The 115,343-nt window shown below is 48.9% G+C and carries 99 protein-coding genes and 9 tRNA genes (1 of these 108 running past the window's edge); 54 read left to right on the forward strand and 54 right to left on the reverse strand.

Going from position 1 to position 115,343, the window contains the following annotated elements:
• Nucleotides 1-70: 70 nt before the first annotated feature.
• From O3682_RS06415 to tgt, 4 genes are all read right to left on the reverse strand, one after another.
• A complete protein-coding gene (locus O3682_RS06415) occupies nucleotides 71-562 on the reverse strand; it encodes a disulfide bond formation protein B (protein WP_371509118.1) in 492 nt (163 codons plus the stop codon).
• A gap of 205 nt (nucleotides 563-767) precedes the next feature.
• Nucleotides 768-1,166 carry a c-type cytochrome gene (locus O3682_RS06420; RefSeq protein ID WP_371509120.1) on the reverse strand — a complete coding sequence of 133 codons (399 nt, stop codon included), beginning with the start codon at nucleotides 1,164-1,166 and terminating at the stop codon, nucleotides 768-770.
• Between the two features lie 120 nt (nucleotides 1,167-1,286).
• Complete coding sequence (hemH, locus tag O3682_RS06425) at nucleotides 1,287-2,297, reverse strand: ferrochelatase (protein ID WP_371509122.1); 1,011 nt, start codon at nucleotides 2,295-2,297, stop codon at nucleotides 1,287-1,289.
• 85 nt (nucleotides 2,298-2,382) lie between these two features.
• Complete coding sequence (gene tgt / locus O3682_RS06430; protein WP_003745960.1) at nucleotides 2,383-3,498, reverse strand: tRNA guanosine(34) transglycosylase Tgt; 1,116 nt, start codon at nucleotides 3,496-3,498, stop codon at nucleotides 2,383-2,385.
• A 238-nt stretch (nucleotides 3,499-3,736) separates the two neighbouring features.
• Between tgt and O3682_RS06435 the strand changes: the two genes are divergently transcribed.
• From O3682_RS06435 to accD, 13 genes are all read left to right on the forward strand, one after another.
• Nucleotides 3,737-3,813: transfer RNA gene (locus O3682_RS06435), tRNA-Val, on the forward strand.
• Nucleotides 3,814-3,865: 52 nt separating this feature from the next.
• Complete coding sequence (gene thrS, locus O3682_RS06440; protein WP_371509124.1) at nucleotides 3,866-5,779, forward strand: threonine--tRNA ligase; 1,914 nt, start codon at nucleotides 3,866-3,868, stop codon at nucleotides 5,777-5,779.
• A gap of 17 nt (nucleotides 5,780-5,796) precedes the next feature.
• Nucleotides 5,797-6,318, forward strand: coding sequence for a translation initiation factor IF-3 (gene infC, locus O3682_RS06445; RefSeq protein ID WP_079453677.1), 522 nt, complete (start codon nucleotides 5,797-5,799; stop codon nucleotides 6,316-6,318).
• A gap of 142 nt (nucleotides 6,319-6,460) precedes the next feature.
• The gene (gene rpmI / locus O3682_RS06450) at nucleotides 6,461-6,658 is read left to right on the forward strand and encodes a 50S ribosomal protein L35 (protein ID WP_003675505.1); all 198 of its coding nucleotides are present in this window, start codon (nucleotides 6,461-6,463) and stop codon (nucleotides 6,656-6,658) included.
• A gap of 12 nt (nucleotides 6,659-6,670) precedes the next feature.
• Nucleotides 6,671-7,030 carry a 50S ribosomal protein L20 gene (gene rplT, locus O3682_RS06455; protein WP_003675502.1) on the forward strand — a complete coding sequence of 120 codons (360 nt, stop codon included), beginning with the start codon at nucleotides 6,671-6,673 and terminating at the stop codon, nucleotides 7,028-7,030.
• Nucleotides 7,031-7,278: 248 nt separating this feature from the next.
• Nucleotides 7,279-8,268 carry a phenylalanine--tRNA ligase subunit alpha gene (pheS, locus tag O3682_RS06460; RefSeq protein WP_371509126.1) on the forward strand — a complete coding sequence of 330 codons (990 nt, stop codon included), beginning with the start codon at nucleotides 7,279-7,281 and terminating at the stop codon, nucleotides 8,266-8,268.
• A 73-nt stretch (nucleotides 8,269-8,341) separates the two neighbouring features.
• Nucleotides 8,342-9,424, forward strand: a complete 1,083-nt coding sequence (locus O3682_RS06465; protein WP_371509128.1) for an AAA family ATPase — start codon at nucleotides 8,342-8,344, stop codon at nucleotides 9,422-9,424.
• A complete protein-coding gene (locus O3682_RS06470; protein WP_371509129.1) occupies nucleotides 9,424-10,095 on the forward strand; it encodes a DUF4276 family protein in 672 nt (223 codons plus the stop codon). The genes O3682_RS06465 and O3682_RS06470 overlap by 1 nt, the downstream gene beginning before the upstream one ends.
• Nucleotides 10,096-10,214: 119 nt before the next feature.
• Nucleotides 10,215-12,578 carry a phenylalanine--tRNA ligase subunit beta gene (gene pheT, locus O3682_RS06475; RefSeq protein ID WP_371509131.1) on the forward strand — a complete coding sequence of 788 codons (2,364 nt, stop codon included), beginning with the start codon at nucleotides 10,215-10,217 and terminating at the stop codon, nucleotides 12,576-12,578.
• A gap of 114 nt (nucleotides 12,579-12,692) precedes the next feature.
• Nucleotides 12,693-12,995: an integration host factor subunit alpha gene (locus O3682_RS06480; protein ID WP_003680933.1), complete on the forward strand. Its 303-nt coding sequence runs from the start codon at nucleotides 12,693-12,695 to the stop codon at nucleotides 12,993-12,995.
• The gene (locus O3682_RS06485) at nucleotides 12,979-13,326 is read left to right on the forward strand and encodes a hypothetical protein (protein WP_004519475.1); all 348 of its coding nucleotides are present in this window, start codon (nucleotides 12,979-12,981) and stop codon (nucleotides 13,324-13,326) included. The genes O3682_RS06480 and O3682_RS06485 overlap by 17 nt, the downstream gene beginning before the upstream one ends.
• Before the next feature lie 326 nt (nucleotides 13,327-13,652).
• The gene (gene trpA / locus O3682_RS06490; RefSeq protein WP_371509133.1) at nucleotides 13,653-14,438 is read left to right on the forward strand and encodes a tryptophan synthase subunit alpha; all 786 of its coding nucleotides are present in this window, start codon (nucleotides 13,653-13,655) and stop codon (nucleotides 14,436-14,438) included.
• Between the two features lie 75 nt (nucleotides 14,439-14,513).
• Nucleotides 14,514-15,380, forward strand: coding sequence for an acetyl-CoA carboxylase, carboxyltransferase subunit beta (gene accD / locus O3682_RS06495; protein WP_371509135.1), 867 nt, complete (start codon nucleotides 14,514-14,516; stop codon nucleotides 15,378-15,380).
• A gap of 63 nt (nucleotides 15,381-15,443) precedes the next feature.
• Here the strand turns inward: accD and O3682_RS06500 are convergent, their stop codons facing one another.
• The 6 genes from O3682_RS06500 to O3682_RS06525 all read right to left on the reverse strand — a co-directional run bounded on the left by O3682_RS06500 (nucleotide 15,444) and on the right by O3682_RS06525 (nucleotide 21,852).
• Nucleotides 15,444-15,890, reverse strand: a complete 447-nt coding sequence (locus O3682_RS06500; RefSeq protein ID WP_371509137.1) for a GatB/YqeY domain-containing protein — start codon at nucleotides 15,888-15,890, stop codon at nucleotides 15,444-15,446.
• A 98-nt stretch (nucleotides 15,891-15,988) separates the two neighbouring features.
• Complete coding sequence (gene rpsU / locus O3682_RS06505; RefSeq protein ID WP_002214819.1) at nucleotides 15,989-16,201, reverse strand: 30S ribosomal protein S21; 213 nt, start codon at nucleotides 16,199-16,201, stop codon at nucleotides 15,989-15,991.
• A gap of 277 nt (nucleotides 16,202-16,478) precedes the next feature.
• Nucleotides 16,479-18,326, reverse strand: a complete 1,848-nt coding sequence (locus O3682_RS06510; protein ID WP_371509138.1) for a lytic transglycosylase domain-containing protein — start codon at nucleotides 18,324-18,326, stop codon at nucleotides 16,479-16,481.
• A gap of 178 nt (nucleotides 18,327-18,504) precedes the next feature.
• Nucleotides 18,505-18,972 (reverse strand): FxsA family protein, encoded by a 468-nt coding sequence (locus tag O3682_RS06515; RefSeq protein WP_371509140.1) that lies wholly within the window; start codon nucleotides 18,970-18,972, stop codon nucleotides 18,505-18,507.
• 167 nt (nucleotides 18,973-19,139) lie between these two features.
• Nucleotides 19,140-20,657 carry a polyamine aminopropyltransferase gene (locus O3682_RS06520; RefSeq protein ID WP_371509249.1) on the reverse strand — a complete coding sequence of 506 codons (1,518 nt, stop codon included), beginning with the start codon at nucleotides 20,655-20,657 and terminating at the stop codon, nucleotides 19,140-19,142.
• 124 nt (nucleotides 20,658-20,781) lie between these two features.
• Nucleotides 20,782-21,852 (reverse strand): porin, encoded by a 1,071-nt coding sequence (locus O3682_RS06525; protein WP_371509141.1) that lies wholly within the window; start codon nucleotides 21,850-21,852, stop codon nucleotides 20,782-20,784.
• Between the two features lie 329 nt (nucleotides 21,853-22,181).
• On the opposite strand from O3682_RS06525, the gene O3682_RS06530 reads away from it, so the two are divergent.
• The 5 genes from O3682_RS06530 to O3682_RS06550 all read left to right on the forward strand — a co-directional run bounded on the left by O3682_RS06530 (nucleotide 22,182) and on the right by O3682_RS06550 (nucleotide 29,436).
• The gene (locus tag O3682_RS06530) at nucleotides 22,182-23,801 is read left to right on the forward strand and encodes an ABC transporter substrate-binding protein (protein WP_371509142.1); all 1,620 of its coding nucleotides are present in this window, start codon (nucleotides 22,182-22,184) and stop codon (nucleotides 23,799-23,801) included.
• Nucleotides 23,802-23,876: 75 nt separating this feature from the next.
• Nucleotides 23,877-25,673, forward strand: coding sequence for an aminopeptidase P family protein (locus tag O3682_RS06535; RefSeq protein WP_371509144.1), 1,797 nt, complete (start codon nucleotides 23,877-23,879; stop codon nucleotides 25,671-25,673).
• A 232-nt stretch (nucleotides 25,674-25,905) separates the two neighbouring features.
• Nucleotides 25,906-26,826, forward strand: a complete 921-nt coding sequence (oppB, locus tag O3682_RS06540) for an oligopeptide ABC transporter permease OppB (protein ID WP_036490316.1) — start codon at nucleotides 25,906-25,908, stop codon at nucleotides 26,824-26,826.
• Between the two features lie 72 nt (nucleotides 26,827-26,898).
• Nucleotides 26,899-27,807 (forward strand): oligopeptide ABC transporter permease OppC, encoded by a 909-nt coding sequence (gene oppC / locus O3682_RS06545; protein ID WP_003683112.1) that lies wholly within the window; start codon nucleotides 26,899-26,901, stop codon nucleotides 27,805-27,807.
• A gap of 24 nt (nucleotides 27,808-27,831) precedes the next feature.
• Nucleotides 27,832-29,436 carry an ABC transporter ATP-binding protein gene (locus tag O3682_RS06550; protein WP_371509146.1) on the forward strand — a complete coding sequence of 535 codons (1,605 nt, stop codon included), beginning with the start codon at nucleotides 27,832-27,834 and terminating at the stop codon, nucleotides 29,434-29,436.
• Nucleotides 29,437-29,671: 235 nt separating this feature from the next.
• On the opposite strand, the gene O3682_RS06555 is transcribed toward O3682_RS06550, so the two are convergent.
• Both O3682_RS06555 and yaaA read right to left on the reverse strand, forming a co-directional pair.
• Nucleotides 29,672-29,762: transfer RNA gene (locus O3682_RS06555), tRNA-Ser, on the reverse strand.
• A 79-nt stretch (nucleotides 29,763-29,841) separates the two neighbouring features.
• A complete protein-coding gene (gene yaaA, locus O3682_RS06560) occupies nucleotides 29,842-30,621 on the reverse strand; it encodes a peroxide stress protein YaaA (protein WP_371509148.1) in 780 nt (259 codons plus the stop codon).
• A 170-nt stretch (nucleotides 30,622-30,791) separates the two neighbouring features.
• Here yaaA and O3682_RS06565 point away from each other — a divergent pair, with 170 nt between their 5' ends.
• Nucleotides 30,792-31,181: a RidA family protein gene (locus O3682_RS06565; protein ID WP_371509150.1), complete on the forward strand. Its 390-nt coding sequence runs from the start codon at nucleotides 30,792-30,794 to the stop codon at nucleotides 31,179-31,181.
• Nucleotides 31,182-31,250: 69 nt separating this feature from the next.
• Nucleotides 31,251-32,081: a symmetrical bis(5'-nucleosyl)-tetraphosphatase gene (locus tag O3682_RS06570; protein ID WP_063068237.1), complete on the forward strand. Its 831-nt coding sequence runs from the start codon at nucleotides 31,251-31,253 to the stop codon at nucleotides 32,079-32,081.
• A gap of 55 nt (nucleotides 32,082-32,136) precedes the next feature.
• On the opposite strand, the gene O3682_RS06575 is transcribed toward O3682_RS06570, so the two are convergent.
• Both O3682_RS06575 and O3682_RS06580 read right to left on the reverse strand, forming a co-directional pair.
• Nucleotides 32,137-33,510, reverse strand: coding sequence for an FAD-binding oxidoreductase (locus tag O3682_RS06575; RefSeq protein WP_371509251.1), 1,374 nt, complete (start codon nucleotides 33,508-33,510; stop codon nucleotides 32,137-32,139).
• Between the two features lie 95 nt (nucleotides 33,511-33,605).
• The gene (locus tag O3682_RS06580) at nucleotides 33,606-33,872 is read right to left on the reverse strand and encodes a hypothetical protein (protein WP_003683138.1); all 267 of its coding nucleotides are present in this window, start codon (nucleotides 33,870-33,872) and stop codon (nucleotides 33,606-33,608) included.
• Nucleotides 33,873-34,385: 513 nt separating this feature from the next.
• Between O3682_RS06580 and O3682_RS06585 the strand changes: the two genes are divergently transcribed.
• The 4 genes from O3682_RS06585 to O3682_RS06600 all read left to right on the forward strand — a co-directional run bounded on the left by O3682_RS06585 (nucleotide 34,386) and on the right by O3682_RS06600 (nucleotide 44,298).
• A complete protein-coding gene (locus tag O3682_RS06585; protein WP_003683125.1) occupies nucleotides 34,386-34,868 on the forward strand; it encodes an FKBP-type peptidyl-prolyl cis-trans isomerase in 483 nt (160 codons plus the stop codon).
• Nucleotides 34,869-35,085: 217 nt separating this feature from the next.
• Nucleotides 35,086-39,372, forward strand: coding sequence for a 1,4-alpha-glucan branching protein GlgB (gene glgB, locus O3682_RS06590; RefSeq protein ID WP_371509152.1), 4,287 nt, complete (start codon nucleotides 35,086-35,088; stop codon nucleotides 39,370-39,372).
• Between the two features lie 145 nt (nucleotides 39,373-39,517).
• Nucleotides 39,518-41,503, forward strand: a complete 1,986-nt coding sequence (gene glgX / locus O3682_RS06595; protein WP_371509154.1) for a glycogen debranching protein GlgX — start codon at nucleotides 39,518-39,520, stop codon at nucleotides 41,501-41,503.
• A gap of 314 nt (nucleotides 41,504-41,817) precedes the next feature.
• A complete protein-coding gene (locus O3682_RS06600; protein ID WP_371509156.1) occupies nucleotides 41,818-44,298 on the forward strand; it encodes a glycogen/starch/alpha-glucan phosphorylase in 2,481 nt (826 codons plus the stop codon).
• Nucleotides 44,299-44,427: 129 nt separating this feature from the next.
• Here the strand turns inward: O3682_RS06600 and O3682_RS06605 are convergent, their stop codons facing one another.
• The 4 genes from O3682_RS06605 to ribBA all read right to left on the reverse strand — a co-directional run bounded on the left by O3682_RS06605 (nucleotide 44,428) and on the right by ribBA (nucleotide 52,200).
• Nucleotides 44,428-45,921: a surface lipoprotein assembly modifier gene (locus tag O3682_RS06605; protein WP_371509157.1), complete on the reverse strand. Its 1,494-nt coding sequence runs from the start codon at nucleotides 45,919-45,921 to the stop codon at nucleotides 44,428-44,430.
• 118 nt (nucleotides 45,922-46,039) lie between these two features.
• Entirely contained in the window at nucleotides 46,040-47,002 is a 963-nt protein-coding gene (locus O3682_RS06610) for a Slam-dependent surface lipoprotein (RefSeq protein WP_371509159.1), read from the reverse strand.
• A 159-nt stretch (nucleotides 47,003-47,161) separates the two neighbouring features.
• Nucleotides 47,162-50,605: a TonB-dependent receptor domain-containing protein gene (locus O3682_RS06615; protein ID WP_371509160.1), complete on the reverse strand. Its 3,444-nt coding sequence runs from the start codon at nucleotides 50,603-50,605 to the stop codon at nucleotides 47,162-47,164.
• 254 nt (nucleotides 50,606-50,859) lie between these two features.
• Complete coding sequence (ribBA, locus tag O3682_RS06620) at nucleotides 50,860-52,200, reverse strand: bifunctional 3,4-dihydroxy-2-butanone-4-phosphate synthase/GTP cyclohydrolase II (protein ID WP_371509162.1); 1,341 nt, start codon at nucleotides 52,198-52,200, stop codon at nucleotides 50,860-50,862.
• A gap of 189 nt (nucleotides 52,201-52,389) precedes the next feature.
• Here ribBA and O3682_RS06625 point away from each other — a divergent pair, with 189 nt between their 5' ends.
• Nucleotides 52,390-53,001 carry a DUF4230 domain-containing protein gene (locus O3682_RS06625; RefSeq protein ID WP_371509163.1) on the forward strand — a complete coding sequence of 204 codons (612 nt, stop codon included), beginning with the start codon at nucleotides 52,390-52,392 and terminating at the stop codon, nucleotides 52,999-53,001.
• 65 nt (nucleotides 53,002-53,066) lie between these two features.
• Here O3682_RS06625 and O3682_RS06630 read toward each other — a convergent pair whose 3' ends face one another.
• Nucleotides 53,067-54,314, reverse strand: a complete 1,248-nt coding sequence (locus O3682_RS06630; protein WP_371509165.1) for an N-acetylmuramoyl-L-alanine amidase — start codon at nucleotides 54,312-54,314, stop codon at nucleotides 53,067-53,069.
• Nucleotides 54,302-54,772 carry a tRNA (adenosine(37)-N6)-threonylcarbamoyltransferase complex ATPase subunit type 1 TsaE gene (gene tsaE / locus O3682_RS06635; protein WP_371509167.1) on the reverse strand — a complete coding sequence of 157 codons (471 nt, stop codon included), beginning with the start codon at nucleotides 54,770-54,772 and terminating at the stop codon, nucleotides 54,302-54,304. Before tsaE ends, O3682_RS06630 begins: the two co-directional genes overlap by 13 nt.
• A gap of 171 nt (nucleotides 54,773-54,943) precedes the next feature.
• Here tsaE and pheA point away from each other — a divergent pair, with 171 nt between their 5' ends.
• The 3 genes from pheA to prfH all read left to right on the forward strand — a co-directional run bounded on the left by pheA (nucleotide 54,944) and on the right by prfH (nucleotide 58,204).
• A complete protein-coding gene (gene pheA, locus O3682_RS06640; RefSeq protein ID WP_049323519.1) occupies nucleotides 54,944-56,032 on the forward strand; it encodes a prephenate dehydratase in 1,089 nt (362 codons plus the stop codon).
• 397 nt (nucleotides 56,033-56,429) lie between these two features.
• Nucleotides 56,430-57,563, forward strand: coding sequence for an RNA ligase RtcB family protein (locus tag O3682_RS06645; RefSeq protein WP_371509169.1), 1,134 nt, complete (start codon nucleotides 56,430-56,432; stop codon nucleotides 57,561-57,563).
• 20 nt (nucleotides 57,564-57,583) lie between these two features.
• Nucleotides 57,584-58,204 carry a peptide chain release factor H gene (gene prfH / locus O3682_RS06650; RefSeq protein WP_371509253.1) on the forward strand — a complete coding sequence of 207 codons (621 nt, stop codon included), beginning with the start codon at nucleotides 57,584-57,586 and terminating at the stop codon, nucleotides 58,202-58,204.
• An 86-nt stretch (nucleotides 58,205-58,290) separates the two neighbouring features.
• Here the strand turns inward: prfH and O3682_RS06655 are convergent, their stop codons facing one another.
• The 6 genes from O3682_RS06655 to O3682_RS06680 all read right to left on the reverse strand — a co-directional run bounded on the left by O3682_RS06655 (nucleotide 58,291) and on the right by O3682_RS06680 (nucleotide 66,394).
• Nucleotides 58,291-59,520, reverse strand: coding sequence for an HlyD family type I secretion periplasmic adaptor subunit (locus O3682_RS06655; protein ID WP_371509171.1), 1,230 nt, complete (start codon nucleotides 59,518-59,520; stop codon nucleotides 58,291-58,293).
• 88 nt (nucleotides 59,521-59,608) lie between these two features.
• Nucleotides 59,609-61,798, reverse strand: coding sequence for a type I secretion system permease/ATPase (locus tag O3682_RS06660; protein WP_371509173.1), 2,190 nt, complete (start codon nucleotides 61,796-61,798; stop codon nucleotides 59,609-59,611).
• Nucleotides 61,799-61,841: 43 nt separating this feature from the next.
• Nucleotides 61,842-63,110, reverse strand: coding sequence for a TolC family protein (locus O3682_RS06665; protein WP_371509175.1), 1,269 nt, complete (start codon nucleotides 63,108-63,110; stop codon nucleotides 61,842-61,844).
• A 264-nt stretch (nucleotides 63,111-63,374) separates the two neighbouring features.
• The gene (locus tag O3682_RS06670; protein WP_371509255.1) at nucleotides 63,375-64,634 is read right to left on the reverse strand and encodes an RsmB/NOP family class I SAM-dependent RNA methyltransferase; all 1,260 of its coding nucleotides are present in this window, start codon (nucleotides 64,632-64,634) and stop codon (nucleotides 63,375-63,377) included.
• 35 nt (nucleotides 64,635-64,669) lie between these two features.
• A complete protein-coding gene (locus O3682_RS06675; protein ID WP_371509176.1) occupies nucleotides 64,670-65,539 on the reverse strand; it encodes a DUF1853 family protein in 870 nt (289 codons plus the stop codon).
• 39 nt (nucleotides 65,540-65,578) lie between these two features.
• Nucleotides 65,579-66,394, reverse strand: a complete 816-nt coding sequence (locus tag O3682_RS06680; protein ID WP_371509178.1) for an RNA methyltransferase — start codon at nucleotides 66,392-66,394, stop codon at nucleotides 65,579-65,581.
• Nucleotides 66,395-66,569: 175 nt separating this feature from the next.
• Between O3682_RS06680 and O3682_RS06685 the strand changes: the two genes are divergently transcribed.
• The 6 genes from O3682_RS06685 to O3682_RS06710 all read left to right on the forward strand — a co-directional run bounded on the left by O3682_RS06685 (nucleotide 66,570) and on the right by O3682_RS06710 (nucleotide 71,271).
• On the forward strand, nucleotides 66,570-67,355 hold the full coding sequence (locus O3682_RS06685) for an inositol monophosphatase family protein (protein ID WP_070461469.1): 786 nt from the start codon (nucleotides 66,570-66,572) through the stop codon (nucleotides 67,353-67,355).
• A 264-nt stretch (nucleotides 67,356-67,619) separates the two neighbouring features.
• Nucleotides 67,620-68,423, forward strand: coding sequence for a glutamate 5-kinase (gene proB / locus O3682_RS06690; protein ID WP_371509179.1), 804 nt, complete (start codon nucleotides 67,620-67,622; stop codon nucleotides 68,421-68,423).
• 9 nt (nucleotides 68,424-68,432) lie between these two features.
• Nucleotides 68,433-69,683 carry a glutamate-5-semialdehyde dehydrogenase gene (locus O3682_RS06695; protein WP_371509181.1) on the forward strand — a complete coding sequence of 417 codons (1,251 nt, stop codon included), beginning with the start codon at nucleotides 68,433-68,435 and terminating at the stop codon, nucleotides 69,681-69,683.
• 88 nt (nucleotides 69,684-69,771) lie between these two features.
• The gene (grxD, locus tag O3682_RS06700; RefSeq protein WP_003681608.1) at nucleotides 69,772-70,083 is read left to right on the forward strand and encodes a Grx4 family monothiol glutaredoxin; all 312 of its coding nucleotides are present in this window, start codon (nucleotides 69,772-69,774) and stop codon (nucleotides 70,081-70,083) included.
• A gap of 146 nt (nucleotides 70,084-70,229) precedes the next feature.
• Entirely contained in the window at nucleotides 70,230-70,856 is a 627-nt protein-coding gene (gene upp, locus O3682_RS06705; protein ID WP_371509183.1) for a uracil phosphoribosyltransferase, read from the forward strand.
• A gap of 97 nt (nucleotides 70,857-70,953) precedes the next feature.
• Complete coding sequence (locus tag O3682_RS06710) at nucleotides 70,954-71,271, forward strand: DUF2322 family protein (protein WP_371509185.1); 318 nt, start codon at nucleotides 70,954-70,956, stop codon at nucleotides 71,269-71,271.
• 61 nt (nucleotides 71,272-71,332) lie between these two features.
• Here O3682_RS06710 and trxA read toward each other — a convergent pair whose 3' ends face one another.
• The 9 genes from trxA to O3682_RS06755 form a co-directional block, all read right to left on the reverse strand.
• Nucleotides 71,333-71,665, reverse strand: coding sequence for a thioredoxin TrxA (gene trxA, locus O3682_RS06715; RefSeq protein ID WP_371509187.1), 333 nt, complete (start codon nucleotides 71,663-71,665; stop codon nucleotides 71,333-71,335).
• 126 nt (nucleotides 71,666-71,791) lie between these two features.
• Nucleotides 71,792-73,357, reverse strand: a complete 1,566-nt coding sequence (locus tag O3682_RS06720) for an ABC transporter ATP-binding protein (RefSeq protein WP_371509189.1) — start codon at nucleotides 73,355-73,357, stop codon at nucleotides 71,792-71,794.
• A gap of 81 nt (nucleotides 73,358-73,438) precedes the next feature.
• Entirely contained in the window at nucleotides 73,439-74,992 is a 1,554-nt protein-coding gene (locus O3682_RS06725) for a fatty acid--CoA ligase (RefSeq protein ID WP_371509190.1), read from the reverse strand.
• A gap of 321 nt (nucleotides 74,993-75,313) precedes the next feature.
• Nucleotides 75,314-76,099 carry a TatD family hydrolase gene (locus O3682_RS06730; RefSeq protein ID WP_371509192.1) on the reverse strand — a complete coding sequence of 262 codons (786 nt, stop codon included), beginning with the start codon at nucleotides 76,097-76,099 and terminating at the stop codon, nucleotides 75,314-75,316.
• A gap of 4 nt (nucleotides 76,100-76,103) precedes the next feature.
• Nucleotides 76,104-76,457 carry a PilZ domain-containing protein gene (locus O3682_RS06735; RefSeq protein WP_250600103.1) on the reverse strand — a complete coding sequence of 118 codons (354 nt, stop codon included), beginning with the start codon at nucleotides 76,455-76,457 and terminating at the stop codon, nucleotides 76,104-76,106.
• A 10-nt stretch (nucleotides 76,458-76,467) separates the two neighbouring features.
• The gene (locus tag O3682_RS06740) at nucleotides 76,468-77,448 is read right to left on the reverse strand and encodes a DNA polymerase III subunit delta' (RefSeq protein ID WP_371509193.1); all 981 of its coding nucleotides are present in this window, start codon (nucleotides 77,446-77,448) and stop codon (nucleotides 76,468-76,470) included.
• Nucleotides 77,449-77,770: 322 nt separating this feature from the next.
• Nucleotides 77,771-79,087, reverse strand: coding sequence for an MFS transporter (locus tag O3682_RS06745; RefSeq protein ID WP_371509195.1), 1,317 nt, complete (start codon nucleotides 79,085-79,087; stop codon nucleotides 77,771-77,773).
• Complete coding sequence (ccoS, locus tag O3682_RS06750) at nucleotides 79,084-79,272, reverse strand: cbb3-type cytochrome oxidase assembly protein CcoS (RefSeq protein WP_003681462.1); 189 nt, start codon at nucleotides 79,270-79,272, stop codon at nucleotides 79,084-79,086. The genes O3682_RS06745 and ccoS overlap by 4 nt, the downstream gene beginning before the upstream one ends.
• Entirely contained in the window at nucleotides 79,272-79,577 is a 306-nt protein-coding gene (locus O3682_RS06755; protein WP_296184763.1) for an HLGFF motif protein, read from the reverse strand. Before O3682_RS06755 ends, ccoS begins: the two co-directional genes overlap by 1 nt.
• A gap of 235 nt (nucleotides 79,578-79,812) precedes the next feature.
• On the opposite strand from O3682_RS06755, the gene O3682_RS06760 reads away from it, so the two are divergent.
• Nucleotides 79,813-81,009 (forward strand): acetate kinase, encoded by a 1,197-nt coding sequence (locus O3682_RS06760; RefSeq protein WP_371509197.1) that lies wholly within the window; start codon nucleotides 79,813-79,815, stop codon nucleotides 81,007-81,009.
• A gap of 149 nt (nucleotides 81,010-81,158) precedes the next feature.
• On the opposite strand, the gene O3682_RS06765 is transcribed toward O3682_RS06760, so the two are convergent.
• On the reverse strand, nucleotides 81,159-83,921 hold the full coding sequence (locus O3682_RS06765; RefSeq protein ID WP_371509199.1) for a TonB-dependent receptor domain-containing protein: 2,763 nt from the start codon (nucleotides 83,919-83,921) through the stop codon (nucleotides 81,159-81,161).
• Between the two features lie 385 nt (nucleotides 83,922-84,306).
• Nucleotides 84,307-84,768, reverse strand: a complete 462-nt coding sequence (locus O3682_RS06770) for a c-type cytochrome (RefSeq protein WP_150537544.1) — start codon at nucleotides 84,766-84,768, stop codon at nucleotides 84,307-84,309.
• Between the two features lie 132 nt (nucleotides 84,769-84,900).
• On the opposite strand from O3682_RS06770, the gene O3682_RS06775 reads away from it, so the two are divergent.
• The 6 genes from O3682_RS06775 (at nucleotide 84,901) to O3682_RS06800 (ending at nucleotide 90,252) form a co-directional block, all read left to right on the forward strand.
• Nucleotides 84,901-85,725, forward strand: a complete 825-nt coding sequence (locus O3682_RS06775; RefSeq protein WP_371509202.1) for an SDR family oxidoreductase — start codon at nucleotides 84,901-84,903, stop codon at nucleotides 85,723-85,725.
• A gap of 113 nt (nucleotides 85,726-85,838) precedes the next feature.
• Complete coding sequence (locus O3682_RS06780) at nucleotides 85,839-86,312, forward strand: transcriptional repressor (protein WP_371509204.1); 474 nt, start codon at nucleotides 85,839-85,841, stop codon at nucleotides 86,310-86,312.
• Entirely contained in the window at nucleotides 86,300-87,229 is a 930-nt protein-coding gene (locus O3682_RS06785; RefSeq protein ID WP_371509206.1) for a CobW family GTP-binding protein, read from the forward strand. The genes O3682_RS06780 and O3682_RS06785 overlap by 13 nt, the downstream gene beginning before the upstream one ends.
• 99 nt (nucleotides 87,230-87,328) lie before the next feature.
• Nucleotides 87,329-88,384 carry an ABC transporter permease subunit gene (locus tag O3682_RS06790; RefSeq protein WP_371509209.1) on the forward strand — a complete coding sequence of 352 codons (1,056 nt, stop codon included), beginning with the start codon at nucleotides 87,329-87,331 and terminating at the stop codon, nucleotides 88,382-88,384.
• Nucleotides 88,385-88,420: 36 nt separating this feature from the next.
• A complete protein-coding gene (locus O3682_RS06795) occupies nucleotides 88,421-89,461 on the forward strand; it encodes an ABC transporter permease (RefSeq protein WP_371509211.1) in 1,041 nt (346 codons plus the stop codon).
• A gap of 110 nt (nucleotides 89,462-89,571) precedes the next feature.
• Nucleotides 89,572-90,252 carry a sulfite exporter TauE/SafE family protein gene (locus O3682_RS06800; RefSeq protein WP_371509213.1) on the forward strand — a complete coding sequence of 227 codons (681 nt, stop codon included), beginning with the start codon at nucleotides 89,572-89,574 and terminating at the stop codon, nucleotides 90,250-90,252.
• Between the two features lie 85 nt (nucleotides 90,253-90,337).
• Here O3682_RS06800 and O3682_RS06805 read toward each other — a convergent pair whose 3' ends face one another.
• From O3682_RS06805 to xseA, 3 genes are all read right to left on the reverse strand, one after another.
• Entirely contained in the window at nucleotides 90,338-91,147 is an 810-nt protein-coding gene (locus O3682_RS06805) for a sulfite exporter TauE/SafE family protein (protein ID WP_371509215.1), read from the reverse strand.
• Nucleotide 91,148: 1 nt separating this feature from the next.
• Nucleotides 91,149-91,928 carry a CDP-diacylglycerol--serine O-phosphatidyltransferase gene (gene pssA / locus O3682_RS06810; protein ID WP_371509217.1) on the reverse strand — a complete coding sequence of 260 codons (780 nt, stop codon included), beginning with the start codon at nucleotides 91,926-91,928 and terminating at the stop codon, nucleotides 91,149-91,151.
• Nucleotides 91,929-92,052: 124 nt separating this feature from the next.
• The gene (gene xseA, locus O3682_RS06815) at nucleotides 92,053-93,402 is read right to left on the reverse strand and encodes an exodeoxyribonuclease VII large subunit (RefSeq protein ID WP_371509219.1); all 1,350 of its coding nucleotides are present in this window, start codon (nucleotides 93,400-93,402) and stop codon (nucleotides 92,053-92,055) included.
• 181 nt (nucleotides 93,403-93,583) lie between these two features.
• On the opposite strand from xseA, the gene lpxK reads away from it, so the two are divergent.
• From lpxK to rfaD, 12 genes are all read left to right on the forward strand, one after another.
• A complete protein-coding gene (gene lpxK / locus O3682_RS06820; RefSeq protein ID WP_371509221.1) occupies nucleotides 93,584-94,594 on the forward strand; it encodes a tetraacyldisaccharide 4'-kinase in 1,011 nt (336 codons plus the stop codon).
• 64 nt (nucleotides 94,595-94,658) lie between these two features.
• Nucleotides 94,659-95,324 carry a DUF2059 domain-containing protein gene (locus O3682_RS06825; RefSeq protein ID WP_371509223.1) on the forward strand — a complete coding sequence of 222 codons (666 nt, stop codon included), beginning with the start codon at nucleotides 94,659-94,661 and terminating at the stop codon, nucleotides 95,322-95,324.
• A 48-nt stretch (nucleotides 95,325-95,372) separates the two neighbouring features.
• A complete protein-coding gene (locus O3682_RS06830; protein ID WP_371509225.1) occupies nucleotides 95,373-95,948 on the forward strand; it encodes a DUF2059 domain-containing protein in 576 nt (191 codons plus the stop codon).
• 70 nt (nucleotides 95,949-96,018) lie between these two features.
• The gene (locus O3682_RS06835; RefSeq protein WP_128582969.1) at nucleotides 96,019-96,201 is read left to right on the forward strand and encodes a Trm112 family protein; all 183 of its coding nucleotides are present in this window, start codon (nucleotides 96,019-96,021) and stop codon (nucleotides 96,199-96,201) included.
• Nucleotides 96,198-96,959 carry a 3-deoxy-manno-octulosonate cytidylyltransferase gene (gene kdsB / locus O3682_RS06840; protein WP_049333277.1) on the forward strand — a complete coding sequence of 254 codons (762 nt, stop codon included), beginning with the start codon at nucleotides 96,198-96,200 and terminating at the stop codon, nucleotides 96,957-96,959. Before O3682_RS06835 ends, kdsB begins: the two co-directional genes overlap by 4 nt.
• Before the next feature lie 12 nt (nucleotides 96,960-96,971).
• Nucleotides 96,972-97,490 (forward strand): 3-deoxy-manno-octulosonate cytidylyltransferase, encoded by a 519-nt coding sequence (locus tag O3682_RS06845; RefSeq protein ID WP_371509228.1) that lies wholly within the window; start codon nucleotides 96,972-96,974, stop codon nucleotides 97,488-97,490.
• A 71-nt stretch (nucleotides 97,491-97,561) separates the two neighbouring features.
• Entirely contained in the window at nucleotides 97,562-98,209 is a 648-nt protein-coding gene (adk, locus tag O3682_RS06850) for an adenylate kinase (protein WP_003746105.1), read from the forward strand.
• A gap of 302 nt (nucleotides 98,210-98,511) precedes the next feature.
• The gene (locus O3682_RS06855) at nucleotides 98,512-98,772 is read left to right on the forward strand and encodes a helix-turn-helix domain-containing protein (RefSeq protein ID WP_101755413.1); all 261 of its coding nucleotides are present in this window, start codon (nucleotides 98,512-98,514) and stop codon (nucleotides 98,770-98,772) included.
• A gap of 102 nt (nucleotides 98,773-98,874) precedes the next feature.
• A complete protein-coding gene (gene pyrF, locus O3682_RS06860) occupies nucleotides 98,875-99,606 on the forward strand; it encodes an orotidine-5'-phosphate decarboxylase (protein ID WP_371509230.1) in 732 nt (243 codons plus the stop codon).
• Between the two features lie 13 nt (nucleotides 99,607-99,619).
• Nucleotides 99,620-100,291 carry an NAD(P)H-binding protein gene (locus O3682_RS06865; protein WP_371509232.1) on the forward strand — a complete coding sequence of 224 codons (672 nt, stop codon included), beginning with the start codon at nucleotides 99,620-99,622 and terminating at the stop codon, nucleotides 100,289-100,291.
• Nucleotides 100,292-100,333: 42 nt separating this feature from the next.
• Entirely contained in the window at nucleotides 100,334-101,296 is a 963-nt protein-coding gene (rfaE1, locus tag O3682_RS06870) for a D-glycero-beta-D-manno-heptose-7-phosphate kinase (RefSeq protein WP_371509234.1), read from the forward strand.
• 139 nt (nucleotides 101,297-101,435) lie between these two features.
• Entirely contained in the window at nucleotides 101,436-102,440 is a 1,005-nt protein-coding gene (gene rfaD, locus O3682_RS06875; protein ID WP_371509236.1) for an ADP-glyceromanno-heptose 6-epimerase, read from the forward strand.
• 87 nt (nucleotides 102,441-102,527) lie between these two features.
• Here the strand turns inward: rfaD and O3682_RS06880 are convergent, their stop codons facing one another.
• From O3682_RS06880 to ccoG, 11 genes are all read right to left on the reverse strand, one after another.
• The gene (locus tag O3682_RS06880; RefSeq protein ID WP_371509238.1) at nucleotides 102,528-104,537 is read right to left on the reverse strand and encodes an LTA synthase family protein; all 2,010 of its coding nucleotides are present in this window, start codon (nucleotides 104,535-104,537) and stop codon (nucleotides 102,528-102,530) included.
• Between the two features lie 401 nt (nucleotides 104,538-104,938).
• Nucleotides 104,939-105,028: transfer RNA gene (locus O3682_RS06885), tRNA-Leu, on the reverse strand.
• 21 nt (nucleotides 105,029-105,049) lie between these two features.
• Nucleotides 105,050-105,127, reverse strand: a tRNA-Cys gene (locus tag O3682_RS06890).
• Nucleotides 105,128-105,137: 10 nt separating this feature from the next.
• A tRNA-Cys gene (locus tag O3682_RS06895) sits at nucleotides 105,138-105,211 on the reverse strand.
• Nucleotides 105,212-105,242: 31 nt separating this feature from the next.
• Nucleotides 105,243-105,318: transfer RNA gene (locus O3682_RS06900), tRNA-Gly, on the reverse strand.
• 21 nt (nucleotides 105,319-105,339) lie between these two features.
• A tRNA-Gly gene (locus O3682_RS06905) sits at nucleotides 105,340-105,415 on the reverse strand.
• Between the two features lie 24 nt (nucleotides 105,416-105,439).
• Nucleotides 105,440-105,515 (reverse strand) — tRNA-Gly (locus tag O3682_RS06910).
• A gap of 34 nt (nucleotides 105,516-105,549) precedes the next feature.
• A tRNA-Gly gene (locus tag O3682_RS06915) sits at nucleotides 105,550-105,625 on the reverse strand.
• Nucleotides 105,626-105,720: 95 nt separating this feature from the next.
• Nucleotides 105,721-106,281 carry a CDP-diacylglycerol--glycerol-3-phosphate 3-phosphatidyltransferase gene (pgsA, locus tag O3682_RS06920; protein WP_036472256.1) on the reverse strand — a complete coding sequence of 187 codons (561 nt, stop codon included), beginning with the start codon at nucleotides 106,279-106,281 and terminating at the stop codon, nucleotides 105,721-105,723.
• A gap of 675 nt (nucleotides 106,282-106,956) precedes the next feature.
• Entirely contained in the window at nucleotides 106,957-107,523 is a 567-nt protein-coding gene (locus O3682_RS06925; RefSeq protein WP_371509239.1) for a FixH family protein, read from the reverse strand.
• Nucleotides 107,524-107,528: 5 nt separating this feature from the next.
• Nucleotides 107,529-109,013, reverse strand: coding sequence for a cytochrome c oxidase accessory protein CcoG (gene ccoG / locus O3682_RS06930; protein WP_371509240.1), 1,485 nt, complete (start codon nucleotides 109,011-109,013; stop codon nucleotides 107,529-107,531).
• A 448-nt stretch (nucleotides 109,014-109,461) separates the two neighbouring features.
• Here ccoG and tkt point away from each other — a divergent pair, with 448 nt between their 5' ends.
• Complete coding sequence (tkt, locus tag O3682_RS06935) at nucleotides 109,462-111,441, forward strand: transketolase (protein WP_371509242.1); 1,980 nt, start codon at nucleotides 109,462-109,464, stop codon at nucleotides 111,439-111,441.
• A 263-nt stretch (nucleotides 111,442-111,704) separates the two neighbouring features.
• On the opposite strand, the gene O3682_RS06940 is transcribed toward tkt, so the two are convergent.
• From O3682_RS06940 to clpA, 3 genes are all read right to left on the reverse strand, one after another.
• The gene (locus O3682_RS06940; RefSeq protein WP_371509244.1) at nucleotides 111,705-113,126 is read right to left on the reverse strand and encodes a surface lipoprotein assembly modifier; all 1,422 of its coding nucleotides are present in this window, start codon (nucleotides 113,124-113,126) and stop codon (nucleotides 111,705-111,707) included.
• A 121-nt stretch (nucleotides 113,127-113,247) separates the two neighbouring features.
• Nucleotides 113,248-114,396: a factor H binding protein domain-containing protein gene (locus O3682_RS11740; protein WP_526023251.1), complete on the reverse strand. Its 1,149-nt coding sequence runs from the start codon at nucleotides 114,394-114,396 to the stop codon at nucleotides 113,248-113,250.
• A 226-nt stretch (nucleotides 114,397-114,622) separates the two neighbouring features.
• Nucleotides 114,623-115,343, reverse strand: the 3' end of a protein-coding gene (clpA, locus tag O3682_RS06955) for an ATP-dependent Clp protease ATP-binding subunit ClpA (RefSeq protein ID WP_371509246.1). Its footprint extends 1,559 nt past the window's final position; 721 of the gene's 2,280 nt are visible here — the last part of the coding sequence; its start codon lies beyond the right edge, outside the window; its stop codon occupies nucleotides 114,623-114,625.

Consider the following 115,343-nt stretch of genomic DNA (forward strand, 5'->3'; position numbering starts at 1 on the left):
GGGGGAGGACTTTTTTGCAAAGGTCTCAGGCCGTCTGAAATTTCAGACGGCCTTTTTATATCGAAACCAATCAGATTTTTCTGGTTTTCAACCAAGCACAAAGCAGCAGCAATACCACGAAGCTGAAATACAAAATACTCCACACCGGCAGGGTGACGCCGAATAGATAGTCCGGCTCGGCGCAGTTGCCGAAGCCGCGGACGATGGGTTCAAACCAATCGAACAAAGGCCAGTCGCGCAGGCGGAAGGTCCAAGGTGCGCCGCAAGAAGGGGCGGTGCCGGGCGGCAGGCTTTGCAGCCAAATTTGATAGGCGGCGACACCTGCGCCGTAAACGGCTGGAGCGGCAATCAACAATGCCGAGAGCGAGCGGGCAAATTTGGAAGATTGAGAACTGAATGCTGTAACAATGGCCAACAGCCCGACAGCCAATACACACAAGCGTTGCAGGATGCACAATACGCACGGGTTCATGCCCAAAACGTATTGGGAAATAAAGGAGCCGCAGGCGGCAAATATGGAGAGGACGACTAAAAATAAAACAGTCTTGCGGAAAAAGTTCATGACATAAAACCTTTCAGACGGCCTGGACGCAAAACAGCCGCTAAATAATGTTTACTTTAACATAAAACGCATATGCTTTTTTTGGTTTGACGGTTTTTTGCGTATGTTTGTTGATGTTGCGTAACCATAAATATAGAAACAAAAATGTGTTCCATATCGAAAAGGCCGTCTGAAATATTCAGACGGCCTTTATGGGCGAGACGTTTTATTTTTTCCCGTGAGATTTTTTGACATCTGCTTCAGTAATCGTACCACCGCCATTATTGAAGGCGTTCATGATGTAAGTGGCAACGGCGGCAACATCGGCATCGTTGATGGCGGTAGAAGGCATGAAGCCGTTGTAGGGTTTGCCGTTTACTTTAATCGGGCCGTTGATGCCTTTGGTCATGCTTTGCAACAGGACTTGCGGTTTTTTGTTGATATAGTCGGACTGGAATAAAGGCGGGAACATGGCACCCCGGCCTTCGCCTTTTTTGCCGTGGCAGGCGGCGCAGTTGGTTTCGTAAATCTTTTGTCCTTTGCTCATCAACGCGACATCGGCGGCAAAAGCGGTTGGGATGCTGAGTGAGGTCAGAAGGAGCAGGATAGGGCGGAGTGCAGTCATGATGTGTTCCTTTTAGAGTAGTGTTTTTGATGGCCACACGCTTGGTTTGCGTTTTAATAGCTTGATGATAACGCTAAAGGCCGTCTGAAAGTGAATTTTTCAGACGGCCTTTGGTTTAGGTCAAATCCAGCCTTGCAGATTAGCCCGACTTAATTGTGCAAGTGCGGCAATCCAGTCGGCGGAATCGTTGAGGCAGGGGATGTAACGGTATTCTTTGCCGCCTGCGGCGTGGAATTGTTCGCGTCCCATAATGGCGATTTCTTCCATGGTTTCGAGGCAGTCGGCCAGGAAGCCGGGGCAGAATACGTCGAGTTTGGTCGTGCCTTGTTTCGGTAGCTGATCAAACAGGGCTTGCGTACTGGGCTTGACCCATTGGGATTTGCCAAACTGGCTTTGGAAAGAAACGATGTATTCTTGTTCGGACAAGCCCAATGCCTGCGCCAACAGCTTGGCGGTATGGTGGCACTCGTCAGGATAAGGGTCGCCGTCGTCATGATGCTTTTGCGGAATGCCGTGGAAACTCAACATCAGTTTTTCGCCGCGTCCGTTTTGGGCCCAATAGGCTTCAATATGCTGCTTCATGGCTTGAATATAGGCGGTATCGTCGTAATAACGGGAGACGGTGCGGACGCTCATTTGGTTGCGTTGCAGCAATAACTCTTGAAACACTTTGTCCAAAGCCGCGCCAGTAGAAGAGCCGGCATATTGCGGATAGAGCGGGATGACCAGCAATTTGCCCACGCCTTGGGCTTTGAGTTCCGCCAAAACGTCGGCAACGCTTGGATTGCCGTAAGTCATTGCATGACGGACGATGACATCAGGCAAATGTTTGGCCAGGGCTTCTGCTTGGCGGCGTGTGTAAACCTCAAGCGGAGAACCTTCTTTAAACCAAACTTTTTCATAGGCATGCGCGCTTTTTTTCGGGCGAAAAGTCAATACCAAGCCGCGTAATATCGGTTGCCATAAGAGCTTGGGCAGTTCGACAACACGTTGATCAGACAGGAATTCTTTCAAGTAAGGCTTGACTGCGGCAGCAGTGGGTGCGTCAGGTGTGCCGAGGTTGAGCAGCAGGACGGCGGTACGGTTTTGTGCGGTGTAGGCTAAGGGCGGTTCGGTATGGAAACGGGACATGATTGTGCTTTATTAATTAAGAAAATTGAGGCCGTCTGAAAAGCAGTTTGAATTAAAACCTGATTTCAGACGGCCTTTAAAAGGATTAATCCACACCACGGGCGCGGTTTTCATGGAATTGCGCCTGCCAATCGGCAAATTTGCCTTGTTCGATGGCTTCGCGCATTTCGGCCATGATGACTTGGTAGAAGTGCAGATTGTGGATGGTGTTGAGCTGTGCACCCAAGATTTCGCCGACTCGGTGCAGATGATGCAGGTAGGAGCGGCTGAAATTCTGACAGGCGTAGCAGGTGCAGCTTTCATCAATCGGACGCTTGTCGAGTTTGTGTTTGGCATTTTTGATCTTCAAATCGCCAAAACGGGTAAACAGCCAGCCGTTACGCGCATTGCGGGTAGGCATGACGCAGTCGAACATATCCACGCCGTGTGCCACGCCGTACACCAAGTCTTCAGGGGTGCCGACGCCCATCAAATAATGAGGCTTGTGTTCCGGCAGGATAGGACCGACGGCGCGCAACATACGGTACATTTCGGGCTTGGGTTCGCCAACAGATAAGCCGCCGATGGCCAAGCCGGGAAAGTCGAGTTCTTCCAAACCTTTCAGCGATTCTTCGCGCAAATCTTCATACATCGCGCCTTGGACAATACCAAACAGCGCATTTGGGTTTTTCAGGTCTTCAAAAGCCTTTTTGCTGCGTTCCGCCCAGCGCAGGCTCATTTGCAGCGATTTTTGCGCTTGGCTGTGCGTTGCTTCGCCAGGGGTGCATTCGTCTAACTGCATCACAATGTCGGAATTCAACACAGTTTGGATTTTCATCGACACTTCGGGCGAGAGGAACAGTTTGTCGCCGTTGATCGGGCTTTGGAATGTACAGCCTTCTTCGGTCAGCTTGCGCATGTCGGACAACGAAAATACTTGAAAACCGCCCGAGTCGGTCAAAATCGGCTTATCCCAACCTATAAATTCGTGCAGGCCGCCGAATTGTTCAATGACTTCCAAACCGGGGCGCAGCCACAGATGGTAAGTGTTGCCTAAGATGATTTGCGCTTTGATGTCATGCAGGTTTTGCGGATTCATCGCTTTGACCGAACCATAAGTGCCGACCGGCATAAATACCGGCGTTTCGATTTTGCCGTGGTTCAGTTCCAAAGTGCCGCGTCGGGCATGACCGTCTTTTTTGTGTAAGGTAAATTTGAGCATAGTAATAATAGATTGGACGTTCGCGTGTGTGCGAATTGAAAGGGCAGATTATAAAGGATTTTTCGTTGGTTGACGGCTGGATTTTATCTTTGTCAAAACAATGCTTCAGACGGCCTGAATGACGGAGGAGATAGAATAATGAGGTATAAATCAAACAAAAATATTCAGGCCGTCTGAAAAGTATTTACAGATGCTTGCAAAAGGGAACACGCTTCGTTACAATAAGCGACTTAGATGAAGGCACATAGCTCAGTTGGTTAGAGCACCACCTTGACATGGTGGGGGTCGTTGGTTCGAGTCCAATTGTGCCTACCAAATTTCCATAACGGCTTTATGCCGTTATTTTTTAATGTTTTGGAGCTTTCTGATGTTGAACATTACCTTGCCGGACGGTTCGGTCCGCCAATATGAATCACCCGTTACCGTGGCGCAAATTGCAGCGTCTATCGGTGCAGGTCTGGCAAAGGCAACGGTAGCGGGCAAGGTTAACGGTAAATTGGTGGATGCTTGCGATCCGATTACTGAAGATGCCCATGTTCAAATCATTACGCCAAAAGACAAAGAAGGCGTGGAAATTATCCGCCACTCCTGCGCGCACTTGGTCGGTCATGCGGTCAAGCAGCTCTACCCAGATGCAAAAATGGTTATCGGCCCGGTGATTGAAGACGGGTTCTATTACGATATTGCGACTGAAAAACCATTTACGCCTGATGATGTGGCCGCTATCGAAGCGCGCATGAAAGAGTTGATTGCACAAGACTATGACGTTATTAAAGTGATGACGCCTCGTGCAGAAACCATCAAAATTTTCCAAGATCGCGGCGAAGAGTACAAATTGCGTCTGATTGAAGATATGCCTGAAGTGGAAGCAATGGGTATGTATCATCATCAAGAATACGTCGATATGTGCCGCGGTCCTCACGTTCCCAATACCCGTTTCTTGAAAAACTTTAAGCTGACCAAGCTGGCAGGCGCATACTGGCGCGGCGACAGCAATAATGAAATGTTGCAACGCATTTACGGTACGGCTTGGGCAAGTAAAGATGAATTGAAAGCCTATATCCAACGCATCGAGGAAGCGGAAAAACGCGACCACCGTAAGCTGGGTAAACAATTGGATTTGTTCCACCTGCAAGATGAAGCACCGGGCATGGTGTTCTGGCATCCTAAAGGCTGGGCTTTGTGGCAAGTGATTGAGCAGCATATGCGCAAAGAGCTGAATGCTGCTGGTTATAAAGAGGTGAAAACGCCTCAGATTATGGATAAAACCTTCTGGGAAAAATCCGGCCACTGGGAAAACTATAAAGACAATATGTTCGTGACCAGTTCCGAAAAACGTGAATACGCGGTTAAACCGATGAACTGTCCGGGTCATGTGCAAATTTTCAATAACGGCTTGCGCTCATATCGCGATTTGCCGATGCGTTTGGCTGAGTTCGGTTCCTGCCACCGTAATGAACCAAGCGGCGCATTGCATGGTCTGATGCGTGTTCGCGGTTTTGTGCAGGATGATGCGCACATCTTCTGTACCGAAGATCAAATCGTTGATGAAGCACGTGCATTCAATGAATTGCTTGTTCGCATTTACAGACAATTCGGCTTCCATGATGTTGCTGTGAAGTTGTCCCTCCGCCCTGAACAACGTGCAGGTTCTGACGAAGTCTGGGATAAGGCCGAACAAGGTTTGCGTGATGCATTGACCGCTTGCGGTGTAGAGTGGGAAGAATTGCCTGGCGAAGGCGCATTCTATGGTCCTAAGATTGAATATCATGTCAAAGATGCCTTGGGTCGCTCTTGGCAGTGCGGTACCCTGCAGTTGGACTTCGTATTGCCGGAGCGTTTGAATGCCGAATATGTAACTGAAAACAACGACCGTGCGCGTCCTGTAATGTTGCACCGTGCTATTTTGGGTTCGTTGGAGCGCTTCATCGGTATTCTGATTGAAAACCATGCAGGCTCATTCCCATTGTGGCTTGCTCCGGTTCAAATGGTGATTATGAATATCACCGAGAACCAAGCAGATTATTGTCGCGAAGTGGCTGCCAAATTGCAGGCGGCAGGCTTCCGTGTCGAATTGGATTTGCGTAACGAAAAAATCGGTTACAAAATCCGCGACAATAGCCAATACCGTTTCCCTTATCAAATCGTTGTCGGCGATAAAGAGAAACAAGAAAACAAAGTTGCGGTACGCCGCAAAGCAGAAGACTTGGGTTCTTTGAATGTAGATGATTTTATTGCGCAATTGCAGCAAGAAATCACTGATGCCCTCGTCAATCATTAATTTTTATAGGAGTATTCATCATCGCTCAAGAACGCGAAGCACGAATCAATGGTGAAATTACCGCCAAAGAAGTGCGATTAATCAGTGAGTCAGGCGATCAGCTTGGTGTCGTTTCAGTTCGTGAAGCTCTGGCTATGGCCGAAGAGCAAGATGTCGATTTGGTAGAAATTTCCCCGACTGCCAAACCGCCCGTATGCAAACTGATGGATTACGGTAAATACAAATACCAACAAGCCAAGAAGCGCGACGAAGCCAAGAAAAACCAAAAGCAGGTACAAATTAAGGAAATTAAATTCCGTCCGGGTACTGATGAAGGCGACTATCAAATCAAGATGCGCAACATCAACCGTTTCCTCGCCGATGGTGACAAAGTCAAAGTGACATTGCGTTTCCGCGGTCGTGAGATGGCCCACCAACAATTGGGCGCCCAACTGCTTGAACGCGTAAAAGAAGAGTTGGCTGAAGTGGCACAAATCGAGTCCTTCCCTAAAATGGAAGGCCGCCAAATGGTGATGATGATTGCGCCTAAGAAAAAATAAAGCTATAATGCAAGGCTTATTTCGATTGCCGCTCGGAGTAAGGTTTAATTAGCGGCAAAAACCGTGGTATTTTGGGTTCCAAGTGTTTGAAATTTATTTCAAAACCCCTTATACCTTATCTAATAACGAATGGAGTTTTCCAATGCCTAAAATGAAAACCAAGTCTAGCGCGAAAAAACGCTTTAAAGTACTGGGTAACGGTGGTGTAAAACGCGGTCATGCGTTCAAAAGTCACATCCTGACCAAAAAAACCACTAAAACTAAACGTCAATTGCGCGGCACCGCTATGGTGGATTCACGCGATTTGGCTTCTGTTGCTAAAATGTTGCCCTACGCTTAAGGAGTTTAGAATATGCCACGCGTAAAACGCGGTGTTACCGCTCGTGCCCGTCACCAAAAAGTCTTCGCGTTAGCCAAAGGCTACCGCGGTCGTCGTAAAAACGTTTACCGTGTTGCCAAACAAGCGGTAATGAAAGCCGGTCAATACGCATACCGTGACCGTCGCCAACGCAAACGTCAATTCCGTCAACTGTGGATCGTTCGTATCAACGCAGGTGCTCGTGAAAATGGTCTGTCTTACAGCAAATTCATGAACGGCCTGAAACGCGCTGCTATCGAAATCGACCGCAAAGTATTGGCTGATTTGGCTGTATTCGACAAAGCTGCATTTGCACAATTGGTTGAAAAAGCTAAAGCTGCTTTGGCTGCTTAATTCGATAAGATTATTTAAAAAGGAAGCTTATGCTTCCTTTTTTCTTTGCTTAAAGAAACCCTATGTAGTTGATTTTCTTTCTTTAAACTCTATTTTTTTATACTAATTTGCGATAAAATAGGCCTCTCTTATCAAACGGATTGGCCACAGTAAGACAAAAGGCCGTCTGAACGGGTTTGCAATCAAATCCAACAGACGGCTTTGTTGTTTCAGACGGCCTGCCATCAACAAACAGACGATAAACCACTATGGAAAATGTAAACCGTATCGTTGCAGAAGGTATTGCCGCTATTGAAGCCGCGCAAGACTTCAATGCCTTAGAACAAATTAAAGCACGCTATCTTGGTAAAACCGGCGAATTGACCGGGCTTTTAAAAACTTTGGGTCAAATGTCTCCTGAGGAGCGTAAAACCATAGGTGCGCATATCAACGAATGTAAAAATCAGTTTCAGACGGCCTTTAATGCCAAACGCGATGCCCTGAATGAAGCCAAGCTGCAAGCCCAATTGGCTGCAGAAGCCTTGGATATTACTTTGCCGGGCCGTGCGCAAGAACATGGCGGTTTGCATCCAGTTACTTTGACTTTGCAACGTGTGGTCGAGCTGTTTCACGGTATGGGTTTTGAAGTAGCGGACGGCCCTGAAATCGAAGATGATTTCCACAATTTCCAAGCATTGAATATTCCTGCAAATCATCCAGCGCGCGCGATGCAAGATACCTTCTACGTTGAAAACGGCGACGTTTTGCGCACACACACTTCACCTATTCAAATCCGCTATATGCTCGACAAAAAAGAGCCACCTATCCGCATTATTGCTCCCGGCCGCGTTTACCGCGTGGACAGTGATGCCACTCACTCGCCTATGTTCCATCAGGCCGAAGGTTTGTGGGTTGAAGAGGGTGTGACTTTTGCTGACTTGAAAGCAGTGTTCACTGACTTTATCCGTCGCTTCTTTGAACGCGATGACCTGCAAGTACGCTTCCGTCCGTCTTTCTTCCCGTTTACCGAGCCTTCTGCCGAAATCGATATCATGGGTGAAAACGGTAAATGGTTGGAAGTAGGTGGTTGCGGTATGGTACATCCTAACGTGTTGAAAAACGTCAATATCGACCCTGAAAAATATACCGGTTTCGCTTTCGGTATCGGTCTCGACCGCTTTGCCATGTTGCGTTACAACGTGAATGATTTGCGACTGTTTTTTGATAACGATTTGGGGTTTTTAAAACAGTTCGATTAATTTGAATTTTGATTTTTTTCTGTTGTCTTGGTTGTAATTATGTACTAAGGCAAAATGTTTTGGGCAGGCTGTTATGGCAAAAATTTCATCACTTACTGTTAGTGGTTATAAATCCATCCGTGAATTGAAAGATTTTCAATTTAAGAATTTAAATATTCTGATTGGAGCAAATGGTGCAGGTAAGAGTAATTTTATTAGCCTGTTTCGTATGCTGAATGCGATTTATGAGCAACACTTGCAGCTTTATGTGCAGAAACAGGGAGGACCTGACGCTTTATTACATTTTGGCCGGAAAGAAACAGAAAAAATTCATGCCGAATTTTATTTTGATTTAAATGGGTACAAAATTAATTTAATTCCTACTAATGATAATAGATTAATTTTTGAATCTGAGATAAGTTGGTTTAAGGGAGTTTATTATCCTAATAGCCCAAGTGCTTTATTGGGATTGGGACATGACGAATCGAAATTAAAAGAAGCCAAAGATGGATACTCTCTATATGTTCGCCCAGCTATTGAAGGTTGGCGTGTCTATCATTTTCACGATACTAGCGAAACAGCTAAGGTCAAACAAAAACATGCTGTTAACGATAACCTAAAGCTTAAAACGGATGCTGCTAATTTAGCAGCATATCTACGCATGTTGTATAACAAGCACCCTAAAGAATACAGAAGGATAGTGGAAAATATCCGTTTGGTTCTGCCGTTTTTCTCCGATTTTGTCCATCGAGAAGGTGAACCGGAATATATAGAATTAGAATGGACGCAGATTGGTAAAACAGATACGCCTTTGAAAGCACATGTACTTTCAGATGGCAGCTTACGCTTTATCTGTTTGGCAACACTTTTATTACAGCCTAGTCAATTGTTGCCAGATACCGTATTGATTGATGAGCCTGAATTGGGTTTGCATCCTTATGCTATTACTGTGTTGGCTGACATTTTTAAGCAGGTGGCTGAGTCCAAGCAGTTAATTGTATCTACACAATCTGTTGAATTGGTTAATGAATTTAGTCCTGAAGATGTGGTGGTTGCAAATCAGAAAGAAGGAGCTTCTGAATTTGAGCGATTATCACAGGAGAATTTGGCGGATTGGTTAGAGGACTATGCTTTGGGAGAACTCTGGAAGCAAAATGTTTTCGGAGGCCGGCCTTGATGAAAACTATTGTTATATTGACTGAAGGACAATGTGAAGAAACTTTTATTCGCGATGTGGTTGCTCCTGTATTTAGTCATTCAGAAATTTTTCTTGAGGCGCGTTGTATTCCTACTTCCAAATCTGGTAGAGGTGGTGCAGTAACAATTGATCGCTTTATGTGTCATGTTCGCAATACCTTACGACAACGCCAAGATACCTATGTTTCGACTATGCTTGATTTATATGCATTAGATACGGACTTTCCCAATTATAAAACCGCCTTATCTTCTTCTGATGTCTATCAGAAAGTAGATATGTTGGAACAGGGGTTAATGGAGAAAGTGGTTGGTGAAATTGGCTGTCGTCCGGAACGTTTTATTCCCTATATTCAACCCTATGAATTTGAAGGCCTACTTTTTTCAGATGTAGAGGTTTTGAGCCAGCAAGAACCGGGATGGGAATCATATTTAGATTGTTTAAAGGCGATTCGGTCACAATTTGATACGCCTGAGCATATCAATAATAGTTATGAAACAAAACCTTCTAAACGGTTAGAAGGATGTTTAAGAAATCCTTCTTATAGAAAAACAAGGCATGGACCATTAGCAGCTAAAAACATTACTCTCTCAGTAATTGAACGTGAATGCCAACATTTCCACACTTGGATGGAAAAATTAAGAAGTTTATAACTTATGCTAAAACCCGATAAAAGGCTGCCGCCTTGGAAAGCCTCCTGCGTCCCCAAACAAACAGGTCGTCTGAAAACAAAATCTGATAAAAAAGTTAATTAGTTGATTGAGAACATAACATGCAATTCTCCTACTCATGGCTGAGAACCCAAGCCAATCCTGATCTTTCTGCCGATAAACTGGAACATCTTTTGACCATGGCCGGTTTGGAAGTGGAAGAAATCGATACTGCCGCCCCTGCTTTCAGTGGCGTGGTTGTTGCCGAAGTGAAATCCGTTGAGAAACACCCTGATGCAGACCGTTTGAACGTTACCCAAGTTGATGCCGGTACGGGTGAGTTGGTTCAGATTGTTTGTGGTGCGCCGAATGTCAAGCCGGGCATTAAAGTGCCGTGTTCGTTGCCGGGTGCCGTTTTGCCGGGTAATTTCAAAATTAAGCCGACTAAAATGCGCGGCGTACCATCAAACGGTATGCTGTGTTCGACCAATGAACTGGGTTTGCCTGATGATGGTGTAGACGGCCTGCACATTCTGCCTGAAGATGCGCCTGTCGGTACTAACATCCGCGAATACTTGGATTTGGATGATACGCTGTTTACGTTGAAAATTACGCCTAACCGTGCTGATTGCTTGAGTGTTAAGGGTATTGCGCGTGAGGTTTCTGCATTGACTCAATGTGCGTTTACGCCTGTTGAAATTCAGACGGCCTCTATTGGCAGCGAGAAAAAACAGGCTGTCCGTATTGATGCACCGGCCGACTGTGGCCGTTTTATCAGCCGCGTTATTGAAAATGTCAATGCGAAAGCGGCTACTCCCGATTGGATGAAACAACGTTTAGAACGCAGCGGTATCCGCAGCATTTCCGCATTGGTGGACATTGGTAACTATGTGATGCTGGAAATCGGTCAGCCTATGCATGTTTTCGATGCTGACAAGCTGTCAGGCAGTCTGATTGTCCGCCGTGCTCAAAATGGCGAGACTTTGGCGTGTCTTAATGAGAAGACGGTTACTTTGGCTGACAATACACTGGTGGTTGCTGATGAAAAAGGTGCGTTGAGCTTGGCCGGCTTGATGGGCGGCGAGGCAAGCGCGGTTTCTGATGAGACACAAAATATTGTGTTGGAAGCTGCTTGGTTTGCACCGGAGATTATTGCCGGTAAATCCCGTCAATACGGTTTTGGTTCGGATTCTTCTTTCCGTTTTGAACGCGGTGTGGACTACTGCTTGCAAGCTGATGCCATTGAGCGTGCTACCGAATTGGTGGTACAGATTTGCGGTGGTGCAGCTGGTGAAATGGTTGAGGCACAAGGCAAATTGCCTGAGGCAAAACAGGTCGAATTGCGTTTAGGCCGTCTGAAAACGGTATTGGGCGTTGAAATCCCTGCTGAGCAAGTCGAAATTATCTTGCAACACTTGGGTTTGCAGCCTGAGAAAACCGAAGAAGGCTTCCGTGTTACCGCGCCGAGTTTCCGTTTCGACATCGAAATCGAAGCAGATTTGATTGAAGAAATCGGCCGCGTTTACGGTTATGAAAATATTCCTGACGACTATACTTCAGGCCGTCTGAAAATGTTGGCTTTGCCTGAAACCAAACGCCCGCGTTTTGCGGTTTATAACGAAATGGCGGCTCGCGGTTACCGCGAAGTGGTCAGCTATGCGTTTGTGGATGAGCAATGGGAGCAAGACTTTGCTGCCAATACCCATCCTATCCGCCTGCAAAATCCGTTGGCAGCGCAGTATGCCGTCATGCGTTCTACGCTTATCGGCGGTTTGGTGGAAGTTTTGCAAAACAATTTGAACCGTAAGCAAAACCGTGTACGCGTATTTGAAATTGCCCGTGTGTTCAGCAAAGATTCGGCTGATCAATTTGTTCAAAACGAACGTATCGGCGGTTTGTGGTATGGCTCCGTGCTGCCTGAGCAATGGGGCGAGAAAACACGCAACGTAGATTTCTACGATATGAAAGCCGATGTTGAGAGCCTCTTGAAAAACAAGGAAGTATCCTTTGTTAAGACCGAACATCCGGCATTGCATCCGGGGCGTGCCGCCAATATCGTTTCAGACGGCCGAGTAGTTGGTTTTGTTGGCGAGTTGCATCCGAAATGGCTGCAAAAATATGATTTGCCACAAGCGCCGCTGGTATTTGAAATCGATATGGATGCGGTATTGGGTCGTGAGAAAACCCGTTATCAGTCTGTATCCAAATTCCAACCTGCACGCCGAGATTTGGCATTTGTAATGCCTGAAGCTGTGACGCATGATGATTTGTTAAATGCCCTGAAAGCGGCGGCGAACAAGCTGGTTCAAGAAATCAGCGTGTTTGACGTTTATCGCGGTACGGGCGTGCCTGAAGGCATGAAGAGTGTTGCCGTCAAAATCATTTTGCAGGATATGGAAAACACGCTGACAGATGAAGTCATCGAGCCTTTGGTTGCGAAAATGATTAAAGCGGCAGCCGAAAAAGACGCACAGCTTCGCGCTTAAAATAAGATAAAAGTTGTCGCCAAAAATCACCAATAATATTTGATTTTTTGGTGAGGACTTGATTTTTAAAAGAATTTTGGTAATAATTGCACCAGTTTGAATGAAGGTAAACACATGACACTAACTAAAGCAGAATTGGCTGATATTTTGGTCGACAAAGTCAGCAACGTCACCAAGAATGATGCCAAAGAAATCGTCGAGCTCTTTTTTGAAGAAATCCGCAGCACTTTGGCGCGTGGTGAAGAAATTAAAATCTCCGGTTTCGGCAATTTCCAATTGCGCGACAAACCTCAACGCCCTGGCCGTAACCCTAAAACAGGCGAAGAAGTGCCGATTACCGCACGCCGTGTGGTAACTTTCCATGCCAGCCAAAAACTCAAAGGCATGGTGGAGCATTACTATGACAAACAACAATAATCCGGTTATTCCTGCCAAGCGTTATTTTACGTTGGATGAGATGTGCCAATTGGTGCAAATCAGTCCGGCTCAGTTTGCCCAATGGCAACATGAAAATAATGTTGTGATTGGATACGGTGGCGATAGATATACACGCTCAGATGTAGTTAAGTTGTTGAAACTAAAAGATACGTTTGAACCGTATATCGATACGTTTAGCCGTGGTGCTTTGGATGCAAACGGCAATCCTGCCGCCAATGCAGAAGAAGTCCGTCATGGTCTGACGCAGATTTTGTCTGATTTGGAGCGTCATCTTGGTTCTGAACAACAAAACCACCATGTCGAGCTGTAATCGATAGGGAAATTTTGATCAAAAGTGCGAAGGCATATAAAGATTTGCATAATTGATTCTAATAAAGGCTGTTTGAATGATTTTCAGACGGCCTTTATTGTTTTATATTGCTTTCAAAATATCAGAATCTTGATTGCAAATGATTCTATGAAATAGCCGTAAATGTTATACTTAGCCTCTTGTTTGCCGATTGGGAAGAAACAGTCATTAGATAATGCGGATAAATGCCGCCTTTTCATGGCAGACTGAGGTTTTTAAAATAAATGTAACGGCAGAATAAACAGGCTGCCGGACAACATTCAAATCGATGAAATGGATAGCAGGAAATGAGCAGAATCCAACAAACTTTCTCAGCGCTCAATGGCGCAAAAGCACTGATTCCTTATATTACGGTGGGTGATCCCAGTCTTGAGACAACCTTGGCATTGATGCATAGCCTGGTGGTTAATGGTGCTGATATTTTGGAACTGGGTGTGCCGTTTTCTGACCCGATGGCGGATGGTCCGACCATTCAGCGTGCGGCCGAAAGGGCGTTGGCAAATCATGTTTCTTTGCACGACGTATTGGAAACAGTACGTTTGTTCCGCCAAACCAATGATAAAACGCCGATTGTGTTAATGGGCTATTTGAACCCAGTACATAAAATGGGTTATCAAGCGTTTGCACAAGCGGCTGCCGACGCGGGCGTAGATGGCGTGTTGACTGTGGATTCTCCGGTAGAAACCATTACCCCACTGCATGACTCGTTGAAAGCGCAAGGTATTGATTGTATTTTCCTTATTGCGCCGACAACAACTGAAGAGCGTATTCAAACGATTGCCAAAGTAGCCGGTGGCTTTGTGTATTATGTATCGCTCAAAGGTGTAACCGGTGCGGCAAATTTGGATACTGAAGAAGTTTCGCGTAAAATAGAACTTTTGCGCAAATATATTGATATTCCGATCGGTGTCGGCTTCGGCATTAATAATGCGGAGAGTGCGCGTAAGATTGGCGCGGTGTCGGATGCTGTTATTGTCGGCAGCCGTATCGTCAAAGAGATTGAAAGCCACGCAGGTAGCGAGGCCGAAGCGGTAGGCGTGTTGGTTAAAGAGTTGAAAGACGCGATTCGCTAATATTTTTTATTCCATTATTTCAGACGGCCTTACATTCAACAGGCCGTCTGAATTCTGAATACCAAGGAGTCATTCATGAGCTGGCTAGATAAAATTCTTCCTCCGAAAATTAAAAACCGAAGCAGTTCGTCCAGCGTCCCTGAAGGCCTGTGGCACAAATGTCCGTCTTGTTCGGCAACGGTTTATTCAACCGAGTTGAAGCAAAACAGCGAAGTCTGCCCGAAATGTAATCACCACAATCCGCTTTCTGCGCGCGAACGTTTGAATCTACTTTTGGATGAAGAAGGCCGTGAAGAGATTGCAGCCAATATTAAACCGACCGACCCGCTGAAATTCAAAGACAGCAAAAAATATCCCGACCGCCTCGCGGCTGCGCGTAAAGCAACTGGCGAAGACGATGCATTGGTTGTTATGAAAGGCACCATGAACGGCCTGCCTGTCGTTGTGGCTGCGTTTGAATTCCGTTTTATCGGCGGCTCTATGGGTTCGGTCGTGGGTGAGCGTTTTGTTCAGGGTGTACGTCGTGCTGTTACAGATAATTGTTCGTTTATTTGTGTGGCGGCTTCCGGTGGTGCGCGTATGCAGGAAGGGATTAACTCTTTGATGCAGATGACGAAGACCAGCGCGGCTTTGCATTTGCTGACTGAAAAACGTCTACCGTTTATTTCCGTATTGACCGATCCGACCATGGGCGGCGTGTCTGCCAGCTTTGCTTTCTTGGGCGATGTGGTTTTGGCAGAACCGAATGCGCTGATTGGTTTTGCCGGTCCGCGCGTTATCGAGCAGACTGTACGTGAAACCTTGCCGGAAGGTTTCCAACGTGCAGAATTCTTGTTGGAGAAGGGGGCAATCGACCAAATCGTCGATCGCCGTTCCATGAAAAAACGTATCAGCGATTTGATTACTTTGTTGCGTCATGAAGGTAAAGTAACTGCTGCTTGATTGGCACAATAAGAAAGGCCGTCTGAAAATAATATTTCAGACGGCCTTTTTGATTATTGGGGATTAAGCAGTCAATGCGGTTTTCAAAACCTTATTGACTTCGCCCATGTCGGCTTTGCCGGCCAGGCGGGTTTTCAGTACGCCCATGACTTTACCCATATCGGCCATGCCTGATGCACTGGTTTCTGCAATGGCTGCTTCAACGACAGTCTTGATTTCTTCTGCGGACATCATTTGCGGCAGGTAGCAGTTGAGGATTTCGATTTCCGCGTTTTCTTTGTCAGCCAAATCTTGACGGCCGGCTTCGGTATAGATTTTGGCGCTGTCTTTGCGCTGTTTCACCATTTTGGTCAGGATAGAGATAACTTTTGCGTCATCGGCTTCAGTGCGCTCATCTACTTCAAACTGTTTGATGGCGGCATTAATCAGGCGGATGGTGCTTAAAGACAATTGGTCTTTGGCACGCATGGCGGTTTTCATGTCTTCGGTTAATTGTGTTTTTAGGCTCATAATGTTCTCACTTTATATAAAAAGATGCCGTCTGAAAAACAAAACACACCGCAAAGCTGCCCTTGCGGTGTGTCGTTTATCACAGGGCAGGCCTGTAATTAGTACATTTTAGGAGGCAGTTGTTGGCTGCGCAGACGTTTTTGCAGACGTTTGACTGCAGCAGCTTTTTTGCGTTTGCGTTCGGTAGTTGGTTTTTCATACGCTTCACGGGCGCGCAGTTCGGTCAACAGACCGGTTTTTTCTACGGCACGTTTGAAACGACGCATGGCAACTTCAAATGGTTCATTCTCTTTAACACGAATAGCAGGCATTTTATTTCCTTTAAATTTTGTTCAATCAAACCGTTTTAAGAAATAGAGGACGGTTTGTCATAATGGAGTAGTTGTTGTATCACTGGTTTGCCTAGGGCAGGGCGGGATACGCGCCGTGATGTAAACATCACCTCCTAACAAGTCGGCTTTTGCCGTGCAAGTGACCTTTTCGGTCGGAAACAATCGGGCGATTATCTTATAAACCCGATAGTCTGTCAAGGTTGTAGGCCGTCTGAACGTTTGATTCTGTCTCACTTTTCAGACGGCCTATCGGGTATTAATAACGGCCGGGAACCGTACCCATACGTTGTTTCAACGAAGTTTGCGGCTCATTGAACAATGACGCGTAATAAGTCGCGTTGGTCATGACTTTTTTCACGTAGTCGCGGGTTTCGGTGAATGGAATGGTCTCGGCGTAGATGGCGCCTTCCAAAGGCGAAGAAGCCTGCCAGTTGCGGGCGCGGCCGGGGCCGGCATTGTAGCCTGCGGTGGCCATCACTTCGTTATTTTGCAGGCGGCGTTTGGCATCTGCCATGTACCAAGTACCCATGCGGATGTTGCCGTCCATGATGTAGAGTTCGCTGCTGCTCATGCCGATTTTGCCGGCGATTTCGCGGGCGGTCGCAGGCATGACCTGCATCAGGCCTTGTGCGCCGACGCTGGATTGTGCGCCCATGACAAAGCGGCTTTCTTGGCGAATCAAACCGTAAACCCATGCCGGGTCAATACCAGCCTGTGCGGCATAGCGGACGGTTAGGTCTTTAAATGGAGAGAGGTAGCGCAGTTTGTAGTTGAGTTTGTGGTCGGTACGGTCTGCGCTGTTGATTGCCATGTCGTAGAACTGGTTGTCAAAAGCAACTTGTGCGGCAGTCAGCAGGTTATCTTCGTTGAAGTCGCGGGTGGCAAAACGCCATTCCGCCTGTGCCTGACGGCGCATTTTGGAATCGCCGTTGCTTTGGCTGTTTTTAAACAGAACCAATGCGCGTTTGATGGCACCGTCTTCGCTCATGCGGCGGACGTCTCTGGCATCGGCATCGGAAACGTTGTTGCGCGTATTGATGCGGCGGCCCAGTTCTTCACCTGCCATTACGGCGTAGAAATTGCGGCCGGAAGCGGCGGCTTTTTCGTACATTTCTTTGGCTTGGCCGCTTTTGCCTTGTGCGGAAAAGCTGCGGCCCAGCCAATATTGCCATGTCGGGTCTTTTTGCAGTTTTTCAGGCATATGCTGAATTACGCTTGCCAATTCGTCCCAACGTTGCAGGCGCAAAGCGGCGCGTGCGTACCATTCCAATTGTTCGTCGGTCAGTTGCTTGCGGTCGGAAACGCGGCCGTAGTAGCTCAAAGCAGTCGGCATGTTTTGGCTTTGTGCATGGTAGTGGCCCAATACGCCCCATGCGAAGCTGCGTTGTTCGCGGCTGAGGCCGGATTCCATGCCGGACAGGGTAGCGGCGGCAGAAGCGGATTTGCGTGCATCTTTGCCGATCACGCTCAACAGGCTGTATTCGGTCGCACCTTGCGCGCCACCTTCAAACGGGCTGCCCAATGCGGCGGCGAGGTTGCGTGCATCCGTGGTTTGGCTGTTGCTCAACAAGCCGCGCACGCGACGCCATGCGTCGTTGGTGTTCAGACGGCCTGAAGCTGCCGTGCTTTCAACCAAGCGAGTACACCCGGCAGGCAGTTTGCCGGTAACGCGAACCAGCTCGGCGGCTTTGCTGTAATTGCTGCTGCTCAAATCAGCATAACATTGCACTTCTTGTGCGACGCCGGCGGCGTTCAATTTGCTGAATTCTTGACGGAACAAATCCCATTGGCCGCGTGCACCCAAGGTTTTCAGCCATTCGTTGCGGACGTTTTCAGCCATTGCACTGTCGCTGGCTTGGTATAAAAATTGTTGTACCCAAGCATCGTCGCCGCGTTTGGCGGCATTGATGGCGCTTTGGTATTGGCTGTAATCGGACAGGACTTTGGACTCGCTGTCGGTGCGGCGTGAAGGAATAGAAGTAGATTTAGGCTGAACGACGGTTTCGGTTTTCGAAGCAGTCGGTGTGTTTTGGGTGGCGCACGCCGATAAAACAGCGGCGGTAATCAAGCTGAGGGAGAGAGGGAAAAGACGTTGAACGTTCATTGGGTACCGTGTCGTTTTTAGAATCAAAATAACTGCTTATTTTAAATGATTTATGCGGAATAACCGAATTACAAACCGATATTTACATTTTCAAAGCCTGGAGATGACGAAGGCCGTCTGAAATAGGAAACACTTTTGAGGTATTCCTAATTCAGACGGCCTGTTATGAAGGCAGTCGTCAATCGGGTTTGTGTTCGATATAGTCTTGCGGTTTGTCGGCTTTGCTGGTGCGCGTAAGCGTGTATTCGCCTTCGATAATGTCTTCATCATCTTTGGCGGAGCTGTAAGTCTGGCGGCTTTGGAAAGACTGCGTAGAGGAAACGGCCGCATTGCCTTTAAACGGAATCAGCAAGAGCAGGGCAACGGCGGTTGAAATAAAACCGGGGCTGAGCAGGAAAACCGCGGCGGTGGTATAGCGAATCGGCCACAGCATTTGATAGAGGGAAATGTTTTGGCCACTGCGGACGGCTGCGCCTGCGAGCAAAAGGCCGGAAATGCCGGTATGGCGCAGCATAAAGATACCGCTGATAAAGCTGAGAGCCATCACAAACAGCGTCCAGCCGCCACCTATCCAGTCGGCAACCCAGACGATGGACATGATTTCCAAAAAGATTAAAACCAAAAAACCGATTCCAAAATACTGCATAAGAGTTTGTTCCTTCATTCAACGGATAGTGTCGATTGTGTTCTATCTAGATAAAGATAAACCTTATTTTTTCAAGCAAATGCTGTGTGAAAAAGCGTAAACGGGCGATGAGGCCGTCTGAACGGAGATAAAAAGAAGGCAGATGTTTCAGACGGCCTTTAGATATTCTATCGCATCACATTGTTCCAATCGCTTTCAAAATAACTGACGAGAATTTGGTTGTTCAAATAATTTGCTTCCACTTTGCGCCTTGCCATATCGGGCGGAAAACGGAACATTTCAGCAACGGTCTGAGCATTGAGATAGCGGGTGGGTACGTCGAATTTTTGCGGAATGGGGAAGTTTTGGTCAAACCCTGCCAATACAAATCCCCATTCGCCAAAGGAAGGGACGTAAACATGATAGGGCGCGGTATTCAACTTGGCCGCTTCTAGGGTGGCGACGACCGACCAGTAGGCGTTAGGGGCGAAATAAGGCGAAGTCGATTGCACAACAATCTTGCCCTGCGGCTCAAGATGGCGGGCAACGAGGCGGTAAATGGGGACGGAGTAAAGTTTGCCCAGTGAGAAATTGGACGGGTCGGGCAGGTCAATGATGATAACGTTGAATTTTTCAGACGACCCTTCCAGCCATTTGGCGGCATCGTCGTTGACGACGTGCATTTTGGGATGGGACAGCGAGCCTTGATTGAGTGCGCTTAAGGTGGCGGAGGTTCTAAAAGTAGCAGTAATATCGGGGTCGAGATCGACTAAAGTAACATTTTTGACTTGCGGATATTTCAAGACTTCGCGTGCCGCCAATCCGTCGCCGCCGCCGAGAATCAGGACGTGTTCGGCGTTCGGCACCATCTGCATGGCAGGCAGAACGAGTGCTTCGTGGTAACGGGCTTCGTCGCGTGAGGAGAATTGCAGGTTGCCGTTGATATAGAGGCGGGTGTCGTCTTTCCAGCGTGTCACGACCAGCCGTTGGTAGGGTGAATGGCTTTGATAGACGACGGGATCGCCGAAATAGCTTTGTTCGGCTTTAAAGGAAATACGGTCGGCGTAGACGAAGAGCGTAATGAGCGCGGTCAATACGATAAACGCACGCGTACGGATGGCGTGATAGCGGGGTAATTCCGCTTTAAACACGCGCGCGGTCAGATAGGCGACGGCGGCGTTGAAGATGCCAAACAATAAGGCTGAACGCGCCATGCCGAGTTTGGGGGCGAGCAGAAGTGGAAATAATAACGAGACGGCAAGTGCGCCCAAGTAGTCGAAGGTCAATACTTTGGAAACGAGTTCTTTAAATTCCGCACCTTTTTGGTTTAACACGCGCATGACCAAAGGAATTTCCATGCCGACAACCATGCCGACAATCAGTACAAAAGTGTAGAGCAGGGTGCGGAACGGGGCGGCGGATAAACCGAAGGCCACAAATAATGCCAGTGCGGAAATGCCGCCGATGATGCCGACTAGAAGCTCGATTTCGATAAAGCGGTGCAACACGTCTTTATCTTTGATGTATTGGGTCAGGTGGGCACCGATACCCATTGAAAACAGATAAAGCCCGATGACGGAGGAAAACTGCAAAATACTGTCGCCCAAAAGATAGCTTGCGAGCGCGGCGATGATGAGCTCGTAAGCGAGGCCGCAGCTGGCGACGATAAAAACGGAGATGATGAGGGTGCGGTGGGCGTTCATGATGACGTTTTTGTTGCTTGAGTGTGGGCAATGTAATGATTTTTAAGGTGGGCTGCAAGTTTAATTATAGGATGTAGAAAAGGCCGTCTGAACAAATTGTTTCAGACGGCCTTTAATCTGTCAGGCATTAATAGCGGTGTTTGAATACCATGCCCACTGCGTAAGAAGATTTTTTCGGCAAATCTTCGTCGTATTTCGGATTGACATTTTCTTTCAACCAGCCGGCACCGAGTGTGGCGGTCGTCCGTTTGGAGAAGCTGTAATCGGTGCTGACGGCGACGTGTTTGTAGTCTTCGCCGACAGAGCTTTTACCGTAGGCAAAGCCGATTTGAGGTTTGAAATTGCCCACTTTGTATGAGCCGGACACCATAAATTCTTTGGTGTTGTTGATTTCTTTGTCGTAAGAACCGGCTACGTTGCCTGCCGCATCTTTCCATACGCCCCAGCAGCTGAAGCCGTCGCAAGTGTTTTTGGCGTATTGGAACGCGGCATCGACGGAGATTTTGTCTTTGCTGTATCCGGCCATGAATGCATGGGCTTGGAAGTCTTTGGTTTCGGTTGGAGAGTCGTTAGGTGCGTATTCGGCAGCGTAGTGGGCTTTAAAGCCGTTGCTTGGGTGGTAGTAGTCTACACCCCAGCCGAAGACCCAGTCACCGTCACGTTTTTTATCCGGACTCCAGTCGTTGTTGTTGCGCGCGGCATTGGAACCGGGGGAAACGTTGAATTTGAATTGGAAACCGTTTTTCCAAGGAGACTCATAAGCCATGGAAACGCGGCGTTGGCCGAAGCGGGAAATTTTGCCGAATTCCAAAATCGAGCTGTTGGTGTCGAATGGGTTCAGATAAATGCTGTTCATGGGCGTACTGATGTAACCCATTTTGACGGTGCCAAGGTTTTTGTAGCTGTTGAGCGCGACGTATGAGTCGGCAGTACCCCAGCCGCCCCAGCGGTCGGAATCGAAGTAAATAAAGGAGCCAAGTTGCCATTTCAGCCATAAGTCGTTGTTGAGTCGTACTTCATCGGAGAGATAAAGACTGGAACTTTTATCGGAAATGGTTGTATTGGTGACGCCGGTTTTATTGTTGTGTTCAACCTCGGTCATGAGGTAGATGGTACCGCTCATTTTAGGTTCGGCGTGGGCGGCGCTTATGGAAGAGCCGATGAGTGCAGTGGCAATAAGGTAGGGTAACTTCTTCATTTAATTCTCCTTTTTGTGTCTTTTTCTTGCTTGCGGCGAAAGAATTCGGATAATCTTATTTGACAAATTATAAAAAATCAATACATTTGTAACTTATCGTAGGATAAATTGAAAAATAGTTTTCAGTTACGTATTTTTGTGTTAATTTGCCAACAATCTTGGATGGCTCACTATTATTCTGATGGAATATGTAGTTTAAAACACTATTTTCATGACTTGAAATAGACGATTTAACTGCATTGGAAAAATTCTAACTAAATGTAGTCGAGTGTAGTTTGAATCATCAGGCCGTCTGAAAAAGAAGAATACCCAAAAAGAAGGAATGAAATATGGCCGGAAAAACCTATCCGCTGTTGGCTGCATCATTGGCTGCCGTATTCGCGTTGTCGGCGTGCAGCCGTGATGTTAAGCCTGCTCCTGAGTTTAAACGTACCGATTATGAGCGCGTGGTGGTCAGCAACGGCGTCGAGCCGGGTACGCTGGATCCTCAAATGAGCGGCGATATGGCGGCCGGTGCGATTATCCGTCAGTTGATGGATGGTTTGGTCGGTACGGATGCCGAAGGCAAAACCATTCCTGCTTTGGCGGAAAAATGGGAGAGCGAGGGCGAGCGTATTTGGACCTTCCATCTGCGTGATGCCAAATGGAGCAATGGCGATCCGATTACTGCCGAAGATTTTGTATACAGCTTCCGCCGTCTTGCCGATCCGGCAACCGGCGCACCTTTCGGCAGCTATTTGGTCGATGCCCAAGTGGAAAATGCGGAAGATATATTAAATGGCAAAGCCAAGCCTGAGACATTGGGTGTCAAGGCGTTGGACGCAAAGACCCTGCAATTTACGCTGATTGCGCCCGTGCCTTATTTCCCCGATATGCTGATTCAGCAATTCACATTTCCGGTTCACCGCGCCACTGTTGAAAAATACGGCAATAAGTGGACGCAGCCCGATCATTACGTTTCCAGTGGCGCTTATCTGTTAACGGATTGGAAAGTCAACAGCCACATTAATATGGAACGCAATCCCAATTATTACGATAAAGACAAAGTAGCCATTCCGAAGGCGGTGTTCTTGTCAGGCAGTGGCGAATACAACCGCTATCGCGCCAATGAAATTGATGTGACTTACGGCATTCCCAGTGATCAGGTCAAAGTGGCGGATATTGAGTTTCCGGGACAAGTGAAACGTACAACTTCTTTATGTAGCTGGTATTTGGAGCCGAACCACGAAGCAGCGCCGTTTAACGATCCGCGCGTCCGCAAGGCGCTCAATATGCTGACGCGCCGCGACATCGTCGTCAAAGTGGGCGGTCGTGGCGATACGCCTGCGTTCCAGTTGACGCCGCCGCAAATGCAGGGCGTGATTCCTGTTTATCCGGAGTGGAAAGAGTGGACGCCTGAAAAACGCATCGAAACTGCGCGCAAACTGTTGAACGAAGCAGGCTACAACGATGACCATCCGCTTGAGTTCGATATTTTGTACAGCACCAGCGAAGCGTCTAAAAAACAAATTACTGCCGTGCAGTCGGTGTGGAAAGCCGCCATTCCGTTTATCCGTCCGACTTTGTCCAACGAGGAATGGAAAACTTATTTGGATACGCGCGCGCAAGGTAATTTCAAGGTTTCGTTCAGCGGCTGGTGTTCCGATTTCAACGATCCGGCTGGTATGCTCAATATCTTGAAATCCAACAACTCAAACAATGCATTCCGCTACAAAAGTGCGGCGTTTGATACATTTATGAACAATACGCTGAAAGATGGTGTCAGCAAGGAAGCACGCAGCCAGCTCTATGCCGATGCGGAGAAGCAGCTTCAAGAAGACGCTGCACTGATTCCACTGTATCATCAGGTTGAAGTGCGTATGGTCAAACCTGATATTATCGGCTATTCCGACAAAGACCCTTTGCGGAACTACACGGTCAAGAGCTGGTCGTTCGCACCGAAAAAATAGATTGATTATAGACAGCACAAGTTTTCAGACGGCTTTGATGACAGAGGCCGTCTGAAACAATAGGAGACATAACACATGAAATCTGTACAACAACGTTTGTCCGCTTTACGCGAAGCCATGAAAAAACATGGCGTAGACGCGTTTGTCATTCCTTCTGCCGATCCGCACCTTTCCGAATACCTGCCTGAACATTGGCAGGCACGTCGCGATTTTTCCGGCTTTACCGGTTCGGCCGGTACTTTGGTGGTGACCGCCGATAAAGCAGGCGTGTGGACGGACAGCCGCTATTGGGAACAGGCAGGTCAACAGCTTGCGCCAAACGGCATCGAGCTGCAAAAAATGGGTGTTGATGCGCCTTATACCGAGTGGTTGGCACAAAATCTGCCCGAGGGTGCAGTGGTCGGCGCGCCTGCCGATATGTTCGCACTCAGCGGCGAGCGCGGTTTGAAACAGGCACTTGCCGCCAAAAACATCCGCCTCGAATATCCTGAAACCTTGTTGGACGAAGTATGGGACGACCGTCCTGCATTGCCGACTCCGGAAATCTACGTTCACCATCCCGACTATGTTTCCGAAACTGCAGCCGAAAAACTGGCCCGTATCCGTGCGGCCATGAAAGAGCAGGGCGCAGATGCACATTTGGTTTCTTCTTTGGACGACATCGCTTGGATTACCAATCTGCGCGGCGATGATGTGCCGTTCAACCCCGTGTTCTTGTCCCATTTGTTTATCAGCCAAGACAAAGCCGTATTGTTTACCGATGCAGGCCGTCTGAAAGCCGAATCTGCCGAAGCTTTGAAAGCGGCAGATTTTGAAGTATTGCCTTATGCGCAAGCGGCGGACTACTTGGCAGGTGTTAAGGGCGCATTGCTGATTGATCCGAACAAAACCGCTGTCGGCACTTTGCGCCGCCTGCCTGAAGACGTTCGTTTGGTTGAAGCCATCCACCCAAGCACATTCTTCAAATCAGTCAAATCCGATGCCGACATCGCCCATATCCGCAATACCATGGCGGAAGACGGCGCGGCATTGTGCGGCTTCTTTGCCGAGTTTGAACAAATCTTGGCAGAAGGCGGCGAATTGAGCGAACTGGACATCGACGGCATGCTCTACAAACACCGCAGCCAACGTCCCGGCTTTATTTCGCCAAGTTTCGACACCATCGCCGGCTACAATGCCAATGCCGCCTTGCCTCATTACAGCGCGACACCGGAAAACAACAGCAAAATCAAAGGCGACGGTATGTTGCTGATTGACTCCGGCGGTCAATACTGGGGCGGTACGACCGACATCACGCGCGTGGTGCCTGTCGGCAATCCGAGTGCGGCCATGAAGCGCGATTACACTTTGGTGTTGAAAGCGCATATTTCTCTGGCGGAAACCATTTTCCCTGAAAACATCAAAGGCCCGATGATTGATGCCATCTGTCGTAAATCACTCTGGCAGGCACAATGCGATTACGGTCACGGTACAGGTCATGGCGTGGGCTATTTCCTCAATGTGCATGAAGGTCCGCAAAGCATTGCCGTTGCCGCCGTGCCGCAACCGCATCACGCGATGAAGTCAGGCATGCTGACTTCCAACGAGCCGGGTCTTTACCGTCCGGGCAAATGGGGTATCCGTATCGAAAGCCTGGTAATCAACCGTCCGGTTGAAAACCCAGAGGAAACCGAGTTCGGCAAATTCCTGTATTTTGAGACCGTTACCCTCTGTCCAATCGATACGCGTCTGATCGATACCAAACTGATGACCGGCAGCGAAATCGAATGGCTGAACCAATATCACGCCGAAGTGCGCCGCCGTCTCGAGCCTTTGACAGAAGGCGCGGCCAAAGCATGGCTGATTGAACGCACCGAACCTTTGGCGCGTTAACGTGAAAGGCCGTCTGAAACGGCGGATACAAAGTTTCAGACGGCCTTATAACAACAATTATCTAAAAACTAAAAAACCTTACCCGACTCCGAATAAAAACAATAACCCGGTCGGAATAGAGAGAGAAACCGGCGCGGCGACGTTACAGATGCCTGCTGCCATTCATCCGATTTCCGCTTCAGGTCAGCTTTGTTTTCACGAGTCCGGTATGTTCAGACAGGACAGCCTGATTATGTTGAAATTCATCATCAAACGGATATGTGCTTCCATCCCGACCATGCTGGTGTTGATTACCGTATCGTTTTTTCTGATGCGGCTTGCACCGGGCAGCCCGTTCACAGGTGAACGAAACCTGCCGCCTGCGGTCATGGCCAACATCGAAGCCAAATACCACCTCAATGATCCGATGTACCTCCAATATTTCCACTATCTCAAGCAGTTGGCGCAGGGGGATTTGGGGCCGTCGTTCAAATATAAAGATTTCAGCGTTAATGAGTTGCTTGCCCAATCCCTGCCGGTATCGGCGGAACTTGGCTTCTACGCCTTTTTGATTGCCGCTATCTTCGGCATGTTTATCGGCATTATCGCCGCCTTAAAACAAAACAGCTGGCTGGATTATGCGCTGATGAGCGGCGCGATGACCGGTATCGTCGTTCCCAGCTTTGTGATGGCACCGGTATTGGTGCTGGTGTTTGCCGTCAGACTGCAATGGCTGCCTGCGGGCGGTTGGAACGATGGCGCACTGATGAACTTGATTCTGCCTGTCGTTACTTTGTCCATTGGTTATGTGTCCAGTATCGCGCGGATTACGCGCGGCGCGATGATTGAAGTATTGAACAGCCCTTTTATTCGCACGGCACGCGCCAAAGGCCTGCCCATGAGCCGCATCATCCTGCGCCATGCGCTGCGTCCCGCCATGCTGCCGATTGTTTCTTTCTTAGGCCCGGCATTCGTCGGCATCATCACCGGCTCCATTGTGATTGAAAACGTGTTCGGTATTCCCGGCGTCGGACAATTATTTGTCAACGGCGCGCTCAACCGTGACTACGGCATGATTTTGGGTTTGACGATTTTGGTCGGCATCATGACCATTTTGTTCAATGCCATCCTCGATATTCTGTATGCCATTATTGACCCGAAAATCCGTTATTAATCCCATTTGCGCAAAGGCCGTCTGAAAAGTTTAGACGGCCTGAAGAAAGAATAAAAAGCGAGAGAGAACATTATGTTATTTAAAAAGAAGCAGACTCAGGCCCTCGCAGAGGCAGCAGAATACGCCCAAGTACACGGTAAAAGCCTGTGGAGCGACGCATGGCGGCGTTTTAAACAGAACAAAGCGGCGGTGTACAGCATTATCATCCTGTTGCTGATCAGCATTTTTGTGATTGTGGCACCATGGATTGTCCGCTACACCTACGACTTCACCGACTGGGACAATATGCAGATTCCACCGTCCTTTTCTACCCATCACTATCTGGGTACGGACTTGCTCGGCCGCGATTTGCTGTCGCGTGCGGCAACCGGCGGACGTATTTCCTTGCTGGTCGGTGTGGCCGGCGCATTGGTGGCTGTTGTCATCGGTACGCTTTATGGCGCGATTGCCGGCTTTATCGGCGGTAAGCTCGATTCGCTGATGATGCGCTTTTTGGAAATTTTGAACGCGTTTCCGTTTATGTTTTTCGTGATTCTGCTGACCACGTTCTTCGGCCGCAACCTGCTTTTGATTTTTGCCGCTGTGGGTTTGGTGTCTTGGCTAGACGTGGCGCGTATCGTGCGCGGTCAAACCTTGAGCTTGAAGCATAAAGAGTTTGTCGAAGCGGCGCGTGTGAGCGGCGTGGCAAAACGTAAAATCGTGACGCGCCACATTATTCCGAATGTTTTGGGTGTGGTGATGGTGTATGCCTCTTTGTTGGTGCCGGGCATGATTATGTTTGAATCCTTCTTGAGCTTCTTGGGTTTGGGTGTACAAGAGCCGATGACCAGTTGGGGTTCGATGTTGCAAGAAGGCGCGATTTCGATGGAAGCCGCACCTTGGCAGCTGCTCGTGCCGAGTTTCTTCTTGGTAACCACTTTGTTCTGTTTCAACTTTATCGGTGACGGCCTGCGCGATGCGCTCGACCCGAAAGACCGCTAAACCGCAACCAAAAGGATAATCAAAATGACAAAACAGTTACTGGTTGTAGAAAATCTGGACATCGATTTTGAGCTGCATGAGAAAACCGTTCATGCCGTGCGTAATGTCAGCTTTAAAGTGGCAGAGGGCGAAACATTGGCTTTGGTCGGCGAGTCCGGATCGGGCAAATCTGTAACCTCCATGTCCGTTATGCGCCTGTTGCCTGAGAAATTTGCCCGTTATGGCAAAGATTCGCGCATTACTTTTGACGGTATTTCCATTTTGGATGCCGATGAGAAAACCCTGCGTGATTTGCGCGGCAACCGCATCAGCGTGATTTTCCAAGAGCCGATGACCTCGCTCAATCCGTTTATGCGTATCGGTGCGCAACTGATTGAAGCGGCGTGTGTGCACAATAAAAAGCTTGGCAAAAAAGAAGCAGGGCAGAAAGCATTGGAATTGCTGGAACGTGTCGGCATCAAAGAAGCCGAGCGCCGCATGAAGCAATATCCGCACGAGTTTTCCGGCGGTCAGCTGCAACGCATCATGATTGCCATGGCTCTCATTAATGAACCTGACTTGCTGATTGCCGATGAGCCGACCACGGCTTTGGATGTGACTATTCAAGCCGAGATTCTCGATTTGCTCCATGATTTGCAACAGCAAATGGGCATGGCGATTATCTTCATTACCCACGATTTGGGTTTGGCGGAACACTATTCCAAAACCGTCTGCGTCATGCGTAACGGCGAAATTGTTGAGCGCGGCAAAATCAAAGAAGTATTTGCCCATCCGAAACACGAATATACTGCCGAACTCATCAATGCCATTCCCAAAGGCATGAAAGAGCCGGAAGAAAACAACGCCGGTGTGTTAATCGATGCCGATAATGTCAATGTTTCTTTCGTATTGAAGCAAAACTTTTTCGGCAAGCCGCTCAAAACTTTTGACGCCGTCAAAGGCATCAGCCTCAAAATTAAAGAAGGCGAAACGTTGGGCGTCGTCGGCGAGTCCGGTTCCGGCAAATCCACGTTGGGCAAAGCCGTCATGCAGATGCTGCCTTATACTGGCCATATCTCCTTTGAAGGCAAAGACCTGAAAAACTATACCGCTGAAGAAGCACGCCGTCTGAAATCGCAACGGCAAATTGTGTTCCAAGACCCGTTCGGTTCGCTTTCCCCTCGCCTGACCGTTGGCGAAATTATTGGCGAAGGTTTGACGGTTCATCATCCTGAAATGACCAAAAAAGAACGTATCCAGCGCGTTTTGGAAGTCATGAAGGAAGTGTCCCTGCCGCTTGATGCGCTCAACCGCTATCCGCATGAATTCTCCGGTGGCCAGCGTCAGCGTATCGCTATTGCACGCGCCGTTATCCTGCGTCCGAAATTCATCCTTTTGGACGAGCCGACCTCTGCACTTGACCGCTCCGTACAATCCAAAGTGGTCGAACTTTTGCGCGATTTGCAGAAGAAATACGGCCTGACTTATATGTTCATCAGTCATGATTTGTCTGTCGTACGCGCTGTCAGCGATAATGTGATTGTGATGAAGCAGGGCGAAATGGTTGAGTACGGCAGCGCGGATCAAATTTTCCACCATCCGCAAAACGACTACACCAAACGTTTGATTAACGCCGCGTTTGATTTGTAGAAAAGGCCGTCTGAAGTAGTTTTCAGACAGCCTCTAGTTTTGTATTCGGTTATAAACAGGGAAGGGGTACTTGGATAGGTATAAAGTTTAAAAGGCCGTCTGAAACCGGATAGGGAAGTTTCAGACGGCCTTTTGTTTATCGATAATGTTGACCCGTCAACATAAACTTAAATTTCAAAAGGACAAAAATAAAAAAAGACTTGAATCAATCAAGTCTTTATATCCTTATCAAGAATGGCGGAAGCGGTGAGATTCGAACTCACGGAGGGCTATCAACCCTCGACGGTTTTCAAGACCGTTGCATTAAACCGCTCTGCCACGCTTCCGTTCTTGAAGCCGTAATACTAATGGAACTTACGGCCTTTGCCAAGAGGTATTTTAGGGAAAATATCTAGTATTTTGTTTTTATTTGGATTGTTCTTCACGCATGAATACCCATTCGGCTTCGTTTGAAGCTGCTTCATTGAATGAATAGCCTTCGTAGTCGAAATTTTTGAGCATTTCAGGCTCGGTAATGCCGTGCTCTGCCGCGTAGCGCACCATCAAACCGCGCGCACGTTTGGCGTAGAAGCTGATGATTTTGTATTTGCCGTTTTTCTCGTCTTTAAAAATCGGCGTAATCAGGCGTGCGTTGAGTTTTTTGGTGTTGACGGATTTGAAATATTCTTGTGAGGAGAGGTTGATTAAAACGTCGCTGCCTGCCTGCTTCAGCGTTTGGTTGAGCAGGTCGGTGATTTTATCACCCCAAAATTCGTAGAGGTTTTTACCGCGCGTGTTGGCAAAGGCCGTGCCCATTTCCAAGCGGTAGGGCTGCATCAAGTCGAGCGGGCGCAGTACGCCGTATAAACCGGAAAGTAGGCGGACGTGTTGTTGCAGGTAGTCGATTTGTTCAGGTTTGAGCGTATCGGCGGCGATGCCTTCATAGACGTCGCCGTTGAACATAAATACGGCCTGCTTGGCGTTTTCAGGCGTAAACGGCGTGTGCCATACGGCATTGCGTTCGGCATTGAGCAGGGCGATTTTGTCGGAAACATGCATCAGCTCGGCGATTTGTTGGGGGGCAAGCTGGCGCAACTCCTGCATCAGGATTTCTGCTTCGGGCAGAAGGTCGGGCAGGGTAAAGCTGCTGACGGGGGAGGGGTTTTTTTCGTTGAGGTTTTTGGCTGGGGATAAGACAAAAAACATAATAATTTCGGCTTTGAAATGAATAATGTGTGGGATTGTAGGTTTAAAATCGAGGAAGAACAAGATGGGCTAAATGCATTAATTGAATGCTTTTATTGAAACGTATTTCTGTTGAAAGTAAAATTCGAAGCTTCCCCCTGATTCTGACATTTCTATTTGAGGAGAATATCATGTCTAAAACCATTATCCATACTGACAAAGCCCCTGCCGCGATTGGCGCATACAGCCAAGCACTCCGCGCAGGCGATACGGTTTATATGAGCGGTCAGATTCCTTTGGATCCAGCTACGATGACTGTGGTCGGCAATGGCGACTTCCGCGCCGAAGCAGTGCAAGTATTTAAAAATCTGCAAGCCGTAGCCGAAGCGGCCGGCGGTTCTTTGAACGATATCGTCAAACTCAATGCTTATTTGACTGATTTGGCCAACTTTTCCGTATTCAATGAAGTGATGGCTGAATTTATCGAACAACCTTTCCCTGCGCGTGCGGCGGTTGGCGTGGCCAGCCTGCCTAAAGGCGTTCAGGTTGAAGCGGAAGCAGTATTGGTTTTAAATGCATAATTGATTTTTCAGACGACCTTGGCTGGGCTTGAGGCCGTCTGAAAATAATAACAACGGAAAACAATAATAATGGCACATTACGCAATCGGAGACATTCAAGGCTGTTTTGACGAGCTGACTTTGTTGCTTGCCAAAATCGGCTTTAATCATGGTACGGACACCCTTTGGCTGGTCGGCGATATTGTCAATCGCGGCCCAAAGTCATTGGAAACCCTGAAATTTGCCAAAGAGCATGACAGCAGCGTGCAAATGGTTTTGGGCAATCATGATTTACATCTTTTGGCAGTCGGTTGCGGTGAAGGAACGCTCAAGCGCAGCGATACGGTTGAGCCGATTTTGACCCATCCCGATAGTCATGCCATGCTTGACTGGCTGCGTCATCAGCCGCTGTTGGTGCGCGGCGACAGGCATGTGATGGTGCATGCCGGTATTTTGCCGCAATGGTCGGTTGATAAGGCTGAAAGCCTTGCCCGTGAAGCTGAGGATGAATTGCAAGGTAAAAAATACAGGAAATTTTTTGGCAAAATGTACGGCAACAAGCCGACCGAGTGGACGGACGATTTGACAGGCTATGAGCGCCTACGCATGATTATCAACGTCTTTACCCGTATGCGGGCGCTGACGTACAAAGGCGAATTGGATTACGAATATAAATCCACTTTGAAAAAAATGCCGCTTTACCTGCGCCCTTGGTTTAAAGCGCCCGATAGACAAAATTTGGATTATATTACCGTGTTTGGGCATTGGTCGTCATTGGGCTACGTTAATACCGATCAGGTCATCGCTTTGGACACCGGTGCGTTGTGGGGCGGAGAGCTGACAGCGGTCAATTTGGATACCAACGAAGTGATACAGGTACCGTCGTTGGGCGGATTGGATTGGAAAACGGCATTGAAATAGTTTGGATAAAATAAAAAGGCCGTCTGAAATGTTTCAGACGGCCTTTTTGTATTGGTTAATCCAAAGAAGGCAGGAGTTTGTCCGGATTCATGATGCCATAAGGGTCAAGTTGATTTTTGATAGCATGCATCAGAGCAAGTTCGGCCTGTGTACGTACTCGGGGCAGCCAATGTTTTTTAATGATGCCTACGCCGTGTTCGGCGGCAATCGTACCGTGGCAGGCAAGGATGTTTTCATAAACAATGGTATTGACGGCGTCTTCGTATTGGTAGGCTTCGTTGCTCAATACGTTGGGCAGGAATGTATTGTAATGCAGGCTGCCGTCGCCTAAATGTCCGAAGCAGACAATTTGTATGCCGGGAAAGCGGGTTTCCAAGGCAGGGGCGCATTGGCGGACAAAGGCGTCCACTTGGGCGATAGGGACGGCGATGTCGTGTTTGATGCTGGTGCCGAGTTTGCGTTGGGAAGCGGAAATATTTTCACGCAAGGTCCATAAGTCGGAGCGCTCTTGCTCGGATTGCGCCAAGATACTGTTTTCCCATCCGTTTTGATAGAGAAATTCGGCAAGTTTTTCATCTAGTCCGGCATCGGGAACGGAATCTGCAAGTTCTATCAAAATATGCCATTCCGCATCAGCAGGCTTTTTGAGTTGGCTGAATTCCGAAGATAAATCGAGGGCAAAGCGGCTGATCAGCTCGAAGCTGGTCAAGCGCTCGGCAAAATGGCCTTGCACCGCAGTTAAAAGCGAAACGGCGGATTCAATATCGTCTAAACCTACCCATGCGGTCGCTTTGGTTTTGGGCTGGGCAAAGAGTTTGAGTGTGGCGGCGGTAATGATGCCCAATGTTCCTTCGCTGCCGATAAAAAGATGGCGTAAGTCGTAGCCGGTTGTGTTTTTGTGCAGGGGCTGAAGGTGGGAAACCAGTTCGCCGTTTGGTAAAACGACTTCCAAACCCAATACCAAATCGCGCATGCTGCCATAACGCAAGACATTCAAACCGCCGGCATTACAGGCGATATTGCCGCCGATTTGGCAAGAGCCTTCGCTGGCAAGGCTGAGCGGAAACAGTCGCCCGGCTTCGGCTGCTGCCTTTTGAGCATTTTGCAAAATCATGCCTGCTTCAACCGTCATGCTGTTGTCGGCAAGGTTGATATCGCGGATGCGATTAAGCTTGGAGAGATTGAGCAGTACGCCTTCGCTGGTTACCGTTGCGCCGCATAATCCGGTATTGCCGCCTTGCGGGGTTACGTGTATGCGATTTTCAAAACAGAAACGCATGATTTTCTGCACGCTCTCGACGGAGTTCGGCTGTAAGACAATATCCGGCGAAGAAACAAAACGGCGGCGTTGGTCGTTTAACAAGGCCGGAGTGGCTTCGATGATTTCAGAGGCGGAAAGAAACTCAGCAAAACGGTCGTGAAAGTGCATGGCAGTCAGGCGGAAAAGTCGGGAAGGGGAGTGTGAGAAATGTAAAAAAGCAGGATACACAATGGTATCCTGCTTTTCTTATATTCAAAAGAATATTATTTAGCAGCTTCAGAAGCAGCAGCTTCAGTAGCAGATGCAGCGGCTTCAGTAGCAGATGCAGCAGCTTCAGTAGCAGAAGCAGCGGCTTCAGTAGCTTCGGTAGCAGCAGAAGCAGCGGCTTCAGTAGCAGATGCAGCAGCTTCAGTAGCAGAAGCAGCGGCTTCAGAAGCAGCAGAAGCGGCAGTTTCAGCAGCTTTATCAGCACCGCCACAAGCGGCCAAAGCTAAAGACAACAAAGCAGCAGCGAACAGAGATTTTTTCATTTTTGAGGACCTTTTTAAATCGATTTAAACATTTAAACTAAAAATAGCCGTCAAACGGCCTGTACAGTAGAAATTCATTGCTGAATTTTCGTTATTATGCCCCACGGGGTGGGCCAATGCAACGTTGCTTAACCGTTTGCGGATTAAAATCAATACAAAATTAGCGAAAATAATGTAAATCAGGGAGGCAGATAAAAAATCATCTAAAAATATTCATAATTAATGAACTTTTAAAAAGTTGTTTATATTCAATAATTTGATTATTTTTAACTGTTGTTGGTTTTAAGGATTTAGAATGTTTTTGCGTTTAGGGAAATTTTTGTAATTTAGCAACTTTGTGTTGTGAAAAAGCAACTTTTATGGATTGGAATCATTCAATTTGGTTTTTTATATGGGCTTTTTGGTTTTGTTGTGTTTGCCAAAAGTATTTGTTTAAGGTAAACCGATTGTTTAGTTACAGCTGTGATAGAATAGCCTGAACTTGACTTTTAAATATTGATTAAGGACGACATGATGTCTATTGTTAAAAATTCCGTAGTTTCGCTGCATTATGAAATGTACGATGCAAACAACCAGTTGTTGGATAAAACCGAAGAGCCGATTGCTTACCTGCATGGCGGTTATGACGGTATTTTCCCTTTGGTGGAAGAAGCGTTGCACGGCAAAAATGTAGGTGATACCGTTGAAGTGGCTTTGTCACCTGATGATGCTTTCGGCGAGCAAGATCCTGAGCTGGTGCGTATTGAAGATGTAAGCGTATTTCCTGTCGAAGTTGAAGTCGGCATGATGTTTGAAGCCGATGATCCGGAAACAGGCGATGTGTTGATTTATCGTGTAACCGATGTTGCCGACGGTAAAGCCGTAGTAGACGGCAACCATCCTTTGGCCGGTATGAAAGTATTGTTCAAAGCGACCGTTGAAGGTGTGCGTGATGCGACTGAGGAAGAAATTGCCCACGGTCACGTACATGGCCCGCACGGTCATCACCACCACTAATCAGGCTTGAAGCATGATAAAGGCCGTCTGAAAAGGAATGAAACCTTCCTTTTCAGACGGCCTTTAAGTTTTTACAAGACAGATAAATAGGAAATTTTGGCGCAGGTCAAATCAAACAGGGAAATATGGATTTTGTTAGAGACTACAATAAACTACATGTAACGGTGCGACAAAATCTGTATTAAGATTCAGATATTGGTAAAACAGGCAGAATGCAATGAGTGAAACATTGGAGCAGCAGGCTGTAAAGGCCGGTATTGATTTGGGCTACCACGACATCAACGGTATATATCATGCGACCAAACCTGAAGTTTTGGAATCGATCGTTGCTGTTTTGGATAAAAGCAAACCGGATTCAGACGGCCTTTATCTGAATACGATGGTCGCGCATGAAAACGGCGAAGAATCTTTACAGATGCCGTCTGAATTTCATGGTGCGGAAGCGGTCGTATTGATTGATGAGTCGGATGAGTGCCAGACCTTGACTTTATATCCGGGCGACAACGATACGCTTTGGATTAAGCTGCCCCAACTGGCTTGTGGTTATTACACTTTGTCGGCTGAGACCGGCGGCAAATGTCGCCTTGTACGCCTGATTGTTGCTCCTGAATCGGTTTACCAACCCAAACTGCTTGCCAATGGCGGTCGGATGAATGGTTTGACCATGCATTTGTACAGCCTGCGTTCCGAGCGCAACTGGGGCATAGGCGACTTTACCGATTTGCTGAACCTGATGAAATATGCGGCGGAGAAAAAGCTGGATTTTGTCGGTATCAACCCTTTGCACGCTTTGTTTACCAGTAAGCCCGCCTTTGCCAGCCCGTATAGCCCTTCTTCGCGCGAATGGCTCAATCCAATTTATTTGGATATTGAGAAAGTGGGCGCGTTTACTTATAACGAGCAACTGAAAAACTGGCTGGCACAACCGAAAATCCGTCAGCGCATCGCCGCTTTGCGTGTTACGGAAACAGTGACTTATACAGCGGTTTGGGCATGTAAGCGTGATGCGCTGCAGATGGCGTTTAACGCGTTTGAACAAGATACTTGCGAAGCTGCGGCAAATGAACGCGTTGCATTTGAAGCATTTGTATTAGAAAAAGGCAAAGCTTTGCAAGGCTTCGGTTTGTTTGAGGCTTTGGACCAGTATTACAGCCGTCCCGGACAAGTGGGCTGGCAGTCGTGGCCGTCTGAATTTCATCAGCCTGATGGCGAAGCAGTAGAAAAATTCGCGTGCAGTCATGAGCGGGAAATCCGTTTTTATATGTGGCTGCAATGGCTTTGCGCGGAGCAGTTGCAAGAAGTCAACCAAGCCGCTGCCAAATACGGTGTCAAACTTGGTATTTACGGCGATTTGGCGGTCGGCGTAGCGCGCGGCAGCGCGGATACTTGGTTAAACCGTCAAGATTATTGTATGGACGTATCGGTTGGTGCGCCGCCCGATCCTTTGGGGCCGACAGGGCAGAATTGGAATTTGCCGCCGCTTAATCCGTCGATGTTGAAACATACGGGCTATGAAAAGTTTGCCCATCTGTTGCGCGAAAACATGCGCCTGTATGGCGTGTTGCGGATTGATCATGTGATGGCATTGTGTCGTTTGTGGTGGGTTTTAAACGATAAAACAGCAGATTTCGGCGCATATGTGCATTACGATGCTGAAGTGACTTTTGCTATTTTGGCTTTGGAAAGCCAGCGCAACCGTTGCGTCATCATCGGCGAGGACTTGGGGACGGTACCCGATCAAGCGCGTTATCTGCTCAACCGCTATCAAGTGTTTTCCTACAAAGTGATGTATTTCAGCAAGGGCTGGAACGGTTTCCAACTGCCTGAAGAATACCCAGAGCAGGCGATTACGGTCATCAGTACCCACGATGTCGCGCCCTTGGCAGGTTATTGGATAGGCCAAGATTTAGATACGATGTTCAAACTCGGTACTTTGCCTGATGCAGCCGCTTTTCAGACGGCCTTGGACGAGCGCGAACACGATAAAGCCGATTTGCTGGATAAATTGAAATATACCGGCTGTCTGGGTGCGGACGTACAAATGCCGGCAAAAGCCGATGAAACCTTGCTTGCGGCTTTGCACAAATACGGCGCATTGAGCCGCAGCAAGCTTTACGCCGTACAACTGGAAAACCTGCTGGGCGTCATTGACAATCTGAATGTCCCGGGTGTAACCGAAGGCTATCCGAACTGGGCGCAAAAAATGCCGGTTTCTTTGGAAGATTTCCTACAACACCGCCTCATGGGCGGCCAACTTGCCATTATTGACGAGGTACGCATGAAAACAAACAGCCAAATCAAGACTTATCATGAACTTGACCAAATCGAGCGCGATACGGTCGAAAGCCTGTTTCTTGCCACCCATAGCGATGTGTTCGCTTATCTGGGACGACACCGCCTTGCAGAGGGTGATGAAGTTGTACGCGTTTTGATTCCCGGAGTAGTAAGCGTGGATATTGTGAACCGCCGCAGCGGCGAACTCATCGTGCCGTCTGAAAAAATTGATGAACGCGGTTTCTTTGTGGCTGTTTTGCCCGATGATGCGCCCGATTACGCTTTGAGTATCCGTTACACCGAAGACACCGAGCCAGTGATTGAAGAAGACCCTTATCATTTCAGCTCTGCGTTGCAAGACATGGATTCCTGGCTGTTGGCAGAAGGTAAGCACCTGCGTCCTTATGAGACTTTAGGCGCGCATTTTGCCGAGTTGGACGGCGTGAAGGGCGTACGCTTTGCTGTCTGGGCGCCAAATGCGCAACGCGTTTCCGTCATCGGCGAATTTAATAACTGGGATGGCCGCCGCCATGTGATGCGTTTCCATCGCGACAACGGCATTTGGGACATCTTTATTCCTGCGGTCAAACTCAATGCCCTCTACAAATTTGAAATCCGCGATGCCAACGGTAATGTACGTGAAAAAGCCGACCCGTATGCTTTCGGTGCGGAACTGCGTCCGACCACGGCATCTATCGTGCGCGGTTTGCCTGACGAAGTGGAAGAACCGGCCTTCCGCGCCCGTGCCAACGCCATTGATGCGCCGATCAGCATTTATGAAGTGCATTTGGGTTCGTGGAAACGCAATCCGGAAAACAACTTTTGGCTGACTTACGAAGAGCTTGCCAAAGAATTGGTCGCATATGTCAAAGACATGGGCTTTACCCATATTGAATTTCTGCCTGTTTCCGAATATCCGTTTGACGGCTCATGGGGCTATCAGGCAACCGGTTTGTATGCACCGACCAGCCGTTTCGGTTCGCCGGAAGAATTACGCGCATTGATTAAAGCTGCGCACGACGAGGGTATCAGCGTTATCCTCGACTGGGTGGTCGGCCATTTCCCAACCGATGATCACGGTCTGGCCAAATTCGACGGAACCGCGCTGTATGAACACGCCGATCCGCGCGAAGGATACCACCAAGACTGGAACACCCTGATTTACAACTTCGGCAGAAACGAAGTGAAAAACTTCCTGCAAGGCAACGCCCTGTATTGGATAGAACGTTTCGGCTTTGACGGTATCCGCGTTGACGCGGTGGCTTCGATGATTTACCGCAACTATTCGCGCAAAGACGGCGAGTGGATTCCGAACCAATACGGCGGCCATGAAAACCTCGAAGCCATCGCTTTCCTACGTGATACCAACACCATGTTGAAAGAGGAAGTTCCAGCTGCAACTGAAATTGCCGAAGAATCTACTTCGTTCGCCAATGTGACTCGCCAAGAAGGTTTGAACTTCAGCTTCAAATGGAATATGGGCTGGATGAACGATACTTTGCGTTACATGATGGAAGACCCCATCAACCGTAAATATCACCACAACAAAATGACTTTCGGCATGATGTACCAGTACAGCGAGAACTTCGTCCTGCCGCTTTCACACGATGAAGTCGTGCATGGCAAACGCTCGCTGCTCGGACGTATGCCCGGCGACTGCTGGCAACAATTTGCCAACCTGCGCGCCTACTACGGCTTTATGTACGGCTTCCCCGGTAAGAAACTGTTGTTTATGGGCAGCGAGTTTGCACAAGGCCGAGAGTGGAACTACAACGAAGGACTGGATTGGTTCCTGCTGGAGCAAGAGGGTGGCTGGCACAAAGGCGTACAAGACTTTGTGCGCGAATTGAACCATATCTATAAAGACACCGCGCCGCTTTACCAATTGGACCAATGGCCTGAAGGTTTTGAGTGGTTGGTTGCCGATGACGGCGACAATTCCGTATTCGTCTTCGAGCGACGCGACCGCGAAGGCAACCGCGTTATCGTGATCAGCAACTTCACGCCAGTAGTACGCGAAGGCTATCGCTTCGGCGTAAATTCTGCCGGCGAATACCGCGAAATTCTCAATTCAGACGACCTACATTACAAAGGCAGCGGCGTTTCTGCCGGCGCAACGGTGGAAACAGAAGAAGTTTGGTCGCATGGCAAACCAAATTCCCTGTCTGTTACCGTACCGCCGTTGGCAACCGTTTACCTGTATCAGGCGGCAGTCAAAGAAGAAGCGTAAATCAACTTTGAGGGTGGGCATCATGCCTGCCCAATCAGCTGAAAATTAAAAGATAGTGATATCAATATGATTCAAGGCCGTCTGAAAGATTTTCAGACGGCCTTATATTGGACACGAAACCAAATACATACCAAGGAATCATTCTATGACTGCCAAATCATGGCATATCGAGGAAGGCAAGCCTTATCCCATGGGTGCGACCCTGACAAGCAAGGGCGCGAATTTCACCTTGTTTTCCATCAATGCCGAAAAGGTCGAATTGTGTCTGTTTGATAAGGATAAAGAAACCCGTTTGGAGATGCCTTCGCGGCGCGGTTCGGTATTTTACGGATTTGTGCCGGACGTTAAGGCAGGGCAGCGATACGGTTTTCGCGTGTATGGACGTGAAAACGCAGAATACGGCTCATGTTTTAATCCCAACAAATTGCTGATTGACCCGTATTCCAAAAAAATTGACGGCAAACCAAGCTACCGTACCGCCGAAGAAATGGCATGGTTCAGGCCGGAAGATGAACGCGACAATGCCGCCGTTGCGCCGAAAAGCGTCGTGATCGGACGCAGCCGATTTAATTGGGCCAAAGATTGCCGTCCGGAAATACCGTGGGGCAAAACCGTTATTTATGAAGCCCATGTCAAAGGGTTTACCAAGCAATTCCCCGATTTGAAATATGCAGGCACTTATAAGGCCTTGTGCGATAAACGGGTTTTGGCCTATCTACAAGAGTTGGGGGTGACAACGGTCGAGCTGCTGCCGATTCATTATCATCTGGACGAATACCATCTTCAGCAGATGGGCTTGAGCAATTATTGGGGTTACAACACTTACTCCCATTTTGCCGTCGAGCCGTCTTATGCCGACAATCCCGAGCGTGCGGTGGCGGAGTTTAAACAAGCGGTCAAAGCCTTGCATCAGGCTGGTTTGGAAGTGATTTTGGATGTCGTGTACAACCACACGGCAGAGCAGGACGACAAAGGACCGATGCTGTGTCAGCGCGGTATCGACAACACCTTATGGTATTGGCACACCCCTTACGGCAATTATGAAAACTGGTCGGGTTGCGGCAATACGCTCAATATTGTCCGTCGCGACGTTACCCGTTGGGCGGCAGACAGCCTGCGCTATTGGGCTGAAGAGTTTCATATTGACGGCTTCCGTTTCGATTTGGGAACCGTATTGGGACGCGAGCCCGATTTCCAATCGTATGGCCGTTTTTTCCAAGTCCTGTATCAAGACCCGGTTTTGGCTGGTTTGAAGCTGATTGTCGAAGCATGGGACATCGGCGAGGGTGGTTATCACTTGGGCAATTTCCCGCAACCTTTTGCTGAATGGAATGGCCGTTTCCGCGATGATATGCGCGCATTTTGGTCATGGGAAAGCGGCAATTTGGGCGCATTTGCCGAACGCTTGGCCGGGTCGTCCGATATTTTCAACCACAGCGGCCGCCACCCGTCTGCCAGCATCAACTTCATCACTGCACACGACGGCTTCACTCTGCGCGATTTGGTCAGCTACAACGAAAAACACAACGAAGCCAACGGCGAAAACAACCGCGACGGGCATAATGAAAACATCAGCTACAACCACGGCGTAGAAGGCGAAACCAATGATGAAGAAATTTTGCTCAACCGCGAATACACTTCCAAAGCGCTGCTTGCCTCCTTATTTTTATCCAACGGTACGCCCATGCTTTTGGCGGGCGATGAGTTTGGCAACAGTCAGCAAGGCAACAACAACAGCTATTGCCAAGATAATCCGATTACATGGTTGGATTGGCAAAATGAGTCCCATGTGTTGCAAGATTACACTCAAGAGCTGATACGCGTCCGCAGCCGAATCAAGCTGCTGACAGATGATTACTGGTGGGAAAAAGAGCGTGTGCAATGGCTCAATGCGGATAGCAGCCCGATGACCGAATATTGTTGGCACAACAGGGGCAGTAAAGCGATTCAGGTTGTTTTGGACGATGAGTGGCTGCTGTTGGTCAATGCCAAACGTAGTCGTCAGTTATTTAACCTGCCTCAAGGTAATTGGGAAATTTCTTGCGTACCATCTGAGAAATTTAATTACGAAGAATCAGGAAAATGTGTTGTTGAGCATATGGGGATTTGGATTTTACATAAAACAAATTAAATGAGAATTAAACTATTTGTTGATTAACTCTTTGATATTTTGTCAGTATTTTCTGATTTGCAGCTTAGTAGTATAAATTGAAAATGCCAATAAGATGATGAATGGTTTAACTGTTAATTGAATGTTTTATAAAGAAAAATATATCCTTTTTTTGAATCTTTCCGCTATAATCTCCTTGGTTTGTAACAAATCTACGCACCATTCCTTTTAGACGGCCTGTTGCCGTTGTCAGGCCGTCTGAAAACCGAGTTTCGTTGTTTTTAATAAAACCATCAGGCGCGTTGTCCAGTGCCTCACGCTAGAGAAAGGCTTCCATGGCTAAGCAAAAACTCCCCATCTCCGGCTACGATTACGTTATGCCCAAACCGGATGCAGAAACCATCCGCAAGTCCATTGTTTACAAGTTGATTTTCATCTTGGGCGTCGATCCTAAAGAAGCAACTTCACACCAATGGCTCAACGCCGCCATGTTGGCCGCACGCGACCTGATTGCCGAGGATTTCCTCAAAACACGCCGCGCCCACATCGACAACAGCAAACGCATGGTTTATTACCTGTCTATGGAATTCCTGCTCGGCCGTGCGTTTGTCAATGCGCTGATTAACGAAGGCGTTTATGCTGAGTTTGAAGAAGCCTTCAAGCAACTGGGCAAAGAATTTGCCGATGTCTGCGAACAAGAAGAAGATCCGGGTTTGGGTAACGGCGGTTTGGGCCGTCTGGCCGCCTGCTTCCTCGACTCTTTGGCAACCCTGCGCATTCCTGCCATGGGCTACGGCATCCGTTACCAATACGGTATGTTCAAACAAGAAATCGTGGACGGCCAACAAGTTGAAAAACCCGATTTGTGGCTCGACCAAGATTTGGCATGGCAGTTTGCCCGTCCGAACAAACAATATTCCGTCCGTTTCGGCGGCCAAGTATTGAACTTGGGTAACAAAAAAGAATGGCAGCCGAGCGAAGAAATCTCCGCTTGGGCATACGATGAAATCATTCCGGGCTATGGCGGCGAATGTGCCAACCCATTGCGCTTGTGGACTGCGCACGCAGGCAACCTGTTCGACCTTGCCGATTTCAACCGAGGCGACTATGCCTCTGCCGTTCGCGCACAAAACAGCGACGAAAACATCTCGCGCGTCCTCTATCCGAACGACTCTACCGATTCCGGCCGCGAATTGCGCCTGAAGCAAGAATACTTCTTGGTTTCCGCTTCCGTTCAAGATATTGTTGCCCGCCACAAATGCCGTTTCCCAAGCATCCGCACTTTGGCGGACGAAGTCGCCATCCACTTGAACGACACCCATCCGGTGCTCGCTATTCCAGAATTGATGCGCATCCTGATTGACGAAGAGGGCATCGAATGGACTGAAGCATGGAATATGTGCTGTAAGATTTTCTCTTACACCAACCACACATTGATGAGCGAAGCCTTGGAAACCTGGCAGGTTGACCTGATGGGTCGTCTGCTGCCGCGCCATTTGGACATCATCTTTGAAATCAACGCTTACTTCCTCAATGCCTTACGCGCCATCGGCAACTTCGACGACGACTTTGTCCGCCGCGTATCCATCATTGACGAAACCCACGGCCGTCGTGTCCGCATGGCATGGCTTGCCGTGATCGGTTCACACAAAGTCAACGGCGTGGCTAAAATCCACTCCGATTTGATGACCACATCCATCTTCGCCGACTTCGCCAAAGTATTCCCGGAACGCTTTACCAACGTAACCAACGGCGTCACTCCGCGCCGCTGGATCAACATCGCCAACCCGGGCCTGACCAAATTCTTGGACAAACATCTGGGCAACGAAGACTGGCGCCTGCATTTGGACAACCTGACCAAGCTCAACGACAAAGTGGACGATGCCTCCGTACAGGCAGAATTCGGCGCAGTGAAAAAAGCCGCCAAAGAGCGCCTTGCCAAATACATCGAAACCGAGCTGGGCATCAAGGTTAATACCGATGCACTTTTCGACATCCAAATCAAACGTATCCACGAGTACAAACGTCAAGCGTTGAACGTGATGCACATCGTCGACCGTTACAACAAAATCCTGGAAAACCCGGATTTCGATTGGCAGCCGCGTGTGTTCATCTTTGCCGGTAAAGCCGCTTCCGCCTATTACATGGCGAAGAAAATCATCCGACTGATTAACGACGTTGCCAAAGTCATCAACAACGACACTCGTATCCGTGACCTGATTAAAGTCGTTTACATTCCAAACTACAGCGTCAGCCTTGCCCAAATCATCATCCCGGCCGCCGATTTGCACGAACAAATCTCACTGGCGGGTACAGAAGCATCCGGCACCAGCAACATGAAATTTGCCCTCAACGGCGCAATCTGTATGGGCACACTGGACGGCGCGAACGTTGAGATTTTGGAAAAAGTCGGCGCGGACAACTGCTATATCTTCGGTAACACCGTAGAACAAGTCGAAGAAATCCGCCGCAACGGTTACGACCCGTTGAGCTATATCGAGCGAGACAGCGACCTGCGCCGCGTCGTCAACCAAATCAGCCAAGGCACTTTCTCTCCGGAAGAGCCAAACCGCTACAACGACGTGTTGCAACCATACGGCGACTTCTATCAACTGATGGCCGATTTCCGCAGCTACATCGACACGCAATACAAAGCGGACGAGCACTACCGCAACGTATCCGCATGGCGCAAATCAGCCTTGATCAACATCGCCAACATGGGCTTCTTCTCATCCGACCGCTCCATCGCCGACTACTGCCGCGATATTTGGTACATCAAACCATTGAGCGAAAAAGAATTGCCCGGCAGAAATTAAGCGTTGAGCAGATAGCGAAAGCCGATACATCGGAAAGGTGTATCGGCTTTTTTCAGACGGCATGAAATAGAAACGAGTAAAACAGTATGGTTGTATCGCTGTTTTAGCGTATTTCGAAATGACTCAATTTTAAAATCGATATTTAAAATTTAGTAACCATTCATTCTGACGGTAGCGGTAATGTGCTGTATTGCTATGGGAGATTGAGCGTCTGAAACGAAATTCAGGATACACGCCTTTAAGGTTCCACTGCGGAAAGCCCACAGCGGCTATCATTATGTATTGATTGTCGCGCCGCCGTTTGTTGTCGCTGACAAAACTTGCCGCATCATAAAGACTGCGGCGGTGAAGCAGGATGGCGTTGAGGTAAGTACCGCTTGAAAAAAAACTATACGCTCCCAGCCGTGTTGTATATTCCTTGCTGGAAGAAGATTTTTCGGGATAGGCTTTGCGTGTTGCATCAAAGTTGGCGAACAGGCCGCTTTTCGATGTGAGAGAAAATTCTGTCCCCGCGCCCAGTTCGTATTGTTTGTAGTCGGCAAAATAATCTTTGCTTTGTCCGCTGTATCCGGTCTTTTTCGCTCCGGCACGGGCATTGACACGCCAGCGCGGGGAGAGTGTGCGCGACCAGTCGGCATCCACACCCCATGCGCGGTAGTGGGTGTGGCGGTTGCGGAAGTCGTATTCGAAATAGGGCAGCAGGGAAAAGGAGGAGCGTGTGTCGGCATAGGCATATCCCGCGTACAGCGAACTGTTGTGATAGCTGTAATCCGGCATGGCTGTCGAATCTTTGTCTTTTTCCGTGTAGCGGTTGCCGTACAGTACACCGCGCACCAGTACGCCGTGATGTCCTTTGAGCGGGACGGTTTTTTCGGCAGTCGCGCTATAGGATGAGAAGGTCGAATCCGTTGGTGCGGGCAGGGTACGCTCCATCAAGCACATGCCTGAGATTTCCCACACGCATTGGTTGATGCCGTTGCCTTGGTTTACATTGCTATTGTAGCCGTAGCCGAGGCTGATTTGGCCGTGCCAGTGGCGGCGTTTGCCCAGTTCGGATAGGTAGTTTTCCACGATGGGGCGGGTTTCAGCAGGAATATCTGTTTTCAGAACTTTTTCAAATGCGGCAGCGGACTCTTTGTTTTGGTTGTCTTCGGCATAAAACCGCCCCGCTTCGAGCAGCAGGCGTAGGTTGTCGGGTTCGGCTTCCAAGGCCGTCTGAAAACTGTTCCCTGCCGCGCGGAAATTCCCTTCGTCCCGTTTTTGCAGCGCATCGGCCAAATGAATCAGCGCGGGTTTATGCTGGGGCAGTTTGGCGTAGCGGGCAGCGAACTGGCGCACCTTGTGCCACTGCCGCGCGTTGAGGGCGTGGTAAATCGCGCTTTCCAGCTCTTCCGCCGTATCGCCGACTTGATAGACTGTACCGTCTATCATGATGTAGCCGTCGTTTTCCCCCACTTCACCGCGTGCCTGTTCCGTGTCCAGCCAGCCGCTTTCGCGGTATTGCTGCGTTTGGCGGCTGCTTTCGTCCAGCAGGCGGCGGCGTTCGTCCGCGGCATCGTCGGACGGAGCGGCAAGGCATACCGTACAGAGCGGTAGAAAAAGCAGGCAGAAGTGGTGTTTCATGGGATGGGGTCCTTTGGGCGGAGAGGCCGTCTGAAAGAAGTCGGATTTGATAAAACCAAAGCGGGATGCAGACTATGGTCAAGCTGCATCCCGTTGTATTCTTGACAATTTGGGCTTATTATTTGCGGCCGCCGAAGGCTACATCTTTATCTGCCCCCGCGCGATCCACGATACCGGCCAAGGCTTCCGCACCGTTGCCGTAGAAACGGCCGGTAATATGTTCGTTTGCCTTGCCGTTGTCAAATGTGCCGTTGCTCCGAATATTGGTACCGGCGAAGTTTACACTGTCGCCTGGACGGGAGATACTACCTGTCAGTGAACCTGACCCTGTTCCGTAGTTGGCGGTAAGTGTACCGGTATAGAAATCGTTGCGGCCGGGAGTGTGTTTGTTCACGCCCAATACATTGTATTTAGCATTAACGAGTTTCGGCATATTTCGGGTCGGATTGTCGCCCACATACCAAACGGTGCGTTTGCCATCCGCCATATTCAAATCGGTGCTGTTGTCAGACGGGTTGCCCTTGCGTGGTGCCCATTCGCCGAAGAACACGTTGCCGTCGCTGCCGTTCATACCCGGCACCTTGGCGATGACCAGGCCGCCGAATTTGGGTGCGGCGGGAATGGCCGGGTTGGCCATCTGGCGCACGCTGTACACTTCGGTGTTGTGGGCGCGGTTTTCATACCACACCTGTCCCAACGGCGGATTATAGAACCAGCCGATTACCGGTTTCACATCCTTTAAGGTCAGATAATGCGGATTGCGCGTGCCGTCCACATTAGCATAGGGGTTATTGCCGTTAATCGGAACTTTCTGTGTGCCCTGTTTATATTTGATACCGATATGTTTAACCGGGCCGTTTTCCAGATTGATGGAGTTTGACCAACTATGGCCGTTGTCGGTACTGAATGCCAAGCCTGCCTTGCCTTTACCAAAAGGCTGACTATCGGATTCACCGGGTTTGACTGTTGTTGGCTTCTTGTCTATGTTCGTTTGACTTGAACCACCTTCTGGAGCGGCGACGGCTACGCCAAAAACGCCGCACAGCGTCGCGGCCAACAGGGTTTGTTTGAAGATAGACATAATAAGTCTCCTTTTTAACATTAAGTGAATAACAACAAACATCCGCTTTATTGCCGCCGGCTGGCGGAAAAAACGGCAAAAAGCCTTCCCCTGCGGGGCGGTTTGGTTTGTGTATCCCTATGTCCGGCGCGTTTGCCGCGCCTGTCGTTATCCGTCCGGCTAAAATTTCGCCGTCAGCCCGAAGGTAACCGTCCTGCCCGGCCCGGGGGCGGGCACGTTACTCATCGGGTCGAGGTAGTAGCGGTTGGTCAGGTTGGTGATGCCGAGATTGACGTTGAGATTTTTGTGTACCTGATAGCGGCCGTACACGTCCCATGTCAGCGAGGGGTTCCAATGGTAGGGCTTGCCGGTGCTGTTGAAGATATGCCCCAAACCCCGCTTCAGCAGTTGGTCGTATTGCTTGGTGTTGACGCGGCTGTGGTAGATGCCGCGCAGGCCGAATTCGAGTTTCTCGCCCAAGGCGCGCATGCCCGCATCAAGGTTGACCGAATACTTCGGCTGAAGTGCCTGGTAGCCGCGTGTGCTGCCGTAGCCTCCTTCAATGCAGACCGGTATGCCTGTGTAGCCGTAGGGGTCGAAATCGAAGGCCGTGTCGCGGTCGCACATCTGCTGTTTCAGGCGGTAGGTCGCGCCCAGCGCAGCGAAGAAGCGGCCGCTGTCGATGCGGCCCTGCCATTCCAGTCCGGCGGTATCCTTGCTGTCGTATTGCACGGTGCGAAAATGGTCGGTGGTCTCGATCACGTTCCGGATGCGGTTGCGGTAGTAGGTCAGGCGCATATCGCCTTGGCGCAGCCGGGCAAAGTGCGGTGCGAAGTTAAAGTTGTAGCCGATTTCCAGGCTGCGGCTGCGTTCCGGCTTAAAGCGGAAATTCGGTGCTTTGGGCGATCCGACATAGGCCAGGTCGTTGTAAAAGCTGCCGACTTCGTACACGCTGGGGAAGCGGGTCATCTGCGCGTAGCGTACGAACAGGCGGTTGTTGTCGGTCAGGTCGTAGCTGACGGCGACGGTCGGTGCCCAAGCATGGGCGCGTATCGGTTTGGGCTGCGCCCAGTATTGCTCTTCAGTGTAGTGTTTATTGATAATCTTATGTCCTGATCCGGTATCACCGCCGGTTTCCGGATAACCGACACCCATATTGGATAGTTTTCCTGCTTTGTAATGATCAAGACAGGTTGTTACGCTATTTCTTATACAGTTCTCAGAATTCCCCAACCCTGCCCAATATCGGTAATGTGACTGATTCAATCCCTGTGGATTGGCAACCTTTTCCTGATAATTTTTCACAAAATCATGGAAATGTTCGGGCAGCGAACCGCTGTCCAGCTTGCCGTTCACAAACGGCACATATACGGGGCGCACCCGGTACAACGGATGATTTTGAGAATTATTACCATAATAACCTGTACCGTCACCATAAGCAAGCCCGTCACTGCCGATATATTGATACTGGTCGTATACCTTATATTCCGAACTATTATACTCTTTCGGCAGTTTATAGCGTGCGCCGTGCGCCTGCATAGCCCGGTCGGCAGCGGCGATGGCGGCATCATCGCCTGACTGGTGGGCACGTCGGCTCTGTTCGGATACCGCGTCCCAATCGCGCCGCTCCCGATCGCCAACCAGCTCGAAATATGGGATGTACACACCGTCCGAATAAGTGCCGCTGTCGCCACCTCCGGCCTGATAGCGTGGGTCGCGGCGGGCGCGGCCTTCGGCCAGGGCGGTATCGAAGCCCCTGAAGTTGTGGTAGCGGATGCCGGCGGAGATTTTCAAACGGTCGGTGGCCTGCCAGTCGAATACCAAGTTTGTTCCCCATTCGCGCCGTTTGCCACCGCGTGGGCCGGCGATTTTCGTCATGCCGGTGGCCATGCCGGCAAGATTGAACAAATCCTGAGAGTTAACCACATCCACTTCTTCCTCAAGCTTCTCGTTCTGATAGTCGGCGGACAGGGTCATGTTCAGGCGCGGGTGTAGGCGGAAGCGGTTGTTGAGGTCGAAGCCCGTACGGCTGACGCGGGTTTTCTGTTCTGCTCCGGAAAGCACACGGTATTGTCCGTTTTCGTTGGGCAGGATTTTCATCACTTCTTCTTTGCTCAAACCGTTGATGCCGTAATCGTTCAGCAGGCTGCCGCAGCTGCTGTAGTTGTCAGCATAATCTGGCGGAAGTTGTCCGCGTTTGGTACACCAGTACCAGGCATCGTAATAGGGGTCGGGGCGGGCGGCAGACAAATCCATGCCGCCGCTTTGGTGGCGGGTGGTATTGGTTTTGATGCGCCACAAGTTGGCCTGCAGGTCTATCCAGCGGCTGTTTTCGGGCTTCCAGTCCCAGCCGAGTTTGTAGGTGTCGGTGCGGATATTGGAATCGATACTTTGCATCTGCGGCGACAATGATCTGGGGCGGCTGCTGGGGTTGTGCTCTTCCATATTCATCACATAGGTGGCGTGGAAGGGGTTGATTTCACCGAAGCGCACATCGGTGCGCATATACTGCCAGCCGAGTTTATGGTTGCCAGGCAGATGCCAGTTGTTTTTCAGCAGCAGGGTTTTGGTTCTGATGTTGCTGTTGAACACTTCCACGCCGGGATGGTAGACCTTGGCCATATTGGGTACGAAGGTGGCGGAGTTTTTGCAGTCAAATTCGCTGCCGCCTTCATCGCCGCATTTTTGCAGGTCGTATACCGGATTGTGCAGGTAGCCTTCCGCACCCTTGCGTCCGGCAAAGTAGTTGCCCTTGTCGCGGTAGCTGTAGGCGGCCAGGCCGTCTGAAAGTTCGGTTTTGAAGGCGGCGGCGGCCATATAGCTGCGGTCATTGCCGAAACGCCAATTGTCGCGGCCGCTTTTATGTTTGGGCGGGGTCAGGCCGTCGGCCACCAAGGCCTGCGGGCTTTGTTTGCCGGTATGCGGGTCGACGCCGCCGCCCGCGCCGTCGGCCGTCGCGCCGAAGGGCAGGGTTCGGTAGTCTTCCCAGCCCAGCCATTGGTTGAGGTTGTTGGCCTGTTTGTTGCTGTTGTTGGAGAACTCCGTTTTCAGTTGGAAGCCGAATTTTTTTCCTTCGGGGATGATGTCGGCGGGTTCTATGGTGCGGATGGTTACCGCGCCGCCCACGCCCGATTTCACGCCGCGCGTGAGGGCGGGACTTTTTTCCACCGCGATGCTGCGGAACAGGGCGGGATCAAGATAGTTGCGGTCGCCCACGCCGTAGTTGTTCATCCATACGTCGATGGTTTGTTCGGTGCCGTCTATGGTAACCGGGATACGGCCTTTGCCGGTGATGCCGCGTATATTGGGCGTAATCGCGCCGCCGGCGGTGCGGGTATTCATGTTGTATACGCCGTTTAGGCCTTTGAGTACGTCGCCGGCGGATTGGACGCGGTAGCGTTCGAGGTATTCTTTGCCAACATAGGCGTTGGAGACGTTTTTGTAATACACATCGTCCGCGCCTTTTTGGTCGTTGGTACGTTTGCCACTGACAACAACGGTATCCAATTCTTGGTATTGTTCGGGTTGAGCTGAGGTTTCGATGACATTAGCAACGGTTAATGTGCTGAATGCGCTGGCAAGGCTGAGAATGATTATTTTGGGTTTGGGAGTAAAAGCAGACATAGTTTCTCTTTGTTAAGAATTTAATATAAGAGGTTAAAATACTCTTTTATATAAAAAATATAAAATTTTTAAATATTATTAATATTTATCTAATAATTGATTATGCTTATCATTATTGAAATAATCTAATAAATAGTCTTTTCTATTGTGATTTTATTTGGATCATATTCAGATAAATAGAGATATGAAAAAGCCGTCTGAAAACTTTCAGACGGCCTTTTGTTTCATTTGCTTTGAGAGTTAATCAAGCAAGATTATTTTTCAGCTTCTTCAAAGCCAACGACTTCGAGGCCGAAGCCGGTGAGGCCGGTGAAGGATGACGGTTGACCGAGGACGCGCAGTTTTTTGACGTTGAGGCCGGCGAGGATTTGTGCGCCTATGCCGTAGCTTTTGCTGTCCCATTTGTAGGCTTGGTTTGCACCTTTGGGCAGGGTGCGGTCGAGCAGGGTGGCGCCGTCTTCGGTGCGGTGCAGGAGGATGACTACGCCGCTTTCGGCTTGTTGAATGCGCTCAAGAGCTTTGGGCAGCGACCATGAGTGGCGCGGGTTGGTTTGGATGAAGTCCATGACGCTAAAGGGTTCGTGGACGCGGACGAGGGTTTCTTCGTCGGAGGTTGGTGTGCCTTTGACGAGGGCAAGGTGGGTTTCGCCGGAGAGTTTGTCGACGTAAACGTGTTGTTGGAACTCGCCCCACGGGGTTTGTACGGGTGCGTTGCCCATGTCTTCGAGCAGGCTTTCGGTACGGCTGCGGTATTCGATGAGGTCGGTAATGGTGCCGATTTTGAGATTGTGTTCTTCGGCGAATTTCATCAGTTCGGGCATACGTGCCATGGTGCCGTCGTCGTTGATGATTTCGCAGATGACGGCGGCGGGAATCAGGCCGTTCATTTGTGCCAGATCGACACCGGCTTCGGTATGTCCGGCGCGGACAAGTACGCCGCCTTTTTGGGCACGCAGTGGGAAGATGTGGCCGGGTTGGACGATGTCTTCGGGTTTGGCGGATGGGGAAACGGCGGTTTGAATGGTCAGGGCGCGGTCGGCGGCGGAAATGCCGGTGGTAATGCCGTGGGCGGCTTCGATGGAGACGGTAAAGTTGGTGCCGTATTGTGCGCCATTTTTTTGGGTCATCATGGGCAGGCCGAGTTTTTCGACCATTTCGCCGTCCATCGGCAGGCAGACCAGGCCGCGTGCGTTTTTGATCATAAAGTTGATGGCTTCGGGGGTAACGAATTGGGCGGCCATCAGCAAGTCGCCTTCGTTTTCGCGGTCTTCGGCATCGGTGATGATGACCATTTTGCCGGCTTTGATGTCTGCTAGGATTTCGGGGATGGTGGAGATGTGGGACATGGTATTTCTTTCTTGGCTGATGGTGGGGGCGTGGCGGTCTTGGTGGTCTTGATCCAGCCACATGTCAGGCATATTGGCTGCCTGCTCGATTTTTCGGGCTTTTTTCTCGCCGAAAGATTTGTTTTTCAGCAGGGCGGACAGCTCGCCTTGGTTGATGGAGATGGCTTGGGCAAACTTGGTCTGCTGGCCATTGTGGTGTTGTGTTATCCATTGCCGTAGGTTGTGGCGGCGCAGGTCGGTGGTATTCATGATGAGATGAAATTGAATTGTGTGTAATGGATTGTAGTCTTGTCTTTACTAAAAGGCAAACTTTGTTTGTTGGGATTTTTTATTACTTTTTGGTAATATTTTTTAATGTTTCAGACGGCCTGAGTATGGCTTGAAATTGACGGTTTTGGGAGAATATGAGGAATGTTTTGATGATTATTTTAACGGGGGATGTTTGAAATGAAAATGCTTGGGCGCGGATTGGTCGTGCTGGTGTTGTGTGCGCTGACGGCTGCGGGCAGCTGGTTTTATGCCCTTCATGGTCAGAACGAAGAACATCAGATTTTATCTCGCGAAGGGGTTTTGATGCAGATTAAGCAGATGAACCGCTTGGAAAGTACGGCATTTTATATCGATACGATTATCCGTACGGAGAAAAAAGGGGATTGGCGCAGGCTGTGGCAGGATTCGCAAAGCGGTATTTTTATTGTGCGCGGCAAGGTGTTGGCCGGTTTGGATTTGGACAAGTTGAACTCGGACAATGTCAATATTGTGGACGACAAGGTATTGATCAGTCTGCCGGCGGTGGAAATCTTGAGCGTGGATTTGGAAAATATCGAAGTGTACGATATTCAGACCGGCTCGTTTAATTTGCTGCCTATGGATAAGTCGGTATTCAAGACGGTGCAGGAAGAAGCGAAACGGCAGGTATTGCAAAGCGCGTGTAAGGCTGAGATTTTGGAACATGCCAACCGTCAGGCGCAAATGCAGTTGGAAAACCTGTTTGCATTGACGCAGACGAAGGTGTCCGTTTATCCGGCTGCGGTAGGGAAATGCGGTTAAATGGATTGCTTGAAAAGATAAGGCCGTCTGAAAAATTTTCAGACGGCCTTTGTTTCATTAAGCCATTATCCGCGTCGTAAAACGGCGGTATTGATGTATTTTTGAATACCGGTGGCAATGGCTTGGGCGCATTGTTGGCGGAATGATTCGCTGCCGAGCAGCCGCTCTTCGGTAGGGTTGGAGAGGAAGGCAGTTTCCACCAAAATGGACGGAACATCCGGCGCGCGGAGGACAGCGAAGTTGGCTTCGTCAACGCGGCCTTTGTGCAGTTGGTTGAGTTTGCCCAATTCGGTCAGGACGGAATGGCCGAGCTTGCGGCTGTCGCGCAGGGTCGCGGTTTGGGTCATGTCCAAAATGGCGTTGTCGACATTGGGGTTGCCACTGGTTTGTACACCGCCGATGGCATCGGCGTTGTTTTGGGTTTGGGCAAGGAATTTTGCCGCCGAGCTGGTCGCGCCTTTGGTATTGAGCATATATACGCCGGTACCGCGAGCGGACGGGCTGGTAAAGGCATCGGCGTGGATGGATACGAATACGTCGGCATTGCGCGCACGGCCTTTGGCAACGCGTACGCCCAATGGGATAAAAATGTCTTCGTTGCGCGTCATGAATACGTTGTAACCCAAGGCTTCGAGGCGTTTTTTGGTTTCGCGTGCGATGGAGAGTACAACGTTTTTCTCTTTGAGGCCGCTCGGGCCGATTGCGCCGGGGTCTTCGCCGCCGTGACCGGGATCGATCATAATCACGGGACGGCGGTTGCCGCCGCTGCCGCGGTTGCTTTTAGGGGCAGGGGTGTCGTATGCGATATTGGTATTTTGACGTTGTTTTGGGATATTGCCGTTGAGCAAGGCCATCATCGGGTCGTTGGCATCTGCGCCGTGCGGATAGAGGTCGATAACCAAGCGGTTTCTGAAGTTGCCGACGGGGGCGAGCGCAAAGACTTGCGGATGGGTGCTTTGTTTGAGGTCGATGACGATACGCACGGTATTGGGCGTATTTTGACCGGCACGAATGCTGCGGATAAAAGGGTCGTTAGACAGCACTTTGCTGGAAATGCCTTGCAGGACGCTGTTGATTTCCGCGCCTTGAATATCCACGACCAACCGGCTGGGGTTGTCCAACATAAAATGTTGGTATTTCATTGAGTGGTTGCTCTCAAGGGTAACGCGTGTGTAGGCGTTCGCCGGCCAAATGCGGACGGCAAGGAATTGCGCAGGAGAGGCCGGTTTGGCCAATGCAGCACCAACGGGTGTGAGGGTGAGAAATAGTCCTGTGCCTTGACGGAGAATGTGTCTTCTAGTTAATTTGACCATGATTCTAAACTTTTTCGGCCTTGGTTTGTGTGGGCGGAAAAGGTGCAGGTTCTGCCCTTATCGGTGTACGTCAATGTAATGGTAATGTCTGCCGGAGGCGTGAATTCCCCACCTTGCTGCGGCCATTCGATGAGGCAGACGCTGTCGGGCGCAAACAATTCGTCCAAACCGGCATCTTCCCATTCCTCGGGCATGGTAAAGCGGTAGAGGTCGAAATGGTGGAGGGTGAATGTATCCAGCGGATAAGATTCGACAATGGTGTAAGTCGGGCTTTTGACTGCGCCCGTATGTCCCAGTCCGCGCAAAATCCCGCGTGTCAGCGTGGTTTTGCCTGCACCCAGCCCGCCTTCAAGATAGATGGTCAGCGGAGCGGAAAGCTGTTTGCTCCATTTTTCACCCAGTTTCAGGGTTGCTTCTTCATCGGGCAGAAAACGGGTGTACAGTCCGTTTGAGTGCATGGAATAGGCCTTGTCGTTCAAAAGGCTTAATTATGATGGAATTGGCGGCGTTTGCAAACCTGATAGACGATAAAGTTAGATAAAGATAGTGTTGAGGCCGTCTGAAAACGGAATTCAGACGGCCTTTAATGTTAAAATGAAAACATCCCTCACAAAATTGCGAGACAGCTTATGCCTTTATCCATAGACGAACAATTATTGCCGCACCGCAATGCCATCGACAGCATTGATGCGGAAATCCTCCGTTTGCTCAACGAGCGCGCCGGTCATGCGCATGCTATCGGCGAATTGAAAGGGACAGGCGCGGTGTACCGTCCTGAACGGGAAGTGGCCGTTTTACGCCGGATTCAGGATTTGAACCGCGGCCCTTTACCTGATGAATCAGTTACTCGGCTGTTTCGCGAGATTATGAGCGAATGTTTGGCGGTGGAGCGTCCGCTGACGATTGCTTATTTGGGTCCGAAGGGGACATTTACCCAGCAAGCTGCCATCAAACATTTCGGCCACGCCGCACACACCATGGCGTGTACCACCATCGACAACTGCTTCAAACAAGTCGAAACGCGTCAAGCCGATTATTTGGTGGCGCCGGTAGAAAATTCGACCGAAGGCTCGGTGGGCCGTACTTTAGACTTGTTGGCAGTAACTGCGTTGAAAGCCTGCGGCGAAGTGGTTGTCCGCATCCATCACAACTTGTTGCGTAAAGACAGCCATGAAATCGGCGGCATTACCAAAGTTTTCGCTCATGCCCAAGCCTTGGCGCAATGCAACGACTGGCTCGGCCGCAACCTGCCTAATGCCGAGCGTATCGCCGTAGCCAGCAATGCAGAAGCAGCGCGTCTGGTTGCCGAATCTGACAGTCCGAATGTAGCCGCTATTGCCGGACGTATCGCCGCGGAAATTTATCAGTTGAGCTTTGCCGCCGAGTGTATCGAAGACGAACCGAACAACACCACGCGCTTCTTGGTGATGGGTCATCAAGAAACCGGCCGCAGCGGCAACGACAAAACCTCTTTGGTCGTCTCCGCGCCCAACCGTGCCGGTGCTGTTACTTCTTTGTTGCAACCTTTTACTGAATTAGGCATTTCCATGACCAAATTTGAAAGCCGCCCAAGCAAATCGGTTTTGTGGGAATACCTGTTCTTCATCGATATCGAAGGCCACCAAAGCGATGAAAATGTCCAAAAAGCCTTGCAGCTTTTGGGCGAACGCGCTTCCTTCGTGAAAGTTGTCGGCTCTTATCCGACCGTTGTTTTGTAAGGATTATTGGGCATTAAAGGCCGTCTGAAAAGTTTTCAGACGGCCTAAATCATGTTCTCAATAGTTGCCATTTATACAACATTATTGGCAGATTGATGTCAGTAAGTTTGCATGATTGGAAATGAACACTCTATAATCCGAACGTTTTTAATATTTTTATGCAAAGAAAGGAGCAAGCCATGACACGCAATACTTCAATCCGCTCAATCACATTCTTTGCAGCCCAAGCGTCGGTCTGATTTTCGGATAACGCTTTTCGCATTCCATGTCGCCCGCTTTGGGCTGCTTTCCCTACGATTATCGGCTAGAAACCAGGCCGTCTGAACATTTCGCAGACGGTGGATATTTATTGTCATCTGTTGTCGGTTTCTATCCGTTTTAAAGAAAGCATAAACACATGGGCAATTATCCCCATCATATTCAAATTATTGCCGATTCAAATACATGGATTGAAGGCAACGCTGTTGCACAGCTCGAAACCACCGCCCGATTACCGCATATGTTACGCGTTGCCGGAATGCCGGATTTACACGCAGGGCGCGGTTATCCGGTTGGTGCGGCATTTTTCAGCGACCGTCATTTTTATCCTGCTCTGATTGGGAACGACATCGGTTGCGGCATGGCGTTTTGGCAGACCGATTTACGCGCAGCCAAACTTAAACCGGCCAAACTCGCCAAACAGCTGGGCAATGTCGATACGCCGCTAGACAAAGACGAACAGGTCGATTTATTAGGCGACGCTGTCGATATGCGCCAATTTTCAGACGGCCTTGCCGTAGGTACGATTGGCGGCGGCAACCATTTTGCTGAGTTGCAAACTGTTGATACTGTTTATCGCGCCGATCTACTTCCGCCCGATTTTGATGAAAATCATCTGCAACTGTTGGTGCATAGCGGTTCGCGCGGATTGGGCCAGCAGATTTTGCAACGCCATATTGCCGCCTTCGGGCATCAAGGTTTGGCGGAAGAGGGCGAAGCGGCGGCAGCCTACCTTGCCGAACACCAAGCAGCCCTGGAATTTGCCAGACTTAACCGCCGTTTGATTGCGGCCAGAATGCTCGACCGTTGGCGCGCAGAAGGAACATGTCTGCTCGATGTCCATCATAATTTTTTGGAACAAGCCGAGATTGATGGCACGACCGGTTGGCTGCACCGAAAAGGCGCAATGCCCACCGATAAAGGCTTGGTCATGATACCCGGCTCGCGCGGCGATTACAGCTATCTGGTCCGACCTGCCGAAGATTGCCAAATTTCGTTGAACACCTTGGCTCACGGCGCAGGTCGGAAGTGGCAGCGCGGCGAATGCAAAGGCAGGCTGTCGCACAAATATACTGCCGACAGCCTGCGCCAGACCGAATTTGGCAGCGTAGTCGTTTGTCAGGATAAAGCTTTGATTTTTGAAGAAGCGCCGCAGGCTTATAAAAGCATCGACAGCGTTATTGCCGCGATGAAAAACGCAGGTTTGATTGAATTGGTCGCGCGGTTCAAGCCTGTTTTGACTTATAAAACCGGCGGCGAGTGTGGAGCGTAAAGATGGAACAGAATACACCATTGATTTATCTGCAAATTTCCACTGCGAAAGGGCCGGCAGAGTGCCGTATATTTGCCCGTTTCGTCTTGGGCAAGCTGCTTGCCGAAGCCCAAGCAAATGGCATTGATGCCGAACTTGTTACTGAAACATCCGATAAGCACGGCATTTTGTCGGCAACGCTCAAATTGGAAGGGCAGAAAGCCGAAAGCTTGGCGCAAACTTGGCAGGGGACGCTCCAATGGATTTGCCCCAGCCCTGTCCATCCGAAACATCCGCGCAAAAATTGGTATATAGGTGTTTTCCGCTTGCCCGATATGCCTCAGATGTATGAAATGCCGTCTGAAAACGGAATCGAGTTTCAAACCTGTCGTTCGGGCGGCAAGGGTGGGCAACATGTCAATAAAACCGAAAGTGCCGTCCGCGCCACCCATAAAGAAAGCGGCATTTCCGTGCGGGTCGAGAGCGAACGCAGCCAGCATGCCAATAAGAAATTGGCGGTCATGTTATTGGCGCAAAAGTTGGCGGAGCATCATGCAGGACAAGCTGGAAATTTTGCGCAGGAGCAGCACGCGCAACTCTATCAAGTTGAGCGAGGCAATCCGAAAAGAACGTTTGTCGGTACTGCTTTTAAGGAGAAGTAATTTGCCTGCCGGATAAACGGGCATAGTGAAAACATAAATCAAAGGCCGTCTGAAAACGTTCAGACGGCCTTTTATCGTTTTATCGATTAGCGTTCGCTTAACGCTTGTTTCATACGCGTGATCGGTTTGATCAGGTATTGGAAGATGGTTTTTTCACCGGTTTTGATGTCTACCGTTGCGACCATGCCTGGAATAATCGGCATAGGTTTGCCGTTTTTGTCTTTCAGGGAGTTGTTTTCGGTTTGGACGAGAACACGGTAATAGACTTGGTTCGGATCAAGTTTCAGGTCGTTGGCACGGTTTTGCATGGAATTGCTGACGGTATCGGCGCCAACGAGGGTAACTTTGCCTTCCAAACCGCCGTAGATGGAGTAGTCGTAGGCACTGACTTTAACCAATGCAGGTTGGCCTGCGCGGATAAAGGCGATGTCTTGCGGACGGATATAGGCTTCGACCAGCAGTTTGTCGTCAACTGGGACGATTTGCATGATGTCTTCGCCTGCGTTTACAACGCCGCCGATGGTGGTGACTTTTATGCCTTTGACGATGCCGCGCATAGGCGCGCGGATTTGCGAGCGTTCAACCGGGTCGGCACGCATGGCAACGTTTTCTTTGGATTGCGCCAGCTCGGATTCGGCTTGCAAAAGTTCGTTGTTGGCATCGGCTTTGTAGCGGTTGCGGCGTTCGGAAATTTGGGTGGCCAAGTCGGCAGACTCACGGCGCATTCTTAAAAGTTCGACTTCGGAAACATAACCTTCGGAAACAAGAGGAGCAGTAATGGCAATCTCTCGATCAAGTGCAGCTTTACTTTGGGATAGGCCGTTGATGGCATCCACCATGACTTGGCGGCGTGCTTTGTAGGCGGCAATTTCGCGACGGCGAAGCTCAGGGCCCACGCTTTCTGGGAAGGAGAGCTTGGTACCGTAGGCTTCAGCTTTAAGGCGGGCAATAGTGGCTTCGAGGTTTGCGACTTTGGCTTCGCTTTCGCGCAAAACGGCGGAGCTGCGCGTGTCATCGAGCTTCATCAGAACCTGATCTTTCTCGACCATGTCGCCTTCTTTAACCATGATTTCGGTTACGATGCCGGGATCCAGGCTTTGGATTACTTGCTCACGGCTGCTGGGAATGATATTGCCGTTGCCACGGGTCACTTCTTCGACAGGGCTGTTGTAAGCCCAAATAACGAAGACAATCATCAGAATAAAAAACAGGATGATGACAATAAACTGGCCACTGTGTTTTTCTTTTTGAAGGGCGGCGTTGAGGTCGTTGATAAGGTCGAGATCTTTGGATTTGACGTTGTTTTCGCGGCTCATAATCGTGTGTCTTTATTGTGTTTGGTGGATTTTAACCATTAGGGCAGGCTGTCTGAAAGGGCAAGTAGGTTTCAGACGGCCTTTTGCTTTATTGTGCTGCCGATTGAGGGGCTGTGGCAGCTTGTTGTTGCTGTTGTTGTTTGACGTTGGCTGCTTTGGCCTGTTCGTTTTGCATGAGTTTTTGCAATACCAGGTCACGCGGGCCGTCCATCACGACTTTGCCATTGTCCATCACAATGATGCGGTTGACGATTTGCAGCACTTGCGGACGGTGGGTTACCAAAAGCATAGTGCGGTTGCGGCCCCATTGGGCAATGGCATTGAGCGCCATTCGTTCGGTAGCCTGGTCCAGGCTGGTGGTCGGCTCGTCCAGCAAGACGACTTTCGGGTTTCGCAAGGTCATACGCGCCAGGGCAATGATTTGTTTTTGACCGCCGGACAAGCCCAAGCCGTCTTCACCCAGAGGCATATCCAAACCACGCGGATGGTTGCGGATGATTTTGTCGAGGCCGAAGCGGTTGAGCGCATTCAGCAGGTCTTGGTCGGTAGAGTAGCTGCCGGTACGTGCCAAGTCCATGTTTTCACGCAATGTGCCGAGAAACAGGCGTGGCGATTGGCTCAACAGCAGGACTTGATCGCGCAGGAAGTTGGGGTCAAGTTGGCGCATATCGACGCCGTCAAGGGTAACGTTGCCTTTTTCAGTGTCGTACAGACCGCTGGCCAGTTTGAGCATGGTGCTTTTACCGCTGCCGATACGGCCCAAAATACCGACTTTTTCGCCCGGCTTGATGGTCAGGCGCAAATCTTCGACGGCGCTGTTGTTGTCGGCTTGATATTTGAACGATACGTTTTCAAAGGTAATATTGCCTTGAACGTTGTCCAAAGTAATATATTTGCGTTCCGGGTTGCGCTCGATAGGGCGGGTAACGATGTCGTTTACTCCTTTGAGGGCAAGTTTGGCCTGTTGGAAGCGGGTGGCCAAACCAGCGATTTGTGCCAATGGCGCCAAAGCACGGCCGGATAGAATCACGGAGGCAATCAATGCACCCATGGTGATGCGTTCCGCATGGTTGTCGGCATGAATCAGATAGGTACCGACGACGACCAAGAAGACGGTATTGAGCTGCTGCATGGCAACGGCGAAGTTGACCATGAAGTTGCTGGTGTCCTTGACTTTGATGGAAGAAGCAGAAGTTTTGGCGGTGTATTCATCCCAACGTTGTTGCGCCCAAGATGTGGCGTTGTTGGTTTTCAGGGTTTCGATACCTTCGATGGCTTCAACGGCAAGGCCGGAGCGTTGCGAACCTTCTTTCATTGATTCGTTGATGTGGCGGGAGAGCGGGCGTTGTACGACAAAACCGACAATCACGACAATCGGAATGATGGTCAGGGGAACGAGTGCCAGTTTGCCGCCAACCATGGAAATCACGAAGATAAACAGCAACAGGAAAGGCAAGTCGACAATAGTCAACAAGCTGGCACTGGTCATGAACTCGCGCACGGCTTCAAATTCGCGCAAATTACTGGCGTATGAACCGGAAGAAGCAGGACGGTCTGCTAGACGCAATGCCATCACGCGGCGGAACAGGGCCGAGCTGATGATCAGGTCGGCTTTTTTACCGGCAATATCGGTCAAATGACCGCGAATCATCTTGGCGACAAATTCAAACAAAATCGCCAAGACCACGCCGATGCTCAATACCCACAAGGTTTCATAGGCTTGGTTGGGAATCACGCGGTCGTACACGTTCATCACATACAGGGAGCTGACGAGCGCAAGGAAGTTAATGATGATAGTGGCCAAGATGACTTGGTAGTAGTAGCTGCGGAAACGCCAAATGACTTTCCAAAACCATGCTTTGGGCAAATGGTATTCAGGCAGTTCCGAGCGCATATCGGTAGCCATTTTGGGTTTGATAAACCAGCAGTAGCCCAAATACAGGCCGGAGAGCTGCTCATGGCTGAGTTCTTGTTCCAAACCGTCAACCTGGCGGATATGGTATTTGCGCTCTTGGCCGGAGCCTTCGATTTGGGTGATAACCGCTGCTTCTTCGTTGTGCAGGATAATCATGACCGGCACGGCGAGCGAGGGGATGTCTTCTAGATTGCGTTTGGATAAGGTGTTTTCAAAGCCGTGGCTGCGCAGGACTTCGACCAGTGAGTGATAGTTGACCTTGAGCTTTTTGTCACGCACGACTTCGGCGGACAAAGCGGCTTCGGATACGGGCGCACCCAAAAGGCGGGTCACTAAAACGATATGTTCAATGATGGCTTTCATATTTTTTCGCGTAATGTTTTTGGTTTAACCGGCGGATATGGCTTTATTTTTGTGCCAAACCGACCCAAGCGGAGATTTTGGCTTGGGTATTTAAATAGTCGAGCGCCGCATCGCGGAAATCGTTGCGGGCGGCAACATAATCCTGCTCGATGGAGGATAACTCACTGTATGCGCTCAAAACGTCGGTCAGCGTACGTCTTGCAACTCTAAATTGCATTTCATAGGCTTTGATAACATCTTTTTGAGCAAGAATATGTTGAGCTGTTAATGCGGTGCGCTGTTCACTTTCCTGCATATCGATGGCCGACGTTTGAACGCGTTCGTTCATATCGCGCAGGATTTGTTCGGACTTGGCCTCTGCGGCAATCAATGATTTGGCATTGCGCTCTACATTGTGTCGTGCGGCAATATCCAGCACATTCCATGCAACGTTTAAATAAAGCTGTCTGGTGTTGCGCGTTGCACTGCCTTCCAAATTGAGGGCAGGCAGGCGTTCGGCTTTGGACGCATCCAAATCTGCACGGACGCTGTCGCGCTCGGCCAATTGCGCCTGATAGGACGGATTATTGTTGCGGTTGGGGTTGTTGAAGCGTTCGCTGATGGATTTTGCCGTGTCGTTTTTAAACGGATCTTCCAAATCGTTGGCAGTCAGCTGGCGCGAGGTATAGCGGGACAGGCGGCTCAGCGCCAAATCCATGGTGCGGCGTTGTTGGGCGATAATGTTGGCTACTTGCAGCTGGCGTGCGCGCGCTTCAATCAGTTCAAAGTGGCGGCCGGCATCCTGTTTGACGATTGTGGTCAGGGTTTCTATGAGGGCGTTATGACGCGCCAAAGTCTGTTCGTTGAGGATCAGGGTTTCTTTTGCACGCAATGCGCTCAGATAAAGGCGGCCGATATCGCTGCCCAGCTGCTCTTGGCTTTCGGTGTATTTGTGTTGATAGTATTCTTCGCGGCTGCGGTCGCGGCGGACGGCGGCTTCAATCGCACCCCATGAGTAAATGTTCACGCTGCCGCGCACGCCGATACCGTCATCCATATCGTTGCTGTTGTATTTATTGTGTTGCGCCAGCACTTTCGTGCCGGTCAGGGTAACGACAGGATAATGGCGCGCGCGCGTGGCTTTGGTCGTGCTTTGTGCAGCTTCTTGAGTGGCTTTGGCTTCACGCACAATCGGGTCGCTGATTAAAGCGTCCCTGAGGATGTCTTGCAGGCTGTATGCAGAGGCCGTCTGAAACGGCAACAGACAGCAGGCGACGGCAACGGCCGATGACAATAAACGGGGCTTTGTGGGGGAAGAATAAATATGCGACATGATTTTTAACCAAATAATTTATATCTTATCGTTGTCTGTATCGGGTATCGCCTGAGGCATGACTGGGCGAATTTTGAACGAGAACACATACATTTACAAAGCATAGAGTATTTTTTCCAGCTTTTCACAATATTCTGATGAAAGGTCGAGATACATGCCTTAAAGTATATTATTGCAGAGCGCGACTATCGTTTCTAATGATTTTAATGTAAAAAATCTATCAAAAAGGCCGTCTGAAAGGATTTCAGACGGCCTTTTTCAACCTTAATCCTTACGTTGCAATACAGCGGCAAAGAAGCCGTCGGTTTGGTGTTCTCCGGAGTTGAGGCGCAGGTATTTTCCGGTATCCAAATCGACCTTCAGGCTTTGCAGAAGTTCGGTGCAGTTGACGAGTTCAAACTCGGGATGTTCGGACAGGAAACGTTCGACTTGCAGCTCGTTTTCTTCCGGCAACACGCTGCAGGTGGCGTACACCAAGCGGCCTTGCGGTTTCACCAGTTTGGAGGCGGCATCGAGGATGCTGTGTTGCTGTTCCAAAAGGTTGGCCACGGTCTCGGCGGATTGGCGGTATTTGAGGTCGGGATTGCGGCGTAAAGTACCCAAACCGGAGCAGGGCGCGTCCACCAATACACGGTCGGCTTTGCCTGCCAGTCGGGCGATACGGGTATCGTGTTCGCTGCTGATGCGTTCGGGGTGGATGTTGGTCAGTCCGGCGCGGGTCATGCGCGGTTTGAGGTTGGCAAGGCGTTTTTCGGCGATGTCGAAGGCGTAGATTCTGCCTTTGTTGGCCATTTGTGCGCCGATAGCCAAGGTTTTACCGCCGGCTCCGGCACAGAAATCGACAATGATTTCGCCGCGTTTTGCGCCCACCAATAAGGCAAGCAGCTGGCTGCCTTCGTCTTGGACTTCCAGCGTACCGTCCAAAAACAGCTCGTGTTTGTTAAGCGCGATTTTGTTTTTCAGGCGGATACCCCAAGGCGAATAAGGCGTGGCCTCTGCATCGGCACTTTCGGCTTGCAACAATGGCAGCATTTTATCGCGTTTACCTTTCAAGGTATTGACGCGTATATCGAGCGGGGCAGGTTGGTTAATGCTGCGGCCGAAAGCGAGGATTTCTTCTTCGCTCCAATGCTGTTGCAGTTGTTCCACCAGCCATTGCGGCAATTCTGCGGCGGTATTCAGACCGTCTGAAAACTCGGTTTTGCGGGCTTTCAAATTGCCGAGGAACTTTGTTTCTTCTTCATCAAGCAGGTCTTTGATTTGGCTGATGTTGGTGCTTCTGCCGAGAACCAGTGCAGCCAGTGCGGCTTTGCGCGGCTGCGCGTGCGGACGGCGCAGGGCGGTACTGATTTTTTGATAGTGTCGCAGCGCGGCAAAGGCGGTTTCGGCGATTTCGTGGCGGTCTTGGCGGCCGAGCTTTTTGTGTTCGCGGAAATAGGCGGAGAGGACGGCATCGGAAGGCTGTTTGAAAGTCAGCATTTCAGCCAAAACTTTGGCGGTATGGTCGAGTTGTGCGGCGTTCATAATGTAATGGGTTCTCTTAAAGTTGGTAAATGGTTTCAGACGGCCTTCATGATGCGTTCGATTTCGTGCCAAAAGCCGTCCGGCCGTAATTCCAAAACGGCAATTAAGCCTTGGTCGATACGGCGGATTTCGGTTTCGTTCAATGTTTCGGTTTTGGCAACACGCGCAGGTGCAAGATAGGCCATGCGGTCGAGTAGATGGTAGCGGGCTTCTTGGCGTTCAAACCCGTATTCCGCCCAATCTTGAATATAGATGCCGCGCCAACCGTATGGATTAAGCGGCGGCTCAAAAGCATGGAAACCTTGTGGAAAAAATCCGATGCCGCGCACGATGGAAGCAGGGAGCGGATTTTCCGACAGACCTTGTGCGGTTAAGGTTGTTTTGCCTTGCAGCGTATGCAGTAGCTGGGATTGCTGCACCAATTTGGCGGTCTTGTCCGTCAGCGTGTCTTTAGGATTGAGGCCGCGCAGGTTTTGCACTTGGTCTCCGCCGTAGTATTTACACGCCAGCTCGATATGGTAGGGCTGTTGGTTGAGGGAAACGACAAAATCAGCGGCGCCTAAAGTTTGGCCGTCTGAAAAAACGGGCAGATTGTATGCGTGCAGCTTGGCGTGCGGCGCGTTGGCAAACCAGAAAGCCAGCAGCTCTTCGGCATAAATGCCGAGACGGTGGCCGAATGGGGCGCGTTGGGCGAGGTAATCCTTCAGCGGAGCGGGAGTGGCGTCCAATGCCAAAAGGTAACGGAAACCGTGTTCCCCCAATAGTTCGCGCACGCTCAATTCGCAACCGCTTTGCCACAAAGGCGGCGCAGACAGCAGCGAGGCGAGGTCACGGACGGGTTGGCTGGTGAGTTTCCACCATAATGCATCTAGGGCGTAATTCATGCTTATCCGAATATCAGTCATGCCGTCTGAAAAGCTGGAAATGTTTTCAGACGGCCTTAATCAGTCTTTTTTATGGATGCGGTGGCTGACGGTATTGAAAAAACCGCGCAGGATATCGATGTCTTCGGTTTGCGTATTGGCGCGGCCGAACAGGCTCTGCATACGGCGTATCAGGCGCTCGCCGTTACGGCGGTTGAAAAAGCCGATGTCGTGCATCACGCTTTCCATGTGAGCGACCATGCCTTTGATTTGCTCGTGGGTCGCGGCGTGGTCTTCTTGTTGAAGATGGGTCATGGGCGAATCGGTTTGGCTGAAGATTTCGTAGCACACGACCTGCACGGCTTGGGCAAGGTTGAGCGAGAAATAGTCGGGATTGCCGTTGATGGTCATCAGTCGGTTGCAGGCTTGGACTTCTTCGATGCTCAAGCCGAAAGTCTCGTTGCCGAAGACCAGCGCCACTTTCTCGCCGCGGTTGGCGGCCTGCAGTAATTCGGGTACCAAGTCGCGCGGGGTTTGCAGTGGGGCGGTGATTTCGCGACGGCGGCTGGTCAGGGCGCAGGCGATGGTGGTGTCGGCAAGGGCTTCGTCCAAAGAGGCGGCAATGGTGGCATTTTCCAAAACGTCTGCCGCGCCGGAAGCGAGGATGAAGCTTTCTTCCGGTAATTTAAACGATTGAGGATGCTCCGGGTCAAACACGGGCGGATTTTCCGTCATCGGCGTTGCCATCAGATTGGGAGCGACGATGGTCAGTTTGTGCAGACCCATTGTTTTCATGGCGCGCGCGGCGGAGCCGATATTGGCGGGATGGCTGGTGCGCGTGAGGATGATGCGGATGTTGTCCAGATAAGCGGGCAGGGCAGGTTTTTCGGAAGTCATGTTTTGTTTTCTGTTTGTACGGGAATCAGGTATAATGCGCCATCTTTTTGTTTTCAGACGGCCTTTTTCCATGCCGTCTGAAATGTTCTTTAACAGCATCGGAAACGATTAACAGCCTCTTATGTGCCTTGTTCGGCACATTAGGGCGTATTTTACCTGAATTAGGAAGAAAACCATGAATCCGTTTTTAAATACCGCTTTCAAAGCCGCCCGTAAAGCAGGGCAAATGATGATTCGCGCCGCCGGCAATCTGGATGCCGTCAAAGTAGACAGCAAAGCATTCAACGACTTCGTTTCCGATGTTGACCGCAGCTCCGAGATGATTTTGGTGGAAGCGCTCAAAGAAGCCTATCCGCATCACAAAATCACTTGCGAAGAAGGCGGCTCCCACGGTAAAGCCACCGCCGAGTACGAATGGATTATCGACCCGCTCGACGGCACAACCAACTTCCTCCACGGCCATCCTCAATACGCCATCTCTATGGCACTCCTGCATAAAGGCGTGTTGCAAGAAGCTTTGGTGTACGCACCTGAGCGCAACGATGTATACATGGCCTCCCGCGGCAAAGGCGCGTTGCTCAACGACCGCCGCATCCGTGTCTCCAACCGCATCGAATTGAACCGCTGCCTGATCGGTACCGGCTTCCCTGTTGTCGATCAAAGCATGATGGACAAGTATCTGGCGATTTTGAAAGACTTCTTGGCAAAAACCGCCGGCGGCCGTCGTGAAGGCGCGGCTTCTTTGGATTTGTGTGCCGTTGCGGCAGGCCGTTTGGACGGTTTCTTCGAGTTTAACCTTAAACCTTGGGATATTGCCGCCGGTGCATTGATTGTCCAAGAAGCAGGCGGCATCGTTACCGATATGTCCGGTAATGAAGGCTGGTTGGAAAGCGGCGACATCGTTGCGGCCAATCCTAAAGTATTGGCGCAAATGCTGAAAATTATTTCTGAACACCAATAAGCGTTTGTAGGGAACGGTCTGTATTTATCGTGGCAGGTCGGATTCTCAACAATCGGTAAAAGGCCGTCTGAAACCTGAAATAGGGTTTCAGACGGCCTTTTGTTTTGTTGTTAACGGATTCGGATAAAGGCTGAAAATATGGCTTTTAGAGGAGGCGTTTTTTAATTTTGTCTGTATTTTCTATTGCTTCGCAGTTATGATGTGAATACGTTTGGCTGAAATAATGCCGCATGCAATCATAAAAATAGAAAGCAGAGGAGAATAATGAAACGAGATTTTGAAGCAGTAAAACGTATTGTCATTAAGATTGGAACCAGCTCTTTGGTATTGCCAAACGGTAAAATCAATTTGGCAAAAATCGACCAACTGGCCTTTGTCATTTCCAGCTTGGTCAGTAAGGACAAAGAAATTGTGCTGGTGTCTTCCGGCGCGATGGGCTTTGGGCTGAATGTCCTCAATATGGAGAAACGTCCGGCGGAAATGGCGCAGCAGCAGGCTGTTTCCAGCGTCGGCCAAGTGGCCATGATGAGCCTTTACTCGCAGATTTTTTCCCATTATCGGATGACAGTATCGCAAATCCTGCTGACGCGTGATGTGGTCGAATATCCGGAAAGTTTGGCAAACGTTACCAATGCTTTTGAATCCCTGCTTTCCATCGGCGTCATCCCTATTGTCAATGAGAACGACGCGGTCAGCGTGGACGAGATGGACCATGCGACCAAGTTCGGCGATAACGACCGTTTGTCGGCAGTTGTAGCGAAAATCGTTAAAGCCGATTTGCTGATTATGTTGTCCGATATCGACGGTTTGTTTGATAAAAATCCGGCCGTTCACGCCGATGCCAAGCTGCGCAGCCATGTGGCCGATATTACCGAAGAAATTATTGCTTCTGCCGGCGGCTCGGGCAGTAAGTTTGGTACGGGCGGCATGCTCAGTAAGATTAAGAGCGCGCAGATGATGTTTGAACATTACGGCCAGATGGTATTGATGAACAGCGCCAATCCGCGCGATATCCTTCAGGTTTTAGATGGCGCGCCTATCGGAACGTGGTTTGCACAAGAGAAATAGGGAGGTTTTATGAGCTATATCGAACAGTTGGGCAAGAATGCTCAAAAAGCCAGCAAAACGTTAATCAGCTTGGGAAGCGTGGAAAAAAACAATCTGCTGCATCAGGTTGCGGCGGCGTTGGTTGAACAGGCTGAGATGATTTTGGCGGAAAATGCCCGCGATTTGGCCGCTGCAAAAGAAAACGGCATTTCGGACATTATGCTCGACAGGCTGCGCTTGAATCACGAACGCATCAAAGGCATTGCGGAAGGCGTTGGGCAGGTTGCCGATTTACAGGACCCGATTGGGCAAGTTGTCCGCGGCTATACCAATCTGGACGGTTTGAAGATTGTTCAGAAACGCGTGCCTTTAGGCGTGGTTGCCATGATTTTTGAAAGCCGCCCGAATGTTTCGGTCGATGCGTTTTCTCTGGCCTTTAAAACCGGCAATGCCATTATTTTGCGCGGCGGTCGCGATGCCATCCATTCCAACACCGCATTGATTGCCGTCATCAGGCAGACTTTGGTAAAAGCGGGAATGGATGCCGATGTGGTGCAGCTGGTCGAAGATACCAGTCATGCCGCTGCCGAGGAATTGATGCAGGCAGTCGATTATATTGATGTACTGATTCCGCGCGGCGGCGCGCGCTTGATTCAGACGGTGAAAGAGAAATCGAAAGTTCCCGTCATTGAAACCGGGGTCGGTAATTGCCATATTTATGTAGACGACAGTGCCGATTTAGAGATGGCGGTCGATATCGTCGTGAACGCCAAAACGCAGCGTCCGAGCGTGTGTAATGCCGCGGAGTCTTTGGTTGTTCATGAAAAGATAGCGGAAGTGTTTTTGCCCAAACTGGAAGAAGCCGTTGCCAAAGTACATCCGGTCGAATTTAGAGCTGATCAGGAAGCATTGCGTATGTTTAAAAATACTGTTTTGGCAACCGAGGAAGATTACAGTACCGAGTTTCTTGACTATATTATGTCGGTCAAAATAGTGAAAACAGTGGAAGAAGCCGTCGATTGGATTAACGGCCATACGACGCATCACTCGGAAGCGATTGTGACCCAAAGCATTGCCCATGCCGAGTTTTTCCAAGAAAGCATTGATGCGGCGGCGGTTTATGTCAATGCGTCCACTCGGTTTACCGACGGCTTTGTTTTCGGATTGGGCGCGGAAATCGGGATTTCCACCCAAAAAATGCACGCTCGCGGCCCGATGGGTTTGGAAGCGCTGACTTCGACCAAATTCTACATCAACGGCAACGGTCAGATCCGACGTTGATAAACGCCCCTCAACTTCATCAATTTGCGTATAATGGCGGGAAATTTGATTTTCCCCGAACAACCGATTTAGTAAAAAGGAACACACCATGTCCTCTATCCACGATCAAATCAAAGAAGTCGTTACCACACACCGCGTCGTATTGTTCATGAAAGGCACGAAGCAATTCCCGCAATGCGGCTTCTCTTCCCGTGCCGTACAAATCCTGAATGCGGCAGGTTGCACCGACTATGTAACCGTCAACGTATTGGAAAACGATGCCGTACGCCAAGGCATTAAAGAATACAGCGACTGGCCGACCATCCCTCAACTGTACGTTAACGGCGAATTTGTCGGCGGTTCTGACATTTTGATGGAAATGTACGAAGCCGGTGAACTGCAAGAATTGCTGAAAGCTTAATCATCTGCAATATTCCGTAATGTAAAATTGTTGACAAAGGCCGTCTGAAACCCTGATTCAGACGGCCTTTCGCATGAATACGCACTTTGCGCGCCATGCGAAAAAAAGTATAATCCCCCTCCATTAACGCAATTCGGAAAATCAACATGAACGTTACCGTTATCAACCACCCTTTAGTCCGCCACAAACTCACGCTGATGCGTGAAGCGGATTGCAGCACTTACAAATTCCGCACGCTTACCACCGAGTTGGCACGTCTGATGGCATATGAGGCCAGCCGTGATTTTGAAATTGAAAAATACATTATTGACGGCTGGTGCGGCTCTATTGAAGGCGACCGCATCAAAGGCAAAACACTGACCGTCGTCCCGATTTTGCGTGCCGGTTTGGGTATGCTTGACGGCGTACTCGACCTGATTCCGACTGCCAAAATCAGCGTTGTCGGCTTGCAGCGCGATGAAGAAACTTTGAAACCGGTTTCTTATTTTGAAAAATTTGTCGACAGCATGGACGAACGTCCCGCGCTGATTATCGACCCGATGTTGGCGACCGGCGGCTCTATGGTTGCCACCATTGACCTTTTGAAAGCCAAAGGTTGCCATAACATCAAAGCATTGGTATTGGTTGCCGCGCCGGAAGGCGTGAAAGCCGTCAACGAGGCGCATCCTGATGTAACCATCTACACTGCCGCGCTCGACAGCCACTTGAACGAACACGGCTACATCATTCCCGGTTTGGGCGATGCCGGCGATAAGATTTTCGGTACACGTTAATTGAAATGTTTAAGGCCGTCTGAAAAGTGTCAAACCTAAACTTTCAGACGGCCTTGTTATATGGTTTGCTTTAAAACCCACATCAGAAAGGACAATCATGAGCTTCCAAGACAATCTGGCCGCCATGCCTGCCATCGATCATTTAAGCGGCTTGGATATTCTCGACAAAGAGGGCAATGTGGTTCATCACATTCCCAATGCACCCGGCAAACAAGGCTCGCTCAAGCTTTACCATGCTTTGGCACAAGAGTTTGGCGGTAAACTTGACGCAGCGGCGGCAGAACGCGGCCTGGCATGGTTTGCCGAACATGTTGCCGATGCCGAAGCCAATCCGGGCAAACATCCGAATATTGATTTGCTGTTTAAAGTAAAAGCTGAAAATATCAGCCTGACTTTGAAACCATTGGCTGCTTAACCGATACAAAAAAGGCCGTCTGAAAACAATTTTCAGACGGCCTTTTTATATGCTTAAAGTCTTAAGCGATAGAGGCTTCAACGAATGCAGTCAGTTGGCCTTTAGCCAATGCGCCGACTTTGGTTGCAACGTTTTTGCCGTTTTTGAACACCATCAGGGTAGGGATGCCGCGAACGCCGAATTTGGCAGGAGTGGCTTCATTTTCGTCGATGTTGATTTTAACGACTTTCAGACGACCTTGGAATTCGGAGGCAATGTCGTCCAAGATTGGGGCGATCATTCTGCAAGGGCCGCACCATGGTGCCCAGAAGTCCAGCAATACAGGTACGTCGGATTTCAAAACGTCTTGTTCGAAGCTGGCATCGCTGGCGTGGATAATCAATTCGCTGCTCATGTTTGTTTCCTTTTAAATCGGGATTAATGAATACGTTGTTCAGAATAGTGGCAGACAGGGAAAATTTCAAGTGCCGCCGCCCGGTAATAGTTTTTTTGAAATGCGTCTATCGTAATCCTTAAAGATTCAGACGGCCTCTTGAACCATGTGGCCGGAGTGGGCAATCAAATGGCGCATGTAGTCGCTGCTTGGATTGGCAAACACATTTTCGCATTCGCCTTCTTCAACGATTTTGCCGTCTTTCAACACCATCACGCGGTGGGAAATGGCGCGGATGACGGCGAGGTCGTGGCTGATGATGATGAAGGCGAGGCCGTATTCTTTTTGCAGGCCGCTGAGCAATTCAAGGATTTGTTGTTGCCATTGGACATCAAGCGCGCTGGTCGGTTCGTCCAAAACGAGGATTTTCGGGCGGACAATGATGGCGCGGGCGATGGCGAGGCGTTGGCGCTGGCCGCCGGAGAATGCGTGCGGATAGCGTTCGAGTGCGTCTTCGGGCAGGCCGACTTGTTTGAGGACTTCTTGAACGCGGCGGCGCATTTCTTCGCGCGGCATTTCAGGTTCGTGTACGCGTAAGGCTTCGGAAACGGTATCGAAGACGTTCATACGCGGATTGAATGCGCCGAACGGGTCTTGGAACACCATTTGGATTTCGCGGCGCAATTCATGTCGCCATGGCTCGCCGTTGATGTTCAGGCTGCCTTCGGAATCGATAAGGTGCATAACGGCTTTGGCCAGCGTGGTTTTGCCGCAGCCACTTTCGCCGATGATGCCCAATGTTTCCCCCGATTTGAGATCGAAAGAAACGGGGTTGAGAATGGTTTTGTCGCGTTTTTTAAACCAGCCGTCTGATTCTTTGACGGAAAAGGCGATTTGTTCGGCCTTAAGGACGGTGGCAGGATTTTCAGGCAATGGAGCCACTCGGCGCGTTGTGCCGGCGTTGAGCAGCATTCTGGTGTATTCGTGCTGCGGATTGGCGAAGACTTCGGCTGCTTTGCCGGTTTCGAGAATACGGCCGTCACGCATAACGGCGACATCGTCGGCAAAACGGCGCACAAGGTTTAAGTCGTGCGTAATGTAGAGCATGGTCATGCCGTGTTCTTCCTGCAGGCGTGAGAGCAGGTCGAGAATTTGGGCTTGAACGGCAACGTCTAAAGCAGTGGTCGGTTCGTCGGCAATCAGAAGCTTGGGCTGGGCTGATACGGCCATGGCAATCATGGCGCGTTGGCGTTGGCCGCCGGAAAGTTGGAAAGGGTATGCCTGGGCTTTTTGCTCGGGCTGGTGGATACCGGTTTCGTCTAGGAGTTCGATAGCGCGCGCCCATGCCTGTTTTTTATCCAAACCCAAATGCAGGGACAGGACTTCGGCGATTTGTTCGCCGACGCGCATGACGGGGTTGAGGGCGGTCATGGGTTCTTGAAACACCATGCCGATTTCGCGGCCGCGCAGTTTTTGCAGGGCACGTTCGGGCTGGGTCAGCAGGTCGGTTCCGCAATATTTCAGACGGCCTTCAAAGGTAACCATCGGATTCAGGCGCATAATGCCTTGCGACAATACGGTTTTGCCGCTGCCACTCTCGCCGACCAATGCTAGTTTGCGGCCGGGTTGCAAGGTCAGGTTGATATCGTGCAGGACTTGCTTGCTCGGAAAGGAGCCGTTTAGGTTTTCGATTTCGAGTATCGGTGTCGTCATGGTCGTGGCCGTCTGAAAATTTTGTTGATGACAGGTTTTCAGACGGCCTGCATGAATCAAGGGGCCGTCTGAAACAGCGGTTTAGTCTTGAAACTGTTCTTTGAGTTTGCGTTTTAACACTTTGCCGGTGGCATTGCGCGGCAGCTCGTCTTGGAAGATGACTTGTTTGGGGATTTTAAAGTTTGCCAACAGGCCGCGCAGGTGGCTGCGGACTTCGGCTTCTTCCAGTTTCATGCCTTCTTTGAGTTGGATAAAGGCAATGATTTCTTCATCGGCGTATTGGTCTTTCACGCCGATTACGGCAGCGGCCTCCACGGCTTCGAGCTTGTAGATGGCTTCTTCGATTTCGCGCGGATAGACATTTTGGCCTTTGGAGATAATCAGGTCTTTTTTGCGGTCGACGATGAAGATAAAGCCGTCTTCGTCTATGGTGACGAAGTCGCCGGTTTTCAGCCAACCATTGACAATGGTTTCATCAGTGGCGTCAGGCATATTGAGGTAGCCTTGCATAACCGAGCCGCCTTTGATGATGAGTTCGCCTACTTCACCGCGCGGCACTTCGATCAATTCGTCATCGACGGCTTTCACGGTCAAACCGGGCAGGGCGACGCCGACGCTGGCGGTTTTTTGGCGCTCAGGCGTATTGACGGCAACTACGGGCGAGCATTCGCTCAAACCGTAGCCTTCCAGCAATTTGGCACGCGGGAATTTGGCTTTGAAGTCGTCAATGGTTTGTCCAGCCAGAGGCGCGCCGCCGCTGATAAACAGGCGGACGCGGTTTAACCATCTGAAATACCAAGGAATTTTGGCTTTGCTCATGGCTGTGTAAATAGCCGGTACGCCGAGGAAAATGGTAGCGCGTTTGAGCAAAACCTGTTTCAACACGTTGGAGAACGGGAAGACGGATTTGACCAAAATAATCGAGCAGGCTTTGTATATCGGCAGCAAAACCATGGCAGTCAGCGTAAAGCTGTGGAACATGGGCAAGAAGACGACGAAGCGGTCTTTTTGAGAAATTTGGAAAATTTGTTCGACGCCCGAAAGGTTGGAAAACAGGTTGCTGTAACTGATTAATGCGCCTTTTGGGTGGCCGGTTGTACCGGAGGTATAGATAATGTGCGCCAAATCGTTGACGGACGGCTGACGGCTCAGATTCGGCTTGCCGGGGAATGTACGCGCGGCATCGAAATAGCTGTCATCGTCACTGGCGGCGTTGGTTTCGCCAATCCAGATGATTTTATTGACTTTGGTTTTGGCTTTGATGTTTTTGAGTTCTTTGGCCAACGGCGCGGATGCGAACATGAAGCGTGCGCCGCAGTCATTGAGGATGTAGGAAAATTCTTCGCTTTTCAAAAAGACGTTGAGTGGGACGGCTACCGCGCCGATGGAAGTAATGGCGAAATAGGCGGCAATAAATTCGGGAGAGTTGGAAACGACAAGGGCGACTCTGTCGCCATATTGTACGCCTTGGTGTTGCAGATAGGCGGCGACGGTTTCTACTTCGCGTTTGAGGGAGGAATAGCTGATTTTTTCTTTATCGTTGAAAATGACCGTGCCTTTACCGTTTTTTTGGCAGGCTGCAGTCAGCATAGCGTAAAAATTAGGGTGGGTGTGCATTTCGGAGTTTGTGTCCATATTGTGTCGATTGATGTACGGTTTTGATGAACCGTTTATTTCGAAGGATAGGTTTTACATCCTATCGGTAAAATAAGCAAGAGGCCGTCTGAAAATACTTTCAGACGGCCTTGAGCTTTGCTGGGCTTAGGAAAGCAATATTTTGAATTTAAACTTATTTATTGTGTTGATGGGAAAATTCCCATTCTTCAAAAGTCTGCCGTTCGGAAGATAGTGCAAGCCGATTGCGTTTCTGTCTCAAGCCATTTCGAGTTTACCGCTGTGTTTGAGGCAGAATCCTGATGACGGATTGGCAGAGCCAATGTTTAGAGACTTTGAGACCTAGCCGTTGTTCAGACGGCTGTCGGGTACTTTCTTAAACAGGCGATAGAAATTATCGCTGGTGTTTTGTGCCAATGTTTCCAAGCTCTCGCCGCGTAGATTGGCTAAGAACTCAGCTGTATAGCGGACGTAGGAAGGCTCGTTTTGTTTGCCGCGTTTGGGAACCGGCGCGAGGAAAGGCGCATCGGTTTCTACCAAGATTCTATCGGCAGGGACGTATTTGGCGGCTTCTTGTATCAGCGGCGCGTTTTTAAACGTCACAATGCCGGAGAAGGAGATATACATGCCTAAATCCAAAGCGGCTTTAGCAAAGGCGACGTCTTCAGAGAAGCAGTGAATCACGCCGGAGTGGGTGTGGCATTCTTTCAAAATCCGCAACGTGTCTTCGGCTGCATCGCGCGTGTGGACGATAACGGGCAGGCCGCTTTCGTTGGAGGCTTGGATATGGTCGGCAAAGCGTTGATGTTGCCATGACAAATCGCCTTTGCACCAGTAATAGTCCAAACCTGTTTCGCCGATACCGACGATTTTCGGATGCTTGGCCGCTTCTACCATTTCGGCAATGGTAAATTCTTCCGCTTCTTGGCTGTCGGGATGTATGCCGATGGTGCAGTAGATGTGGTCGTTTGCCTGGGCGATGTCGAAGACTTCGGCAAAACTTTGTTTGCTGACGCTGATGGCAAGCGCCTGCTTGACGCTTTGCGCTTCCATATTGGCAAAGACTTCGGGCAGGCGGTCTTTTAAGCCGTCAAAGTTGAGATGGCAATGTGAATCGATTAAATACATGGTATTACAGGGTAAAAGTAGTGCGGTCGCTGCGCAGGCGCGGGCCAAGTTCGGCTTCGATCAGGTTTTTTGCCTGCAGGCAACTTTCGTGTTCGGAGAATGCAAGGCCTACGCCTTTAGGGCGGTGAGCCGAAGTGCGCGCCGGATTGATCCAAACGACTTTGGTGGGCAGGAAGCGTTTGGGGTAGTCGGCGATTTCTACGGCCAAGAGGATGTCTTCGCCTAGGGAGAGTACGTCATCGGTCGGTACGAACAGACCGCCGTGTTCTAAAAACGGCATATAGCAGTTGTACAGCAGATTGGGGTCTTTGAGTTGCAAGGCCAACATCTTCGCCGGAATGTCTTTTTTATTCATCATTTATTACCTGTTAGGGTTTGTTTTGCCAAAAATCTAAATATTCGATAAGCAGATACTCAAGCTGCATTTTAACACTCAAGGTATGGTATCCGTAAGGGTTGAGCGCGTTCAGACGGCTCAATAGGGCAAACAGCTTGCGTGAATCAGTTTTAGAGGCCGTCTGAAGCAGGGCTTGGGCATGGTGCGGATAATAAAGCGGCGCCATGTTTTGTTGTGCCAAGCCGACATCCATCAGCCACTTTTGCAGCCAGTCGATGAAAACGGCCAGCGGTTGCTTTTGTTTGTCGAACGCGGCGGCGTAGTCGAGTATGGCCAACAGGCGCGGGGCAGTCAGCAGTGTCAGCAACTCTTCGCGTAATGCGTCCAATTCGGGAGTCGGCGTGAATAAAGGCGCGCCGCTGTGAAATGCCAACAAGGCTTCTGCATTTTCCACGCCCTGTTGGCGCAGATATGTCGCAGCCTGCTCATGGGTAGGCGAGGGCAGCACCATCTGGCGGCAACGGCTTTTGATGGTGGGCAGGAGTTTGTCGCGCGCATGGGTAACGAGCAGGAAAACGACGTGTTGCGGCGGCTCTTCCAGAGCTTTCAACAAACCGTTTGCCGCCTGTGTATTCATGCTTTCAGCCGGATGCACCAATACTACGCGCAGGCCGCCGCGGACAGCGGTCAGGTAAATGTTTTCCACAATATCGCGCACGGCATCAATTTTGATTTGTAGGAGTTTGCGTCCCGTTGCCTCACCTTCGGGAATTTCCGGCGTGAGTTCGTAAAAGTCGGGATGGGTGTTTTGGCTGAACAAATGGCACGAAGCGCACTCGCCGCAGGGTTCATAGCTGGATTTGGGCGATTCGCATAGCAATGCTTGCGCGACAAAGCGGGCAAACTCGGTTTTGCCGGTATTTTCTTTGCCGGTAAATAGCCAGGCGTTAGGTCGGTTTTGCCAATGGGCGGCGAGCTGTTGCCATTGGGTTTCATGCCATGGATAAATCATATCGTTTGGGAACTATTAGGTAGGTAGTTATTATACTCTCAGGCCGTCTGAAAAAGGTTTCAGACGGCCTTTAATAAACTGCCTAAAAATTGATCAAATATATTTTTTCTTTTAAATATCAATGATTAAGCTGATTTATTCACAGCCTTTGCACACGCTTGTTTGGGGAAAATGTGCATTTTGTTTGGCGGTAAAGTTGTGCTTAAAATTTAGGCAGATGTGTTTTTTAATTTTAAATCATACAGTAATCTGATTTATGCACAAGCTGTCCACGCGATTGAACAGTGAAAATGTGCATGGTGGGGATATATTTCAGACGGCCTTATTTGCTGCTTTTCAACAAAGCGGTCAAATCCCCGATAAATTTCGGTTCCCGTTTGATGAGGTAAACAATCAACGGAAGATTACCCACGGCAACAATCAAATACAGCAGCGTGATGCTGTCAAACAACATCAGCAAAACCGCGCTCAAAATGGCGGCTGACACCATAAATACGCCGTTGATGATGTTGTTGGCAGCAACAGCGTGGGCGCGGAATGTTTCGCTGCTGGCGGTTTGCAGCCAAGTGTAGAGCGGTACGGAGAAGAAGCCGCCGAAAAAGCCGATGGCCGACATCACCAGCATAATCGGATACGCTTGGGCTTGCGATAAAAACCAGATAATGCTGTTTAATTCGGTAAAGCGTTGGCCGTGGGTCAGCCACACCAGCAATAATCCACAGACCGTCAGCCCCAGAGTGCCGATGGTAACCAAGCCCAAAATCAGGCGTTCATGGCTAAGTTTGGCGCATAACACCGAGCCGATGGCGATACCGATGGAGAACAGTGCCAACATCAGGTTGAACACATTATCGTTGCCGCCCAAATGGATTTGCGTGAACGTCGGCAGTTGGGTGGTATAAACCGAGCCGATAAACCAAAACCATGAAATACCGATGATGGACGTGAATACGGGACGATTGGCTGCCGCTTCACGAATCAGTGAATTCGTGCCTTTGATGATGTTCCATTCGATTTTTGTGTCCGACATTTTAGCGGGTACAGACGGCATAAACAGGCTGGTCATCGAGCCGCCGATAGCGACCAATAACACCAAACCGCCAACAATATACGGCGGAACGCCTGCGACTGCGGTGCCCAAAATCTGGCCGAGCAAAATGGCGATAAACGTACCCGATTCAATCAGGCTGTTGCCCATAATCAGCTCTTTGTCGTTGAGGTAATCGGGCAAAATTGCGTATTTCAGCGGGCCGAACAAAGTCGATTGCGTACCCATGCAAAACAGGCAGATTAAAAGCAAAGACGCGGATTGAATATAGAAGCCATATGCCGCCACTGCCATGATCATGATTTCCAACAGCTTGATCCAACGCGCCAAAACTGCTTTATCGAATTTGTTGCTCAGCTGTCCTGACAGCGCGGAAAACAGGAAGTAGGGCAGGATAAACAGCATCGCACCCAAGTTCAGCATTTGGCTGGGTGGCAGAAAGTCGTTTTTACCCAAACCGTAAAAACTGATCATCACGAATAATGTGGTTTTGAACATATTATCGTTCAACGCGCCCAAAAACTGCGTCCCAAAGAGCGGCGCAAAACGGCGGGTCGTGTGGAAATTCAGATTGTCTTTTTTAAGGCTCATTGTTTGGATTCTTTGTCTTCGTCTTTTTCGATCAGTTTTTCAGTGGAGTCGTCATCCATCAAAATGCGGTGCGCAGGTCCTTCAAGGTCGTCAAACTGTCCGTTTTTACCCGACCACCAGAAAAACCAGCCGATGATGAAGGCCAAAATAATGCTGATGGGGACAAGGATAAACATACTTTCCATTACATCGCTCCGGTCAAATCGGTCAGGATAAAGGTTTTGCCGCTGATGGTCAGGTATTCGTTGCGCAACGCACCGATATTTTTATCGTCAAAAAACAATTCGATACGGTCTTTAACCACGCGCCAGTATTGCGGGATGTCGGTTTGCTCGAAAGGCGACAATACCACCGCTTCGGCTGTGTCTTCGCTTTGTAGCTTGATTGCGAAGCGTCCGCTTTGCGGCGGATTTTGTGATTCATCGTCTGCCAACATAATAAAAAATCCGGCGTGTTCGCCGTCTTGAGTGTGGATACTGAAATAATGCATATCGGGAAATCTTCAAAACCGCCGTCATTTTTTCAGACGGCCTTAAAATAAAATTCCGTCCATTTTACATCAAATATTAAGTCAAGCAGCCGATTACATTTTTTGTTAGAATACGGCGTTTACTTTGTTAATCTGTTCAGACCGCTACCCACTACGTCCCACAAGGGGTGCAACATAGTCGGAGCCGCAGTCAGGTCCCGACAAAAATGCCGTCTGAAACCTCAAGGAGCATAAAATGACACAAAAATTAATCTTGGTTTTGAACTGCGGCAGCTCTTCCCTCAAAGGTGCCGTATTGGATAACGACAGCGGCGAAGTATTGTTGAGCTGCTTGGCAGAAAAACTCAATCTGCCTGATGCCTATATCACCTTTAAATTCAACGGTGAAAAACGCAAAGTCGATCTTTCTGCCAAACCTGACCATACCGGTGCCGTTGAAGCCCTGATGGAAGAACTGAAAGCGCATGATCTCGACAGCCGTATCGGCGCCATCGGCCACCGTGTCGTCAGCGGCGGCGAGTTGTACAGCGAATCCATCCTCGTTGATGACGAAGTTATCGCCGGCATCGAAAAATGTATTCCGCTCGCTCCGCTGCACAACCCTGCGCACCTCTTGGGTCTGCACGCTGCACAAACCATTTTCAAAGGCCTGCCGAACGTTGTCGTATTCGACACCGCTTTCCACCAAACCATGCCGGAACATGCCTACACCTACGCTGTTCCACATGAATTGTATGAAAAATACGGCTTGCGTCGCTACGGCGCGCACGGTACCAGCTACCGCTACGTTTCTGATGAAACCGCCCGTTTCCTCGGTAAAGACAAAAAAGACCTGCGCATGGTGATTGCCCACTTGGGTAACGGCGCATCTATTACCGCCGTCGCCAACGGCGAATCACGCGATACCAGCATGGGTCTGACTCCGCTGGAAGGTTTGGTCATGGGTACCCGCAGCGGCGATATCGACCCTTCAGTTTTCAGCTTCTTGGCTGAAAATGCCAACATGACCATCGCCCAAATCACCGAAATGCTGAACAAGAAATCAGGTCTGCTCGGTATTTCAGGTTTGTCTAACGACTGCCGCACCATCGAAGAAGAAGCTGCCAAAGGTCATCCAGGCGCCAAACTGGCTTTGGAAATGTTCATCTACCGCTTAGCTAAATACATTGGCAGCATGACAGTAGCGGCAGGCGGTTTGGACGCATTGGTCTTCACCGGCGGTATCGGTGAAAACTCCGACATCATCCGCGAACGTGTATTGGGCTACTTGGGCTTCCTCGGTCTGTACATCGACCAAGAAGCCAACCTGAAAGCCCGCTTCGGCAATGCTGGTGTGATTACCACTGCCGACAGCAAAGCTGTTGCCGTTGTGATTCCTACCAACGAAGAATTGATGATTGCACACGATACTGCCCGTCTGAGCGGCCTGTAATCCGTCATTATTGAAGACCTGCCCGCAAGGGCAGGTTTTTTGTTGTGTATAGATGAAGAAAATTTTGAGAATATATTGAAAAAAGCCGGCAAACATTGCGTTTGCCGGCTTTTTAATCAGTGCAATATTAAGAATACTGATAGATAGGTTTAGAACTTATAACTGATGGTAAACAGCAAAGTCCTGCCTCGTGCGTAGTTGTTCAAGACGGAGCGTGTCGTGCCGCCATATTTGCCATTGCATAAACCGTTGGCATCGCATTCGACTTCCTCATCATCTAAACCGCCTTTTCTTTCAAATACGCTGAAATAGCGCTGGGTTGCGGCATCGTTTGCGGCATCCAGAGGATCGATATAGCGTTTATTGAACGCATTTTGAATGTCGAAACGAAGGATAAGGTTTTTCTTCGGTTCATAATTGGCATAGAAATCAAAAATCAGCGGCTGTCTGTTGATGCTTTCTGTTTTTTTGATCACCCTTCTGCCCATTTGGTGTGAAGAGTAGGTGTTGGCGCCGGTTGTACCGTCAACAAATTCCTCCTCAGTTGTCGCACGTGTACTTTTGCCGTAATAGCGCATAATGCTGCCGATGGTCAATTTGTTGCCCAACCATCGGGACCCTAATTCAAACCGACCGTAATCTCGGGGCAAGCGGGAAATTTTGCTTAAGCCGTAGCCTTGTTTGATTTGGTCTTCTTTAGAAGAGTTGCGGGGCGATTCGCTGGCATCGCTATAATTGGTCGGCTGGTTGGTTTTTTGATAGGCGTAAGACAGGGTTGTAAAAAAGCGGCCGAAATCATAGTTCATTTCCACTTCCAAACCATTTTTATGGACAGGTTTGGCATAGTTTCGATGCTGGATGGAGTATTGCAGGCCGGTACTGGTTACCCAGCTGGGTGCTTTATCCAAATCCCACCATTTGCCATAAACATTGTGGATATAGTTGTTTATTCTGCTGCGGTAGGCGACCAGTTTGAAACCCAATACATCGTCCGGCTTGAAAATCCCTTTTTTGAAGGTATTGAAGCCTATTTGGTAAGTGTTGGCCTGTTCCGGCTTGAGGGCGGTATTGACGCCTGAGTCGCCGATTTGTGAAAAATACATTTCTTGAATATTTGGCATTCTATGCGTACGCGAATAGCTGATAAACGGCATAAAGTAGTCGTTGACATTGATGTTTAATGCCACCGAATGGTTTACCGCATGCTTTTTACCGGATTTGGTATAAACCGGTTCGTAAAGGTCGCAGCTTGGCGTGCAATGCTGTTTATAAATTTCAGAATCTTCTCCAAATGCTTTTTTAAAGTCTTCTTGGGTATTGAAGTAGTCGGTATATTCGCCCTTGTAGCGGTAGTTGACCATATTGGCGCTGTAATTCAATTGATAAATGCCTTTTTTCAAGGAAGTATCAAAATAGAACGTATTGAATTTTTGCTGGCCTGAAGGTTGCAATATGGTTGATTTCTGAGGAAATATTCCTTTGTCGCCTTTGAAGCGGCCTAAAAAGCTGTACAGGCCGGCATCTTGATCTGGGCCGTCGTAAAACAGGCTCAGCTCTTCCGGAAAGCGGTTTTTACTGTATTGGTTTTTAAAGAAATTGAAACCGACGGTGGCTTTTAAATCTGTTTTTTGGGGAAGTTTGAAAGAAAAGCTGTTGTTGATATCCAAAAGATTGGCTGTGTTTTTGGTTTCTAAATAATCAAGCAGCCCCCATCCTGAAAAACGTGAGTTTTTCGGATATTTTTGTTTTCCCAAATTATGGGCGGCCAATACGTTTAAATCGACATAATCGCCAATGTTTAAGTTGTAATTGGCTTGGTAGTTGCGGTTTTCTACTTTGCGGCTGCCGATACGGTTATTCATGGTACGAAGCTGAAGGTCCAGCTTGTTGTTGTCGTTTTCGTATTCCACTTTGACCAAATGGCTGTTTGAGCGTTGTTGCAGGCTGGTCGGGTCGATTGGGGTCAGATCCCATTGCGGTGCCAAATTCTCTTTCCAGCTTCTTTCCAAGTCATCGACATAATCTCTTTGTAAAACTTCAGGATCGTTATATTTTTTGGAGAAAGGGTAGTCCCAATAGCTTTTACCGACCGCATTGCGTTTGGAAAAGTCACGAACCCAGAGATTTTGTTCGTGGTCGAATTTCAATAAGTTGCTCTCAAAATATTCTTGTTTTTTACGGTCCAAATATTCCTCGCCAAAATTGCCGATACGTTGACCGCCGCCACCTACTTTATAGTTTTGCTCGACATTACGGTGGCTGTAACCATATAACGCGCCAAGGCGTGCACCGCTGTCAAACCATTTTTGTACCGCTCCGGTTGCCATAAAGTTGCTTTTGGTGCTGTTTGTGCCGGTTAATCCTTTGGTTAAGAGGCCGAAGGTATTGTTTCCGTGTACCACATCGTCTACCCGTAAAGTACGGAAATTGGCTGTACCGGATAAGGTATTGATGCCGTTGGCACCTGTGAAACTGCCTTTGGTTACATCGACGCCGGCAATAAAATTGGGATCCAGTGCCGTACCGAATTGCGAGGAGCTGCCGCTGCGTCCGGCATCGGCGGAAGTGGAATAGAAGGTTTGGGTTACGCCGTCAACCATCGTATTGACGCGTCCCAAACCGCTATCGCCACGAATATTGACCGCCAATACCCCCGATCCCTTGTCTTGTTGGGTAAAAACGCCGGGCATACTCCGAACGATGGTATCGATGTTTTCGCTGGATTGATAAACGCGTTCACGCGAACTTTTGGCTTGACCTTCGGTAAAAACTTTTTTCTCTTTGGCAATGTGTTTGCCTTTGACTTGAATTTCATCAAGCTCTTGAGTGGAAACCTCTTCTTCTGCGTGTGCGATACTTGTTATAGCCAGTAAAGATAATGTTAGTAGATTTAATTTGAAATTCGGATTCATGATAGTTACCTCAGAAACGAAGTCGCTACTTTATAACATATTATTAAACTTTACAAATATTTTGATAATGGTTTTTATTTTTTAAAAAATAAAGTAGATTCTTGTTTCAGGAGATAATCCAACCGCATATGATTAATCTGGCTGAAAAGATAAAGCAGGTCTGAATTTGAATTGGGTTGGTCGAGAAAAGGGGAGATTTAATTGAATTTAAACAGCCGGAAGAAGAAAATTTGATTGCGCTATGTGAATTGAGCCGTCGGTTTCAAATGAAACCGGTAAAAAACATGAAATGCAAAATATAAAGTCGATATAGAAAGGTTTGAAGGCAGTTGAAGAAAAGGCCGTCTGAAAATGATATTTCAGACGGCCTTTATTGCTTTAAGCCTTATTCCGGACCGCGGAATGTATCGTGGCAAGATTTGCAGCTTGCACCGGTTTCGCCGTAAGCGGCTTTGATTTCTTCCAATTTGCCAGTTTGGGCGGCGGCGTTGAGTTTCTCAACTGCTGCGACGAATTTTTCTTCTTCGGCTTTGAATGTGGCTGTGTCTGTCCAAATGGCAGGCAGGGCGCGGCCGTTGCCTTGAGGGTCGGATTCAAACAGGGTGAACGGTTTTTTGCTGTTTTCAGCAAAAGTGGCTGCAGCTTGTTTGAATTTCTCAACGTCGTAAGGCTCTTCGTCTTTGACCATTTTGCCCATGCGGGTAAACTCAGGCATCATGGTTTTGAATGCGGCAGTGCGGTCTTCGGAAATAGGGCCTTTAGGCTGGGAAGGTGCGCCGCTGCCGCCGCAGGCGGAAAGGGTAAGCGCCACTATTGCCAAAGCAACAGGGAGAAAACGGGTTTTCATATGGAGTGTGTCCTATTGTAATGATATGATTATCGTTAAATTTAAAATCAGCTGGCCAAACTCTCAGGCCGTCTGATAAGGCGTTATCATACCTTAAACCCAAATCTGAAACGAGTACAGAAAGGAAACGATATGGCAATTTTGATTACCGGGGCATCGGCAGGATTCGGCGCGGCAATGTGCCGTACTTTTGTTGCGGCAGGCTATCATGTCATTGGCGCGGCACGGCGCGAAGACAAATTGCAGCAGTTGGCAGAGGAATTGGGCGAGCAGTTTTACCCTTTGGAAATGGATGTTTCGCGCACGGAGTCGATTCAAAACGCTTTGAACAGCCTGCCCGAGCATTTAGCTGAAATCGATTGCCTGATAAACAACGCCGGTTTGGCTCTAGGTTTGGATTCTGCCGATAAAGCCGATTTTGGCGATTGGGAAACCATGATTCAAACCAATATCATCGGCCTGACTTTTCTGACCCGCCAGATTTTGCCGCAAATGGTAGCGCGCAAACAGGGCTATATCATCAATTTGGGTTCGATTGCCGGCAGTTATGCTTATTCCGGCAGTAATGTCTATGGTGCAACTAAGGCTTTTGTGCGCCAATTCAGTATGAACCTGCGAGCCGAATTGGCGGATAAAAACATCCGCATTACCAATATCGAACCGGGCTTGTGCGGCGATACCGAGTTTTCCAACGTCCGTTTCAAAGGCGACGACCAGCGTGCGGCCGAGGTTTATGAGAGTGTCGAGTTTATCCAGTCGCAAGATATTGCCGATACCGCTTTATGGCTCTATCAACGTCCTGCGCGGATGAACGTCAATTCCATCGAAATCATGCCGGTTGCCCAGACCTTTGCAGGCATGAAAGTTTACCGTGACGCGCCTGCTCCGGTGAAGAAAGAAACGTTCGAAAAACAAAGTATGTCTTTGTTTGGAAAAATTAAATCTTGGTTTAAGTAATCGGCATCAGGCCGTCTGAAGGTTTCAGACGGCCTCTTTGTTATCTGAAATTGAACAAACACGTTATAATGTAATTTTTTATTAACAAGGCCGTCTGAAAGGCTGTTTCAGTTATGAACGCAATCAAACAAAAAATCTTAGAACAAGCGCAGCGAGATGGCGTGCAGGTAACCGCATTGCGCGAGCAAGTGCTTGATATTGTTTTGAAACAAAGCGGCGTGATTAAAGCCTACAACGTTCTGTCGCAGATGCAGCAGCAAAGCGAGGGCATGGTTGCGCCGCCGACGGCCTACCGCGCCCTTGATTTTTGGGCAGAACAGGGCGTTTTGCACAAAGTGGCGGCGGTCAACGGCTATATTCTGTGCAGCCACGCGCAGCACGAGTGCGACGACCATTGCCACGACCACGAAGAAGCCGAAGCGCACCACAGCGCGTTTATTTTGGTTTGTACCGAATGCGGTACGGCAGATGAGCAGACCTTGAGCCAAGAGTGGACGGCATTGCGTGCAGGCGTGGCTGAAATCGGTTTCTCATTAAAAGAAGAACATGTTGTTTTAACAGGAATTTGTAAAAAATGTCAGAAGTAAAAAAGACCAAAGTCCACCTGATTTCAGGCTTCCTCGGAACAGGCAAAACCACCGCACTCAAAAGCCTGATGGCGCAAAAAGACCCGAATGAAAAATGGGTCATCATCGTCAACGAATTTGGCGAAATCGGCATTGACGGCGCCGTCTTGAGCGATAACGGCATTCCCGTGGCAGAAATTGCCGGCGGCTGTTTGTGCTGTACTGCCGGCGCGCAAATGGGTACGACTGTACAAAAAATGCTGCGCGACGCCCAACCCGACCGCTTGATGATTGAAGCCAGCGGCCTGGCGCACGCCGCCAGCGTTATCGACGAATTGAAAGCCAAACCGCTCGACAGTATGCTGGAAATCGGTGCCGTCTTTACCGTTGTCGATCCGCGCCAATTCATTAATCCCGATTACGCGCAACAAGCCTTGTATAAAGACCAAATCGGCATTTGCGACATATTGGTTGCCAGCAAAACCGACTTGTGTACACCCGAGCAGCTGGCCGAGTTTCATGATAAAGCGGCCAAGCTGTTCCCGCCCAAAGCCAAAGTGGTTGAAGTACAAAATGCGCAACTCGACATCCAATGGCTTGATATTCCCGTTGTCGAAAAATCGCGCTACCGCCTCAAAGCCCTGCCTGACAACACCATGGGCTTCCAGTCTCAAGGCTTCACATTCCCTGCCGGACGTGATTTCGACGGCGAAAAGCTGACCGATTTCTTCAACGACCTGCCTAAATTTACAGACGGCCTCGTCCGCGCCAAAGGCGTGTTCCAAGTGCTCGGTACATGGGTATGGCTGAACTGGGTGGACGGTCAATGGGGCGCAAACCAAGTTTCATGGCGCCGTGATTCCCGCTTTGAATTGATTGCCAAATCGTTTGACGCGGATTTGATTGAGAAGAAATTACAGGAGGCGTTGGAGAAGTAAATCATCGGCCAAACGCTTATTAATCCGTTACCATATGCCGTCTGAAGTCAGCGGTTTCAGACGGCCTTTAAATCAAAAAAAATAGAGGAACACTTAACCATGTGGCGTTATATCTTTCATCGTATGCTCCTTTTGATTCCCACGTTGTTGGGGATTTTGGCGATTACTTTTGCCGTGATTCAGTTTGTTCCCGGCGGTCCGGTGGAGCAGATGGTTCAGCAGCTGACGCAGGGCGCGGTTGGCGGCGAAACGGCGGGACACAGTATGCCCGGAACTTTGGCCAAAAACGGCAACCGTATCAGTGCGGAGGATTTGGCCGCGCTGAATGCTTTATACGGTTTCGACAAGCCGCCTTTGACGCGTTTTGCCGATATGGTATGGAAATTTGCCCGTTTCGATTTGGGCGAGAGCTTTTTCCACCACCAAACCGTATTTGAGTTGGTGAAAGAGAAAATGCCGGTATCGATGAGTTTGGGTTTGTGGACATTCTTCCTAACTTATTTGATATGTATTCCGTTGGGTATTGCTAAGGCGGTCAGGGATGGCAGCCGGTTTGATACGGTTACGGGTATGATCATTTTGGTCGGTTATACCGTACCGCCGTTTGTATTGGGTTTGGTGTTGCTGGTGTTGTTTGGCGGCGGTAGCTTTTTTGCCTGGTTCCCGCAGGGTGGCTTGGTTGGCGATGATTTTGATACGCTCTCTTGGGCAGGTAAAGTCAAAGATTATTTGTGGCATATGGCCTTGCCGATTACCGCTTCGGTGGCAGGCAATTTGGCGGTAATGACCGTATTGACAAAAAATGTGTTCCTTGAAGAAATCCGCCGTCAATATGTTTATACCGCGCGAGCCAAGGGCTTGCCTGAGAAGCAGATTTTGTGGAAACATATTTTCCGCAACGCCATGATTCCTTTGATTACCGGTTTCCCGGCCGCATTTATCGGCGCATTCTTTACCGGCAGCCTGTTGATTGAAACACTGTTCTCGCTGGATGGTTTGGGTTTGTTGTCTTACGAGGCCGTGATGAAACGCGATTATCCTGTCGTAATGGGTACGCTGTATGTGTTCACGCTGATGGGGTTGTTGGCTAAATTAGTGTCGGATATTTCTTATTCATGGGTCGATCCGCGTATTCACTTTGGCGGACAGAAATAAGGCCGTCTGAAAATATCTTCAACCCATTATTAAAGAATGTTTCGAACCATGAAAAAGAAAAAATCTATTTCAAACCCTACTTGGCAAGCCTTTAAGCAGCATAAGCGCGGTTGGTTGGCTTTGCGGATTTTGGCCGTTTTGTTTGTCGTCACTTTGCTTGCGCCTTTGTGGAGCAACGACAAACCTTTGTGGATACGCTATCAGGGCGAGTATTTCTTCCCCTTGGTAAACGAATACAACGAAACCGCATTTGGCGGCGATTTCGATACGCCTGCGGATTATTTGGATCCGCTTATCCGCCATAACATCACTTCAGACGGCAATTTTGCCCTTTACCTGCCCAATCCTTACGATGCCGATACCTTAAACGATTTTGATACGGCACCCGATCCGGCCAAACCGTCCGAACGGCATATCTTGGGAACGGACGACCGCGGCCGCGACCTGTTGGCACGCTTGGTTTACGGTTTCCGCGATTCACTGCTGTTTGCCTTGGTGTTGACTGTGGTGACTACCGTAATCGGCGTGGTTGCAGGCGCGGTGCAGGGTTATTTCGGCGGCAAAACTGACCTTCTGATGCAGCGTTTTATCGAGGTTTGGGGCGGTATGCCGGAGCTGTACCTCTTGATTATCCTGTCTTCGTTCTTTAATCCGGGACTGCTGATTTTGCTGGTGTTGCTGTCGCTTTTCGGCTGGATGGGCTTGTCCGACTATGTTCGCGCCGAGTTTTTGAAAAACCGTCAGACCGATTACGTTTTGGCGGCGCGCGCGATGGGCGTGAGCAACCGTGAAATCATGTGGCGCCATATCCTGCCCAACAGCTTGACGCCGGTATTGGCTTTCCTGCCTTTCCGTATTTCCGGTGCGGTACTCGCCCTGACCAGTTTGGACTTCTTGGGCTTGGGCGTACCTGCCTCACAGGCGAGCTTGGGCGAGTTGCTGGCACAAGGCAAGGACAACTTGGACGCATGGTGGATCGGTCTGTCTGCCGTTGCTACGCTGACGGTAATGCTGCTTTTGCTGGTCATGATCGGCGAAGGTTTACGTCAGGCATTTGACGTACGCGCACGCAGTTAATTGCTTTTCTAAAGCGTGAAGAGGGTGGGCGGAAAAGCTTATCCTGCATTCTCAGGGCCGTCTGAAAAGTTTCAGACGGCCTCATCCATTCGTTTGAATCATTAAAAACCATGAATCAAGAAATCACATTTCTTACTCTTTTTCTGCTCGGCTTTTTTGGCGGAACGCATTGCGTCGGTATGTGCGGCGGATTGAGCAGCGCATTTGCTTTGCAGCTGCCGCCACATTTAAACCGAATTGGGCTGATTGTATTGTTGAACTTGGGGCGCATCAGCAGCTATGTCGTCATCGGTCTGTTGGTCGGTTTGGTCGGGCAGGTCGGCATTTCCTTGGACGATACGCGCGCGGTTCAAAACGGTTTGTATATTGCCGCCAATGTTTTGCTGCTTTTGCTCGGTCTGTATCTTGCCGGTATTTCGACTGCCGCAACCAAAATCGAAGGCATCGGCAAACCGATATGGAAACGCCTGAATCCTTTGTTAAACAAATTGCTGCCGATTAAATCAGTGCCTGCCTGTTTCGGCGTGGGCGTGCTTTGGGGCTGGCTGCCTTGCGGTTTGGTGTACAGCGCGTCTTTGTATGCTTTGGGCAGCGGCAATGCCTTGCACGGCGGGCTGTATATGCTGGCGTTTGCATTGGGTACGTTGCCGAACCTGCTCGCGATGGGTATATTTGCAGCGCAGTTGAAAACCTTTCTGCAAAAACGCATGGTTCGTTTGTTTGCCGGACTGTTGGTGGCAGGATGGGCGATATGGCGCTTGGCTGTATTTGCAATGGGGCAAATCGGGTAAGGTAAAAAGGTTTTATCTAGTTTGTTGTTTTGCAATCAAAAAGGCCGTCTGAAAGATTTTCAGACGGCCTTTTCATAAGAAAGATTTAATGTATCAAATTCCAAGCCATCTTGGCGGCAATCATCAGCAACATGATGCCGAAGGCGATTTTGAGTTTTCGGGCGGGCAGCTTGTGCGCCGTTTTTACGCCGAGCGGAGCAAAGAGGATGGTGGCAACGCTCAATATGAACACGGCCGGAAGATAGATAAAGCCTGCCGCGCCTTCAGGCAGGTTGGCAATATGCAAACCGTTGGCAAAATAGCCGATGGTGCCGGCAATCGCAATCGGCCATGCCAGACCTGAAGATGTGCCGATGGCGCGGTGCGCCGGAAAGTTGCAATACAGTAGGAATGGAACGGATAAAGAACCACCGCCGATACCGACCCAGCTTGAAGCCGCACCAAAAAGCGTGCCCATGGCTGTCAGGCCGGGGAGGGCAGGCAGGGTGCGTGAAGGTTTGGGTTTGGAATCGCGTAGGGTTTTGAGTGCGATAAAGGCAAGAAATGCAATAAAGAAAACCTGCAAAGCCAGCGTCGGCATATATTTTGCCGTTACCGCGCCGAGGAGTACGCCGAGTATCATGCCCGGCGTCATTCGGCGGACGGTCGCCCAATCGATGGCGTGCTTTTTATGTTGGGCGTACATACTGGAGAAGGTGGTAAATACCATGACGGCAAAGGAAGTGCCGATGGCAAGATGCTGGGCATAGGGGTGGCTGCCTATGCCTTGCAGTTGCAATGCCCATAAGACAACGGGAACAATCAACGTACCGCCGCCTACGCCGAATAGTCCGGCAATAAAGCCCGCCGCGCTGCCGACGGCGAACAGGGCAAGGATGATGTCCCAAGACCACATTTCAGACGGCCTTATCGTGTTTGTGAGTTTTGTGGCGTTTTTTAAACCAACGGATGACTGCCATCACATAACCGGACAGGCTGTAACCGAAGAAAAACAAGAAGAGGACGAGCGAAGGTTCCCAATTAATCAAAAGCAAAATCAATACGGCCAATACCATGCCCATAAACGGCACTTGGCGGCGGATATTGATTTCTTTGAAGCTCCAAAACGGAATCTGCACAATCATGGAAATGCCGGCAAACAGGGTGATACCCAATGCCCACCAATGCACGTTGGGGAAGCGTTCAACGCTGTGGTTGACCCAAATCAGGCCGACAATCAACGCAGCGGCGGTCGGGCTTGGAACGCCGATAAACCAACGTTTATCGACTTTGCCGATAAGTGTGTTGAACAGTGCCAAACGCAGGGCGGCGCAGGCGCAGTAGATAAAGGCGACGGAATAACCGATTTTGCCAAACTGCCAAAGTTGCCATTTGTAGGCAATCAGGGCAGGCGCTACGCCGAAGCTGACCATATCGGCAAGGCTGTCGAGCTGTTCGCCGAACGCGCTCTGGCTGTTGGTCAGCCGCGCTACGCGTCCGTCCATGCCGTCGAGCAGCATGGAAAGGAAGACTGCAATCGCCGCTGTTTCATAACGTCCGTGCATGGACTGGGTAATGGCGAAGAACGCGCAAAACAGCGCGGCGATGGTAAAGGAATTAGGCAGCAGGTAAATGCTGTTTTTGCGGATGGAGTTGCGTGGAGGAATTGGATTTTCTGTATTTTGTGAGTTGTCCATAATGTTTCCGTAGTATGCTGCGTGTGCAGATGAGGCATTATACCGCATTGGCAGGTTAAGGATTTTTAAAAGGCAGACATAGTTTCACTTCAATCGCATAAAGTTTCAGACTGCCTTTATTCCATCAGTCAAACAACTCGCCCTGCGCCTGCTCTTTGGTCACGCGTACGTCGGTTTCGCCGTCGGCAAAAGTGATGTGCAGTTTTTGCCCTTGTTTCAACGTATCGGCATTGCGGATGACTTGTCCGCGGGTGTTTTTGACGACGGAGAAACCACGCTCCAGAATATGCTGCGGCGATACGGCCTCGAGCAATGCGGCTTGGGCGGTCAGGCTTTGACGGCGGTGGGTAAGCAGCAGGCGGAAGGAATGCGACAGGGCCGTCTGAAAACGGTCGATATTGTGTTTGTAAACGGAAACATCAGGACGGCAATGTTTCAGGGCTTGGGTTTGGCGTTCGAAACGGGCGGTGTGGGCGCGGACGTTTTGCGTCATTAAGTAGGACAGGGTTTGCGCCAGTTTGTGGATGTAGGTGTGCTGTTCGCCGAGTTTTTGGCGCGGGTGGCGGATTTGCCGCGCGAGCCAGTCGAGCTTTTGGCTGGCATCGAAATAGCGTTGTTCCAAAACGGTTTTCAGACGACCTTTGGTTTGGGCGAGGCGGTGTAACGATTCTTGGCGGTTGGGACTGACCAGTTCCGCCGCGCCGGTCGGCGTGGGCGCACGCACGTCGGCGACGAAATCGGCGAGCGTGAAATCGGTTTCGTGTCCCACGCCGCTGACGACCGGAATTGGGCAGACTTCGATGGCGCGCACGACCGGTTCTTCGTTAAACGCCCACAAGTCTTCAATGCTGCCGCCGCCACGACAGACAATCAACACATCGCATTCGGCGCGTTGCGATGCGGTTTTAATCGCTTGGGCAATCTGAAATTCGCTGCCCGCGCCCTGAACGGCGGTCGGATAGACGATAACGGGAATTTCTGGCGCGCGGCGTTTCAAGGTGGTAACGACATCGCGCAAAGCCGCCGCCGCCAGACTGGTGACGATGCCGATACATTGCGGTCGGGCAGGCAAAGGTTTCTTGCGCTCCGCCGCAAATGCGCCTTCCGCCTGCAACTGCGCCTTCAGCCGCTCGTAGGCTTCATAAAGCTGCCCCAAGCCTTTGAGCCGCACCTCGTTCACGGTAATCTGAAATTCACCCCGCGCCTCGTAAATACTGATTTTGCCCGCCACTTCGATATGGTCGCCTTCTTTCAAAGGTTTCGCCAAACGCGCCGCCGCACCCTTGAACATCGCGCAACGCACCTGCGCGCGGCTGTCTTTGAGCGAGAAATAATAATGCCCGCTGGCGGCACGGGTCAGATTGGATACTTCGCCCGCAATCCACAAGCCGGCAAGATGGTCTTCCAGCAAGGCTTTGGCGAGGGCATTGAGTTCGGATACGGAAATGGAGGAGGGCGCGAAGAGTTCGGACATTGCGAAACAGAAAAAATTTGGGAAAGCTGAATTATAAGGGTTTTAGAGCGATTCGTTGTATTCGTTTTTATGAAACTTGTGCCCTTTGTTTTAATATTATCAAAGCCGCATGTTTAGACGGCCTTGTCTAGGCAGGCTTGTGTTATATTATCGTTTGATTTTTGCTTCAAAAGCCGTGCGTATGCCCAAACTCCACCAGATTATCGAACGCCATTGGCAATCTCCCAATCCGTTTTTGTCTTTCCTGCTCAAACCATTATCCAAGCTGTTTGCCAAAATTGCGGCGAAACGGCGCGATGATTTTGTTTCAGGCCGTCTGAAAAGCGAAAAATTGCCTGTGCCTGTGGTGGTGGTCGGCAATATCCATGCAGGCGGAACAGGGAAAACGCCGATTGTTGCCGCGCTGGTGTCGGGTTTGCAGGAAAAGGGCGTTAAGGTCGGCATCATCAGCCGAGGTTACGGGCGCAAGAGTAAGGCGGTTCATGTATTGAATGCCGCGAGCCGTGCGGAAGATGCAGGCGACGAGCCTTTATTGCTGTTTCGCCAAACCGGTGCGCCGACAGCGGTAGGCAGCAGCCGTGCAGAAGCAGGCAGGGCATTGCTTGCGGCGCATCCGGAGCTTGAATTGATTGTGGCCGACGACGGCTTGCAACATTATGCCTTGCAGCGCGATATGGAAATTGCCGTATTCCCGGCGGCGGATACGGGGCGGACGGATTTGGATTTACTACCCAACGGCAGCTTGCGCGAACCTTTGCCTCGGTTGACTTCCGTTGATGCGGTCGTCGTCAGCGGCGGAAAAGCAGATGCGGCGTTTAGGCCGTCTGAAAATATGTTTGCCAGCCATATTGAAACAGGTCGGATTTACCGTTTGAACAGGCCATCTGAAAAATTGGATTTGGCGGGTTTGGGAAATCAAACCGTCGCCGCCGTTGCCGGTATTGCCAAGCCGGATCGTTTTTTCAATACGTTGCAAAGCATGAATATTGCTTTAAAACAAACCGTTGCCTTGCCTGATCATGCAGATATTACGGCGGCGGATTTGCCGGACGCAGATGTGGTGATTATCACGGAAAAGGATGCGGTCAAATTTTCAGACGGCCACGGCCTGAATCATGTGTGGGTCTTGCCTGTTTATGCGATAATTGAGCCGGACTTGGCGGCGTTTGTATCCGCGAATGTTTCAATCTAAATGCTTATAGATGTTTCACAGATGTTTTAAAGATGATCTTCAAACTACGCGATAGGAGTAAATCATGAAGTTAAAATATTTGTTGGTCGCTTGTGCAGCTTTATTTGTATCTACTCAAAGCTTAGCTGCTAAACCAAGTGATGAATCTGCAATGAAATGGTTGGAGATTCAAGGGATAAGCAGTAATTATAGTGAGAAAGTGCAACGTTCTTTGGAGATGGTGAATAAAGAGGACAATGAGCGCTTGTTAACGATGACGCCCAAAGCTCAAAAAGCGCAGATGAAGGCGATCATCAGCCGTTATATGAAAAACATGCAAGACGATTTGAGCCGCCCTGAGTTGAAAAAACAATGGTTGGATGAAGAAAAGCGTGCTGTACAGAAAGTATTTACACAAGAAGAAGTCAATGTAACCAACCGTTTTTTCTCTTCAGCTCAGGGAAAAAATATTTTGAAAAAGATAAGAAGTTTACAACAGCATGGTGGAAATCTTGAGGATATGTTGAGCCAATCGGATATAGAAAAGATGGCTGAAGCATTTGGGCATGGTGCCGGTAAGTCTGCGCTCGAGAAAATTAAGCATTTCGATAAGCTGAGTGATGAGATTATCCACAAAACCATGAGTCAAAACTACCTCAATGCAAGCAATAAATATACGCCTGCTTTTGAGGAGCAAACACATGGTATTTTATGCAAAGGCAACCAACATTTGCCGAAGTGTGCCAAATAATTTTCCGACCATCTGAAAATATTTATTTTTGTTGAAAGGTAGAAAAAGATGAAGCTGAAAACCTTATTATTACCCTTCGCCGCGCTGGCATTGTGTGCCAATGCGTTTGCCGCGCCGCCCAGTGATGCGTCGCTGGAGCGTTTGTTTGAGGTGCAGAAGATGGATGCTCTGTTAGACCAGTCTCTCCAAAGCGTTGGAGGTATTGTGCTTTCTGATCCGAATGTACAGAATCTTTGGAAAGATGCGCCGGAAGACAAACGTCCGCAGTTGGAAGCAGTCTTGAAAAAATATACAACTCAATTGATTGCTGAAATCAATACACCGCAAGTGCGTGCCCAGTTGCATAAAGCGGCTTTGGAAGGCATAAAGACGGTTTATACTCAGGAAGAAGTCAACGCATTGATTGACTTTTACGGTACGACAGTGGGTCAATCAATACTCGCTAAAACTCCACGCTATCTTGAAGCAACAATGACCCCAATATTGAGTATCATCACCGAAAAATACGAAAAATCCAGTCAAAACGCAAACTTAGCCCGTGAAATCCGTCAGATCATGTGCAATGGCAAAAATCCTGACCAAGCTTGTACACAGCAAACGAAGAAAACGGCACGGAAAAAATAATGCCGCTTGAGGCCGTCTGAAAACGAGCGAAGCGAGTTTCGCTAAAACCATCAAACCCGAAAGTAACCCCATGGAAAAAAAATTCTTAGACATCCTCGTTTGTCCTGTGACCAAAGGCAAACTCGAATACCATCAAGACAAACAGGAATTGTGGAGCCGTCAGGCGAAGCTGGCTTATCCGATTAAAGACGGCATTCCCTATATGTTGGAAAACGAAGCACGCCCGTTAAGCGAAGAGGAACTGAAAGCATGACCGAATTTGTCGTATTGATTCCGGCGCGGTTGGATTCTTCACGTCTGCCGGGAAAGGCTTTGGCCGATATTCACGGTAAACCGATGGTTGTACGCGTCGCCGAACAGGCGGCAAAAAGCGAGGCTGCGCGTGTTGTTGTTGCCACCGATCATCCCGATATTCAGACGGCCTGTCAGGCGCATGGCGTCGAAGTGGTCATGACTTCCAATCAACACGAAAGCGGTACAACACGCCTTGCCGAAGCGGCCAATACGCTGAAACTGCCGCAACATCTGATTGTCGTGAACGTACAAGGCGACGAACCTTTAATCGATCCCGAACTCATCAACCGTACAGCCGAAGTTTTGGTTGAAAACAATGTGCAAATGGCGACGGCCGCTCACGAATTGCACGATTTTGACGAGTTTATGAATCCTAACGTTGTCAAAGCCGTCCTCGACAAAAACCGCAACGCCATCTATTTCAGCCGCGCCCCGATTCCTTATCCGCGCGACGCCATGCGCGCCGAAAAACGCGAATTACCTTCAGAAACAGCTGTTTTGCGCCACATCGGCATTTATGCCTATCGTGCAGGTTTCCTGCAACGCTATTCCGAAATGGAAGTTTCTCCTTTGGAAACCATCGAATCGCTGGAACAATTGCGCGTCCTGTGGCACGGTTATCCGATTGCCGTTGAAATTGCCCAAGAAGCGCCAGCCGCCGGCGTGGATACGCAGGAAGATTTGGACAGGGTAAGGGCTGTGTTCGAGGCCGTCTGAAGGGAAAAAAACATGAATGATTTACGCCATTTGAACCGTGACGAACAAAAACTGCTTGCCGATGTCGCTTTGCTGGTCAAAGACGACGATCAAGAGTTCAACTACGAAATGTTGAAAGTGGCCGCGCCCGACGAGGCCAGCGGCGAATTTTGGTTTCGCATGGCAGAAATGCTCAGCACCTTGCCGCCCAACCAGTCTTTAGATTTGCGCATGACCGGCGGACGGTTGGCGGTCGCCGTATCGATTTTATCGGTGTTGTTGCAGGAAAGCCCCGATATTCCCCAGCTTTGGGCACAAAAAGTGATTGCGCTCAACTATCTGGCACACGGCCATCGGACACGTGCCCTCGGTTTAGCGCAACAGCCTGACAAAGCGGCCGAAGCCAATGAGGAAGAATATTTGGCGAAAGCCTTATCGCAAAACTTGCTTTCCACTTTGAAAGACGCGATAGAGCGATTCCCTGAAGACTCATGGTTTATCGAAATGCGCGACGATGCATGGAAGCATTTCGGCACGAAAGAGGCCGTCTGAAGTTTTGAACGATAAACGCAAGGCGTGTAAAATTATCTGAACATTAAATCCGTCAACCAAAAGGACTCATCATGAAAGTATTATTGTTGGGCGCACCAGGCGCCGGCAAAGGCACACAGGCTCAATTCATCACCGCCGCATTCGGCATTCCTCAAATCTCTACCGGCGACATGCTCCGCGCTGCCATCAAAGCAGGCACTCCGCTGGGTTTGGAAGCAAAAAAAATTATTGATGAAGGCGGTTTGGTGCGCGACGACATCATCATCGGCATGGTGAAAGAACGCATCGCCCAAGACGACTGCAAAAACGGTTTCCTGTTTGACGGTTTCCCACGTACATTGGCACAAGCCGAAGCCATGGTTGAAGCTGGTGTGGATTTGGATGCCGTGGTTGAAATCGATGTACCTGACAGCGTGATTGTCGACCGCATGAGCGGCCGCCGTGTGCATTTGGCTTCCGGCCGTACTTACCACGTTACCTACAATCCGCCTAAAGTCGAAGGCAAAGACGACGTAACCGGCGAAGATTTGATTCAACGCGACGACGATAAAGAAGAAACAGTGAAAAAACGCCTTGCCGTTTACCACGAGCAAACCGAAGTTTTGGTTGATTTCTACAGCAAACTGGAAGGCGAACACGCGCCGAAATACATCAAAGTTGACGGCACCCAAGCAGTAGAAGCCGTGAAAGCCGAAGTATTGAAAGGTTTGGGCAAATGAGTTTTGCCAAAGTAAAATCATGAGGCCGTCTGAAAAAATATTTTCAGACGGCCTTTTGCTGTTATATAAAGGTTAATAATCTCTGTTATTTGAGTTAATAGCGATAATGGCCACTATTATTAGTTTTAATAAGAAAAGTAAGCCACCTATTGCAAATGGAAGTACGGCGAGGCATAGAAGAAATGTAAGCATGATAGTTATCCCAGTTGTTTTAATTGATAGTCTGCAATACTACGTTATTCGTAGTAAATAATCAAGAAAAATATACGAAATTCGTAACTTTGATTTTTAGGATAGAAGTTATGAATTTACAAGAAGTTTTTATAAAGCGATTTAAGGAAGCGAGAAAAGCAAAAAATTTGACGCAGGAGAAGCTGGGACTGGCGATAGGATTAGATGAGTTTGTGGCGAGTACGCGTATTAATCGCTATGAGAAAGGAAATCATCAGCCTGATTTAAATACTTTGCAGAAAATTGCTGAAGTATTGGAAGTTCCACCAGCCTTTTTTTTCAGTGATGATGAATTTTCTGTAAAAATTTTAGATTTATATAAGAATAATTAAGGTGTGTTGTGATGAGGCCGTCTGAAAAAATATTTTCAGACGGCCTTTTGTGTACAAAAGCTGTTAAAATCGAAGCTATAACCGTTTACTCGCAGGCATCTTATGAATCCCTTGATCTCCGACTTCCAAACTCAGCAACAACGTACTCCCGTTATCGTCGCCCTTGATTTTGCCAACGAAAAAGATACGCTTGGATTTGTCCGTAATCTTGACCCGACATTGTGTCAAATCAAAATCGGCAAAGAGCTGTTTACCGCAACCGGCCGCAATTTGGCAGAAAGCTTAATCAATCAAGGTTTCAAACTTTTCCTCGATTTGAAATACCACGATATTCCCCATACAGTCGCTCAGGCCTGTAAAGTTGCCGCCGATATGGGCGTTTGGATGGTCGATATGCACGCCTCCGGTGGCCGCCGTATGATGGAAGCTGCAGCAGAAGCCGTTGCCGGATATCAAACCAAGCCGCTTTTGATCGGCGTAACCGTGTTGACCAGCATGGAACAAAGCGACTTGGCAGAAATCGGTTTGAACATCGCCCCTGAAGAACAAGTCATCCGCTTGGCGAAACTGGCGCAAAGTTCGGGCTTGGACGGCGTAGTATGTTCCGCTCAAGAAGCCGTACCATTGCGCCGCGAATTGGGACAGGATTTTGTCTTGGTCACACCGGGTATCCGCTTGGATGTTGCCGGCAATAATGACGACCAACGCCGTATTATGACACCGGCCGAAGCATTGGCCGCTGGTTCAACCTATTTGGTAATGGGCCGTCCGGTAACCAAAGCTACCGATCCGGTAGCCGTATTGCGTGAAGTTAATCGGGTGGTGAATGCTTAAGGCCGTCTGAAGTATGAAGGCGATTGTGATTGGTGCGACAGGCGCAACAGGAAAAGCCTTGCTGCCTCTGCTTGCAGCCAGTTCAGAGATTGAGTCTATCGACTGTTTTGGTCGCAGACATCCTGAATTTACCCACCAAAAGCTAAATAGCCATCAGATTGATTTTTCTAAGCCTGATGATTGGCGCGATGAAGTACAGGGAGATGTATTGTTTGCCTGCTTGGGAACAACCCTGAAAGCGGCTGGCAGTAAAGAAGCGCAATGGGCAATCGATTATGAGGTAAATCTTGAATTTGCTAAAGCGGCTAGGCAGAACGGCGTCAATGCTTTGGTTTTGATTTCCGCTTCCGGTGCAAATTCTGCTTCGCGCCTGTTTTATCAACGGATGAAGGGCGAATTGGAACAAGCAATTATTGCTTTGAATTTTCCGCACCTTATTATTTTCCGCCCGCCCTTATTGATTCGTCCGAATAGCGATCGATTGGGTGAGAAAATAGCCGAACGGATTTTGCATGGATTCGACCGTATCGGCCTGATGAAAAGCCAACGTCCGCTTGCTGTTGAAAAATTGGCGCAAGCCATGCTGAAAGCAGCGTTGTTGTCATCTTATGAACAGGCGTCGTACTCGAAAAACCATATGCAGGTATATGAGCCTCAAGATATTTTTAGGCTGTTAGATCAATAAATCTGATAACAAGCCTTACGCAAAGATTTTAATGGAGCCAGTATGGTAACCAAGTTCCAACAAGAAACCCTCAAATCACGTTTTGCACAAGCTAAAGTCCTTGTTGTCGGCGATGTGATGCTCGATCGCTATTGGTTTGGCGATGTATCCCGTATTTCTCCTGAAGCCCCCGTACCGGTGGCGAAAATTTCCCGTATCGACCAGCGGGCAGGTGGAGCGGCGAACGTTGCGCGCAATATCGCATCGCTGGGCGGTAAAGTAGGGCTGTTGTCCGTGACCGGTGATGATGAAGCTGCAGATGCGTTGGATGCGTTGATGGCGCAAGACGGCGTTTCTTCCTATCTTATGCGTGACAAGCAAATTGCGACTACTGTCAAATTGCGCGTTGTTGCCCGCAACCAGCAGCTTATCCGACTTGATTTTGAAGAGCCGCCGCATCGTGAGGTATTGGAACAAATCAAGCATCAATATCGCGAAGTGTTGCCCGAATATGATGCCATTATTTTTTCAGATTACGGTAAGGGCGGCCTGTCGCATATTTCCGATATGATTGATTGGGCGAAACAGACCGGTAAACCTGTTTTAATCGACCCGAAAGGCGATGATTACGAAAAATATGCCGGCGCTACGCTGATTACGCCTAACCGTGCAGAATTGAGAGAAGTGGTGGGTAGTTGGAAAAATGAAAACGATTTGATCGAAAAAGCCCAAAATCTGCGCCGTCATCTTGATTTGACCGCGATTTTGCTGACCCGAAGCGAAGAGGGTATGACCCTGTTCAATGAGGGCGAGCCGATTTATCAGCCTACACGGGCCCAAGAAGTCTATGATGTATCCGGTGCGGGCGATACCGTTATTGCCGGAGTGGGCTTGGGTTTGGCCGCTGGTTATACCATGCCTGAAGCAATGCACCTTGCCAATACTGCGGCAGGTGTTGTCGTAGCGAAACTTGGTACGGCGGTTTGCTCGTTTGCCGAATTGACCAAGGCATTGGAAGAGCAATAATTGCTGTTTTAGACGGCCTTAAAATCTAAATGCCGTCTGAAAATAGAGTTGGAAAATAATCCAGACAGACAAGTTTTTATTTTCAGACGGCATGATTTCTTCAAGGCCGTCTGAAAAATCAAAATAAAGGAAATTCATTATGACCATTATCGTAACAGGCGCGGCCGGCTTTATCGGCAGCAACATCGTCAAAGCACTTAACCAACGTGGTATTACCGACATTGTTGCCGTTGACAATTTGAGTAAAGGCGAAAAATTTAAAAACCTTGCCGAGTGTGAAATTGCCCATTATCTCGATAAACACGAATTCATCCGTCAAGTGCGCGGCCATCTTCTGCCTTACGACGATATCGAAGCCGTTTTCCATCAAGGTGCATGTTCCGATACTATGAATCATGATGGTCTTTACATGATGGATAACAACTACCAATACACGCTCGATCTCTTGGACTGGTGTCAGGATGAACGTATTCCGTTCCTTTATGCTTCTAGCGCTGCTGTATATGGCAAGGGCGAAGTCTTCCGCGAAGAGCGCGAACTGGAAAAACCGCTTAATGTATATGGCTACTCTAAATTCTTGTTTGACCAAGTATTGCGCCGCCGCATGAAGGAAGGTTTGACCGCACAAGTTGTCGGCTTCCGCTACTTCAATGTTTACGGACAACAGGAACAACACAAAGGCCGTATGGCATCGGTTGCCTTCCATCATTTCCACCAATACCGCGAGCATGGTTATGTCAACCTATTCGGTGCCAATGATGGTTACGGCAACGGCGAGCAAACACGCGATTTTGTCAGCGTAGAAGACGTTGCTAAAGTTAACCTTTACTTCTTCGATCATCCCGAGCTTTCAGGCATCTTCAATCTCGGTACAGGTCGTAGCCAACAGTTTAACGATCTTGCCGCTGCCACCGTCAACGCCTGCCATGCGGCCGAAGGCAAGCCTGAAATGAGTTTGAAAGAGTTGGTTGAAGAAGAACTTATCCGTTATATACCATTCCCAGATGCACTCAAAGGCAAATATCAGAGCTTTACTCAAGCGGATATTACCAAGCTGCGTGAAGCCGGGTATAAAGAAGAATTCTTGGATGTAAAACAAGGCGTCAGCCGTTACGTTAAATGGATGCTGGAGAACTTGGTTTAATAAATAGTACAGTAATGTTGTCTGAGAATAAAACCGACTTACCTGTTTGGGTAAGTCGGTTTTATTTTACTAAGATAGTATAACGATCTAGTGATGAGTAGTTGCAATACGGTTAATTTGCCAATCTAAAAATTGAGTGTAAACACTACCTCGTTCAATAAAAGGTATATCTTCAGCAGGTGGTTGGCTGATTTCAGCTTCTGCCGTCTGTAGTCCCTGATTGTTCCAACGATGGAATTCCTGATTGCTTAAATTATAAAAACCATGTTCGGTGATTAAAACTTCAGGATTATAACCATAGCCACACCATGAAGAATCAGATGTAGAGGCAGTCAAATTACAACCGGTTTGATAATAAGGTGTTTCTGATAGGCTAAGATTATATAACGTTGGCAAAATGTCTTTATGTGAGCCTGCCCGCTCAGGATGATATTCTGCATTAGAGCGATAAGTAGGCGGAACATAAAGATAGAATGGTACACTGTGGCCAAGGGCAATTTCATTAGATGAAGGATAACTGATTGCGCGCATATTATGGTCTCCAGTTGCAACAATAATAGTATCCGGTGCAATAGACTTTGTATGACTAATGAAGCGTCCAAGTTGGTCGTTGCTATATCGGAATGTGTTAAAAATCTCATTCAATTCTTTTCCTGTTGCTAGACTGGAAAGTCGCTGTTTTTCTTGCTCAGTGAGATGAAAATCTTTAGCTTGGTTAGGTTTAGGTAATTGATAGGGGGGGTGATTAGTTACTGATAGCATCATGATGAATACGGGAGTATTATTTTTTCTTGCTTGTTTCAACTCGCCTTCTGCATATCGGAACATAAATTCATCAGGTACTCCCCATGTGCTGGATTGGGCTTCGGGGTAGCGTGCTTTGATCGCATTTTCATCAATGATTTCATGTACGCCCAAATGACGTAGAAAACTATCAAAATCACGCCACCCCCCATTGCCAGCAGTGATATACACAATACGATATCCTGCATCAAGATATGGTTTAAACATGTTTCCAGGAAAAATTTTATTTTTAGCGGCAGATTGGCTAAGGTTAAGGCGTGGGCTACGAATAAAAAAACGGTGTAGTGAGTCGCTAGTACCATCGCCCTCAGAGATAAAACGTGAATAAACCCAATCTTCTTTCCAATGTTCATCTAATTCACCTAATAGATCTCGTTCAGGCGTATTTAGAGAAAGCAAGTGTGTACTCATACTTTCCATAACAGCAAATACAACGTTGGGCTTATGTTGTTCAACAATCAAATTTTTATTAGTTTGTGTAAATAAGCGATTTAAGTTGGCATCAGCTTTTTGATTTTGTAGACGATTCATCAGTTCAATACCATCTGAATCGGTAACTTCGATAAAATTATTACTGTTTCGATGTTCTGCAAAAGCCCAATTTAAAGAAATTAGTGCATTGGGAACTAATTTATTTATTTGCGGTAAGGTTGAAATTTGCATGGAGGTTTGTCGTAAAGGGAATTTACCAAATGAACCGCGTATACCAATACTTAAGATTAAGATAGGTATCATTATGATAGCAACCCAAGTTGCTTTGCTTGTAGTAGTAGCAGAAAAAGAGTATCTGTTAATTTGGGAAAAACATTTCCAAAAAAGGGTTACTGCTATGGCTAAAGCAATTAATCCCCAAATAATTGGGAAATCGGACCAAATAGTTTTGAGTACGGCTACAGTATCTTCTTCTGCAAGACCAAAAATAAAAACATCGAATTGGCGTTCGTAGACTCCATAATAAAACCAATTCCCTATAGCCAGAGCAGAAACGATAGATAACAATACTGTAGACAATAGAGCTTGAATCCGTCCATATGCTACAACAGTTTTTGAATTTAATAAGCTGAATAATCCTAGTAAAAATGGTAATGCCGTTAATACAGAAGCAGCTTTGATATCAAATAATAACCCTTTGAGCATAAGCTGGATAATATCCTCGGAATAACGACTACGGATATCATCTGATAGATAATAGTGTGACATTAAACACCGTTCAATAAAAAGAATTAGAACAGTGCAAAGCCATAATGAAAAAGAATTGCATAGAATTTTTTTGTAGGCAAGTAGACGAGACATTTTGTAGATATGTAATAAATATTTAAAACGGTGTTATTTTATAACCCTTTAAGGGTTTTAAACTAGCATATAATTTTTTATAGAAATCATACGATATGATGATTTGAGTTTGGGAAGGAGATAGACATGAGATTTGTCTATTTTTTATAAAAAATAATATAACGTATTGAATTTATTATATTATTCATGATTAATTAGAGGGGTTTATTTTTAATTGGTATCGATTACGGTAATACAATCAATCTAAAATGAATAAAATAAGAATAATTTAGTGGTTTAGATGAATCTCTTGTCCTAGATAGAATAGTGGTTATTTATAACTACAAAGCTGTTAATGGGCTATCTTTACTATTATTAGGCGTGGGTACTAGACAAAAAAATAACCGCTTAAAAGCGGTAAATGGTGCCCGGAGCCGGAATCGAACCGGCACGGCCGGTTTAGGGCCGACGGATTTTAAGTCCGTTGTGTCTACCTATTTCACCACCCGGGCGTAGACAGTAAATTGAGAGATTGGAGGCGGGGGCGCGGATTTGAACCGGCCTGTATAAGGGTTGCACCCCTTATAGCATAAACACTCTGCCACCCCGCCATGAAATGGATGGAGGCGAGAGTCGGAATCGAACCGGCGTAGACGGATTTGCAATCCGCTGCATAACCACTTTGCTATCTCGCCAAAACTACGTTTGAGTGTTGTAGTATGAAACTGGAGCGGGAAACGAGTCTCGAACTCGCGACCTCAACCTTGGCAAGGTTGCGCTCTACCAACTGAGCTATTCCCGCGTATTCGGATGCATGATTTAATGGAGCGGGAAACGAGTCTCGAACTCGCGACCTCAACCTTGGCAAGGTTGCGCTCTACCAACTGAGCTATTCCCGCATTTGAGTGCATCTGAAATTAAACTGGAGCGGGAAACGAGTCTCGAACTCGCGACCTCAACCTTGGCAAGGTTGCGCTCTACCAACTGAGCTATTCCCGCATATTGAAAAAGAACAATCAACAAGTAATCAGTATGGAGCGGGAAACGAGTCTCGAACTCGCGACCTCAACCTTGGCAAGGTTGCGCTCTACCAACTGAGCTATTCCCGCTCTGATAGTTTGTTGCTTCGTATATCGAAGAAGACGCAATTATTATGGATTTAATCGTGTGCGTCAAGTGTTTTGTTTTTATTTTTTTAAAAATTTTATTTGAATTCTTTCCACGCCATTTTCAGGTAGTAGCACATGGACCAGATGGTCAATACAGATGCTATAAACATCAATATGTTACCAATGAGATAGAAAGGGTCGTTATATTTGTCCGTACCGATAAGCAAAAGAAAGATGGCGATCATTTGGGCAGTGGTTTTGAATTTGCCGATAGTGGCTACGGCGACGCTGCCGCGTTTGCCCATTTGTGCCATCCATTCGCGCAGGGCGGAAATGGTGATTTCTCGGCCGATAATAATCATGGCGAAGATGGCGTATGTTCTGCCAAGGCTGACGAGCAGGAGTAGGGCAACGGCAACCATGAGTTTGTCGGCAACGGGGTCCAGGAATGCGCCAAAGTCGGAGGTTTGTTTCCAGCGGCGTGCCAAAAAGCCGTCAAACCAGTCTGTAACAGCTGCAAGTGCAAAGATGATGGCGGCTGTCCAGTTGACGGTTTGTGGTTGAATCCATGTGTTTGGTAAATAGAATAGGATGGTGAACACGGGGATTAATAGGACGCGCATCCAGGTAAGTAAAATAGGTATGTTCCAAGGCATGGTTTGGGACCTTTTGGACGATGTGTCGGATTGTCCATTATAGCTTATTTGCTCGCTGGGCTTTTTTGAGTGTTGTTTTTTTGCCGACAAGTAACGTGGGCATAGGGCTTTGTTATGCGGGTTGTGAAGGAAGTCTGTTAAGGCCGTCTGAAAAATGGGTTGTTGAGGGGTATAAATATTTTTGGGTAGGTAAGTGGCTGCAAAATAGTGGGCAATGAGGTCGGCTTGCTGCTCGATATTGAGTTGGTTGAAGTGAGGCAAAGGCATGGGATAGGCGTAAGCTTTGCGTTTCCTATATCCGCCTTTGAGCATAATGAATAAACCGGACAACCAAACTTTGTGACCGCGTTGGTGTTGCCAGACATGCGTCAGTTCATGAATCAGCCAGATTTTGTAGGCGATGCCGGCTTGAGTGAAATCATCAGGGCAGTGTTTGCGCGGGAAATATATATTTCCATTGGGGGCAATAGCGGTATTGTGGTTGGGCAGGAAGGGGATGCCACGATATATTTTAATGCGGTTGAAGTCTATGCCGTCGGCAAAAACCTGTTTTACCATACGGATTTCATTTTCGGTTAGTCTGCGCCAATTGGAAAAAATCATATTTTAAAGAGGAATATAGGATATAGAGATTTTCAGGCCGTCTGAAAGTTTCAGACGGCCTGAACATGGGATTTATTGTTCTTCTGAAGCGGCTTGTTTGCCGTTGTTGAACAATTTGTCCATAGGCGTCAGATTGACTGCGTTGCCTTGGCTGACTATCCATTTGTTTTCAACACGCCATACGCCTGAGGCATCTTCAACGCGTAAGTACCAATGATTGGTTGGGCGTAAAGGTTTAAAGACGGCTTCGTATTCCATGCGGCCGTTTTGTGGCTCGGACGTTACGGCGCGCAGCTTGACGGTTTGGTCGTCAGCTTTGCGTGTCGGGTGCATCAGCAGTAAGTTTAATGGCTGTTTGGGATCGAATTGTCCACTGACGAATACTTTGGCTGCATTCATGTCCGGACTGATTAAAACCTGCACCTGAATCTGCCGTTTAACGGCTTCTTCGTCGCGGTGAAGCTGGATTTCGATGTGTTTGCCGTCTTTATAGTAATCGTCGGAAACCAAGTCTGTCGTATGTTCTTTTGCGACGAAGAACATAGACACGCTGGCGATAACGACAAAGATGGGACCTGCCATCAGCACCCAAGGCCAAATGTGTTTATACCAAGGCTTAATGGGATTGGGTTTGGACACCGTTGTTATTCTCCAATAAAGGTTGCTTTTTCATTCAAGACAGTCGGTTCGGCATCAGCAGCATCGGTTTCACGATATGTGAAGGTAAATTCAATCGGCTGGCTGCCTTTTTCGGCGTACTCAGGGAGGGTGGATACTTGAACCGGAATGGTCACGGTTTCGCGTGGCGCAATTTTAATACCGTTTTCTGGCAAGCCGGTCAAGGCGATATCATCAAAACCTTTGACTGTTGCAGTAATGGTCTGTTCATGTTCACTCTTATTAATGATGCGCAGGTTGTAGGCATTTTCCAACCAGCCTTGGCTGTTTTCACGCACCATCACGCCACGGTCTTTCAGAATATCCACTTCGATCATTTTACGGGTAGAAATGCCGGTTAAGAAAGCAATAATAACCACAAACAATACTGCACCATAACCTGCAACGCGAGGGCGTTTCAGGCGTTTTTTGATGTCGCTTTCAGGGTATTCATGCTCCATTGCGCCTTCAGTGGTGTAACGGATCAGGCCGCGCGGATAACCCATTTTGTCCATGATTTCGTCACAAGCGTCGACACAGGCTGCACAACCGATACATTGGTATTGCAGGCCGTCGCGGATGTCGATGCCGACGGGGCAGACTTGTACGCACATGGTGCAGTTGATGCAGTCGCCTAAGCCGCTGTCTTCTTTGTTGGCGGTTTTTTTGCGTGCACCGCGAGGTTCGCCGCGTTCCGTATCGTAGGAAATAATCAGCGTGTCTTTGTCAAACATCGCACTTTGGAAGCGTGCATACGGGCACATATGCAGACACACTTTTTCGCGCATGATGTGGGCAAAAAAGAAGGTCATGAATCCGTAAAACGCTGCGGCAAACATTGCGCCACCGCCTGCTGCTCCGGTGAATAAATCGGGAACAAACTGGCGGATAGGGACAAACCAGCCTGCAAAAGTGATACCTGTCCACGCACAGACAAGGAAAATCAGTAGATATTTGGTGGACTTAATGCGGATTTTAGTAAAGTTCCAAGGCGATTTTTCCAGTTTTAAACGTTTGTTGCGGTCGCCTTCAACCAAGTTGTCGATCCAAAGCATGATTTCGGTGTAAACCGTTTGAGGGCAAGAGTAGCCACACCACAAACGACCGGCAATGGTTGTCCACCAAAACAGTCCGAAAGCACAAATCATCAGCAGCAAGGCAAGGTAAATCAAGTCGCCCATACCCAGTGACAGGCCGAAAATGAAAAAATGACGGTCAGGGATATTGAATAAAACTGCCTGACGGTTACTCCAGTTAAACCATGGAATTACGTAAAACACAAATTGCGTGGCCAGTACGGCGGCAATACGCAATTTGGCAAACCGGCCTTCTGCTTTTTTCGGATGAATGCGTTCGCCTTCAGGGTGGATCTGGATAACGCTGGCTCTTGGATTGAATGTTTTAGGAGGAGCGGTTTTGGCAGGTTTGTCTGCTGAGGAGGGAGTGTTTTCAGCTTGGTTTTCGGGTGACATAATCAGTGTTCCTTAATCGAAGTGCACACAAGCCTTTTGTCATGGTAGTAGTTTGATGTGAGTCTTTTCAGACGGCCTTGGGCGTGCATATAAAATCATAACATTTGACTCTATGCAAAGCAAAAGCGGGGCTTGCCCTTAACAATAGTTGCGGTACTCCTGCCTCATACAAGGCCGTCTGAAAAGAGCAGTATTCAAAGACTTACGGAATAAGCGCAGGTTTATGCTTATAGTGATTTCCTATTTATCTGATAAAAAATTTACAACATACTGTTTCAAAACGAAATAACAGTTAATATCATCTATCCTGTTCGTTTCAGACGGCCTATTGGAAATCATGTCGTCTGACAATGCAAATATCAAAGGCTATTCTTGAAAGCACGGCTGATTCAGGCGATAATCGGCACACTTTTTCATATTTCCAATCTTGTCCAAGGAAGGTCAAACCATGTCTCAACTGGCAAACGCAATCCGTTTCCTCTCAGTCGATGCCGTACAAAAAGCCAACTCCGGCCACCCGGGGGCGCCTATGGGTATGGCGGAAATGGCGGAAGTATTGTGGACGAAGTTCCTCAATCATAATCCTGCCAACCCGAAATTCTACAACCGCGACCGTTTTGTCCTCTCCAATGGTCATGCTTCCATGATTCTTTACAGCCTGTTGCACCTGACCGGCTACAACGTTTCCATTAATGATCTGAAAAACTTCCGCCAACTGCACAGCAAAACTCCCGGCCATCCCGAATACGGTTACACCGATGGCGTGGAAACCACGACCGGCCCGTTGGGACAAGGTATTGCCAACGCAGTGGGCATGGCTTTGGCTGAAAAAATCTTGGCTGCCGAATTTAATAAAGACGGTTTAAACATCGTTGACCACCACACCTACGTCTTCATGGGCGACGGTTGTATGATGGAAGGCGTATCGCATGAAGCCTGCTCGCTTGCCGGTACTTTGGGCTTGGGCAAACTGATTGTTTTATATGATGACAACAATATTTCCATCGATGGTAAAGTGGACGGTTGGTTTACCGAAAATATTCCGCAACGCTTTGAAAGCTACGGCTGGCACGTGATTCCAAATGTAAACGGTCATGATACTGATGCCATTCAGACGGCCATTGAAGCGGCCAAAGCCGAAACCGGCAAACCTTCCCTGATTTGCTGCAAAACCTTAATCGGCAAAGGCAGTGCCAACAAAGAAGGTAGCCATAAAACCCACGGTGCGCCTTTGGGTGCGGACGAGATCGAAGCCACGCGTAAACATTTGGGTTGGGCTTATCCTGCGTTTGAAATCCCTCAAGAAATCTATGCAGCATGGGATGCAAAAGAAAAAGGCGCGAAACTTGAGGCCGAATGGAACGAACTCTTCGCTCAATATCAAGCCAAATATCCTGCAGAAGCTGCAGAATTTGTACGCCGTATGGATAAAAAACTGCCTGAAAACTTTGACGCTTACGTTCAAGCCGCATTGAAAGAAGTGTGTGCCAAAGCGGAAACCATCGCCACCCGTAAAGCCAGTCAAAACAGCATTGAAATCTTGGCAAAAGAGCTGCCTGAATTGGTGGGCGGTTCTGCCGACTTGACCCCGTCCAACCTGACTGACTGGTCAAACAGCGTTTCCGTTACCCGCGAACACGGCGGCAACTATATTCACTACGGTGTGCGCGAGTTCGGCATGGGCGCAATCATGAACGGCCTTACCCTGCATGGCGGTGTGAAACCATTCGGCGCGACTTTCCTGATGTTCAGCGAATACGAGCGTAATGCTTTGCGTATGGCTTCGCTAATGAAAATCAACCCTGTATTTGTGTTCACTCACGATTCCATTGGTTTGGGCGAAGACGGTCCTACCCACCAACCTATCGAGCAAACTGCCACTCTGCGCCTGATTCCGAATATGGATGTATGGCGTCCATGCGATACTGTTGAATCTTTGGTAGCGTGGTCTGAAGCCGTTAAAGCGGCCGATCATCCGTCCAGCTTGATTTTCAGCCGTCAAAACCTGAAATTCCAAGTGCGTGATGAGCAACAGCTGAACGACATTAAACGTGGTGCTTATGTAATCAGCGAAGCTAAAGGCAATGCACAAGCTGTTGTAATCGCAACCGGTTCTGAAGTTGAATTGGCTCTGGAAGCGCAAAAAGTATTGGCAGAACAAGGTATTGCCGTGCGCGTTGTTTCCATGCCTTCTACCAATGTATTCGACCGCCAAGATGCCGCCTATAAAGCCGCTGTTCTGCCGGAAGGTTTGCCACGCGTAGCCGTAGAAGCCGGACATGCTGACGGTTGGTATAAATACGTCGGTTTGAACGGCGCCGTGGTCGGTATCAACCGCTTCGGCGAGTCTGCACCTGCTGACTTGCTGTTCAAAGAATTCGGCTTTACCGTAGACAATGTGGTTGCCACTGTTAAATCCGTTTTGTAAATCAGATTTTTGATCGAAATAAAAAGGCCGTCTGAAATTTCAGACGGCTTTTTTCTAGGTCTTACCGTTTGGATTTGCGAATACAATGATTTGTAATTCAAATAGAAACACTTTAATCAACATCATTTTCGAGTATGTGGGGAATTTCTTTTAATTTAGCAACTGTTTTCAAATACCTGTTTCTTAGAATTTTCGACGATCTTCCACCTGTGTAGGGAAAAAGGCTGATTGAAATGGCATGTTTTGTTCCTATCCCTTTTGAATTAAAACTGCTTCTCCACACTGATGAATGTCTGCATACTCTTACGGGAATAGAAGCCGCTCATATTGCTGTCGATTTTCAGATAACGGAAATTCAAATGCGGTACCAAGCCTTTCCATGCAATTTTATTGTGCCAAATAGATACATTTGCCTGATATTCATGGTCTTTTCGAGTCAGGCGGTACACCAGGCTACCCGGAGCATCAAAGGTACGATGGACGTAGCGCAGGTTGGTACGGATGCCGAATCCGTTCTCAAACGCTTTCGCCGTGCCAAAGCGTATGCCCTTGCGTACGGATGCCTGCTCCGCTTCTTTGGTCATGTCATGCGACCAGTCCATGCCTCCGTAAATCAGCCAGTTTTTCGGCGCAGAGTATGCCAGCGTTGCTCCCACTAGCGGCATATGGCTGTTGTAACGCGCAGCCGTGTTGCTGTTTTGATAGTATTTTTTGATATAGCCTGCATTGAACGAGAGCCGCCATTTTTCGTTCAGACGACGTGAAAAGTCGGTATGGATACCGGTTTCACGATTATAGCGTTTGCCGCCCAGCCAGTTTTGCTCGGCAAACGGTACAACCCCGAAAGATTGCACCGCCGAACGGTTTTTATAGCCTGCCACCAAGCGCAGGCTTTGCTCGTTAAAATCCTGATTGTCCCAATAATGCACGCCGTCGCCGCTCAGGTTGCCGTAAACAAAATGATGCCCGCCCATGTTGATTTCGCGCGATACACCGGCGCCGTAGCGGATACCGTGCGCCTTTTGCGGCAGGCTATCAGCGGTTTTATTCCAGCGTCTGCCGTTCCATTCTATAACGCGCTCGGACGAGGCATTGTTCACATTATCGGTTTGCTCGTATTGCAGTGAAACATCGGGCTGCCAGCTTTGCGCCGATGCAATGGAAGCAAGATAGCGTTCGGCAAGTTGCTGCATGGGCGGCTGCAAATCCGGTTTTGCCCGTTTCAATTCAGCTTTTGCCTCACAGTACTGTTTGTTTTCAAACATCATTACGCCCAAATCGAAACGCGGATACGCCAAATCGGGATGTTTCGCCAAAATGCCGCGATAGAGCGATACAGCCTCACCATGCCGCAACTGACTACGCCGCAACGCGCCTAAAGCATAATCGTATAAAACGGCATCCCGGTTGGGCACGGCTTTATATTGCGTCAACAAACCTTCCAGCGTCTTCCAGTCCCGTCCGATTAATGCGCGGTTGATCTGTGCTTCCAATGAGGAATCGGCAGGAAGGTCGTCTGAAAGCCTCTGTTCTGCAGGTTTATCGTCGGTAAATTCTTTTGAGGGTGTTTCGCTGTTGGGTTGTTTGTCAAAAAATACAGGTGCAGGTACATGGACAACGGGTGTTTCGGCAAGGGCGGTTGATGTGAAGGAGAATATTAGTAAGATGAGATGGTTTTTATTCATTTTATTCAGTGGGATATGGGTCGTAGGAATATTCTGTCATTGTAAGGATAACACGGTGAAAATGGTCGAAAAGGTCGTCTGAAACGGTTTCAGACGACCTTTTGGCTATATTACATCAATATTAGCGGGAGCCGGCAAAGCCGATCTCACCATTGTTGCGATCATCGACAGTACCGACAATTTCTTCTGCTTCAGGACCGAAGAAGCCGAGTCGGTAGCTGCCACGGTTGGAAGAGCCTTCGATGCCGTGTCCATTAATTGTGGTTTGGTCAGTTTCTTTATTGGTGTAGCTCATTTTTTTAATTTCTGCTTCATTCAGATGAATGTCGCTGTCAAGACCTGTAATTTTGCCACTACCTTTTCCGCTGTCGAAGTCAACAGAATAAGCCAATTTTCCTTTCTTATCTCCATCACTTGCAATACCGGAATAGTCGAATTTCCCCGCAGTAGGCAGGTTTTGGGTGGTATAACCTTTAATCAGGATATTGGTATCGTCATCGTCAGCATCCAGCTTTTCTGATTCACCATTAAGTGTTAAGCCGGTGGGCGTAATACCTGCAATCAGGGAATAGTTTTGACGGTAAATATGGGCAACACCGTTTCGGGTAATGGTATGGTCCTGACCTTCTGCCTGTGCAACGACAGTTTCCCGATAGTTTTGGCTGACTAACGTTTTAAGTGGAATACTGGATAAATTAAAATCATTACCACTGCTGGATTGGTTTCCTAAATTTACCTTATAAGATTTGAGAATAACTGCCCCATCAATTTCCTTCTTCTGTGCAAGTTCTCGGATATCTTTATTGGCGGTATTTTTTATACCTTCGTATGAAACTGAAAAATTAACGCGTGGTGTAGCGTTGGCAGAAGAATTATTGTTGCCGGGAGTATTGCTATTGTTGCCGGGAGTATTGCTATTGTTGCCGGGAGTATTGCTATTGTTGCCGGGAGTATTGCTATTGTTGCCGGGAGTATTGCTATTGTTGCCGGAAGTATTGCTATTGTTGCCGGGAGTATTGCTATTGTTGCCGGGAGTATTGCTATTGTTGCCGGGAGTATTGCTATTGTTGCCGGAAGTATTGCTATTGTTGCCGGAAGTATTGCTATTATTGTTGGAAGTATTACTATTATTGTCAGCAGAATTGCCGTTATTCTTCTGGATGCCATTTGATGAACTAGTGATGGATGGAGTGTCATTAGGCTGGTTGTTGCTGCAAGCCGCCAAGCTCAGGGCGATAATAGTTGCTGTACTTACTTTTTTGAAAGACATAGATATTTCCTTTGCAATGAATTGATTGATAATTAAAATGTAGATGTATTATCAAATAGTCATTTAAAAATATCAAGTAAATAGTTTACAAAAATAATTAATTTGTTAAATTACGAGGTATTTTGTTATTTGTAGCCTCTATATAGACGGAGAATTAGGCATTAATTACAAAAAGGTTGTCTGAAAACGGAAATCTCGTTTTCAGACGACCTTTTGCCTTTATCCTTCAAACCGCTGCTGTTTCAGGTTTGACCTTGCTTTTCTTAAACTTCAATACGGCTTCTTCTTTTGCTGCATCCCAGTCTATACGCATGAAGCCGCCGTCGGCGAGTTTGCCGAACAGGAGTTCGTCGGCGAGCGGTTTGCGGATTTTTTCCTGAATCAGGCGGTGCATCGGGCGCGCGCCCATTTGCGGGTCGAAACCTTTTTCCGCCAGATATTTGCGCAATGCCGGTGTGAATTCGGCTTCGACTTTTTTGTCGAGGAGCTGGTGTTCGAGCTGGAGCAAGAATTTGTCCACGACTTTGGCGATGACGGGTTCGGACAAGGGCGCAAACGGGATAATCGCGTCCAAACGGTTGCGGAACTCGGGCGTGAAGAGTTTGTTGATCGCCTGCATTTCGTCGCCGCGTTCGCGCTTGGCGGTAAAGCCGAGGCTGGGGCGGCTGAGGCTTTCCGCGCCTGCGTTGGTGGTCATAATCAGGATGACGTTGCGGAAATCAGCGCTCTTGCCGTTGTTGTCGGTCAGTTTGCCTGCGTCCATGACTTGCAGGAGGACGTTGAAAATGTCGGGGTGGGCTTTTTCGATTTCGTCCAAAAGCAACACGCAATGTGGCTGTTTGTTGACGGCTTCGGTCAAAAGACCGCCTTGTTCAAAGCCGACGTAGCCCGGCGGCGCACCGATGAGGCGCGATACGGCATGGCGTTCCATATATTCGGACATATCG

This window comes from Neisseria sp. 27098_8_112, assembly GCF_041433235.1.
In the GTDB taxonomy this organism is placed as follows: Bacteria; Pseudomonadota; Gammaproteobacteria; order Burkholderiales; family Neisseriaceae; genus Neisseria.

Bases quoted from the DNA above. Each gene is read 5' to 3' on its own strand.
- O3682_RS06415 (WP_371509118.1), bottom strand. From the start codon at position 562: ATGAACTTTTTCCGCAAGACTGTTTTATTTTTAGTCGTCCTCTCCATA.
- O3682_RS06420 (WP_371509120.1), bottom strand. From the start codon at position 1,166: ATGACTGCACTCCGCCCTATCCTGCTCCTTCTGACCTCACTCAGCATC.
- hemH (WP_371509122.1), bottom strand. From the start codon at position 2,297: ATGTCCCGTTTCCATACCGAACCGCCCTTAGCCTACACCGCACAAAAC.
- tgt (WP_003745960.1), bottom strand. From the start codon at position 3,498: ATGCTCAAATTTACCTTACACAAAAAAGACGGTCATGCCCGACGCGGC.
- thrS (WP_371509124.1), top strand. From the start codon at position 3,866: ATGTTGAACATTACCTTGCCGGACGGTTCGGTCCGCCAATATGAATCA.
- rpmI (WP_003675505.1), top strand. From the start codon at position 6,461: ATGCCTAAAATGAAAACCAAGTCTAGCGCGAAAAAACGCTTTAAAGTA.
- rplT (WP_003675502.1), top strand. From the start codon at position 6,671: ATGCCACGCGTAAAACGCGGTGTTACCGCTCGTGCCCGTCACCAAAAA.
- pheS (WP_371509126.1), top strand. From the start codon at position 7,279: ATGGAAAATGTAAACCGTATCGTTGCAGAAGGTATTGCCGCTATTGAA.
- O3682_RS06465 (WP_371509128.1), top strand. From the start codon at position 8,342: ATGGCAAAAATTTCATCACTTACTGTTAGTGGTTATAAATCCATCCGT.
- O3682_RS06470 (WP_371509129.1), top strand. From the start codon at position 9,424: ATGAAAACTATTGTTATATTGACTGAAGGACAATGTGAAGAAACTTTT.
- pheT (WP_371509131.1), top strand. From the start codon at position 10,215: ATGCAATTCTCCTACTCATGGCTGAGAACCCAAGCCAATCCTGATCTT.
- O3682_RS06480 (WP_003680933.1), top strand. From the start codon at position 12,693: ATGACACTAACTAAAGCAGAATTGGCTGATATTTTGGTCGACAAAGTC.
- O3682_RS06485 (WP_004519475.1), top strand. From the start codon at position 12,979: ATGACAAACAACAATAATCCGGTTATTCCTGCCAAGCGTTATTTTACG.
- trpA (WP_371509133.1), top strand. From the start codon at position 13,653: ATGAGCAGAATCCAACAAACTTTCTCAGCGCTCAATGGCGCAAAAGCA.
- accD (WP_371509135.1), top strand. From the start codon at position 14,514: ATGAGCTGGCTAGATAAAATTCTTCCTCCGAAAATTAAAAACCGAAGC.
- O3682_RS06500 (WP_371509137.1), bottom strand. From the start codon at position 15,890: ATGAGCCTAAAAACACAATTAACCGAAGACATGAAAACCGCCATGCGT.
- rpsU (WP_002214819.1), bottom strand. From the start codon at position 16,201: ATGCCTGCTATTCGTGTTAAAGAGAATGAACCATTTGAAGTTGCCATG.
- O3682_RS06510 (WP_371509138.1), bottom strand. From the start codon at position 18,326: ATGAACGTTCAACGTCTTTTCCCTCTCTCCCTCAGCTTGATTACCGCC.
- O3682_RS06515 (WP_371509140.1), bottom strand. From the start codon at position 18,972: ATGCAGTATTTTGGAATCGGTTTTTTGGTTTTAATCTTTTTGGAAATC.
- O3682_RS06525 (WP_371509141.1), bottom strand. From the start codon at position 21,852: ATGAAGAAGTTACCCTACCTTATTGCCACTGCACTCATCGGCTCTTCC.
- O3682_RS06530 (WP_371509142.1), top strand. From the start codon at position 22,182: ATGGCCGGAAAAACCTATCCGCTGTTGGCTGCATCATTGGCTGCCGTA.
- O3682_RS06535 (WP_371509144.1), top strand. From the start codon at position 23,877: ATGAAATCTGTACAACAACGTTTGTCCGCTTTACGCGAAGCCATGAAA.
- oppB (WP_036490316.1), top strand. From the start codon at position 25,906: ATGTTGAAATTCATCATCAAACGGATATGTGCTTCCATCCCGACCATG.
- oppC (WP_003683112.1), top strand. From the start codon at position 26,899: ATGTTATTTAAAAAGAAGCAGACTCAGGCCCTCGCAGAGGCAGCAGAA.
- O3682_RS06550 (WP_371509146.1), top strand. From the start codon at position 27,832: ATGACAAAACAGTTACTGGTTGTAGAAAATCTGGACATCGATTTTGAG.
- yaaA (WP_371509148.1), bottom strand. From the start codon at position 30,621: ATGTTTTTTGTCTTATCCCCAGCCAAAAACCTCAACGAAAAAAACCCC.
- O3682_RS06565 (WP_371509150.1), top strand. From the start codon at position 30,792: ATGTCTAAAACCATTATCCATACTGACAAAGCCCCTGCCGCGATTGGC.
- O3682_RS06570 (WP_063068237.1), top strand. From the start codon at position 31,251: ATGGCACATTACGCAATCGGAGACATTCAAGGCTGTTTTGACGAGCTG.
- O3682_RS06575 (WP_371509251.1), bottom strand. From the start codon at position 33,510: ATGCACTTTCACGACCGTTTTGCTGAGTTTCTTTCCGCCTCTGAAATC.
- O3682_RS06580 (WP_003683138.1), bottom strand. From the start codon at position 33,872: ATGAAAAAATCTCTGTTCGCTGCTGCTTTGTTGTCTTTAGCTTTGGCC.
- O3682_RS06585 (WP_003683125.1), top strand. From the start codon at position 34,386: ATGTCTATTGTTAAAAATTCCGTAGTTTCGCTGCATTATGAAATGTAC.
- glgB (WP_371509152.1), top strand. From the start codon at position 35,086: ATGAGTGAAACATTGGAGCAGCAGGCTGTAAAGGCCGGTATTGATTTG.
- glgX (WP_371509154.1), top strand. From the start codon at position 39,518: ATGACTGCCAAATCATGGCATATCGAGGAAGGCAAGCCTTATCCCATG.
- O3682_RS06600 (WP_371509156.1), top strand. From the start codon at position 41,818: ATGGCTAAGCAAAAACTCCCCATCTCCGGCTACGATTACGTTATGCCC.
- O3682_RS06605 (WP_371509157.1), bottom strand. From the start codon at position 45,921: ATGAAACACCACTTCTGCCTGCTTTTTCTACCGCTCTGTACGGTATGC.
- O3682_RS06610 (WP_371509159.1), bottom strand. From the start codon at position 47,002: ATGTCTATCTTCAAACAAACCCTGTTGGCCGCGACGCTGTGCGGCGTT.
- O3682_RS06615 (WP_371509160.1), bottom strand. From the start codon at position 50,605: ATGTCTGCTTTTACTCCCAAACCCAAAATAATCATTCTCAGCCTTGCC.
- ribBA (WP_371509162.1), bottom strand. From the start codon at position 52,200: ATGAATACCACCGACCTGCGCCGCCACAACCTACGGCAATGGATAACA.
- O3682_RS06625 (WP_371509163.1), top strand. From the start codon at position 52,390: ATGTTTGAAATGAAAATGCTTGGGCGCGGATTGGTCGTGCTGGTGTTG.
- O3682_RS06630 (WP_371509165.1), bottom strand. From the start codon at position 54,314: ATGGTCAAATTAACTAGAAGACACATTCTCCGTCAAGGCACAGGACTA.
- tsaE (WP_371509167.1), bottom strand. From the start codon at position 54,772: ATGCACTCAAACGGACTGTACACCCGTTTTCTGCCCGATGAAGAAGCA.
- pheA (WP_049323519.1), top strand. From the start codon at position 54,944: ATGCCTTTATCCATAGACGAACAATTATTGCCGCACCGCAATGCCATC.
- O3682_RS06645 (WP_371509169.1), top strand. From the start codon at position 56,430: ATGGGCAATTATCCCCATCATATTCAAATTATTGCCGATTCAAATACA.
- O3682_RS06655 (WP_371509171.1), bottom strand. From the start codon at position 59,520: ATGAGCCGCGAAAACAACGTCAAATCCAAAGATCTCGACCTTATCAAC.
- O3682_RS06660 (WP_371509173.1), bottom strand. From the start codon at position 61,798: ATGAAAGCCATCATTGAACATATCGTTTTAGTGACCCGCCTTTTGGGT.
- O3682_RS06665 (WP_371509175.1), bottom strand. From the start codon at position 63,110: ATGTCGCATATTTATTCTTCCCCCACAAAGCCCCGTTTATTGTCATCG.
- O3682_RS06670 (WP_371509255.1), bottom strand. From the start codon at position 64,634: ATGAACGCCGCACAACTCGACCATACCGCCAAAGTTTTGGCTGAAATG.
- O3682_RS06675 (WP_371509176.1), bottom strand. From the start codon at position 65,539: ATGACTGATATTCGGATAAGCATGAATTACGCCCTAGATGCATTATGG.
- O3682_RS06680 (WP_371509178.1), bottom strand. From the start codon at position 66,394: ATGACTTCCGAAAAACCTGCCCTGCCCGCTTATCTGGACAACATCCGC.
- O3682_RS06685 (WP_070461469.1), top strand. From the start codon at position 66,570: ATGAATCCGTTTTTAAATACCGCTTTCAAAGCCGCCCGTAAAGCAGGG.
- proB (WP_371509179.1), top strand. From the start codon at position 67,620: ATGAAACGAGATTTTGAAGCAGTAAAACGTATTGTCATTAAGATTGGA.
- O3682_RS06695 (WP_371509181.1), top strand. From the start codon at position 68,433: ATGAGCTATATCGAACAGTTGGGCAAGAATGCTCAAAAAGCCAGCAAA.
- grxD (WP_003681608.1), top strand. From the start codon at position 69,772: ATGTCCTCTATCCACGATCAAATCAAAGAAGTCGTTACCACACACCGC.
- upp (WP_371509183.1), top strand. From the start codon at position 70,230: ATGAACGTTACCGTTATCAACCACCCTTTAGTCCGCCACAAACTCACG.
- O3682_RS06710 (WP_371509185.1), top strand. From the start codon at position 70,954: ATGAGCTTCCAAGACAATCTGGCCGCCATGCCTGCCATCGATCATTTA.
- trxA (WP_371509187.1), bottom strand. From the start codon at position 71,665: ATGAGCAGCGAATTGATTATCCACGCCAGCGATGCCAGCTTCGAACAA.
- O3682_RS06720 (WP_371509189.1), bottom strand. From the start codon at position 73,357: ATGACGACACCGATACTCGAAATCGAAAACCTAAACGGCTCCTTTCCG.
- O3682_RS06725 (WP_371509190.1), bottom strand. From the start codon at position 74,992: ATGGACACAAACTCCGAAATGCACACCCACCCTAATTTTTACGCTATG.
- O3682_RS06730 (WP_371509192.1), bottom strand. From the start codon at position 76,099: ATGTATTTAATCGATTCACATTGCCATCTCAACTTTGACGGCTTAAAA.
- O3682_RS06735 (WP_250600103.1), bottom strand. From the start codon at position 76,457: ATGATGAATAAAAAAGACATTCCGGCGAAGATGTTGGCCTTGCAACTC.
- O3682_RS06740 (WP_371509193.1), bottom strand. From the start codon at position 77,448: ATGATTTATCCATGGCATGAAACCCAATGGCAACAGCTCGCCGCCCAT.
- O3682_RS06745 (WP_371509195.1), bottom strand. From the start codon at position 79,087: ATGAGCCTTAAAAAAGACAATCTGAATTTCCACACGACCCGCCGTTTT.
- ccoS (WP_003681462.1), bottom strand. From the start codon at position 79,272: ATGGAAAGTATGTTTATCCTTGTCCCCATCAGCATTATTTTGGCCTTC.
- O3682_RS06755 (WP_296184763.1), bottom strand. From the start codon at position 79,577: ATGCATTATTTCAGTATCCACACTCAAGACGGCGAACACGCCGGATTT.
- O3682_RS06760 (WP_371509197.1), top strand. From the start codon at position 79,813: ATGACACAAAAATTAATCTTGGTTTTGAACTGCGGCAGCTCTTCCCTC.
- O3682_RS06765 (WP_371509199.1), bottom strand. From the start codon at position 83,921: ATGAATCCGAATTTCAAATTAAATCTACTAACATTATCTTTACTGGCT.
- O3682_RS06770 (WP_150537544.1), bottom strand. From the start codon at position 84,768: ATGAAAACCCGTTTTCTCCCTGTTGCTTTGGCAATAGTGGCGCTTACC.
- O3682_RS06775 (WP_371509202.1), top strand. From the start codon at position 84,901: ATGGCAATTTTGATTACCGGGGCATCGGCAGGATTCGGCGCGGCAATG.
- O3682_RS06780 (WP_371509204.1), top strand. From the start codon at position 85,839: ATGAACGCAATCAAACAAAAAATCTTAGAACAAGCGCAGCGAGATGGC.
- O3682_RS06785 (WP_371509206.1), top strand. From the start codon at position 86,300: ATGTCAGAAGTAAAAAAGACCAAAGTCCACCTGATTTCAGGCTTCCTC.
- O3682_RS06790 (WP_371509209.1), top strand. From the start codon at position 87,329: ATGTGGCGTTATATCTTTCATCGTATGCTCCTTTTGATTCCCACGTTG.
- O3682_RS06795 (WP_371509211.1), top strand. From the start codon at position 88,421: ATGTTTCGAACCATGAAAAAGAAAAAATCTATTTCAAACCCTACTTGG.
- O3682_RS06800 (WP_371509213.1), top strand. From the start codon at position 89,572: ATGAATCAAGAAATCACATTTCTTACTCTTTTTCTGCTCGGCTTTTTT.
- O3682_RS06805 (WP_371509215.1), bottom strand. From the start codon at position 91,147: ATGTGGTCTTGGGACATCATCCTTGCCCTGTTCGCCGTCGGCAGCGCG.
- pssA (WP_371509217.1), bottom strand. From the start codon at position 91,928: ATGGACAACTCACAAAATACAGAAAATCCAATTCCTCCACGCAACTCC.
- xseA (WP_371509219.1), bottom strand. From the start codon at position 93,402: ATGTCCGAACTCTTCGCGCCCTCCTCCATTTCCGTATCCGAACTCAAT.
- lpxK (WP_371509221.1), top strand. From the start codon at position 93,584: ATGCCCAAACTCCACCAGATTATCGAACGCCATTGGCAATCTCCCAAT.
- O3682_RS06825 (WP_371509223.1), top strand. From the start codon at position 94,659: ATGAAGTTAAAATATTTGTTGGTCGCTTGTGCAGCTTTATTTGTATCT.
- O3682_RS06830 (WP_371509225.1), top strand. From the start codon at position 95,373: ATGAAGCTGAAAACCTTATTATTACCCTTCGCCGCGCTGGCATTGTGT.
- O3682_RS06835 (WP_128582969.1), top strand. From the start codon at position 96,019: ATGGAAAAAAAATTCTTAGACATCCTCGTTTGTCCTGTGACCAAAGGC.
- kdsB (WP_049333277.1), top strand. From the start codon at position 96,198: ATGACCGAATTTGTCGTATTGATTCCGGCGCGGTTGGATTCTTCACGT.
- O3682_RS06845 (WP_371509228.1), top strand. From the start codon at position 96,972: ATGAATGATTTACGCCATTTGAACCGTGACGAACAAAAACTGCTTGCC.
- adk (WP_003746105.1), top strand. From the start codon at position 97,562: ATGAAAGTATTATTGTTGGGCGCACCAGGCGCCGGCAAAGGCACACAG.
- O3682_RS06855 (WP_101755413.1), top strand. From the start codon at position 98,512: ATGAATTTACAAGAAGTTTTTATAAAGCGATTTAAGGAAGCGAGAAAA.
- pyrF (WP_371509230.1), top strand. From the start codon at position 98,875: ATGAATCCCTTGATCTCCGACTTCCAAACTCAGCAACAACGTACTCCC.
- O3682_RS06865 (WP_371509232.1), top strand. From the start codon at position 99,620: ATGAAGGCGATTGTGATTGGTGCGACAGGCGCAACAGGAAAAGCCTTG.
- rfaE1 (WP_371509234.1), top strand. From the start codon at position 100,334: ATGGTAACCAAGTTCCAACAAGAAACCCTCAAATCACGTTTTGCACAA.
- rfaD (WP_371509236.1), top strand. From the start codon at position 101,436: ATGACCATTATCGTAACAGGCGCGGCCGGCTTTATCGGCAGCAACATC.
- O3682_RS06880 (WP_371509238.1), bottom strand. From the start codon at position 104,537: ATGTCTCGTCTACTTGCCTACAAAAAAATTCTATGCAATTCTTTTTCA.
- pgsA (WP_036472256.1), bottom strand. From the start codon at position 106,281: ATGCCTTGGAACATACCTATTTTACTTACCTGGATGCGCGTCCTATTA.
- ccoG (WP_371509240.1), bottom strand. From the start codon at position 109,013: ATGTCACCCGAAAACCAAGCTGAAAACACTCCCTCCTCAGCAGACAAA.
- tkt (WP_371509242.1), top strand. From the start codon at position 109,462: ATGTCTCAACTGGCAAACGCAATCCGTTTCCTCTCAGTCGATGCCGTA.
- O3682_RS06940 (WP_371509244.1), bottom strand. From the start codon at position 113,126: ATGAATAAAAACCATCTCATCTTACTAATATTCTCCTTCACATCAACC.
- O3682_RS11740 (WP_526023251.1), bottom strand. From the start codon at position 114,396: ATGTCTTTCAAAAAAGTAAGTACAGCAACTATTATCGCCCTGAGCTTG.